General features: G+C 71.8%; 95 protein-coding genes. 23 read left to right on the top strand and 72 right to left on the bottom strand.

Translation table 11 applies throughout. The annotated features are described in order from the left end of the window. Positions 1–172: 172 nt before the first annotated feature. The 7 genes from era to hrcA form a co-directional block, all read right to left on the bottom strand. Positions 173–1,165, bottom strand: a complete 993-nt coding sequence (gene era, locus ACFSE6_RS16825) for a GTPase Era (RefSeq protein WP_388009951.1) — start codon at positions 1,163–1,165, stop codon at positions 173–175. Between the two features lie 10 nt (positions 1,166–1,175). Continuing rightward, positions 1,176–2,456, bottom strand: a complete 1,281-nt coding sequence (locus tag ACFSE6_RS16820) for a hemolysin family protein (protein ID WP_388009948.1) — start codon at positions 2,454–2,456, stop codon at positions 1,176–1,178. 10 nt (positions 2,457–2,466) lie between these two features. Next, positions 2,467–2,919 carry an rRNA maturation RNase YbeY gene (gene ybeY / locus ACFSE6_RS16815; RefSeq protein ID WP_388009945.1) on the bottom strand — a complete coding sequence of 151 codons (453 nt, stop codon included), beginning with the start codon at positions 2,917–2,919 and terminating at the stop codon, positions 2,467–2,469. A 10-nt stretch (positions 2,920–2,929) separates the two neighbouring features. Further along, positions 2,930–3,997 (bottom strand): PhoH family protein, encoded by a 1,068-nt coding sequence (locus ACFSE6_RS16810; RefSeq protein WP_388009942.1) that lies wholly within the window; start codon positions 3,995–3,997, stop codon positions 2,930–2,932. Between the two features lie 115 nt (positions 3,998–4,112). Next, positions 4,113–4,865 carry a 16S rRNA (uracil(1498)-N(3))-methyltransferase gene (locus ACFSE6_RS16805; RefSeq protein ID WP_388009939.1) on the bottom strand — a complete coding sequence of 251 codons (753 nt, stop codon included), beginning with the start codon at positions 4,863–4,865 and terminating at the stop codon, positions 4,113–4,115. A 41-nt stretch (positions 4,866–4,906) separates the two neighbouring features. After that, positions 4,907–6,049: a molecular chaperone DnaJ gene (gene dnaJ / locus ACFSE6_RS16800; RefSeq protein WP_388009936.1), complete on the bottom strand. Its 1,143-nt coding sequence runs from the start codon at positions 6,047–6,049 to the stop codon at positions 4,907–4,909. Positions 6,050–6,111: 62 nt separating this feature from the next. Next, positions 6,112–7,137: a heat-inducible transcriptional repressor HrcA gene (hrcA, locus tag ACFSE6_RS16795; RefSeq protein WP_388009933.1), complete on the bottom strand. Its 1,026-nt coding sequence runs from the start codon at positions 7,135–7,137 to the stop codon at positions 6,112–6,114. A gap of 352 nt (positions 7,138–7,489) precedes the next feature. Here hrcA and ACFSE6_RS16790 point away from each other — a divergent pair, with 352 nt between their 5' ends. Next, positions 7,490–8,386, top strand: coding sequence for a DUF3097 domain-containing protein (locus ACFSE6_RS16790; RefSeq protein WP_465254179.1), 897 nt, complete (start codon positions 7,490–7,492; stop codon positions 8,384–8,386). Between the two features lie 6 nt (positions 8,387–8,392). Here the strand turns inward: ACFSE6_RS16790 and ACFSE6_RS16785 are convergent, their stop codons facing one another. From ACFSE6_RS16785 to lepA, 4 genes are all read right to left on the bottom strand, one after another. Beyond that, positions 8,393–9,337 (bottom strand): hypothetical protein, encoded by a 945-nt coding sequence (locus ACFSE6_RS16785; RefSeq protein WP_388009930.1) that lies wholly within the window; start codon positions 9,335–9,337, stop codon positions 8,393–8,395. A 66-nt stretch (positions 9,338–9,403) separates the two neighbouring features. Further along, the gene (gene hemW, locus ACFSE6_RS16780; protein ID WP_388009927.1) at positions 9,404–10,693 is read right to left on the bottom strand and encodes a radical SAM family heme chaperone HemW; all 1,290 of its coding nucleotides are present in this window, start codon (positions 10,691–10,693) and stop codon (positions 9,404–9,406) included. Next, positions 10,693–11,352: an MOSC domain-containing protein gene (locus ACFSE6_RS16775; protein ID WP_388009924.1), complete on the bottom strand. Its 660-nt coding sequence runs from the start codon at positions 11,350–11,352 to the stop codon at positions 10,693–10,695. Before ACFSE6_RS16775 ends, hemW begins: the two co-directional genes overlap by 1 nt. Further along, positions 11,349–13,223 (bottom strand): translation elongation factor 4, encoded by a 1,875-nt coding sequence (gene lepA / locus ACFSE6_RS16770; protein WP_388009921.1) that lies wholly within the window; start codon positions 13,221–13,223, stop codon positions 11,349–11,351. The genes ACFSE6_RS16775 and lepA overlap by 4 nt, the downstream gene beginning before the upstream one ends. Before the next feature lie 145 nt (positions 13,224–13,368). On the opposite strand from lepA, the gene ACFSE6_RS16765 reads away from it, so the two are divergent. The 3 genes from ACFSE6_RS16765 (at position 13,369) to rpsT (ending at position 15,067) form a co-directional block, all read left to right on the top strand. Next, complete coding sequence (locus ACFSE6_RS16765) at positions 13,369–13,959, top strand: hypothetical protein (protein ID WP_388009918.1); 591 nt, start codon at positions 13,369–13,371, stop codon at positions 13,957–13,959. Positions 13,960–14,155: 196 nt separating this feature from the next. Then, positions 14,156–14,566: a type II toxin-antitoxin system PemK/MazF family toxin gene (locus ACFSE6_RS16760; protein WP_388009915.1), complete on the top strand. Its 411-nt coding sequence runs from the start codon at positions 14,156–14,158 to the stop codon at positions 14,564–14,566. Positions 14,567–14,806: 240 nt separating this feature from the next. Beyond that, positions 14,807–15,067 (top strand): 30S ribosomal protein S20, encoded by a 261-nt coding sequence (gene rpsT, locus ACFSE6_RS16755; protein ID WP_388009912.1) that lies wholly within the window; start codon positions 14,807–14,809, stop codon positions 15,065–15,067. Between the two features lie 142 nt (positions 15,068–15,209). Here the strand turns inward: rpsT and ACFSE6_RS16750 are convergent, their stop codons facing one another. From ACFSE6_RS16750 to ACFSE6_RS16730, 5 genes are all read right to left on the bottom strand, one after another. Next, positions 15,210–16,391 carry a glycosyltransferase family 4 protein gene (locus ACFSE6_RS16750; RefSeq protein WP_388009909.1) on the bottom strand — a complete coding sequence of 394 codons (1,182 nt, stop codon included), beginning with the start codon at positions 16,389–16,391 and terminating at the stop codon, positions 15,210–15,212. 120 nt (positions 16,392–16,511) lie between these two features. After that, positions 16,512–17,513: a DNA polymerase III subunit delta gene (holA, locus tag ACFSE6_RS16745; RefSeq protein WP_388009906.1), complete on the bottom strand. Its 1,002-nt coding sequence runs from the start codon at positions 17,511–17,513 to the stop codon at positions 16,512–16,514. A gap of 54 nt (positions 17,514–17,567) precedes the next feature. Beyond that, a complete protein-coding gene (locus ACFSE6_RS16740; RefSeq protein WP_388009903.1) occupies positions 17,568–18,206 on the bottom strand; it encodes a response regulator transcription factor in 639 nt (212 codons plus the stop codon). A 1-nt stretch (position 18,207) separates the two neighbouring features. Beyond that, positions 18,208–19,362, bottom strand: a complete 1,155-nt coding sequence (locus tag ACFSE6_RS16735) for a sensor histidine kinase (protein WP_388009900.1) — start codon at positions 19,360–19,362, stop codon at positions 18,208–18,210. Further along, positions 19,359–20,030, bottom strand: a complete 672-nt coding sequence (locus ACFSE6_RS16730; RefSeq protein ID WP_388009897.1) for a DUF2306 domain-containing protein — start codon at positions 20,028–20,030, stop codon at positions 19,359–19,361. The genes ACFSE6_RS16735 and ACFSE6_RS16730 overlap by 4 nt, the downstream gene beginning before the upstream one ends. A 77-nt stretch (positions 20,031–20,107) precedes the next feature. On the opposite strand from ACFSE6_RS16730, the gene ACFSE6_RS16725 reads away from it, so the two are divergent. Beyond that, positions 20,108–20,752 (top strand): hypothetical protein, encoded by a 645-nt coding sequence (locus tag ACFSE6_RS16725; RefSeq protein WP_388009894.1) that lies wholly within the window; start codon positions 20,108–20,110, stop codon positions 20,750–20,752. A gap of 4 nt (positions 20,753–20,756) precedes the next feature. On the opposite strand, the gene ACFSE6_RS16720 is transcribed toward ACFSE6_RS16725, so the two are convergent. The 9 genes from ACFSE6_RS16720 to ACFSE6_RS16680 form a co-directional block, all read right to left on the bottom strand. Then, a complete protein-coding gene (locus tag ACFSE6_RS16720) occupies positions 20,757–23,237 on the bottom strand; it encodes a ComEC/Rec2 family competence protein (protein WP_388009891.1) in 2,481 nt (826 codons plus the stop codon). A gap of 20 nt (positions 23,238–23,257) precedes the next feature. Further along, entirely contained in the window at positions 23,258–24,085 is an 828-nt protein-coding gene (locus ACFSE6_RS16715; protein WP_388009888.1) for a helix-hairpin-helix domain-containing protein, read from the bottom strand. A gap of 175 nt (positions 24,086–24,260) precedes the next feature. Further along, on the bottom strand, positions 24,261–25,268 hold the full coding sequence (locus tag ACFSE6_RS16710) for an aldose 1-epimerase (RefSeq protein ID WP_388009885.1): 1,008 nt from the start codon (positions 25,266–25,268) through the stop codon (positions 24,261–24,263). Beyond that, positions 25,265–26,320, bottom strand: a complete 1,056-nt coding sequence (locus tag ACFSE6_RS16705) for an ArsA family ATPase (RefSeq protein ID WP_388009882.1) — start codon at positions 26,318–26,320, stop codon at positions 25,265–25,267. Before ACFSE6_RS16705 ends, ACFSE6_RS16710 begins: the two co-directional genes overlap by 4 nt. Further along, positions 26,311–26,568: a cory-CC-star protein gene (locus ACFSE6_RS16700; protein ID WP_388009879.1), complete on the bottom strand. Its 258-nt coding sequence runs from the start codon at positions 26,566–26,568 to the stop codon at positions 26,311–26,313. The genes ACFSE6_RS16705 and ACFSE6_RS16700 overlap by 10 nt, the downstream gene beginning before the upstream one ends. Further along, on the bottom strand, positions 26,565–28,265 hold the full coding sequence (locus ACFSE6_RS16695; protein WP_388009876.1) for a carbon starvation CstA family protein: 1,701 nt from the start codon (positions 28,263–28,265) through the stop codon (positions 26,565–26,567). The genes ACFSE6_RS16700 and ACFSE6_RS16695 overlap by 4 nt, the downstream gene beginning before the upstream one ends. 131 nt (positions 28,266–28,396) lie before the next feature. After that, positions 28,397–31,297: a leucine--tRNA ligase gene (leuS, locus tag ACFSE6_RS16690; RefSeq protein ID WP_388009873.1), complete on the bottom strand. Its 2,901-nt coding sequence runs from the start codon at positions 31,295–31,297 to the stop codon at positions 28,397–28,399. A 175-nt stretch (positions 31,298–31,472) separates the two neighbouring features. After that, positions 31,473–31,919, bottom strand: a complete 447-nt coding sequence (locus tag ACFSE6_RS16685; protein WP_388009870.1) for a MarR family winged helix-turn-helix transcriptional regulator — start codon at positions 31,917–31,919, stop codon at positions 31,473–31,475. Between the two features lie 118 nt (positions 31,920–32,037). Next, positions 32,038–33,351 (bottom strand): ABC transporter substrate-binding protein, encoded by a 1,314-nt coding sequence (locus tag ACFSE6_RS16680; RefSeq protein WP_388009867.1) that lies wholly within the window; start codon positions 33,349–33,351, stop codon positions 32,038–32,040. A gap of 93 nt (positions 33,352–33,444) precedes the next feature. Between ACFSE6_RS16680 and ACFSE6_RS16675 the strand changes: the two genes are divergently transcribed. Further along, positions 33,445–33,894 (top strand): HIT family protein, encoded by a 450-nt coding sequence (locus tag ACFSE6_RS16675; protein WP_388009864.1) that lies wholly within the window; start codon positions 33,445–33,447, stop codon positions 33,892–33,894. 39 nt (positions 33,895–33,933) lie between these two features. Here ACFSE6_RS16675 and ACFSE6_RS16670 read toward each other — a convergent pair whose 3' ends face one another. Further along, positions 33,934–34,668 (bottom strand): vitamin K epoxide reductase family protein, encoded by a 735-nt coding sequence (locus ACFSE6_RS16670; RefSeq protein WP_388009861.1) that lies wholly within the window; start codon positions 34,666–34,668, stop codon positions 33,934–33,936. 57 nt (positions 34,669–34,725) lie between these two features. Further along, a complete protein-coding gene (locus ACFSE6_RS16665) occupies positions 34,726–36,438 on the bottom strand; it encodes a metallophosphoesterase family protein (RefSeq protein ID WP_388009858.1) in 1,713 nt (570 codons plus the stop codon). A 115-nt stretch (positions 36,439–36,553) separates the two neighbouring features. Here ACFSE6_RS16665 and ACFSE6_RS16660 point away from each other — a divergent pair, with 115 nt between their 5' ends. Further along, positions 36,554–38,032 carry a glutamate-cysteine ligase family protein gene (locus ACFSE6_RS16660; protein ID WP_388009855.1) on the top strand — a complete coding sequence of 493 codons (1,479 nt, stop codon included), beginning with the start codon at positions 36,554–36,556 and terminating at the stop codon, positions 38,030–38,032. 13 nt (positions 38,033–38,045) lie between these two features. Here the strand turns inward: ACFSE6_RS16660 and ACFSE6_RS16655 are convergent, their stop codons facing one another. Further along, positions 38,046–38,333 (bottom strand): hypothetical protein, encoded by a 288-nt coding sequence (locus tag ACFSE6_RS16655; protein ID WP_388009852.1) that lies wholly within the window; start codon positions 38,331–38,333, stop codon positions 38,046–38,048. Between the two features lie 415 nt (positions 38,334–38,748). Between ACFSE6_RS16655 and ACFSE6_RS16650 the strand changes: the two genes are divergently transcribed. Further along, positions 38,749–39,984, top strand: a complete 1,236-nt coding sequence (locus tag ACFSE6_RS16650; protein ID WP_388009849.1) for an amidohydrolase — start codon at positions 38,749–38,751, stop codon at positions 39,982–39,984. Between the two features lie 78 nt (positions 39,985–40,062). Next, on the top strand, positions 40,063–41,130 hold the full coding sequence (locus tag ACFSE6_RS16645) for a glutathione S-transferase family protein (protein WP_388009846.1): 1,068 nt from the start codon (positions 40,063–40,065) through the stop codon (positions 41,128–41,130). On the opposite strand, the gene ACFSE6_RS16640 is transcribed toward ACFSE6_RS16645, so the two are convergent. From ACFSE6_RS16640 to ACFSE6_RS16620, 5 genes are all read right to left on the bottom strand, one after another. Then, the gene (locus ACFSE6_RS16640; protein ID WP_388009843.1) at positions 41,117–42,772 is read right to left on the bottom strand and encodes a hypothetical protein; all 1,656 of its coding nucleotides are present in this window, start codon (positions 42,770–42,772) and stop codon (positions 41,117–41,119) included. The two genes, ACFSE6_RS16645 and ACFSE6_RS16640, sit on opposite strands and share 14 nt — an antisense overlap. A 101-nt stretch (positions 42,773–42,873) precedes the next feature. Beyond that, positions 42,874–43,644: an HAD-IIB family hydrolase gene (locus ACFSE6_RS16635; RefSeq protein WP_388009840.1), complete on the bottom strand. Its 771-nt coding sequence runs from the start codon at positions 43,642–43,644 to the stop codon at positions 42,874–42,876. 145 nt (positions 43,645–43,789) lie between these two features. Continuing rightward, positions 43,790–44,767 (bottom strand): NAD-dependent epimerase/dehydratase family protein, encoded by a 978-nt coding sequence (locus tag ACFSE6_RS16630; RefSeq protein ID WP_388009837.1) that lies wholly within the window; start codon positions 44,765–44,767, stop codon positions 43,790–43,792. Beyond that, a complete protein-coding gene (locus ACFSE6_RS16625; protein WP_388009834.1) occupies positions 44,764–47,466 on the bottom strand; it encodes an alpha/beta fold hydrolase in 2,703 nt (900 codons plus the stop codon). The genes ACFSE6_RS16630 and ACFSE6_RS16625 overlap by 4 nt, the downstream gene beginning before the upstream one ends. Then, a complete protein-coding gene (locus ACFSE6_RS16620; RefSeq protein ID WP_388009831.1) occupies positions 47,463–48,494 on the bottom strand; it encodes a 3-oxoacyl-ACP synthase III in 1,032 nt (343 codons plus the stop codon). The genes ACFSE6_RS16625 and ACFSE6_RS16620 overlap by 4 nt, the downstream gene beginning before the upstream one ends. 145 nt (positions 48,495–48,639) lie before the next feature. Between ACFSE6_RS16620 and ligD the strand changes: the two genes are divergently transcribed. Together ligD and ACFSE6_RS16610 are read left to right on the top strand one after the other, a co-directional pair. Then, a complete protein-coding gene (ligD, locus tag ACFSE6_RS16615; protein WP_388009824.1) occupies positions 48,640–49,695 on the top strand; it encodes a non-homologous end-joining DNA ligase in 1,056 nt (351 codons plus the stop codon). Between the two features lie 86 nt (positions 49,696–49,781). After that, the gene (locus tag ACFSE6_RS16610) at positions 49,782–50,840 is read left to right on the top strand and encodes an ATP-dependent DNA ligase (RefSeq protein WP_388009821.1); all 1,059 of its coding nucleotides are present in this window, start codon (positions 49,782–49,784) and stop codon (positions 50,838–50,840) included. Here ACFSE6_RS16610 and ACFSE6_RS16605 read toward each other — a convergent pair. Together ACFSE6_RS16605 and ACFSE6_RS16600 are read right to left on the bottom strand one after the other, a co-directional pair. Next, the gene (locus ACFSE6_RS16605; protein WP_388009818.1) at positions 50,813–50,965 is read right to left on the bottom strand and encodes a methionine/alanine import family NSS transporter small subunit; all 153 of its coding nucleotides are present in this window, start codon (positions 50,963–50,965) and stop codon (positions 50,813–50,815) included. The genes ACFSE6_RS16610 and ACFSE6_RS16605 overlap by 28 nt on opposite strands. Continuing rightward, positions 50,962–52,503: a sodium-dependent transporter gene (locus ACFSE6_RS16600; RefSeq protein ID WP_388009815.1), complete on the bottom strand. Its 1,542-nt coding sequence runs from the start codon at positions 52,501–52,503 to the stop codon at positions 50,962–50,964. Before ACFSE6_RS16600 ends, ACFSE6_RS16605 begins: the two co-directional genes overlap by 4 nt. Positions 52,504–52,626: 123 nt before the next feature. Between ACFSE6_RS16600 and ACFSE6_RS16595 the strand changes: the two genes are divergently transcribed. Continuing rightward, positions 52,627–53,832 (top strand): cobalamin-independent methionine synthase II family protein, encoded by a 1,206-nt coding sequence (locus ACFSE6_RS16595; protein WP_388009812.1) that lies wholly within the window; start codon positions 52,627–52,629, stop codon positions 53,830–53,832. On the opposite strand, the gene ACFSE6_RS16590 is transcribed toward ACFSE6_RS16595, so the two are convergent. From ACFSE6_RS16590 to ACFSE6_RS16570, 5 genes are read right to left on the bottom strand one after another with little or no spacing between them, the layout of a single operon-like run. Next, the gene (locus tag ACFSE6_RS16590) at positions 53,810–55,927 is read right to left on the bottom strand and encodes a phosphotransferase (protein WP_388009809.1); all 2,118 of its coding nucleotides are present in this window, start codon (positions 55,925–55,927) and stop codon (positions 53,810–53,812) included. The genes ACFSE6_RS16595 and ACFSE6_RS16590 overlap by 23 nt on opposite strands. Continuing rightward, complete coding sequence (locus ACFSE6_RS16585) at positions 55,920–57,719, bottom strand: ABC transporter ATP-binding protein (protein WP_388009806.1); 1,800 nt, start codon at positions 57,717–57,719, stop codon at positions 55,920–55,922. Before ACFSE6_RS16585 ends, ACFSE6_RS16590 begins: the two co-directional genes overlap by 8 nt. Then, a complete protein-coding gene (locus tag ACFSE6_RS16580) occupies positions 57,716–58,978 on the bottom strand; it encodes a glycosyltransferase family 4 protein (RefSeq protein ID WP_388009803.1) in 1,263 nt (420 codons plus the stop codon). The genes ACFSE6_RS16585 and ACFSE6_RS16580 overlap by 4 nt, the downstream gene beginning before the upstream one ends. Beyond that, entirely contained in the window at positions 58,975–60,291 is a 1,317-nt protein-coding gene (locus tag ACFSE6_RS16575) for a glycosyltransferase family 4 protein (protein WP_388009800.1), read from the bottom strand. The genes ACFSE6_RS16580 and ACFSE6_RS16575 overlap by 4 nt, the downstream gene beginning before the upstream one ends. Next, positions 60,281–61,501, bottom strand: coding sequence for a glycosyltransferase family protein (locus tag ACFSE6_RS16570; protein WP_388009797.1), 1,221 nt, complete (start codon positions 61,499–61,501; stop codon positions 60,281–60,283). The genes ACFSE6_RS16575 and ACFSE6_RS16570 overlap by 11 nt, the downstream gene beginning before the upstream one ends. Positions 61,502–61,795: 294 nt before the next feature. Between ACFSE6_RS16570 and ACFSE6_RS16565 the strand changes: the two genes are divergently transcribed. After that, entirely contained in the window at positions 61,796–62,500 is a 705-nt protein-coding gene (locus tag ACFSE6_RS16565; RefSeq protein WP_388009794.1) for a purine-nucleoside phosphorylase, read from the top strand. Between the two features lie 89 nt (positions 62,501–62,589). Further along, positions 62,590–63,285 carry a hypothetical protein gene (locus ACFSE6_RS16560; RefSeq protein ID WP_388009791.1) on the top strand — a complete coding sequence of 232 codons (696 nt, stop codon included), beginning with the start codon at positions 62,590–62,592 and terminating at the stop codon, positions 63,283–63,285. Positions 63,286–63,297: 12 nt separating this feature from the next. On the opposite strand, the gene ACFSE6_RS16555 is transcribed toward ACFSE6_RS16560, so the two are convergent. From ACFSE6_RS16555 to add, 4 genes are read right to left on the bottom strand one after another with little or no spacing between them, the layout of a single operon-like run. Then, the gene (locus ACFSE6_RS16555) at positions 63,298–64,908 is read right to left on the bottom strand and encodes an AMP-binding protein (RefSeq protein ID WP_388009788.1); all 1,611 of its coding nucleotides are present in this window, start codon (positions 64,906–64,908) and stop codon (positions 63,298–63,300) included. 4 nt (positions 64,909–64,912) lie between these two features. Then, positions 64,913–65,380: a MaoC family dehydratase gene (locus ACFSE6_RS16550; RefSeq protein WP_388009785.1), complete on the bottom strand. Its 468-nt coding sequence runs from the start codon at positions 65,378–65,380 to the stop codon at positions 64,913–64,915. Positions 65,381–65,418: 38 nt separating this feature from the next. After that, positions 65,419–66,114: a DNA-3-methyladenine glycosylase I gene (locus ACFSE6_RS16545; RefSeq protein WP_388009782.1), complete on the bottom strand. Its 696-nt coding sequence runs from the start codon at positions 66,112–66,114 to the stop codon at positions 65,419–65,421. Further along, on the bottom strand, positions 66,111–67,100 hold the full coding sequence (gene add / locus ACFSE6_RS16540) for an adenosine deaminase (RefSeq protein WP_388009779.1): 990 nt from the start codon (positions 67,098–67,100) through the stop codon (positions 66,111–66,113). Before add ends, ACFSE6_RS16545 begins: the two co-directional genes overlap by 4 nt. A gap of 141 nt (positions 67,101–67,241) precedes the next feature. Between add and ACFSE6_RS16535 the strand changes: the two genes are divergently transcribed. After that, entirely contained in the window at positions 67,242–68,333 is a 1,092-nt protein-coding gene (locus ACFSE6_RS16535) for an NAD(P)/FAD-dependent oxidoreductase (protein ID WP_388009776.1), read from the top strand. 21 nt (positions 68,334–68,354) lie between these two features. Here the strand turns inward: ACFSE6_RS16535 and ACFSE6_RS16530 are convergent, their stop codons facing one another. Beyond that, entirely contained in the window at positions 68,355–69,326 is a 972-nt protein-coding gene (locus ACFSE6_RS16530; protein WP_388009773.1) for an aldo/keto reductase, read from the bottom strand. A 49-nt stretch (positions 69,327–69,375) separates the two neighbouring features. Here ACFSE6_RS16530 and ACFSE6_RS16525 point away from each other — a divergent pair, with 49 nt between their 5' ends. Then, entirely contained in the window at positions 69,376–69,747 is a 372-nt protein-coding gene (locus ACFSE6_RS16525; RefSeq protein ID WP_388010055.1) for a PIN domain-containing protein, read from the top strand. Between the two features lie 151 nt (positions 69,748–69,898). Further along, entirely contained in the window at positions 69,899–70,483 is a 585-nt protein-coding gene (locus tag ACFSE6_RS16520) for a hypothetical protein (RefSeq protein WP_388009770.1), read from the top strand. Positions 70,484–70,788: 305 nt separating this feature from the next. On the opposite strand, the gene ACFSE6_RS16515 is transcribed toward ACFSE6_RS16520, so the two are convergent. The 7 genes from ACFSE6_RS16515 to ACFSE6_RS16485 all read right to left on the bottom strand — a co-directional run bounded on the left by ACFSE6_RS16515 (position 70,789) and on the right by ACFSE6_RS16485 (position 75,938). After that, positions 70,789–71,286 (bottom strand): SRPBCC family protein, encoded by a 498-nt coding sequence (locus tag ACFSE6_RS16515; RefSeq protein WP_388009767.1) that lies wholly within the window; start codon positions 71,284–71,286, stop codon positions 70,789–70,791. Further along, a complete protein-coding gene (locus tag ACFSE6_RS16510; protein ID WP_388009764.1) occupies positions 71,283–71,657 on the bottom strand; it encodes an ArsR/SmtB family transcription factor in 375 nt (124 codons plus the stop codon). The genes ACFSE6_RS16515 and ACFSE6_RS16510 overlap by 4 nt, the downstream gene beginning before the upstream one ends. Before the next feature lie 159 nt (positions 71,658–71,816). Continuing rightward, the gene (locus ACFSE6_RS16505) at positions 71,817–72,617 is read right to left on the bottom strand and encodes an MBL fold metallo-hydrolase (RefSeq protein WP_388009761.1); all 801 of its coding nucleotides are present in this window, start codon (positions 72,615–72,617) and stop codon (positions 71,817–71,819) included. 40 nt (positions 72,618–72,657) lie between these two features. Then, positions 72,658–74,178 carry a molybdopterin-dependent oxidoreductase gene (locus tag ACFSE6_RS16500; protein ID WP_388009758.1) on the bottom strand — a complete coding sequence of 507 codons (1,521 nt, stop codon included), beginning with the start codon at positions 74,176–74,178 and terminating at the stop codon, positions 72,658–72,660. Positions 74,179–74,270: 92 nt separating this feature from the next. Then, a complete protein-coding gene (locus tag ACFSE6_RS16495; protein WP_388009755.1) occupies positions 74,271–74,870 on the bottom strand; it encodes a TOPRIM nucleotidyl transferase/hydrolase domain-containing protein in 600 nt (199 codons plus the stop codon). A 130-nt stretch (positions 74,871–75,000) separates the two neighbouring features. Next, on the bottom strand, positions 75,001–75,291 hold the full coding sequence (locus ACFSE6_RS16490; RefSeq protein ID WP_388009752.1) for an SHOCT domain-containing protein: 291 nt from the start codon (positions 75,289–75,291) through the stop codon (positions 75,001–75,003). Continuing rightward, a complete protein-coding gene (locus ACFSE6_RS16485; RefSeq protein WP_388009749.1) occupies positions 75,288–75,938 on the bottom strand; it encodes a hypothetical protein in 651 nt (216 codons plus the stop codon). The genes ACFSE6_RS16490 and ACFSE6_RS16485 overlap by 4 nt, the downstream gene beginning before the upstream one ends. A 157-nt stretch (positions 75,939–76,095) precedes the next feature. Here ACFSE6_RS16485 and ACFSE6_RS16480 point away from each other — a divergent pair, with 157 nt between their 5' ends. Continuing rightward, the gene (locus tag ACFSE6_RS16480; protein WP_388009746.1) at positions 76,096–77,286 is read left to right on the top strand and encodes a sensor histidine kinase; all 1,191 of its coding nucleotides are present in this window, start codon (positions 76,096–76,098) and stop codon (positions 77,284–77,286) included. Beyond that, positions 77,283–77,960 (top strand): response regulator, encoded by a 678-nt coding sequence (locus ACFSE6_RS16475; RefSeq protein WP_388009743.1) that lies wholly within the window; start codon positions 77,283–77,285, stop codon positions 77,958–77,960. Before ACFSE6_RS16480 ends, ACFSE6_RS16475 begins: the two co-directional genes overlap by 4 nt. 29 nt (positions 77,961–77,989) lie before the next feature. Here the strand turns inward: ACFSE6_RS16475 and ACFSE6_RS16470 are convergent, their stop codons facing one another. Next, positions 77,990–78,382, bottom strand: coding sequence for a VOC family protein (locus ACFSE6_RS16470; protein WP_388009740.1), 393 nt, complete (start codon positions 78,380–78,382; stop codon positions 77,990–77,992). A gap of 92 nt (positions 78,383–78,474) precedes the next feature. On the opposite strand from ACFSE6_RS16470, the gene ACFSE6_RS16465 reads away from it, so the two are divergent. Then, positions 78,475–79,482 (top strand): helix-turn-helix transcriptional regulator, encoded by a 1,008-nt coding sequence (locus ACFSE6_RS16465; RefSeq protein ID WP_388009737.1) that lies wholly within the window; start codon positions 78,475–78,477, stop codon positions 79,480–79,482. Here ACFSE6_RS16465 and ACFSE6_RS16460 read toward each other — a convergent pair. After that, positions 79,473–81,758 (bottom strand): choice-of-anchor I family protein, encoded by a 2,286-nt coding sequence (locus tag ACFSE6_RS16460; RefSeq protein WP_388009734.1) that lies wholly within the window; start codon positions 81,756–81,758, stop codon positions 79,473–79,475. The two genes, ACFSE6_RS16465 and ACFSE6_RS16460, sit on opposite strands and share 10 nt — an antisense overlap. Before the next feature lie 106 nt (positions 81,759–81,864). Beyond that, positions 81,865–82,791, bottom strand: coding sequence for a 5'-3' exonuclease (locus ACFSE6_RS16455; RefSeq protein ID WP_388009731.1), 927 nt, complete (start codon positions 82,789–82,791; stop codon positions 81,865–81,867). Between the two features lie 83 nt (positions 82,792–82,874). Between ACFSE6_RS16455 and ACFSE6_RS16450 the strand changes: the two genes are divergently transcribed. Next, positions 82,875–83,177: an Rdx family protein gene (locus ACFSE6_RS16450; protein WP_388009728.1), complete on the top strand. Its 303-nt coding sequence runs from the start codon at positions 82,875–82,877 to the stop codon at positions 83,175–83,177. Positions 83,178–83,222: 45 nt separating this feature from the next. On the opposite strand, the gene ACFSE6_RS16445 is transcribed toward ACFSE6_RS16450, so the two are convergent. The 11 genes from ACFSE6_RS16445 to ACFSE6_RS16395 all read right to left on the bottom strand — a co-directional run bounded on the left by ACFSE6_RS16445 (position 83,223) and on the right by ACFSE6_RS16395 (position 97,216). Further along, the gene (locus ACFSE6_RS16445; protein ID WP_388009725.1) at positions 83,223–84,392 is read right to left on the bottom strand and encodes an ABC transporter permease; all 1,170 of its coding nucleotides are present in this window, start codon (positions 84,390–84,392) and stop codon (positions 83,223–83,225) included. Next, the gene (locus ACFSE6_RS16440) at positions 84,389–85,549 is read right to left on the bottom strand and encodes an ABC transporter permease (RefSeq protein WP_388009722.1); all 1,161 of its coding nucleotides are present in this window, start codon (positions 85,547–85,549) and stop codon (positions 84,389–84,391) included. Before ACFSE6_RS16440 ends, ACFSE6_RS16445 begins: the two co-directional genes overlap by 4 nt. 3 nt (positions 85,550–85,552) lie before the next feature. Then, positions 85,553–86,509 carry an ABC transporter ATP-binding protein gene (locus ACFSE6_RS16435; protein WP_388009719.1) on the bottom strand — a complete coding sequence of 319 codons (957 nt, stop codon included), beginning with the start codon at positions 86,507–86,509 and terminating at the stop codon, positions 85,553–85,555. 131 nt (positions 86,510–86,640) lie between these two features. Then, on the bottom strand, positions 86,641–87,537 hold the full coding sequence (locus ACFSE6_RS16430; protein ID WP_388009716.1) for a class I SAM-dependent methyltransferase: 897 nt from the start codon (positions 87,535–87,537) through the stop codon (positions 86,641–86,643). Between the two features lie 66 nt (positions 87,538–87,603). Continuing rightward, positions 87,604–88,290: a GntR family transcriptional regulator gene (locus ACFSE6_RS16425; protein WP_388009713.1), complete on the bottom strand. Its 687-nt coding sequence runs from the start codon at positions 88,288–88,290 to the stop codon at positions 87,604–87,606. Beyond that, positions 88,287–91,802: a proline dehydrogenase family protein gene (locus ACFSE6_RS16420; RefSeq protein WP_388009710.1), complete on the bottom strand. Its 3,516-nt coding sequence runs from the start codon at positions 91,800–91,802 to the stop codon at positions 88,287–88,289. Before ACFSE6_RS16420 ends, ACFSE6_RS16425 begins: the two co-directional genes overlap by 4 nt. A gap of 134 nt (positions 91,803–91,936) precedes the next feature. After that, positions 91,937–92,968 carry a PHP domain-containing protein gene (locus ACFSE6_RS16415; RefSeq protein WP_388009707.1) on the bottom strand — a complete coding sequence of 344 codons (1,032 nt, stop codon included), beginning with the start codon at positions 92,966–92,968 and terminating at the stop codon, positions 91,937–91,939. An 18-nt stretch (positions 92,969–92,986) separates the two neighbouring features. Continuing rightward, on the bottom strand, positions 92,987–93,403 hold the full coding sequence (locus ACFSE6_RS16410; RefSeq protein WP_388009704.1) for a VOC family protein: 417 nt from the start codon (positions 93,401–93,403) through the stop codon (positions 92,987–92,989). After that, positions 93,396–94,199: an AraC family transcriptional regulator gene (locus tag ACFSE6_RS16405; protein ID WP_465254181.1), complete on the bottom strand. Its 804-nt coding sequence runs from the start codon at positions 94,197–94,199 to the stop codon at positions 93,396–93,398. Before ACFSE6_RS16405 ends, ACFSE6_RS16410 begins: the two co-directional genes overlap by 8 nt. A gap of 151 nt (positions 94,200–94,350) precedes the next feature. After that, entirely contained in the window at positions 94,351–95,937 is a 1,587-nt protein-coding gene (locus tag ACFSE6_RS16400) for a DUF7059 domain-containing protein (protein ID WP_388009698.1), read from the bottom strand. Positions 95,938–95,986: 49 nt separating this feature from the next. Then, a complete protein-coding gene (locus tag ACFSE6_RS16395) occupies positions 95,987–97,216 on the bottom strand; it encodes an MFS transporter (RefSeq protein WP_388009695.1) in 1,230 nt (409 codons plus the stop codon). A gap of 89 nt (positions 97,217–97,305) precedes the next feature. Between ACFSE6_RS16395 and ACFSE6_RS16390 the strand changes: the two genes are divergently transcribed. Next, the gene (locus ACFSE6_RS16390) at positions 97,306–97,680 is read left to right on the top strand and encodes a MerR family transcriptional regulator (protein WP_388009692.1); all 375 of its coding nucleotides are present in this window, start codon (positions 97,306–97,308) and stop codon (positions 97,678–97,680) included. A gap of 39 nt (positions 97,681–97,719) precedes the next feature. Here the strand turns inward: ACFSE6_RS16390 and ACFSE6_RS16385 are convergent, their stop codons facing one another. From ACFSE6_RS16385 to ACFSE6_RS16365, 5 genes are all read right to left on the bottom strand, one after another. Next, positions 97,720–98,163, bottom strand: a complete 444-nt coding sequence (locus ACFSE6_RS16385) for a hypothetical protein (RefSeq protein ID WP_388009689.1) — start codon at positions 98,161–98,163, stop codon at positions 97,720–97,722. Positions 98,164–98,214: 51 nt separating this feature from the next. Further along, on the bottom strand, positions 98,215–99,141 hold the full coding sequence (locus ACFSE6_RS16380; protein WP_388009686.1) for a carbohydrate ABC transporter permease: 927 nt from the start codon (positions 99,139–99,141) through the stop codon (positions 98,215–98,217). Beyond that, positions 99,141–100,100, bottom strand: a complete 960-nt coding sequence (locus tag ACFSE6_RS16375; protein ID WP_388009683.1) for a carbohydrate ABC transporter permease — start codon at positions 100,098–100,100, stop codon at positions 99,141–99,143. Before ACFSE6_RS16375 ends, ACFSE6_RS16380 begins: the two co-directional genes overlap by 1 nt. A 59-nt stretch (positions 100,101–100,159) precedes the next feature. Continuing rightward, a complete protein-coding gene (locus tag ACFSE6_RS16370; RefSeq protein WP_388009680.1) occupies positions 100,160–101,515 on the bottom strand; it encodes an ABC transporter substrate-binding protein in 1,356 nt (451 codons plus the stop codon). Between the two features lie 264 nt (positions 101,516–101,779). Continuing rightward, positions 101,780–103,552 (bottom strand): hypothetical protein, encoded by a 1,773-nt coding sequence (locus ACFSE6_RS16365; protein WP_388009677.1) that lies wholly within the window; start codon positions 103,550–103,552, stop codon positions 101,780–101,782. A gap of 65 nt (positions 103,553–103,617) precedes the next feature. On the opposite strand from ACFSE6_RS16365, the gene ACFSE6_RS16360 reads away from it, so the two are divergent. Continuing rightward, positions 103,618–105,261, top strand: a complete 1,644-nt coding sequence (locus tag ACFSE6_RS16360) for a fucose isomerase (protein ID WP_388009674.1) — start codon at positions 103,618–103,620, stop codon at positions 105,259–105,261. A 95-nt stretch (positions 105,262–105,356) separates the two neighbouring features. On the opposite strand, the gene ACFSE6_RS16355 is transcribed toward ACFSE6_RS16360, so the two are convergent. Beyond that, positions 105,357–106,285 (bottom strand): DUF222 domain-containing protein (locus ACFSE6_RS16355; protein ID WP_388009671.1); only part of this gene is annotated, 929 nt, incomplete at its 5' end.

The raw sequence follows: 106,285 nt of genomic DNA, 5'->3' as shown, positions 1-106,285 counted from the left end.
AGAAGCCGAGTTCTATCCGGCTCCTCCTCAGCTCCGTTCCGGGCGGGACGCTCGTTCCTCACGCCCACCCTCCACTGCGCTTTCGTCAGAAGCCGAGTTCTATCCGGCTCCTCCTCAGCTCCGTTCCGGGCGGGACGCTCGTTCCTCACGCCCACCCTCCACTGCGCTTTCGTCAGAAGCCGAGTCGGCCGAGGAGCTTGGGGTCGCGCTGCCAGTCCTTGGCCACGCGCACGTGGAGGTCCAGGTAGACCCGGGTACCGAGGAGGGCCTCGATGCCCTTGCGGGCCCGCGTGCCCACCGCACGCAGCCGCTCCCCACCGCGCCCGATGACGATGGCCTTCTGCGATGACCGTTCAACGTAGATGCTCACGTGGACGTCCAACATGGGCGGACGGGGATCATCCTCGGCGCGAGGGCGTTCGATCACCTCGTCGACGAGGACCGCCAGAGAGTGCGGCAGCTCGTCCCGCACTCCCTCAAGCGCCGCCTCACGTACGAGCTCGGCGATCATCACCTGCTCGGGCTCGTCGGTCAGCTCTCCGGCCGGGTACAGCGGCGGGCCGGCCGGCAGGTGGGCGAGCAGGACGTCGGTGAGCACGTCGATCTGCTCACCGGTGATGGCCGAGACCGGCACGATGTCGGCGAACTCCCGGTGCTCCCGCCCCAGGCGGTCGACCGCCAGAAGGTGTTCGGCAAGGCGTTCGCGCGGCACGGCGTCCGCCTTGGTGGCGACGGCCACGAGCGGAGTGCGCTGGTCGGCGAGATCACGGGCGATGTGCCGGTCGCCGGGCCCGATCTTCTGGTCGGCCGGCAGGCAGAAGACGATGACGTCCACCTCGGCCAGCGTCTCGGCGACCAGGTCGTTGAGGCGTTGTCCCAGCAGCGTGCGCGGCCGGTGCAGGCCGGGCGTATCGACCAGGACGAGCTGACCGTCCTCACGGTGCACGATGCCACGCACCGTGTGGCGGGTGGTCTGGGGACGCCCGGAGGTGATCGCGACCTTCTCCCCCACCAGCGCGTTGGTCAGGGTGGACTTGCCGGCGTTCGGACGGCCGACGACGCACGCGAATCCGGATCGGAACCCTTCCGGCCAACCCGACGCGGGCACCAGTCCGGCGAGCGCGTCGGCGTCCGCCGGCAGCTCGCTCTCGTCCGGGAATCTCATGCCCACATCCTCATGCCTCGCCATTGTCCTGCGTGACCGCCGCGCGCGAGACCAGCAGTGTCGAGACGCGACGACGGCGTCCCTCGACCCGCTCGGCGACCAAATGCAACCCGAGCACATCCGCCTGCGCGCCGGCCAACGGCACCTTGCCCAAGGTCTTGGCGAGCAACCCGCCGACCGAGTCGACGTCGTCGTCGCTGATCTCGAGGCCGAACAGCTCGCCCACCTCGTCCGCCGGCATCCGCGCGGGGACCCGGTATCTCCCCTCACCGACCTCCTCCACCTCGAGCTCACCGACGTCGTGCTCGTCGACCATCTCACCCACGAGTTCCTCGAGTAGGTCCTCGATGGTCACCAGCCCCGCGATGCCGCCGTACTCGTCGACGACGACGGCGATGTGCACGCTGCCGGCCTGCATCTCCCGCAGGAGGTCGTCGACCGGTTTGGTCTCCGGCACGAACGTCGGCTCGCGCATGACGTCCCGGGCAGTCAGTCCGTCCGCCCGTTCCGAACGGTGCAGCCGGCCCAGAATGTCCTTGAGGTACAGCACACCCAGCAGGTCGTCGGTGGACTCGCCGACCACCGGGACGCGCGAGTAACCCGACTTGGTGAACAGCCGCATGGCCCGCGACAGCGACTCGTCGGCGTCGATCGTGACCATGTCCGTGCGGGGCACCATCACCTCGCGGGTGCGGGTCTGCCCGAGCCGGAAGACCGACTGGAGGAGTTCGCGCTCGTCCTCCTCGATCTCCTCGGACTCGCTCACCCGGTCGACCATGTCGCGCAGATCGTCCTCGCGCTCCTCGCGCGCCTCCAGGTCCGTGCGGCTCGACCGTGGCCACACTCGAGCCCAGGCCCGGGCGAGGGAGGCACCGACGGAGGCGAACACGGACAGAACCGGATGCAGCACGCCGAGCACCCCGGACGGGTGCCGTTGGCCGAACCGGCGCGGCGAGAGCCATACCACGACGGCGAGCAGCAGGGCCGTCACGGCGACCGCGACCAGCAGGATCTGCCACCACACGTGCAGCAGGTCCGCGACCGCGAGCGTGAGGCAGACGGCCGCCGTCATCTCCGCGAGCACCCGCACGAAGGCCACCACGCCGAGGGCGTCCTCCCGGCGGTCCAGCAGCATTTCGACCGCCTGGGCGCGTGACTCGGGCCGCATCTCGGCGGCAGCGGCTCGGGTGATGCGCTCGAGCGCGGCCTCCGCCGCACTCAACGTCGCACCGACCAGCAGACCGAGCAGGGTGAGCGTGAGCAGACCCCATTCGGGGATCTCACCGTTCATCGAGAGCGCGTCACCGTCCGGCCAGGAAGGTGAGGAGCAGCTGACGCTGCAGTGCGAACATCTCCTTCTCCTCCTCTGGTTCGGCGTGGTCGTAGCCAAGCAGGTGGAGGATGCCGTGGGTGGTCAGCAGCAGCAGCTCCTCGACGGTCGAGTGTCCCGCCTTCTTCGCCTGGGCCGCGGCCACCTCGGGGCACAGCACGATGTCGCCGAGCGTGCCTTCGACGGGCTCCTCCCCCGCTCGGCCTGGCCGCAGCTCGTCCATCGGGAAGGAGAGCACGTCGGTGGGGCCCGGCTCGTCCATCCACCGCTCGTGCAGCTCGGCCATGACGTCGCTGGTGACGAAGAGGATCGACAACTCAGCCTGCGGATGGACGTGCATCTCGTCGAGCACGTAACGGGCGAGCGCCGCGAACTCTTCACCGTCGACGGCGTAACCGGATTCGTTGGTGACCTCGGTCGTCATCTCCGCCCTCTCAGCTGCGGGTCGGGCGTCGGTGCTGGTTCCTGCCGCGCTGCCCGCCGGCCGCCGTGGTCGTCTGCGTCGCGTCCCACCGCTCATACGCGTCGATGATGTCCCCGACGAGCCGGTGCCGGACGACGTCGGCGCTGGTGAGCCGGCAGAACGTCACGTCGTCGATCCCCTCGAGGATCTCCTGGACCACCCGCAGCCCGGAGCGGGTGCCGGCAGGCAGGTCGACCTGGGTGACGTCCCCGGTGACCACGACCTTCGAGTCGAAGCCGAGCCGGGTGAGGAACATCTTCATCTGCTCGGGCGAGGTGTTCTGGGCCTCGTCGAGGATGATGAAGGAGTCGTTCAGTGTCCGCCCACGCATGTAGGCCAGGGGCGCCACCTCGATGGTCCCTGCAGCCATGAGCTTCGGGATCGACTCCGGCTCCAGCATGTCGTGGAGCGCGTCGTAGAGCGGGCGCAGGTACGGGTCGATCTTGTCCGTCAGTGTGCCGGGCAAGTAGCCCAGGCGTTCGCCGGCCTCGACGGCCGGACGGGTGAGGATGAGCCGGCGGATCTGGCGCGCCTGCAGGGCGCCGACCGCCTTGGCCATCGCCAGGTACGTCTTGCCCGTACCGGCCGGCCCGATGCCGAACGTGATGGTCGAGTCCTCGATGGCGTCGACGTAGCGCTTCTGCCCGAGCGTCTTCGGGCGGATGGTGCGGCCTCGCGCGGAGAGGATGTCGGTGGTGAACACATCCGTGGGCCGTTCCGGCGCGGCGTCCCGCAGCATGGAGACGGCACGGTCGACGGCGTCGGCGCTGAGCGGCTGTCCGGTGCGCGCCACCGAGACGAGCTCCTCGACAAGCCGTTCGGCGACCTCCACCTCCCCGGCCGGGCCGGTGAGGGCGACGACATTGCCGCGCACGTGCACATCGACGGACGGGAATCCGCGTTCGACGGCGCGCAACGCCTCGTCGCGCTGGCCGAGGAGGACGACCATCGGGACGTTCTCCGGGATGGTGACCTGGCGCAGGACGTGGCCGGCGGGGAGTCCGCCGGCGTCGGCGTCCGATGCGGGGTGCTGCGACATGGTGGCGGGCGGGTGCGCCCTGTTCTCCCTTGTTTCGGGTCTGCGCCGCGGTGTGCGGCGCGTCATCAGGATATCGGCACGGGCCGGATCGGGTCGGACCGTTTTCCGCGCCCGATCAGTCCCACCGGCCCAGCCGGGAGGCGAGGACGGCCAGCGCAGCAGGGCCTGCGGTCGAGGTGCGCAGCACGTGCGGTCCGGCGAGCACCGCCCGGGCACCCGCCTGCTGCAACGCGGCGAGTTCGACGTCGGTGATCCCGCCTTCCGGGCCGACGACGACGGCGACCTCGCCCGCCTCCGGCAGCAGGGCCGCCGTGAGTGACTCGGCGGCCTCCTCGTGCAGGACGAGCACCGTCCCGCCCCCGGCGAGCATGGCGGTGACGACAGCGGTCAGGTCCCCGGTCGCCTCGTGCACGGTCGGCACGCGGGCGCGCCGTGACTGCTTGGCCGCCGAGGCAGCGATCGCCTGCCACCGGATGCGTCCCTTCTCGGCCTTCGCGCCGCGCCAGAGCGAGACCGACCTGGCGGCCTGCCACGGGACGATCGCGTCAACGCCGAGTTCAGTGGCCGCCTCGACCGCCTGCTCGTCCCGTCCCCCCTTCGCGAGGGCCTGGACGAGCACCAGCCGGACCGCCGGCGACTCGTCGGTCGCGACCGCGGACACCGTGACCGTGAGACGGTCACGGCTCACGTCGGCGACGGTGCCGGTCACACGCAGGCCGGCGCCGTCGACGAGATCGATCTCTTCGCCGGTACGGATGCGGCGAACGGTGGCGGCGTGGCGGCCCTCGTCCCCGCCGAGGACCACCGTGCCGCCGGGCGCTGCGGGATCGAGCTCACCGGCGGTGGCCAGGAAGACGGGGCGGGTCATCGGATGTGCCGGATTCAGCCGGATGTGCGGGCCTGGTCCGCTCAGTGACCGGCGAACTTCTCGCGCAGGCGCGAGAACATCCCCGAGCCGGTCGCGGCCAGCCGCGGCTCGGGCCGCTCCTCGCCGCGCAGTTCGGCCAGTTCGCCGAGCAGTTCACGCTGCCGATCGTCGAGACGCGTGGGCACCTGAACCTCGACGTGGACGTGTAGGTCGCCGCGTCCAGGGCGCTGCAGATGGCCGACGCCGAGTCCGCGGAGGGTGTACACCTGTTCCGGTTGCGTCCCCGGGGCGATGTCGATCTCCTGCTCGCCGTCGAGGGTGTCCAGGGTCGTCATGGTGCCCAGCGCGGCGGCGGTCATCGGGACCGGCAGGGTGCAGTGCAGGTCGTCCCCGCGCCGGACGAACACGGGGTGCTCGCGCTCGTGGATCTCGACGTACAGGTCGCCTGCAGGTCCGCCCCCAGGACCGACCTCGCCCTGCCCGCTCATCCGGATCCGGGTGCCGGTCTCGACGCCTGCAGGAACCTCGATGGTCAGGGTCTGGCGAGTCCGGACGCGGCCCTCGCCCGCGCAGTCCTGGCACGGCTCCGGGATGACCGTGCCGTGCCCCTGGCACGCCGAGCACGTCGTCGTGGCCATGACCTGCCCGAGGAAGGACCGGGTGACCCGCTGCACCGAGCCGCGGCCGTGGCAGACCTCGCAGGTGCGTGGGGACGTTCCGGGGCGGCAGCAGGTGCCCTGGCAGGTGGGGCAGACCACGGCGCTGTCGACCTGCACCTCCTTGGTGGAGCCGAACACGGCGTCCGCCAGGTCGATGTCCAGCCGCAGCAGCGCGTCCTGCCCCCTGCGTGCGCGCGGGACGGGGCCTCTGCTCGCGCCGCCGGCCCCGGCACCGAAGAACGTCTCGAAGATGTCGTTGAAACCCCCGAAGCCGCCGCCGAATCCGCCGGCGCCGGCGCCCCCGGCCTGGCCGTTGACCGCAGCCTCGCCGCCCATGTCGTAGAGCTGGCGCTTCTCCGGGTTGGACAGCACCTCGTAGGCCCGCCCGATCTCCTTGAACTTCTCGGCCGCTTCCGGACCCGCGACGTCGGGGTGGTGGGTACGTGCGAGCTTGCGGTAGGCCTTCTTGATCTCCTCCGCGCTCGCCTGGCGGGACACGCCGAGGATCTCGTAGTAGTCGTTCACCGGGTCACTCTCTGCTGGGGTCTGTGCTCACGTGGTGCAGGCGCGTGGGGATCCCGGCCGGATCATCCGGCCAGGATCCGGGAGAGGTACCGGGCCACGGCACGCACCGCCGCCATGGTTCCGGGGTAGTCCATCCGGGTGGGTCCCAGGACGCCGAGCCGGCCGACGCCCTCGGAAGGATCCTCCCCACCGTAGAGGCTCGTGACAATGGACGCCTCAGACAGTGCCTCGTCCTCGTTCTCCGAGCCGATGCGCACCGCCAGGGCGTCCTGCGACATCTCGGAGAACAACTTGAGCAGGACGACTTGTTCCTCGAGAGCCTCGAGCACCGGGGTGATCGTCCGGGAGAAGTCGACGTCCGCCCGCGCGAGGTTCGCCGTGCCCGCCATGACGATCCGCTCCTCGGCGTCCATCCGCAGCGTGTCCTGGAGCTGGCGGGCCACGGCCTCGACAAGTGGGCGCTGCTCCGGGGCGAACTGCTCGGGCAGGGCGTCCAATTCCGGCGTGATGACCTCGGGCCGGCGGCCGGCGCTGATGACGTTGAGGCGGGCGCGCAGCTCGGCGAGCACCTGGTCGTCGAGCTCCCGGTCGGGGGCCGTCTCCACCGTGCGCTGCTCGACCCGGCCGGTATCCGTGATGATCACCACGAGGAGACGGTGCGGCGTCAACGGCACCAGTTCGAGGTGCCGCAGGCTCAACCGCTTCAGCGACGGGTACTGGACGACAGCGACCTGGTGGGTGAGCTGCGCCAGCAGGCGGACGGTCCGCTCCACGACGTCGTCGAGGTCCACCGCCTCGTCCAGCAGACCCTGGATGGCGCGACGTTCCGCTGCTGAGAGCGGCTTGACACTGTCGATCCGATCAACGAACAGGCGGTAACCCTTGTCCGTGGGGACCCGGCCGGCCGACGTGTGCGGTTGCGCGATGAGGCCGTTCTCCTCAAGAACGGCCATGTCGTTACGGATGGTCGCCGGCGACACGCCGAGGCTGTGCCGCTCGACGAGGATCTTCGACCCGACAGGCTCCCGCGTGGCGACGTAGTCCTGCACGATCGCGCGCAGCACGTCGAGTCGGCGGTCGTCGCTCATCGCTCCTCCTCCCGGCTGCGGTTCCGGCACACCATGTCAGCACTCACGCACTCAGAGTGCTAATTCTACTCGCCCATCCGCCGGCCGTGCCGCGCCCCCTCCGCTCCCCCACTGGAAACCGACACCACCGACCTACCTACGCTGCACGCTCGTCGACCTCATGCCCGATGGTCGGTCTCCTCGCCCTGGCGCTCCCCCACCTGAAACCGACACCACCGACCTGCCTACGCTGCACGCTCGTCGACCTCGTGCCCGATGGTCGGTCTCCTCGCCCTGGCGCTCCCCCACCTGAAACCGACACCACCGACCTGCCTACGCTGCACGCTCGTCGACCTCGTTTAGCCTGCGGGACGTGACTCCCCCTGATCGCTACGGCGCCGACGTGCTGTCTTCCGATCCGCACCGCTCCGGGGCGTACGCCCACCGTCCCCGGTCCACGACGGCGGCCGCGGAGCCCGGGCTGGTCGTCGAAGAGGTGGCCTCCGGATGGGTCGGCGCCGTGGTGCGGGTGGAGAAGTCCGGCGGAATGCAGCTCGTCGTGCTCGAGGACCGTCATGGCGCGCGGCGATCGTTCCCGCTCGGCGCCGGCTTCTGGATCGACGGCAAGCCGGTCACGCTCACCGCTCCCGCACGGCCTCGCCCCGAGTCAGGTCCCCGCACCGCCGGCGGCCGCCGGTTGACCGCGTCCGGCTCGGTGGCTGTCGAGCAGAAGCGGGCACGCGTGGCACGGGCCTCCCGGATCTGGGTCGAGGGACGGCACGACGCCGAGCTCGTGGAGAAGGTCTGGGGTGATGACCTCCGGGTCGAGGGTGTGGTCGTCGAGATGCTCGACGGCGTCGATCACCTGGAGGCGGTCCTGCAGGACTTTGCGCCGTCGCCGGACCGCCGGGCCGGAGTCCTGGTGGACCACCTCGTGCCCGGCTCGAAGGAGCAACGCATCGCCGACCGTGTCCGTCGCCGCCCCGGTGGTGAGGATGTGCTGGTGCTGGGGCACCCCTACGTGGACGTCTGGCAGGCGGTGCGCCCGGACCGGCTCGGCCTGCGAGCCTGGCCGGACATCCCGCGCGGAACGGACATCAAGTACGGCACGCTCGCCGCCCTCGGCTGGCCGCACGCCGACCAGGGGGACGTGGCGCGAGGCTGGAAACGGATCCTTGGCACGGTGCGCAGTTACAAGGACCTCTCCCCGGCGCTCCTGGGCCGGATGGAGGAGCTGATCGACTTCGTCACGGCCGTCCCGGAACGCTGACGCGGCTCAGGGCAGCACGCCCGCGCTGCCGGGCTGGTTGATCACCCCGGACGTCAGTCCGCGGTAGACGTACGCCGAGGCGAGGATCACCAGCGGGAGCGTGACCAGGAGGCCGACGAGCAGGGCCAGCGCACCCACGATGGCCATCCCGATGGCGGTGAGCAGCAGCAACAAGGACGCGCCCGGCCCACGGACCACAATGCGAAAACTGCCGACGATCGCGTCGATCGCGTTCGCCCGCTCGTCGATGGCGACGTGCAGGTAGAACATCCCGAGCACGGCGACCACAAGGCCGGGGATGATGAGCAGGATCAACCCGATGCTCGTCAGGACCGACATGATCACGGCGGCGAGGATGGCGTGCAGCAGGTTGGGGATCCTCGGAAGGTCGCCGAACCGGACGTGATACCCGTCGGTCGTCCGCAGGGCGGCACAGACGAGGGCGGCACCGAGAACCCAGTTGATGATGTCGAACACCACGCCCACCGCCCACGCGGTGGGGCCGGCCCACCCCGGGATGAGCGTGTCCGTCACGGAGGACTCGGCGGGTCCACGGACGCTCGCGACGATCTCGTCGCCGATCCAGCCCACCACCGCGATCACGACGATCCCGACGATCCAGATGGCCGGGTTGGCTTTGAATCCGTCCCAGGCGAACCGGTAGGCGTCACCGATGGAGACCGACGGCGTGCCCGACGGCCGGGTGTCGCCCCACCCGGGCGCGTCCCGGCCCGGACGCGAGGCGCCGGCGTATCCATCCGGGTCGCCGAACTCGCCGCGGTCGTCGCCGGTGCCGGTCGGCCCCTGGCCGTACCCGGGCGCGCCGTACCCGCTCTGCCCGTAACTCGCGCTCGGGCCGTACCGCGGCGGCTCGGCACCGCCCTCGGGCGGTGGTCCGTCCGGCTCACGCGGAGGTTGGTCACGCGAGTCGTCGTTCGGCCGTTGGGTCATCTCATGGGCTCCTTCGTCGGGCTCGACGGCCACAAGGTACCGGCTCCCACACTCCCCGGCAGGAGGTCAGGTCAGGGCGCGTACGACGGCGTCCGCCAGCAGGCGTCCCCGGAGCGTGAGGACCACTCGTCCGGCGCGCGCGTACTCGGCATCGACGAGCCCTTCGCTCACGAGTTCCTCAAGTACCCGGCCGCGACGCACCCAGCCGCTGTCCGCCAGGTCGCTGCGCAGGTCAAGTCCCTCGGCGATGCGCACGCCGAGCATGATCCGTTCCAGCTCTCGGGTGTCCTGATCGAGGATCTCGCGTCCGGCGGCAGGGCTGAGTCCGTGGTCGAGCTTGTGCGCGTAGGCGCGGGGGTGCTTGAGGTTCCACCACCGCACCCCGCCGACGTGGCTGTGCGCACCCGGACCGAAGCCCCACCAGTCCTGGCCGCGCCAATACGCCAGGTTGTGCCGAGAGGCGTGACGCAGCCGACGGCCCGGGCCGTCGGCGCCCGCGTCGGTGGCCGAGACGCGTGCGAAGTTCGAGACCTCGTACCACCGGTAGCCGGCGGCGGTGAGCACCTCGTCGGCGAGTTCGTACTTGCGGGCGGCGTCGTCGTCATCAGGTGGCGGCAGCTCACCGCGGCGGACCTGGGCCGCCATCTTCGTACCCGGTTCCACCACCAATGCGTACGCCGAGATGTGGTCAGGTTCCATGGCCACTGCCGCCTCGAGGCTGGCGCGCCAGTCGTCCACCGACTCGCCGGGCGTGCCGTAGATGAGGTCGACGGAGACCTCGAGGCCCGTCTCGCGGGCGGCTCGCACCACCACCGGGAGCTTTGCCGGGTCGTGTGTGCGGTCCAACGTGGCCAGGACCGACGGCACCGCGGACTGCATGCCGAACGAGACGCGGGTGAATCCAGCGGCGGCCAACGCCTGCAGATCATCCGCATCGACCGAGTCCGGGTTGGCCTCGGTCGTCACCTCGGCCCCGTCGGCCAGCCCCCAGGTGTCGCGGACCGCGCCGAGCATGGCGCTCAGGTCCGCCGGCGGGAGCATCGTCGGGGTCCCGCCGCCGACGAAGACGGTGGCGACGGACCGCCGCGGCATACCGGCGTCAACCAGCTCCGGAGCGGCGAGCACGCCCGCGGCGAGATCCACCTCGCGGCGGATGGTCTCGGCGTAGTGCTCGGCGCTGGCGCCCCCTCCGAGCTCGGAGCTGACGTAGGTGTTGAAGTCGCAGTAGCCGCACCGCACGCGACAGAACGGGACGTGCAGGTAGACGGAGAACGCTCGCTCCGCCGCGCCCTCTGCCGCGGAGACGGGCAGCGCCCCGTCCCCGGGCGGGGTCTCTCCTTCGGGCAGCGCCGGCATCAGCGCTGCGCGGCGCGGGTCACGTGGTCGCGTAGGTACTCGGCCATGGTCCAGCCGTTCCCTTGCTCGGCGTCCAGCAAGGCGCGCGCCAGGTCCGGTGTCCGCTCGGTGAACCATCCGGAGACGGTGACGCCGTGGTCGGGCCGGTCGGTGACGACGACGGTATCCCCCGCCCGCACGTGCCCGGGTGTGATGACGCGCAGGTAGGCGCCGGTTCGACCACGCTCGGTGAAACGGCGTACCCACCGGTCCTGGCCGAGCCAGCGCCCGAATGTGGCGCACGGGGTGCGCGGACCGGTGACCTCGAGCTCCAGCTCTGCACCGATGCGCCAACGTTCGCCGATGACGGCGTCGTCCACCGCCAGGCCGGCGGTGCGCAGGTTCTCCCCGAACCGTCCCGGTCCGATCTCTTCGCCGAGGTCGGCGGACCACCGGGCTGCCTCGGCGGCGTCGTAGACGTACACGGCCTTGTCCGGACCGCCGTGGTTCGCGCGGTCGGCCTGGACGTCGCCCCGCAGTCCGAACCGGCCGACCCGGACCGGCTCGGTCACCGGACGCTTGTCGATGGCAGTCACGCCGACGGCACCGGCGTCGCCGTGCAGGTCCCCCACCCGGCACACGTGAGTGACGACGGGCGAGGAGGTTCCGGCCGGCGTCACTTGCTCTTTCCTGTCGGCGCGTCGGACGTCAGGGCGGCGACGAACGCCTCCTGCGGCACCTCCACGCGACCGACGTTCTTCATCTTCTTCTTGCCTTCCTTCTGCTTCTCCAGCAGCTTGCGCTTGCGTGTGATGTCACCGCCGTAGCACTTGGCAAGCATGTCCTTGCGCAGGGCGCGGATGTTCTCGCGGGCGATGACTCGCGACCCGATCGCCGCCTGAATGGGCACCTCGAACTGCTGCCGTGGGATGAGCTCCTTGAGCTTGCCGGCCATCGAGACCCCGTAGGAGTACGCCTTGTCTTTGTGCACGATGGCCGAGAACGCATCGACCTGCTCGTGGTTGAGCAGAATGTCCACCTTCACCAGGTCGGCCTCCTGCTCGCCGTCCGGCTCGTAGTCCAGCGACGCGTATCCCCGCGTCTTGGATTTCAGCTGGTCGTAGAAGTCACCGACGATCTCCTGCAGCGGGAGGATGTAGCGCAGTTCCACCCGGGACTCGGACAGATAGTCCATACCCTGGAGGTTGCCGCGCCGACCCTGGCACAGCTCCATGATCGCGCCCACGTACTCGCTGGGCGCCAGCACGGTGGCCCGCACGACGGGCTCGCGGATCGTGGCGATCTTCCCCTCGGGGAACTCGCTGGGGTTGGTCACGCGGGACGTGGTCCCGTCCTCCACCGTGATCTCGTACGACACGTTGGGTGCGGTGGAGATCAGCGCGAGGTCGAATTCGCGCTCCAGACGCTCGCGCACGATCTCCAGGTGGAGCAGCCCGAGGAAGCCGCAGCGGAACCCGAATCCGAGCGCCACCGAGGTCTCGGGCTCGTAGACCAGCGCCGCGTCGTTGAGCTTGAGCTTGTCGAGGGCGTCCCGGAGCACCGGATAGTCCGAGCCGTCTACCGGGTACAGGCCGGAGAAGACCATGGGCTTCGGCTCGCGATAGCCGGCGAGCGCGGCGTCGGCCGAACCGGATGCAGCGGTCACCGTGTCACCGACCTTGGATTGGCGCACGTCCTTGACGCCGGTGATGAGATAGCCGACCTCGCCCACGCCGAGGCCGTCAGTAGGACGCGGTTCCGGTGAGATGACGCCGATCTCGAGCAACTCGTGGGTGGCGCCGGTGGACATCATCTTGATCCGCTCGCGGGGACTGATGCGCCCGTCGACGACTCGGACATAGGTCACCACGCCGCGGTAGGTGTCGTACACCGAGTCGAAGATCATCGCGCGGGCGGGGGCGTCCGGCTCGCCCTCCGGCGCCGGTACCTCCGTCACGATCCGGTCGAGGAGCTCTGTCACGCCCTCGCCGGTCTTGCCGGAGACCCGCAGGCAATCCTCCGGCTCGCCCCCGATGAGGTTCGCCAGCTCCTCGGCGTACCGCTCGGGCTGGGCGGCGGGCAGGTCGATCTTGTTCAGCACCGGAATGATGGCGAGGTCGTTCTCCATGGCCATGTAGAGGTTGGCCAGGGTCTGGGCCTCGATGCCCTGGGCCGCGTCGACGAGGAGGATCGCGCCCTCGCACGCCGCGAGCGACCGGTTGACCTCGTAGGAGAAGTCCACGTGTCCGGGCGTGTCGATCATGTTCAGGGCGTAGGGCTCGCCGTCGATCCGCCATGGCATCCGCACGGCCTGCGACTTGATGGTGATCCCGCGTTCGCGCTCGATGTCCATCCGGTCGAGGTACTGGTCGCGCATCGCACGCGCCTCGACGACCCCGGTCAGCTGCAGCATCCGGTCCGCGAGGGTCGACTTGCCGTGGTCGATGTGCGCGATGATGCAGAAGTTGCGCAGCAGCTCGGGCGGGGTCGCGGCGGGACGGAGGTCCGTCGCCGTGGCGTCCGCCTTCCGGCGGTGCGGAGCGGATGACACGCGTTTCCTTCGGGGGTCGGGGATGCTGCGGGCACCGTCCATGGTCCCATGCCGGCAATAGCTCCGTCGGATCGGCACGACCGTGGCTGTTCGCCCTGGGACGAGCCGGACCCGCGGCCCGCCGGGACGTGCGAGGCTGGTTGACATGTCCAGCCCCCGGCCGGCGACGGCGGAGATGCTCAACCGGGTTGTCCCCACGCTCGTGCGGGTCACCCGCCGTCCGGGTGCGCTCCTGCTGGCCTGGGCCGGCGGTGCGGTCACCCTGTTCGCGGTCCTCGGCGTGCTCCTCGGCCTCGGTGCCGTCACCTGGGTCGGGTGGCTCCCGTTCGCTCTCGCGGTGGTGCTGGCGGTGCCGGTCGTCGTGCTGGCGGTCCGGCGGGCCCGGTTGCAGCGGCGCACGCGCGGGCTCGAGATGCAGGTCGTCGACGGCGCGGGTACCTCGACCGGTGTGGTGATGGTCGGTGAGGAACCCACCGACGGCGGGCGCCGGACCATGGAGCAGGAGCAGGCCTTGCTCGATGCCGCGGCCGCGGAGTCGGCCGTGCGGACCGCACGGTTCCTCCCGCGCCTGGAGGCGGCACAGCGCGCTGCGCGGGTGGCCGCCGGCGGAACCGTCAACGCGCCGTACCTGGCCGACGATCTGCGCGTCACCGTGCTCGCCCTGGTCGGCACCCTCGCGGCGATCCCGCTCGGTCTGCTCGGGGCCTTCGTCACCGTGCTGCTACTGGCCGGCTGAGCCGTTCCTAGCCGGGGCACCGCCTGGCTGTCGGGACGGTCACCGTATGCTCACCGCCATGAGATCTGCGCTCAGGCGGGCTGTGCGCGCCCTCGGCCGGACGGCTGTTCGGGCGGCCCGGAACGCGGGACGTCCCTCCCCCAGGCCGGGACCGCCGCGTACAGCAAGCCCCGGCGCTGCCGCCTCTCGAGGAGTGGTGACCTACGACGTCGATCGACTCGGCCTGCCACCCCTGGAGTACCGCCCGCTCCCGGACGCGTTGCCCGACCCGGGCGAGGTCGTCTGGACCTGGATTCCGTACGAGGACGACCCGACACGCGGCAAGGACCGGCCCGCCGTCGTCCTCGCCCGGCTGCCGGAGGGTCTGCTCGTCTCGCAGATGACGTCCCAGGACCATGACCGGGACGCCACGGACGAGGCGCGTTTCGGCCGGTACTGGATCGACGTCGGTGCCGGGCCGTGGGACCGCCGGGGCCGCCCCAGCGAGGCACGGCTGGACCGCATGCTCGTGGTCCAGGCCGCCGCGGTCCGCCGGGTGGGGGGCGCGCTCGCCGAGAACCGCTACCACGAGCTCGTCGATGCGCTGACGGCGCATCACGCACATTGAGCCGACTTGTCCCTGGCGCGCCTCATGACGCGGCTGATGAGAGGCCCGTCACGTGCGTCCCAGCTCGATGGCCGGAGCCCTCGGCTGCTAATATCGACGTTCGGGTCAGCGCCTCGGTCGGGGCATGGCCCGGCAGGCGGCCAACCACGAGGTACCCCCACGCCCCAGTCCCGGTCGCGGCGATATCCCTCTGACGACCGTTGACAGATCGCTCCGGCGAACGCACAAGGAAGACCACACGTGGCGAACATCAAGTCCCAGAAGAAGCGCAACCTGACCAACGAGAAGCGTCGGCTGCGCAACAAGGCCGTGAAGTCCGAGCTCAAGACCTACGTGCGGCGCGTCCGCTCTGCGGTCGCCGCCGGCGACAAGGACGCCGCTGCGGCCGCGCTGCAGACCACCGGGCGCAAGCTCGACAAGGCCGCCAGCAAGGGCGTGATCCACCGCAACCAGGCGGCCAACCGCAAGTCCAAGCTGGCCAAGCAGGTCGCCAAGCTCTGAGGCGACACGGCCGCTGCGCGACGGCGCCGCACCCCGCACGGGTGCGGCGCCGTCGTCGTCTCATGTGCGGGGCACGGACGGCAGGAGGTACGCCGCGCTGTCCATGCGTGGGAGGACGAGGTTCCTGACGGACCGTGCGGATTCAGCCGACAGGCTGGCGGGCGAAGCCGACGACGTGTCGCTCGATGTCGCCGACCAGGCGGGCATCACGCTCCTCCGCCGCGTCGATGACCGCCGCGTAGTGCGCCAGCAGAGCGTCGCCGAGCGCGGTCCACGATCGCGGCAGTACTCGACGGCGCCCCGACTCGCCCGCCCGCGCCCGCAGCGCGGGGTCGTCCGTGAGCGTGCGGACCGCCGCGACGAGGGCGCCGTCGTCCTCCGGCGGGTAGAGGTAGCCGGTCTCGCCGTGATCGACCACGTCGAGCGGGCCACCGGCCGCAGGGGCGACGACGGGCACGCCGCTCGCCATCGCCTCCTGGAGGGTCTGCCCGAAGGTCTCGTGGGTGCCGGTGTGCACGAAGACGTCGAGCGCCGCGTACGCGTCGGCGAGGTCGTCACCGTCCAGCCGGCCCAGGAACGTGGCGCCCGGCAGTCGGCGCTCGAGTGCCGTGCGGGCGGGGCCGTCCCCGACGACCACGAGGCGGACGCGCGGGTCGGTGAGGGCGGCGAGGCGTTCCACGCGCTTCTCCGGCGCCAGTCTCCCGACATAGCCGACGACGATCGCATCCGGGCCGGCGCCGGTCAGGACGCACTCGCGCAGCCTCCGGCACGCCTGACCGGCGCGCCGGTTCGGGTGGAACGTCTCGGCGTCGACGCCGCGACCCCACCAGGCGGTGCGGGTGATGCCGTTGGCGGCCAAGTCGGCGAGCGTGGCGCTGGAGGGCGCCAGGGTCAGGTCCGCGTGGTTGTGCACCGTGCGCAGCCAGCGCCAGATGCCCGGTGCGGTGGCGCGCAGACCGTACTTGCGGGCGAACCCGGCGACGTCGGTCTGAAACACGGCGAGGGTGGGGATGCGCCGCCGCCTCGCGACGGTGAGGGCTTGGGCACCGAGACCGAAGGGCGCCGCCGCGTGCAGCACGTCGGGCCGGAACGTCTCCAAGTGGCGGACCAGCGTGGGACTGGGCACCCCGGCGCGGAATCCCCGGTAGTTGAACGAGGGCACCTGGCGGACCGGGAATCCGCGGTAATGGGCCGGCGCCGGTCCCGGGCACACGACCATCGCCTCGTGGCCGCGCGCAGACAGGTGATCCAGCACCCGCAGGACGGAGGTGGTGACGCCGTTCGCTGACGGGAGGAAGGACTCGGTCACGACCGCGACTCGCACACTCTTACGGTCGCGCGACCAGGTGGCGGGACGGCGACGACCTGCGAAGGCGGCGGTGACGTGTCGGTGAACGATCGGTACCGGTCCACGGCCGGTGCGGCAGCACGCGCCGGCAGGAGCTCAGCGGCCGCGGGCCGCGGCGATCCGAAGCACGGCGCGTTCGACGGCGAACACCGGATCGCGCCCCTGGCCCTTGACCTCGGCGTCCGCCGCCGCCACCGCCGTGATCGCGTCGGCGAGCCCTTCCGGCGTCCAGCTTCCGAGCTCACGGCGCGCACGGTCGACCTGCCACGGCGCGAGTCCGAGTTCGCCGACCGAGACGCCGGAGCGGCCGCGGGTGGCCGCGACCTTGGCCATGGTGCGCAGCTTGAGCGCCAGCGCGGCCACGACGGGAACCGGCCCGGTGCCGGTGGCGACGGCGTGCCGCAGCAGCGCCACCGCCTCGCCCGGGTTTCCGGCGATGGCGGCGTCGGCGACGGCGAACCCGGTCGCCTCGACCCGGCCGCCGTAGTACTGCCGGACCGTCTCGGCGGTGACGGTGCCGGTGGTGTCGGACAGCAATTGGTCGGTCGCCGAGGCGAGCTCGCGCAGATCCGCCCCGGTGGCTTCGACGAGGGCCTGTACGGCGTCCGGTTCGATACGCCGCCGCGCGCGGGAGAAGTCGGCGCGGACGAAGTCGGCCTTGTCGTTGTCCCGCTTGATCGGGTCGCACGCGACGACCGGATGGCCCTCGGCGGCGACGGCGTCGAGCAACTTCTTGCCCCGGGTTCCGCCGTTGTGGCGGATGATCAGCCAGACGTCGTCCGGGACGGCCTGCAGGTAGGTCAGACCGTCGGTGAGAAACGCCTCGGACATCGCCTCGGCGCCGTCGACGACGACGCACCGCCGCTCGCCGAACAGCGACGGGCTGGCGACCATCTCGAGCTGCCCCGACTCGTAGGCGGCGGCCTCGAACCGAGTCACCTCGACACCGGGGTCACGGGTCCGGGCCTGGTCGAGGAGTCGGGTCACGGCACGGTCGGCGAGCAGTCCTTCCGAACCGCGGACCAGGACGACGGGTGCGAGCTCGACCCGGTCCCAGGTCAGGCCGGGCGCGGAGGAACGGCGGCGTGAGGGGGGCACGGCCCAAGACTGCCACGACCCGCCGACGTCCCGGTCACCGGGCCCGGGGCGCTCTCAGCTGCTGTGGCCGCTGCGGTAGGCCCACCGCGCCACCTCCACCCGGTTGCGGGTCCCGGTCTTCGCCATGATCGCGCCGAGGTGGGTCTTGACGGTACTGAGGCCGAGGTGGAGCTCGTCGCAGATCTCGGTGTTGGTGCGGCCGGCGGCGACCAGGCGCAACACGTCCTGCTCGCGGTCGGTCAGCGGTTCGGCCGGCGGCGGCGCCGCCGGCGCCGCGCGGGCGAAGTGCCGCAGCAACCGGACGGTGACGGCCGGGTCGATGAGGGCATCGCCCGCGGCCGCGGCGGTGACCGCCTGCAGCAGCATCTCCGGTCCGGTGTCCTTAAGCAGGAAGCCGCGCGCCCCGGCGGCGAGGGCGTCGTCGACGTGCTCGTCCAGGTCGAAGGTCGTGATGACGACGACGGGCATCGGGTCGGCCATGTCCGGGCCGGCGAGGAGCCGGGTGGCCGCGACGCCGTCCAGGACCGGCATGCGGATGTCCAGGACGCACACGTCGGGGCGATGCCGCCGGGCGAGGTCGACCGCCCGCCGCCCGTCGCCGGCCTCGGCCACCACCTCGATCCCCTGGAGCTCAAAGATGGTGCGCAGCCCGGTGCGCACGATCTCCTGGTCGTCGGCGATGAGGATGCGCATGTCACGCCTGCCGCGCGGGCAGGTGGGCGGCGACCCGCCAGCCGCCGCCGGGCGCGGGTCCGGCGTCGCAGGTGCCGCCGAGCAGGCCGGCGCGTTCGCTCATGCCGAGCAGGCCGTAACCGGGGGCGGTGGGGCCGGCGTGGCCCGGGGCGCCGTCGTCGGTGACGACGAGGTCGAGTGCGCGGCCGGTACAGGTCAGCCGCACGTCGATCCGGGTGGCGCCGCGGGCGTGTCGGCGGGCGTTGGTGACCGCTTCCTGGGCGATCCGGTAGGCGGCCGCGGCGGCGGCCGGCCCGGGAACGCCGTCGCCATCGCCGTCGACCTCGATGGCGACGGTGACGGCCGGCGGCCCGTCGGTGGCGAGCCGGCGCACATCGGTCAGCCCCGGCGCCGCGGGCGAGTCCTCGCCGCGGAGGAGCTGGACCGCGCCGCGCATCTCGCGCAGCGCGGCCCGGGCCTCGGATTCGATGACGGCCAGGTGGCCGGCGACCGTCTCGCCGGCGCCGGTGCGGGCGGCGAGCCGGCCGGCCTGGGCGCGCACCGCGACGGCGGAGACGTGGCGCGCGACGGTGTCGTGCAGGTCCCGGGCGATCCGCTCGCGTTCCTGGGCGCGGACGCGCTCGGTCCGCCGCGCGGCCGCCGCGGCCCGGGCCCGGACCGCCTCACCGGCCGCAATGAGCAGGAGCAGCACGGCGGAGCCGCCGACGATGTCGCCGACCGGCGGTTGCCGGACGACGGCGCTCAACACCTGGCCCGCCACCAGCAGCCCGCCGCCGAGGACGATGGCGCGACCGGAGCCCCAGCGCACCAGCGCGTACGGCACCAGCAGCAGCCCGGCGGCCGCGAAGAACACCGGTTCCGGCTCGCCCGCCAGGCGCCAGCTCACCTCGAAGGCGGCGCCGATCGCCATGACGACCGCGACGACGGTCAGCGGATGCGTGCGCCGCCACGGCAGCGCGAGGAGGGGCGCGGCGTGGGCCAGGGTAGTCAGGACGGGCCGATCGACGTCGCCGCGGATGACGCCCTCGGTGACCGCGGCGGCGACCAGCACGGCGACACTGGCGGCGTCGATCCACGACGGCCCGGGCGGGCCGGGCGCACGCGGACGTCGCCACAGGGCAAGCAGTCCGCCGCGCACCCCCCGGATGCTACTCATCGGCGCCGCCGCCGGATGACCACCTCGGCGACGACCGCGTTGATGAGCCAGCCGGCGTCCATCGCCAGCAGCCGGCCGAGCTGGGTGACCTCGAGGCCGAGGATGGGGAAGGGCAGGTGGGTGAAGGCCTGGGTGCCGGCCCCGAGCGCGAGGGCGTAGGCGCGGGTCATCCAGGCACCGTGGCCGCGGTAGTCGTGGCGGCGCAGGTCCCGGATCGCGAGAGTCAGGAACAGCGCCATGGCGACGCTCACCACCATCCGCGAGACGTCCAGCAGGCCGCGGTCCAGGGGCGGCATCTCGTACGCCAGGACCATCCAGGCGCCGGTGCCGGCGACGACGAATCCCATCGGGACCAGCAGCAGCCCCGTGCGACGGTGCCAGCGGATGCGTCGCCCGCGGCGCAGGGGCCTGGCGTGCTGGAGGGCGCCGAGGACCGCGTAGAGGCTGGCGGCGGCGATGTGCACCAGGATGGTGACCGGATCGGCCAGGAAGCGGGCGTTCTCCGGCGTGGGCGGCTGATCGGCGGCGATCTCCATCACCCGCACCGCCCCGCCACCGAGCGGGATGACCGCCAGCAGGAGCAGGCCCGCGGGCGCGAGCCAGTCGCGGAACGCGGGACGTCGCCGGGCGGTGACTCGGCGAGGGGCGCTCGGGGGACGAGTAGTCATGCGACGAGCATCGTCCCGGCCGCCGCCGACGCGGATCGGCCGACCGGTCGCACTCCGCCGGCCGATAGGCTACGCCGGTGTCCCTCCCCCGAGCCCTGCGGGCCCACCGGCGCGAGCTCGGTGACGCCGTGACCGTCTACCGCAATCGTCCCGGGGCCGTGACATACGTGATCGCCTTCCTGCTGTGGGCGGTCATGCCGGTCGGCGTCATCGTGAATGCCGATGAGCAGATGGTCGCGAACGTCCTGCCGCCCGTGATCTGGGGCGTCATCGTCATCGTCATCGTGGTCATGCTCGGCGGCGAGGTCCTGGTGGTGTGCGAGCGCGGCCTCGTCGTCGGGTCCGTCGCGCCGCTGCTTCGCCCCTCGGCCGTGCCGTACGCCCATCTCGTGCCCGGGACGGTGGTGCCCATCCTGCAGGCACGGCGGTTCTCGTCGACGACGGGCAGGTTCTGGGCGGTCAGGACCACCCGGACCGGGTGGTGGGACAGCACCGCCATCTCCTTCCTGGCGGACCCGTCGCTCGGCAGGGTCCCGGCAGTGTCCGACTGGTGGTTCGTCGGGACCGGCCGCACGGACCCCGGCGAGGTGACGGCGCAGATCGCCCGTGCGGCTCACCGGGCCGGCTTCGACGCGCTGGCCGCCGCCACGGCCGCGGCCGAGCCACGTGCGCTCACGGGCACACGCGAGGACGCGGCGCGCCTCATGCCGGGCTTCACCTGAGCGATCACCTCGGACATGCCGCGCTGACCGCGAGCTCCGGGCGCGCCACGAGGGTGATGGGGCCGCACTCGTCGGTGCGCAGGACGGCGCCGTGCGGGCGGTACAGGTCGAGGGCCGTCGCTGCCGGGTGGCCGTAATCGTTGTCGGCGCCGACGCTGACCAGGGTGACCCGGGGTGCCAGGGCCGCGGCGAGGCCGGGATGCTGCCGGGGTGAGCCGTGGTGGGCCATGACGACGACGTCCGGCGGGTCCCGCCCGGCGGCGCGCACGGCGCGCAGCACACCGGCCTGCCCGTCGAGCTCCACGTCGCCGAGAGCGACCGCGCTCAGCTCCGGCGCCGCCAGGTGGACGGCGACGGACCGGTCGTTGACCGCGTCTGCCGGCAGGACGTCGGCGGCGGCCGACGTGGGCCAGAGCACCTCCCAGGACACGGCGCCCGAGCGGCCGGCGGCCGCGCCGCCGTCGGCCGTGGCCACCTCGGTCGGCACGTCCGCCGCGGCGAGCTGGGCGGCCACCGTCTCGACGGTGTGCCGCGGGGCCGTGGCAGGGCTGACCAGCGCACGGTCGACCTTGACGGCGGCGAGGACCTCCGGCAGCGCCCCGACGTGATCGCTGTGCGGGTGAGTCAGCACCAGCAGGTCGAGCCGGTCCGTACCGGTGCTGGTCAAGCAACCGGCGGGGTCGGAGCCGGCGGGTCCGACGTCGACCATGACGGCGGCGGACGGGCCGGAGCGGAGCAGGAACGCCGAGCCCTGTCCGACGTCGCACTGCGCGGCGACCCAGTTCGACGCCGGGCCGGCACCCGGCAGGATCCCGGCGACGGCCTGCCGCGGTCCCGGCATGACGAGCAGCAGCGCGGCGGCGATGGTGGCCGGGAGCCACGGTCTGGGCCGGGGCGGGCCGACCCGCGCGAGGGCGGCCAACCCGAGCGCCGTGAGCAGCGCCAACCCGAGCACCCCGGCGACCGTCCCCGGCCAGGGCAGCGCCGCGCCGGGCAGACCCGCGAAGGTGCGTGCCGCGAGAGCGATCCACCAGGCCGGACCGGCCGCCGCCGCGGCCAGCACGCCGCCGCCCGCGGGCCAGAGCGAGGCCACGAGCGCCGCGGACACGCCGAGGACGGTGGCGGGCGGCACGGCCGGCGCGGCCATCACGTTCGCCGGGACCGCGTACGGGGCCAGCGCGGGTTGCAGCAGCAGGACGACCGGCCCGCAGGCGGCCTGGGCGGCACCGGGGACCGCCACTACGGTGGCGAGCCAGCGCGGCATCACGTGGGAGAGCCACCGGGCCCACGGACGGGCGAGCAGCACGAGGCCGGCGGTGGCCAGGACGGACAGCGCGAACCCGTAGGAGCGGGACATCCACGGGTCGGCGAGCAGGAGCAGCACGACGGCGGTGCACAGGGCGGGCAGCGCGCGGGAGGGCCGGCCGAGCAGCAGGCCGGTGAGCACGACGGCGCCCATGAGGGCGGAGCGGCTGACGCTGGGTTCCGGCCGCACGAGCGCCACGAAGGCGACCAGCGCGACCGCGCCGACGACGGCGCGGGCGCGGCGGGGCATCCAGGCACAGACCGCGAGCACGGTGCCGAGCACGATGGCGACGTGCGCTCCGGAGACGGCCGTCAGGTGCGTCAGGGCGGTGGTCCGCATGTCCTCGGTCAGGCCGGTCGGCACGGCACGGTCGTCCCCGACCGCGATGCCGGGGACGAGACCACGGGCGTCGGGCGGCAGGTCCGCGGCGGCCTCGCGCAGGCTTGCGCGGATGTGGTTGACGCCGCGCAGGTGCCACGGCGGGCGGGCGAGCCGGTCGGGTTCGCGGTCCGTGCTGAGCAGGGCGACCGCCTCCTCGCCGGGCGCCGTCGGGGTCGGGGTGGCGCGGACCCGGATCTCCTCGCCGAGGGCGAGGTCCCCCCAGCTGCCGGGCCCGAGGACCACGACCTCCGCGTCGGCGGCGGAGACGCTGCCGCGGCCGGAGACCTCGGTGGCACCGACGGTCACCCGGAACCGGCCGGCGTCGTCCCACTCGCGGGCGGCGATCGGCTGGGGCTCGTCGAGGACGCGGCCGGTGAGGTCGGCGGCAGCGCCGCGGTCGACGAGGTCGGCGAGCAGCCCGCTGGAACGCGCGTGGGACTGGGCGGCCGTCGAGGTCAGCACGGCCGCGACCACCATGGCAGCGAGCAGCACCGCACCGGCCGGCGGGGCGAGCGGGGCGGCGCGGTGACGGCCGCCGGTGCGTCGTCGGCGCACCAGCGCGGCCGCGGCGATCCCGGCGATGGCCAGGCACGCCCCGGCCCCCGCGAGGGCGGTGGCGGGCGCGGCGGCCACCGCGGCGAGGGCGGCCGCCCAGCTCAGCAACGCCGCCGGGACGAGACGCGCGTCGACCGGGGACGGCGGTGGTCCGTCGTCGCCCGAGTCGCGGCCGCGTCCGGCCCGGCGTCCGGCCGTGATGGCGTGGGCGCCCGCGGCGCTGTCCACGTCCGGGCCCGTCACATCGTCACCAGGGGGCGCCGTCAGACCGTCACCAGGGGGCGCAGGCGCTCCATCGTCGCGGGCCCGATGCCGGAGACGAGCTCGAGGTCGTCGACACTGGCGAACCCGCCGTTGGTCTCGCGCCACTCCAGGACAGCCGTCGCCAGGGCGGGGCCGATGCCGGGCAGCTCCTCGAGTTCGGCCGGTCCGGCGGTGTTGAGGTTCACCGGAGTCGGCTCGCCGCCGTCCCCGCTGCCGCCCGCCGATCCGCCCGCGGGTGTGTCCGCGCCGGTGGCCGGCGGGTCCTCGCCGACGGCGGGCACGTAGACCTGTTCACCGTCGGTCAGCACCCGGGCGAGGTTGACGGTCCCGAGGTCCGCCTCGGGCGTCGCTCCCCCGGCGCGTTCGACGGCGTCGGCGACGCGGGCGCCGGCGTCGAGCTCGACCACGCCCGGATCGGTGACGGCGCCCGCCACGTGGACGACGACGGTTCCGGCCGTTCCGGTCGGGTCCGGCTCCCCGGCGGGCTGCTCGGCCGGTTGCTCGGCGGGTGGCTCCGACGGTTCCGCGGCCGGCTCGTCACCCACCCCTGGTGCCGTTCGTGCCTCGCTCGGCGCGGCCTCGCCCGGCGGCGGCAGGGGCTCGGGTGCGCCAGGCGCGTTCCACCACGCGGCCAGCGCCACCGTGAGACCGAGGACGACCACCACCGCGCCGGCGATCAGGGCACTGCGCAACGTCGGCAGCCAGCGCTTCCGGGCCGGTGCGGTGGGCTCCTCCGGCTCGATCTCGAGGTGGCCGGCGCTGGCGGTGTACGCGGCCGACGCCAGCGCACGTAGCCGCGCGCCGCCGTCCCTGCGGTGGTTGTCCACGACCCCGGACGTTAGGGCGGCGAAGCCTCACGTCGCGGCCATGCGGTCACGGGCTGTGGACGAGCTGTCGCTCCGGGCACCGGTTGGGGACCCGGGTGCGGTCGCCGGCCCCGATGCGGTCCGTCGGATTCCGGCGCCCGCCCGTGCGCGCCATGGCGCGACACATCGGTGCCGGTCAGCCGCGCTGGTAGACCACGTCCGCGCGCAGGTGCCGGGTGCCGCCCGGCGGCACCAGCATGTCCTCGAGCTGTCGGTTCAGCGCGTCGGCGCCGAAGCTGCACGGTTCGACGGCCGCGGAGGCGCGCCGGTCCCGGTCGAGGGTGTCCCCCGTGAAGACATGCACGATCCGCGCCTCGTCGACGCGTTGCCAGAGCGTCAGGCGCGCGCCGGTGCGTGGTGAACTCAGCACGGAGGCGATGTTCCCGTCCGGGTCCGGCACGAGATCGGTGAACGCCTGGTCCAGCACGGTCTGCCCAATCGGGCTGAGCCCGACGGCTCCGGGCGGGTCCACGGGCTCGAAGGCGGCGTCTCCGGGGAGCGGGATGATGCCCTCGTCGGTGAGCACGCGGGTCCGGGCCGGGATGGTCAGGTGCAGCTCGTCGATCCGCTCGTGTCCGGGCAACCGGAAGTACGGGTGCCACCCCAGCCCGATCGGGGCGTCCTGCTCGCTCGCGTTGGTTCCCGTCATCTCGAACGTCAGGGCGTGCTCACCGTCGGGTCCGGCGACGAGCGTGTAGGTGACGGCGACGTCGACGGTGAAGGGGTACCCCGGATTGCGCTGCGGGGTGATGGCGGTGCGCAGGGTCAGGCTCGGCCCCGTCTCTCCTGGCGCGGCGTCCGCGTCGAATGTGGCATCGGTGACCAGGCCGTGCAGGCCGTCCCGCGCGCCGGCCTGCCCAGGTTCGACGTCGTGAACCTCGTCGCCGTAGCGGTAGCGGGCATCCGTGATCCGATTCGACCACGGGGCAAGGACCGCGTTGCGGTACCCGTTGTAGGTCTCCAGCTCCTCGACCGTGCGATAGCCGTCGAGGAGATCGGCGAACCCGCTGTCCTCCGGGACCTCCCAGGAGAGCAGGGTGGCGCCGCGGGCCGCGACCCGCAACCGCGCGCCGTTCTCGTGCGTCAGGGTCCACGTGGCCGGGTCGGCAGGCATCTGCGCGTGGGGCGTCGTCACATCGTTCACGGGTCCAACCTATCCGCCGTGCGGTCCGAGCCCGGGTCGGCCGCCGCGCCCATGGCGTCGGCCAGGCGGGCGACGCCGCCGACACCGAGCACGTCGCCCTCGAGCAGGGGGAGTTCCACGACGGGCACGGCAGGCAGGTGGCGGCGCAGGTGGTCGATCTGGCCGGTCTCCCCCCGACGGCGGGCGGCGAGGAACGGTCCGGCGTCGGGCGAACGTCGGTTGACCACGAGTGCGGACACCGCGAGGCCGGAGCGCGTGAGGTCCGCGTGGAGCTCGAGCGTCTCGAGCACCGGCACGCGCTCAGCGACCAGGACGATGACGAAGGCGGTGCGGCCGGCATCGGCCAGCAGGTCACGCAGTCCCGCGAGCCGGTCACGCCGCCGGGTGAGCAACCGGCGCAACTCCTCGTCGCGCGAGCCGCGGGACCCTTCCTCGGCGACCTTCCGCTCACCGGATCCGACGAGATCCACGCCGGCATCGTCCGGCGCCAGGCGCCGCAGGGCACGGCCGAAGCGGCCGGACCGGTGCTGGCGCCGCAGCAAGCCCTCGGTCCAGGCGGACATCGTCTCCGGCAGGCGCATCAGCCGGGCGGTGTGCCCGGACGGTGCCGTGTCGACGACGACGAGATCGTCGGTGGCCAGCGCGGACTCGATCGTCTCGGCGAGGCGGTCGAGGATGGCGGCCTCATGAGTGCCCGGGGCGTCACGGGCGAGCTCGATGTGGCGGTCCACCTCGCCGGCGAGGTGCTCCGGCATGTACCGGCGCATCGTGGCCCGCACCGCGGCCAGGTGCTCCTCGGTGGTCCGGACCGGGTCGATCTCCAGCCCCTCGAGCCGACCGGCACCGACCTCGGCCAGCGGGGTCCGCCGGTCTCCGACGGTCCGCTCCCACAGGTGGCCGAGGTTGTGCGCGGGATCGGTGGACACGAGGAGGACACGCCGGCCGGCCCGTGCCTGGGCGTAGGCGACCGCGGAGGCGACCGAAGTCTTGCCGACCCCGCCCTTGCCGCCCGCTAACAGCACGCGCCTGCCGGCGGCGAGGTTCAGCAGCACGCGACATGCTCCAACGGCGACCGCTCGATACCCATCCGGCGGTGCCAGTCGTGGAACCGCTCGTAGACCACGGGCAGCAGTTCCATCGTCTCGTACCCGGCCGGTGCCGGGACGCCGAGCGCCTCACCGAGGACGAGCAGGAGGAAGAGGTCGTCCTCGTCGCGGCGGGCCCGCGCGAAGCTGCGCCGGTACGGCGCGACGTAGAACTCGCGCAGACCCGCGGCGAGCCGCGCGGCGCGTGACGTCATCGTTGCGCCGCGGCCAGCGCGTCGTCCTCGGCGTCGTCGTCGGCCGGCGGGGCCTTGCGGGTGCGGTTCATGCCCGCGGCCGCCTCGACGATGACCCAGAGTGCGGCGATGAGGATGATGACATCCAGCACCACGAGCAACCAGTTGCCCTCGCGGTACCAGCCGCCGAGCTGGACGACGAGCGCGTACACAGTCATGGCGAGCAGGAACACGAGCGGCAGCAGCACGGGAAGCACCGGGCGCCGCTTGCGCATAAGCATGATGACGATAATCGAGAGCGTCAGACCGGCGAGCAGCTGGTTGGTGGTGCCGAACAGCGGCCAGATCGTCAGACCACCAGAGCCGTCCGCGCCGGCCCCGAAGGCGAGCCCGACGCCGGTGGCCAGCGCGATGAGGGTGGCCCCGACCGTACCGGGGCGGACGCCGACCAGTTCGGCCGCCTCCTGGATGACGTAGCGCTGCAGACGCACGCCGGTGTCCATCGTGGTGGCCGCGAACAGCACGGCGGTGGTGGCCAGAATGGTGGCGCTGAGGGACTCGGGCAGGCCCAGCCCGGAGTTGACGATCGCGCCGCCGCCCTGGACGAACGTCCCGGCGCCGCCAGCGCTGAAGCTCGTGTAGACCGCCTCCCAGTCGGCCAGGGTCCGGAAGCCCGCCGTCGTCGCGATGATGGCGCCTAGGGCGAGGAGACCCTCCCCCACGGCGCCGAAGTAGCCGACGAACCGCCCGTCGGTCTCCTTCGCGAGCTGCTTGGAGGACGTGCCGGAGGAGACCATGCCGTGGAAGCCGGAGACGGCCCCGCAGGCGATCGTCACGAACAGCAGCGGCACCAGGCTCGGGGCGTCATCCGGGACCGCGTCGTTGATCGCGGGGGCGACCATCGTCGGCGTGGCGATGAGCACGCTGACGTAGAGGATGCCCAGGGCGATGAACAGTTGCAGACCGTTGATGTAGTCGCGCGGCTGCAGCAGGACCCACACCGGCAGCGTCGAGGCAACACCGGCGTAGAGGAACAGCACGACCACCCAGAAGGCACTGGCCGAGAGGCCGAGCACCGTCTCGGGCAACTCGATCGGGAACCGGTCCCCCAGCAGGATCAGGCCGTACAGCGCGACGACGCCGACCACAGAAACGATCGGCAGCGAGACCTGGTATCGGTAGATGGCCTGGCCGATGAGCAGCGCGACGACGAGCGCGCCCCAGGCCGGGATGACCGCGGTCGGAGTATCCACGAGCAGCCCGGCGATGACCGTGGCGAACGTGGCGTTCACCATGAGCAGCAGCAGGAAGATGACGACGAGGAACAGGTTCCGGCCCCGTTTGCCGATGTAGCGGCCCGACAAGGCACCGATCGACTGGCCGCGGTTGCGCACCGACGCCCAGAGGGCTCCGAGGTCGTGCATCCCGGCGAAGAAGACCGTGCCGAGGGTGACCCAGAGGAAGGCGGGCAACCAGCCCCAGATCACGGCGACGGCGGGCCCCACGATCGGAGCGGCCCCGGCCACCGAGGTGAAGTGATGGCCCCACAGGACGTACTTGTTCGTCGGCACATAGTCGACGCCGTCCTGCATCGCGTGCGCGGGCGTGGTGCGCACCGGATCGAGCTTGTAGACGCGCGAGGCGAGGTACTTCGAGTAGAGGACATAACCGGCGAGCACCATGGCCACGCCGATCACGGCCAGCACGAGGGAGTTCATGTCGGGCTCCTGTCTGTCGACGTCGACACCAGGCGGGTTCGCCTTACGGACAACCCCTCATGCTAAAGCAGCCACCGGCCGAGCCGGTCGCGGCGCGCGGCCGGCTCGATCGACCGCCCGCCCAGAGCCGGCTACGCGGGCACGACGTTGACGAGCTTGGGTGCGCGCACGATGACCTTGCGCACGGTGCGCTCCCCGAGTGCGCGCTGCACGCCGGCCGCGGCCAGCGCCCGCTCGCGCAGCTCGTCCTCACCGATCGACGGCGGCACCTCCAGCCGGTCGCGGACCTTGCCCGCCACCTGCACCACGCAGGTCACGGTCTCCTCCACCAGCAGGGCAGGGTCCGGCGTCGGGAAGGGCTCGTGGGCCAGCGACTCCGGATGTCCCAGCCGGGACCACAGTTCCTCGGCGATGTGCGGGGCCACCGGAGCCACCATGAGCACGAGCGGCTCGACAGCCTCACGCGGGACGGTCTCCAGGGCGGTCAGGTGGTTGTTCAGCACGATCATCCGGGCGATCGCGGTGTTGACCCGCATCCCGGACATCTCGATCTCGACCTCGTCGATCGTCCTGGCCACCAGGCGCCGGGTCTCCTCGTCGGCCGGATCGTCGGTGACGACCGTCTCGCCCGTCGCCTCGTCCACGACGTTGCGCCACAGGCGCTGCAGGAACCGCTGCGAACCGACGACGGCACGGGTCTCCCACGGGCGGGAGTCGTCCAGCGGGCCCATGAACATCTCGTACACCCGGAACGTGTCCGCCCCGTACGAGGCGTACATCTCGTCCGGGGTGACGATGTTCTTCAGGGACTTGCCCATCTTCCCGTACTCGCGCCGGACCGGCTGGCCGTTCCAGGTGTAGGCCGGTTCGCCGCCGTCGGCGCCCTCGGACTCGACGACCTCATCGGCCGGGACGTACTGGCCGCGGGCGTCGGCGTAGGCATAAGCCTGGATGTAGCCCTGATTGAAGAGCTTGTGGAACGGCTCCGCCGAGGAGACGTGGCCCAGGTCGTAGAGAACCTTGTGCCAGAAACGGGCGTACAGCAGGTGCAGCACACCGTGCTCGACACCGCCGACGTACAGGTCCACCCCGCCGGACGGCTTGGTCTCGGTCGGTCCCATCCAGTACCGCTCGATCTCGGGGTCGACGATCGCCGTGTCGTTGCGCGGGTCCAGGTAGCGCAGCTCGTACCAGGACGACCCCGCCCAGTTCGGCATGGTGTTCAGCTCGCGCCAATAGGTCCGCAGCCCGTCGCCCAGGTCCAGCTCGACCTCGACCCACTCGGGGACGCGGCCCAGCGGGGGCTCGGGCTCGGACGTGGCGTCGTCGGGGTCGAAGGTGCGCGGGGAGTAGTCCGGGACATCCGGCAGCAGCACCGGCAGCTGGTCCTGCGGCAGGGCGTGCGGGGTCCCCTCGGCGTCGTAGACGATCGGGAACGGCTCGCCCCAGTACCGCTGGCGGGAGAACAGCCAGTCCCGCAGCCGGTACGTCGTGGTGCCGTGTCCGGTGCCGGTGCGCTCGAGCCAGTCGATGATCCGCGCCTTGGCCTCGGTCACGTCCAGGCCGTTCAGTGAGATCTCGTCGTTGGCGGAGTTGATGGTCTCGCCTTCGCCCGTATAGGCGCCGCCCTCGAAGCCGTCCGGCGGCTGCACAGTCCGCACCACCGGCAGGTCGTAGGCCTCGGCGAAGGCGAAGTCGCGCTCGTCCTCCGCGGGCACGGCCATGATGGCGCCGGTCCCGTAGCCCATCAGCACGTAGTCGGCGGTGAAGACCGGGATCTGTGCGCCGTTGACCGGGTTGGTGGCGTACACGCCGGTGAAGACGCCGGTCTTCGTGCGGTCGGCGTCCTGCCGTTCGGACTCCGTCTTCGCCGCCGCGGTGCGCTGGTAGGCGGCGACCGCCTCCTGCGGGTTCGCCGCACCGCCGGTCCAGGCGTCCTTCGTGCCCGTGGGCCACGCGGACGGCACGGCTCCGGCGCCGTCGGCGATCAGCGGGTGCTCCGGAGAGACGACCATGAAGGTGGCGCCGAACAAGGTGTCCGGGCGGGTGGTGAAGACCTCGAGCGTCTCGTCGGTCCCGGCGATCGGGAACGCCACCTCGGCGCCGGTGGATCGACCGATCCAGTTCCGCTGCATGGTGCGGATCTTCTCCGGCCAGTCGATCGTGTCGAGGTCGTCGATCAGGCGGTCGGCGTAAGCAGTGATCCGCAGCATCCACTGGCGCAGGCTGCGCTGGAAGACGGGGAAGTTGCCGCGTTCGGAGCGACCGTCCGGGGTGACCTCCTCGTTGGCCAGCACGGTGCCCAGCCCGGGGCACCAGTTCACCGGGGCCTCGGAGATGTAGGCCAGGCGCTGGGCGTCGATGAGCTCGCCCCGCTCGCGGGCGGACAGCTCTGCCCAGGGCCGCCCGTCCGGGGTGGGTCGGGTGCCGTCGGCGTACTCGGCCTCCAGCTCGGCGACAGGGCGGGCGCGCCCGACTCCCCCGTCCGGCCGCGGGGCCTCCGGGTCGTAGAACGAGTTGAAGATCTGCAGAAAGACCCACTGGGTCCACCGCATGAACTCCGGGTCCGTCGTGGCGAAGCTGCGCCGCTCATCGTGTGCCAGGCCCAGTCGCAGCAGCTGCGCCCGCATGGTGGCGATGTTCTGCTCGGTCGTGGTGCGCGGGTGCTGACCGGTCTGCACGGCGTACTGCTCGGCGGGCAGCCCGAAGGCGTCGTAGCCCAGGGCGTGCAGAACGTTCCTACCCTTCATCCGCTGGTAGCGGCCGATGACGTCGGTGGCGATGTAGCCGAGCGGGTGTCCGACGTGCAGCCCTTTCCCCGACGGGTAGGGGAACATGTCCATGAGGTAGAAGGTCTCGTCCGGCACCTCGCCGTCCGAGAAGTCCCCCGTGGGGTTCACGGCGTGGAAGGTCCCGCGCTCCGCCCAGCGCCGCTGCCAGGCCAGCTCGATCTCGTTCGCCATGGCGGCGGTGTACCGGTAGGGCGGGGCGTCCGTGCCGGCGGGCCGGCGAGTCTCGGTCTGGTTGGTCATCTCTTCCCTCGACGTCGGTGCGTGGTGGCGCTGGCGGCAGACATGAAAAGACCTCCCGGGCAGGGAGGTGAGCCGCGCTGCTGCGGCGCCGCGACCGGCGCCCGCTAAGGTCAGCGCGGCTGGATAAGGAGCTCCACCACGGCCGTCATGGGGACCAAGCCTAGCGCAGGCGTGGTCACGGACGGCGACGCAGTTTGGTGGTCAGTCGCGTCAGGGTGCGCAGCTCGTCCTCGGTCAGGGCCCCGCCGACGTGACGGCGAATGCTGCGCACGTGGCGGCGCGCGATGGATCGTTGCAGCGCGAGGCCGGAGTCGGTGAGCGAGACGATCAGTCCGCGGGCGTCGTCGCCGGCCCGTTCACGGTGGACGAGACCGCGCTGCTCCAGGCGTTCGACCATGCGGCTCATCGACGGCTGGGTGATGAGGATGTTCTCGTTCAGGTCGCGCAACCGCATGCGACCGCCATCGGCGCGGCTGAGGGTGAACAGGACGTCGTACTCGCGGGTGCGCAGCGGCGCGAAGTCCCCGCTCGCCTCGAACCGGCGCATCAGGGTCACCTGGGCGCGGAAGAGCGACTCCCATGCCTCTGCGGCGATCCGCGAGCCGGCCTCGTCCTCAGCCACGGCGCACCCCTCCCCTGGTCACCGACGTGTTCGCGGGGAACTCTACGGGCAACCGGGTCGCCGAGGCGGTGGCCGGTCGAACGGACCGGACGGCGGTGCCGAGGCGGCGACGGGCGCCTCAGCCGGCGATCATCGACTCCGCCTCGGCGACGAACTGGTCTGCCGCCTCCTCGGGGCTCGCACGTCCGAACAGCACCTCGAAGGTGAGCCGCTGGACGAGCGGCTCGATGTCGCTGGCACCCGCGGGCGTCAACGGTGGCGGGTCGCCGACCTCCCCGGAGACCTCGTCCAGGAAGGAGACGACCTCCTGGTCCTCGACGGTGAGCTCACCGGTGATCTCCTCGCGCACGGTGAGATTGCTCGGCACGCCACGTTCGGCGAGCAGGATCTCGCCCGCCTCGGTGGAGTTGGTGAGGAAATCGACGAACATCGCCGCCTCCTCCGGGTGCGCGGTTCCGGCCGAGACGGACCAGAACATCGAGGGCTTGTTGTAGGTGCCGCGGTCCCCCGAGCCGGTGGGCAACGGCGGCCGCAGGAGCACGAGCTCTTGCCCGCTGGAAGAGGTGAGCGCCCGGTACTGATTGGACCACCACGTGCCGAACGCGGCCTGGTTCGTGGCGGTGCCGCTCGCCTCCTGCCCGGCGTTGATCTGCTCCTGCGCGGTCGAGGCAGGGTTGGCTGCGCCGGACTCGGTGAGATCGAGCAGGTATTGCCAGAACGACGCCAGTGTCTCCCGGCTCGCACCGAGCTCACCGTCGTCGGTCCACAGCGTCTCGCCGTGCTGCTTGGCCCAGATCTGGAGCTGACTGTCCCCGTCACCGAGGTACTGGGTGCCGACAGCTCCGTCGACCTCGTCGCTGACCTGCTGGGACATCTCGGCGAGATCGTCCCAGGTCCAGCTCTCGTCCTCGGGAGGTTCCAGACCCGCCTCGGCAAGCAGATCGGCGTTGGCGATGACCGAGTAGGTGTTCACCGACGTGACGAGGCCGAACAGCTCACCGTCCACCTCGCCGGAGCCGAGCACCGTCGGGTCGATGTCGTCCGTACTGAGGCCTTCGAGGCTGTACAGGTCCAGCAGCGAACCCTGGTCGGCGTAGGTCCGCAGGTACTTCTCGTCCATCTGGATGACGTCCGGCAGGTCGTTGGCCGCTCCGGTGGTGGCCAGCCGGTCCCAGTAGGCGCTCCAGTCGGAGAACTCCGGATTGACGGTGATGTCCGGGTGCTCCGCCTCGAACGACTCGATGGCCTCCTGAGTGAGCTCGTTGCGGAGGTCGGCGCCCCACCAGGCGAAGCGCAGCTCGACCGGTCCGCCGTCGTCCTCGGCGGCGTCGTCGGCGGCATTCGGGGGGTCCTGGGCGCAGGCGGCGAGGGCGCCGCCCACGACAGCGACGGCGAGCGCGGCAGCCGGGAACCGTCGGGTGATGAGCCGCATGGCTTGTCCTCCACATCGAGGTGCGTAAGCGCTTTCACCACGAGGGTACGCCCCTGGCGTCGCCGTGGCGAGACCCCGTGCCACCATGAGGACATGAGCACCCTGTTCAGCAAGATCATCGACGGCGAGATCCCCGGGCGCTTCGTCTGGTCGGACGAGGTCTGCGTGACGTTCGCGACCATCGCGCCGATCACCGACGGCCACATGCTGGTGGTCCCCCGCGCCGAGGTCGAGGAGTACACCACCGCCGACGACGAGCTCCTCGCGCACCTGTCCGTGGTGGCGAAACGGATCGGGGCGGCGCAGCAGCGGGCGTACGGTGCTCCGCGGGCCGCGGTGATGGTCGCCGGCTTCGAGGTGGCGCACCTCCACCTGCACGTGCTGCCGGCGTGGGACGAGAATGCCCTGCGTTTCGACAACGCACGGCCCGACCTGCCGGCCGAGCAGCTCGACGCCGCCACCGAGCAGGTCCGTGCCGCGCTGCGCGAGAACGGCCATGGCGCCAACGTCCCGCCGGAGATGTCCTCGCCCGCCCTGGGCTGACACACGCCGCAGCGGCTCAGGCGTGCACCGCGGCTCGGTTCACGCGAAGACCAGCAGCCACTGGTTCCAGAAGACGACGGCGGCGACGATCACGACGGCGAGATACCAGACCGCCACGATCAACCAGCGGTCGAGCACGAGGAACCGCCGCAGCCGCTCCCCTACGCGCACATGGCCGGCCTGCACCGCGCGCGCGAGCACGTTGACGAAGATCGGGATCGTCACCACCCACACCACGAGGCAGTACGGGCAGAGCATCCGGATCGAGGCGAACGCCTGGTACTGGAACCAGAAGACGGCGGCGATCGCGCCGGTCGCGCCGACGGTCAGTGCCACCCAGAACCAGCGTGACGGCCGCACGCCGGCGAGGAACAGCACGCCAATGGTCATCACGGCGGTGAAGGCGACGGTGCCCACGACGGCGTTGGGGATGCCGAGGGCGTGCGCCTGCCAGGTGGTGATGAAGCTGCCGCACCCGATGAGCGGGTTGAAGTCGCAGGCGAGAGCAGCGTCGGGATCTCCGGCGACCGTGATCTCCGACAGCACGAGCTCGATCGAGGCCCACAGCCCCAGCAGCCCGCCGACGACGAGCAGCCAGGCCAGTTCCTTCGGCGCGCCGCCGGCCCGCTGATGCTCGCTCGGTCGCGACCTGTCGAGGCGGGCGAGCTCGGCGTCGAGCAGGTCGAGCTCGTCGTCGCCGTCCTCGGTCTCGGCGCCCGGGTGCGCGCCGACCTCCGAGTTCTCGACCTCACCGGCGGAGCTGGATCGCGTCACGAATCTTCCCTTCTCACTCGGGCCGCCGGGACGGGGCCCGTCAGCAGTATGCGACCTTCAGCCCGCCGAGGGGGCCACCGGGAACGGTTCCCACGCACCGATGTCGACCTCGGCGTCCGTACCGATGACGATCCGCCGGAAGTCCAGCGCCCGTCCGGTCTCGCGATCGAGCCGGAGCAGGGTGATCTCGGCGTCCGAGGTCAGGGGTCCGACGGTGGCGCCGCCGCCGGCGCCGCCACCGCTGGAGGTACTGACGTACCGCACGCCCTGGTCCAGGACCTCCGGCCCTTCGGTCCGGTGCCAGTGCCCGGACAGCTGCAGCGGGACGCAGCCACGTTCCATGCTCGCCAGACCGGCCCGCGGATTGTGCACGAGCAGCACGTCCACCGGGTCGCCCGCCTCACGCGCCTGGCAGGCCTGGTCCGCGAGGCGTTCGCCCATCTCGTCCACCGTCTCCTCACGCTCCTGGACCGTCCCCGAGCCGATCGAGGTCAGGGTGGGGTCGGTGTCCCCGAGGAAGCGGATGCCCTCGATCTCCGCGACGTCGCCGGACAGCACGTTCCAGCCGACGTTGCGCTCCTGCTCCGCCGTCTCGACCGAGTCGTGATTGCCGGTGGAGACCAGGACCGGGACGTCCGCTGGCAGGTCGCCCGCGATCGCGTCGATGCAGTACGACTCCACCGACGTACCGGTCGCGACCGTGTCGCCCGCGTCGAGCAGCGCTGCCGCACCAGTGTGCTCCAGAGCGGTACCGATCACGGTGCCCATGCCGACGTTGCAGTGCACGTCGGCCACCATGACGAACAGCACCGGGTCGAGGTCCTCCGGCGCCGGGAGCTCGCCGGCGGTCCCCTCGCCCGTGGCGGAGGTGGCGTCCGGTTCGTCCCCGGGCTCGGTGGCCTCCGGCGACGGTGGGACCTCACCGCGCGACGGGTCGGTCTCGCCTGGTTCCGGCAGGGCGACCGGAGCCGGGTCCGGTTCGGCGTCGAGGGCAGCCGCGAGGTTGTCCGCGGCGTCGGCGTAGAAGGCGTTGTTCTCCTCGACGGCCTCGCGGATCTGACCGCCGTAGACGGCGACGACGTCGGCCAGCCGCCCGGTGATGACGGCGCCTTCCAGCGGGGTGCCGTCCAGCACGGCCGGGCTGTACCCGGCCGGCTCGTCCCGGACCGTCGCGGGCACGACGACCGCGGCCGCGCCGCACACGAGGGCTGCCGATCCGAGCGCGGCCACCCCCGGGCGGGCCAGCGCGTGGCGGACCTCGTCACGCAGGTGGCCACCCGAGGCGAGCCGTCCGGCGGCGATGAGCACGAGCATCAGTGACCAGGCGACGGTCGTGCGCCCGAGGGCGTCGCTCACCAACGCCCGGACCGCGTTCGCGACCGCCGCCTCCGGGTGGGAGAACAGCTGACCGTACGCGGCCAGGTCAGCGAGCAATCCGGGGACGGGCGATTCGTCCGTGTCCGTGGGGTCGATGTCGGTCGGGATCTCGTGGACGACCACCTGGGCGCCCAGCGGGCCGGGTACGGGCGAGTCGATGATGACGGCGCCCAGTGGCCCCATCTGCAACGAGATCCGGCTGTCGAGCGTGACGTGGTAATCGGCTTCGTGCGGGCCGAGGGATGCCGTCGCCGAGGCGGAGCTCACCCCGAAGACGAGCGCCACGAGGCCCGTCCCCAGCAGGGCGAGTGCGGTGCGGATGGTCTTCCGCGTCACCGGACGCTGGCGGTGCCACCACTCCCAGCGGCGACGGGGGCCCGGTTGATCCTGCATCCCGAGCATTCTGCTATGTCCCTGCTCCCTGCGCGGACCGCACGGTGGACGCCGGGGTGCGTGCGCCGGCCGGCGCTGCCATGCTCGGCTCCGTCCGAGGCTGCCAGGAGGTCCGATGGGTGATGAGGTCGCCGGCGCCGGCTACAGCCGCGCCGACCACACGCGGTACCGCCGGGCGGTGCAGCGCTGTCTCGACGCGCTCGAGGAGATGCTCGACGCCGGCTCCTTCGAGGAGGACGAGTGGCGCACCGGGCTCGAGATCGAGCTCAACCTCGTCGACTCGAGCTTCCAGCCGACGATGAAAAACGACGAGGTGCTCGAGCGCATCGACGACTGGCGATACCAGACCGAACTCGGGCGCTTCAACATCGAGCTCAACGTCGAGCCGCGCCGGATCGACGGGCAGTCCCTGCTGAATCTCGAGTCGGGAATGCGCAAGAACCTCAACCGGGCCCGGGACCGCGCCGGGGACGTCGGGGCCGGGCTGGTCATGGTCGGGGTGCTTCCCACGCTGCGCCCGCCCGAGCCCGGGCGCTCGTGGTTCTCCCCGAGCGAGCGGTACCGCCTGCTGGACGAGGCGATCCTCACCGCACGCAAGGAGGACGTGGAGATCGACATCCGCGGGTACGAACGCCTGCGGATGACGGCGGACACGATCGCCGTCGAGGCGGCCTGTACCTCGACGCAGTTCCACCTCCAGGTCCGCCCGAACCGGTTCGCCCGGTACTGGAACGCCGCCCAGGCGCTGGCCGGGCCTCAGCTCGCGCTCGGCGCGAACTCCCCGTACGTGTTCGGTCACCGGTTGCTCGCCGAGTCCCGCACCGAGCTGTTCCTGCAGTCGACCGACACCCGGCCCCCGGAGCTACGCAATCAGGGTGTGCGTCCGCAGGTGCCGTTCGGCGAACGGTGGATCTCCTCGATCTTCGACCTCTTCGAAGAGAACGTGCGCTACTACCCGGCACTACTCCCCGAGGTCTCCGACGAGGACCCCTTCGAGACGCTGGCCGCCGGCGGCACACCGGAGCTGGCCGAACTCCGGCTGCACAACGGCACCATCTACCGGTGGAACCGGCCCGTCTACGACGTCTCGGACGGACGTCCGCACCTGCGCGTCGAGAACCGGGTGCTGCCGTCGGGCCCGACGGTGATCGACGTGCTCGCCAACGCGGCCTTCTTCTACGGGGTGAGCGTGGCGATGGTGCTAGACGAGCAGCGGCCCATCTGGTCCCGGATGAGCTTCGACGCCGCGCGGGAGAACTTCCGCAGCGCCGCACGAGACGGCAACTATGCCCGCCTGTACTGGCCCGGGTTGGGCCACGTGGAGTGGGACGAGCTCGTGCTCCGGACCTTGTTGCCGATGGCGCAGCGCGGACTCGAGCGGCTCGGGGTCGCACAGGACGTCCTCGACCGGTACCTCCCGGTGATCGAGGGCCGTGCCCGGCGGCGCGTCAACGGCGCGAGTTGGCAGATCGCCGCCACCGAGGCGTTCGAGCGGCGTGGCATGGACCGCTGGCAGGCCCTGACGCACATGCTCGAGGAGTACGTCCATCTGATGCACGCCAACGAGCCGGTGCACGCCTGGCCGCTGCCGTGACGGGAGGGACCGGTCAGGCGCCCGCGTTCATCAGGCCGCCGACCCAGGAGAACACCGCAATGATGAAGGCGTAGGTGCCGACAGACAGGCCCACGAGCCCGGGCCACCGCGGGGCGCGGCGCTGCGCGATGCTGACGATCCCGAGCACCAGGGCGGCCAGGCCGAGCACCAGGGTGACGAACAGTGAGACCGAGGTGTACATGTCATCGTCCCGCGAGGCCTCGACGCCCACGACGGTGAGGGAGTAGATCGCCTGCCACACCGTGAGCACGGCGGCGACGAGCAGGGCCGTCCAGGCCACCGGGTTGCCCTTCTGACCTGCCGACCCGGACGTGCTCGGGCCGGTCGAGCCTCGTCCCTTCCGGCCGGGGCTCGTGGCACGGCTGTCGCCGGTGGGATCCGAGGCCGCGGAACGGCCCCCGGCGGACGTGGGGCCGCCGGTCGACGACGGACCGCTTCCCGAGGCCGGGCCTGACGGTGGTGTCGTCTCGCTCACGTCTCCTCCTCCTGCACTGTCCGTGGTCCTGCAGGTCAGGACCCGGTGATGCCAGCCTGCCAGCATCGCGACGGCGGCACACGTCCACGCGCCGGACCGGCGAGTCTCCGGCGCTTCGCTTGCGTGCGCGCGGCAGGCACGGCGCCCCGCCCCGCGCGAACCGGACGGGTGGTCACCGCCGCGGCGAACGCGACGTGACAGGCGGGTGAGCGATGGCAGGATGACCCGCGTGACACCCCCTGCCACAAATGCTTCAGACCGGTCCGTCGCCGTCGTCGGCGGTTACATCGTGCCTATCGACGGTGAACCCGTCGAGAACGGCACCGTCCTCATCAGGGACGGGGTGATCTCCGCCGTCGGGCGGGATGTCGCCGTCCCCGACGGCGTCGAGGTGGTGGACGCCACCGGCACGTGGGTCCTGCCCGGATTCGTCGAGTCGCACGCCCACCTCGGCATCCACGAGGAGTCCGTCGGGTGGGCCGGTGACGACGTCAACGAGATGACCGGGCCGAACCAGGCCGCAGTCCGCGCCGTCGACGCCGTCCTCATCGACGACGAGGGGTTCCGCGACGCGTTGGCCGGCGGCGTGACCTCCGCCGTCGTCAAGCCAGGGTCCGGCAACCCGATCGGCGGACAGACGGTCGCGGTCAAAACCTGGGGCGGACGCACGGTCGACGAGCAGGTCATCCGGGACGCCGTCTCCGTCAAGTCCGCGCTCGGCGAGAACCCGAAGCGGGTCTACGGCGAGAAGCAGCAGACACCGTCCACCCGGCTCGGGGTCGCGAAGATCATCCGGGAGGCGTTCGCCGCGGCGCAGGACTATCGGGCGGCCCGCGATCACGCCGCCCAGGAGGGCAAGCCCTTCGAGCGGGACCTGACCAAGGAGACGTTGGTGCGGGTGCTGGACGGGGAGCTGCTGTGGGACCAGCACACCCACCGCCACGACGACATCGCGACCGCGATCCGGTTGGCCGAGGAGTTCGGGTACCGGCTGGTGGTCAATCACGGCACGGACGGCGCCAAGGTGGCAGACGTGCTGGCCGAGAAGGACATCCCCGTCATCTTCGGGCCGATGATCACCGCGCGGACGAAGTGGGAGCTGCGGGACCGCGCGATCGCCAACCTGGCTGCGATCGCCGCGGCCGGCGTCAAGGTCGCGATCACCACCGACGCGCCCGTCGTGCCGATCAACTTCCTCGTCCACCAGGCCTCGTTCGCTGTGAAGGAGGGGCTGGACCGGGACGTCGCCCTTCGGGCGCTGACCGTCAACCCGGCGGAGATCCTCGGCCTGGACGACCGGGTCGGGGCGTTGCGCCCGGGCCTGGACGGCGACGTGGTGCTGTGGTCCGGCGACCCGCTCGACGTGTACTCCCACGTCGAGCAGGTCTACATCTCCGGGGTCGAGGTCTACTCCTCGGAGACCGGCGCGGTGGAGCGCTCGCACCGGTTCGACTGAGTCTGCTGGTGCGCGCGGCACCCGGCGCGACGTGCCGGGTGCCGCGCGTGCCGTCCGCCGCCGACGTACGCTCGGGGCGTGACGACGACGAACGATTCCGGCGAGCGGCCCGAGCACGCCGAGGGCGGCAGGTACACGACCAAGGGCAAGGAGTTCGTCCGGGATACGCGGTATATCACCACCCGGATCACCGCCGACGGTGCCGACGGCTACCCGGTAGAACCCGGCCGGTACCGACTCGTCGCAGCCCGGGCCTGCCCGTGGGCGAATCGGGCGATCATCGTGCGACGGCTGCTCGGGCTCGAGGATGCGATATCGCTCGGCCTGCCCGGACCCACGCACGACGCCCGCTCCTGGACGTTCGATCTGGACCCGGACGGCAAGGATCCCGTGCTGGGCATCCACCGGCTGCAGGAGGCGTACTTCAGGCGAGACCCGGACTATTCGCGCGGCATCACGGTGCCCGCCATGGTCGACGTGCCTACCGGTGCGGTGGTGACCAACGACTTCGCCCAGATCACGCTCGACTTCTCGGGTCAGTGGCGTGAGCACCACCGTCCCGGCGCACCCGACCTCTACCCGCAGCGGCACCGGGAGGAGATCGACGCCGTCAACGACCGAGTCTTCCGCGAGGTCAACAACGGGGTGTACCGGTGCGGGTTCGCCGGTTCGCAGGAGGCCTACGACAAGGCCTACGGCCGACTCTTCGCCGCGCTCGACTGGCTCGAGGAGCGGCTGAGCGGTCAGCGGTACCTCGTGGGCGAGACCCTGACCGAGGCGGACGTGCGGCTGTTCACCACGCTGGTGCGGTTCGACGCCGTCTATCACGGACACTTCAAGTGCAACCGCAACAAGCTCTCCGAGATGCCGGCGCTATGGGGCTACGCACGGGACCTGTTCCAGACGCCGGGTTTCGGCGACACGATCGACTTCGCGCAGATCAAGCAGCACTACTATATCGTGCATACCGACATCAATCCGACCCAGATCGTCCCCCAGGGACCGGACCTGTCGGGGTGGCTGACGCCGCACGGGCGCGAGTCGCTCGGCGGGCGGCCGTTCGGCGACGGGACCGCACCGGGGCCGGTCCGACCGGGCGAGGAGGTCACGCCGGGCCACAACCCGCTCGTGGTCACTGGTAACTGATGAAATGCGGCGTGGGGGCAACCCGCATGGTCTGCTCCGGGGAGAGGACCGGCGAGTCCTCGTCGAGGAAGTTCTTCCAGCCCCACCACGCGATGCCGGGCGCGTGCCGGTGCAGCGCGTTCCAGGTGCTCTCCTTGTCGGACTGGCTCCCCTGACCGTCGGCGTGCAGGAGGACCGCGAGCTCGGACCGGTCGAGGTCGGCCTGCTCCAGGTCCGGCAGCATCGACGTCCGGAAGGCGTGCAGGACGAAGAGCTTCTGCGGCAACGCCTCCTCGCGCGTGAGGTCCGCGAGCCAGGTGGCCACCTCCTCGACCTCCGCGGCGTCGACGTGCCCGATCTGCTCGAGATGTTCCTCGTCGGGTCCCAGCCGCCACTCCGGATCCAGCGCCAGGCCCACGTGCGGCAAAGCGAGCAGCTCCTCGTACCGCTGCGCCTGAGTAAGGAAGTCAGTCCGGCCGGGCTGCAGGTCGAGGACCACGTACTGACCTGACTCGCCGGCCGCCTCCACCAGCGGCCGGAGCTCGTCCACGGGGATCTCGTGCGAGTAGTCGCCGTCGTCCCCGGATGCGGAGCTCGCCACGGTCGCGATGACCTCGAGGGTGGGGACCACCTCGTCGTCCGTGAGGTCCTCATAGTCCTCGGCGACTTCCCGGGCGCGCGAGATCGTCTCCTCGGTCCCCTGTTCTCCGAGGACGCCGAGCTCCGGGCTTCCGGGACTGCCGTAGAGCGCCACGTATGTCCGGCCGGGCAGGGCGAGCTGACCGCCGCCGGGGAGCTGCGCGCCGGTGGCCGCGGCCTGTGCCCGCCAGGACAGCGTCTCGTCGTCGCCGAAGGCCCGCCCGAGTCCCACCACCGCCTCCGGGTCGTGCTCGGCGGTCTGCTCCACGGTGGCCCCGCTCGCCCGGGGGTCGCCGCCGGGCACCACCTGGACCGCTGCGCCGGCGGCGCGGGCGGTCGCCACGGCGGCGGCCTGTTCGGGCTCGCCGGTCGACATGACGACGACATCGCCGGCCGGTGGGTCGGGCCGGCGCGTCGCGGGCAGGGTCGGGTCGGCATCGCCCGAGTTCCCGGCACCGGCCGCACCGCCGGGACCATCGCTGCCCCCGACGTCGAGCAGGACGGGCCGCGACGGGTCGAGGCCGGCGAGCGTGTCCACCGCGTCTCTGGGGGCGATCTCGTCCGTGCCGGCGTCGAGCCGTGTCAGGTCGGCGAGAGCGTCGGGGTCCGCAGGAGCCTCGACCACGTCCACCTCGTCCTGGCCTCGCGGCAGGTCCGGGCCGCCGACCGCGAGCACGGTCTCGGTCCCGAGCCGGGCGAGTTCCCGGCTCACCACTTCGCCGCTGTCGGCGGTGAGGACCGGCACGCCGAGCGCCACGCCGACCGAGCCGGCTCGCACTGCCGTCTCCGGCGTCGCGACGACGGCCAGCGGTGCCGAGTCGAAGAAGGTGGCGGCGCTCTGCCCCGCGAGCGCAGCCGGGGACCCTCCGCTCAGGACAACCGTCTCCGTGGGGGCGACGGGCTCGCTGACCACCGGTTCGGGACGCTCGACCGGCTCGCCGTGCCGTGGACCCGTCGGGGCGCAGCTCGTGGCCACCAGGGCGGCGGCGACAACACTCGCGGCGCGAACGGTCCAGCGGCTCATGGGCACCTCCTGGTCACCGAGACCGCGTCCAGGCTACGAGGCGGGCGTGCCGCCGGCACGGGCCTGTGGTCCGCGTGGCGTCCGTGGCCGTCGGCGGCCCGTCACGGCCGCAGCGCACGATGGCGCTCGGCCACGAGGTGCTCGACGAAGGCCGCCGTGTCCTCCCAGCCGCCGACGGCGTGGGTCGGCATGCCGAGGCGGACCACCGGATAGTCGTTGCCGCCGGGATCGAGGCGGTCCCCGACGAACAGCATGTCCGTGACCGGGATCCCGGTCTGCTCGGCGAGGCGCTCCATGCCGTACGCCTTGTCGACGCCCTCGCGAGTGATGTCCACCGACGTGGACCCGCCCGAGCGGACCTCGAGATCCGGCAGCAGGGCGGCGACGGCGGCACGCAGCGCCTCCTTCTTCTCCCCCGTCGGGTCCCACGCCTTCTTCGCCTCCAACGGGGCCTGCTGGCCCAACGCGGAGAACGTCACCTGCGAACCGCGGTCCTCGAGGACCTCGCCCCACGCCTGCGCCTCCCACAGGCCGAGGCGTCGGGCCTCTCCCTCGAGGGCGGCAAAGGCGGCCGTACGCTCCTCGGTGGTCAGGTCGTGGGCGTAGATGGTGCGCCACTGCCCGTCCTCGTGACGCAGGTACCGGGTGCCGCAGGTGGGCATGAGGTGCAGCCGGGACAGCTGCTCCTCGGTCGCGTGCAGATAAGCGAGGACCTGGTCGCTGAACTGGCCGAAGTGCCCGCCGGAGATGACGCACACCGGGGAGATGTCGAGCAGATCCGCCAGCGCGTCCGCCATCCGCGGGGGCATGGGGGACTTCGACGGGGCGAGCGTGTCGTCCAGGTCGAAGGCGATCAGGGCATGAGCCGTCATGGGTCTCCTTCTCGGGTCCGGGCGGACCGGGACAGGTCGTGGGCGGCTGGCGCGACGAAACGCGGCGGAAACGGAGTCCGGGCGGGTGGCCCGGCTCTCGGTGCGATTATGCACTGCGCACCGCGCATGGCCGAAGCCTGACGGCTCAGCCGGCGTAGTGGCGTGCCAGTCGTGCCACGCCCTCGTCGAAGGACACCGTGGGCGTCACGCCCAGGACCTCGCGGGTGCGGCGCTGATCGAACCAATGAGCCGTCGACAGCTGTTCGGCGAGGAACCGCGTCATCGGCGGCTCGTCCCGAGTCAACCGGGAGGGCAGGACAGTCCAGGCGGCCTCGACAACGGCGCCGGCGGCGCGGGCGAGTCCCGGCGGTATGGACCAGGCCGGCGGGGACACCCCCGCGGCACGGCACCAAGCGCGCATGATATCCGCGATCGGGCGCGGTTCGCCGTTGGTGACCACGAAGGCCTCGCCGTGGACGGCCTCGGCCCGGTCCACGGCCGCCACCAGCGCGGCCACGGCATTGTCGATATAGGTGGTGTCGACGAGTGCGGCACCGCTGCCCAGCACGGGCAGTCGCCCGGCCGCCGCACGGTCGACCACGCGCTGGACGAGTTGGGTGTCGCCCGGACCCCAGACGATATGCGGCCGGACTGCCACGACCGCGAAGCCCGATCGGTCAGCTCCGAGTGCCTCGACCTCGGCGGCCGCCTTGGTCCGGGCGTAGTTCCCGCGCGCCCGCTGCGGATCCGCCGCGCCGGCGCCGGCGCCGACGATCGAGGAGCCCAGATGGGCCACCGAGGGAGAGGAGACCTGGACGAATCGGGTGGCGCCGGCGCGCCGGGCGGCGTCCAGCAGGACCCGCGTACCGCCGACATTGACGCGCTCGAACTCCTCGACGGAGCCGGTGAAGGACACCTTCGCCGCGAGGTGGACCACCGCGTCCTGGCCGGTGGCGGCGCGCTCGACGGCATCGGCGTCCTCGACGGATCCGCGGATCTCGCGCACGCCGTCCAGGCCGGCCGCCCGGCGTTGCAGCACGGTGACGTGCTCGCCCCGCTCGGCGAGGGCCTGTGCCACGCCGCGGCCCAGCAGGCCGCTGGCGCCGGTGACGAGCACCCTCACGGCGCGCCCGCCCGGTCTCCGGAGAGCAGTCGCTCGGCCCAGAGCGCCACCCGGGGCCGGTCGACCTTGGAGTTGTGGCGCACGTCCGTGGGGATCTCGGGTACCCGCAGCACGGCGGCGACCGGCACGCCGATGTCACCGCAGGCGTGGCGCACGGCGCGGCTCAGCCCCTCAGGGGCCAGGCTGCCACGGGCGCGAGCGCCGCGATGGACGGCCGGGTCCGTCTCTACCACCACGGCGACCTGCTGGCTGCCCGCCGGCCCGACACCGACGACGGCCGCGCGGACCACCCCCGGCACGGTCAGGGCGGCGTTCTCGGCGGCGACCGGTGTGAGCACCCCGGCCGCGGTACGGAGCACGTGTGCCAGCCGGCCCTCGACCCACAGCCGTCCGGCGCCGTCGAGGTGTCCGACGTCGCCGGTGCGGTGCCAGCCGGGCCAGGTGGTCGAGTGGGCCTCGGTCGCCCATCGCCGGTCGTAACGGTCCTTCAGGTGTGGCGCGGAGACGAGGATCTCCCCGGTGACGCCGGGCTCGGTGGTGGGTTCACCGGTGGCGGCGCCGTCCTGCGTCAGCGGCACGAGTCGGACCCGGGCGCCGCGGACCGGGCGTCCGACGCAGGCACCGCCACCGGCCCCGCGGACGGATCCGGTCACCGCCTCGGCCTCGGCGGCCTCGATCTCCTCGAGGGAGACGTCCGTGACGGGGAGGACCTCGGTCATCCCGTACGGGGTGTGCAGGTCGGCGTGCGGCATCACCTCGGTGGCGCGGGCAAGCTGCTCGGAGGTGATCGGCGCGCCGGCGGAGAGGAACAACTCGACCAGGCCCAGGGTGCGGCGGCGGTCCTCGGTCAGGTCGCGGGCGGTGCGTACCACGTTGGCCAGCGCCGACGGCGAGGCGAACACGGCTCGCGCGTCCACGGCGGCGACGGCGTCGGCCAGTGCGGTGGCGGTGAGCGTCGCCGGCGCCGTGACGTCCATCGCCGGCGTCACACTGGTGGCGCCGGTGGCCGTGCCGAGCAGTGCGAACGGTGCGAACCCGGCGACGAAGGCCCGGTCGGGCGAGAGCCCGTAGGTGCTCGACACGACGTCACGCATGCCCGCGAGACCCCGGTGCGTGTAGACGACACCCTTCGCCGGGCCGGTGGAGCCGGAGGTGAACAGGACCGCGGCCTCGTCCTCCGGCCCGGGCGCAGGTGGTAGCGCGGCGTCACGCTCGGCGAGGGCGACACCGCGGGCGAGCAGTTCGCGCAGCGAACCGGAGATGCCGATGGTGCGCCGGCGACGGTGCGCCGTACGGGGCGGTGTGTAGCCCACCTGATGCGCCGTCGGGACGACGACGAACTTCTGTCCGGGCCAGCGCAGCACCTGCGCGGCGGCCAGCGCCTTCTCGATCCCGATGATGTGGTCCGGCGCCGCGCTGCGCACGGCGCGGGACAGGCCGCGCAGGCCGAGACCGGCGTCGGCGACCACGACGACGGCACCGAGCCGGAGGCAGGCGAACAGGGCGGTCGTCAGGTCGATGCCCGGTGGGACGAGCAACGCGACCCGGTGCCCGGCCCGTACCCCGCTGTCGGCCAGCCCGAGGGCGAGATGGCGCACCCGCCGGTCGAGATCGCCCCAGCTCAGTTCGCTCGCGCCGGTCGCACCGAGAGCGACGACGGCGGTCCGGTCGGCGCTGGTCGTTCCCGGTGCGCCGAGTTCGGTCAGTGCGGACCACACCGGGCGGTACGGCGTGGCGGGACCGTCGCGATCCTCGCCGGGGGCGCCACCGGTGGCCTGCGCTTGCTCCGCGCGTCCCACCCGCCGGTCCAGCCAGGCCACCAGGGTGCCGGCGACGTCGGCGTCCTCGGGCAGCAGGTGGCCCGCGCCGTCGAAGCGGTGGACGTCCGCGTGCGGCAACCGCCCCATGAGGTCGCGGAAGTAGCGTTCGTAGAAGACCGGGTCCTGCGGTCCCCACATGACCAGGGCCGGCACATCCAAGGTGGTCAGGCCCTCGGCGATCCGGTCGAGCTCGGCGCGGCTGGGGTGGCTCGGCGTGGCGGGGATGTCCTCGACGAAGCCGCCGATGCCGTTGCGCTCCACCGCGGACCGGTAAGGCGCCCGGTATGCGGCTCGCACCGGTCCGGACATGCCCCGGGAGAGCGCCAAGGTGGTCTCGAGGAAGGCCGGGGTGCGCGTCGTGGCGCCCTCGTGCAGGCGCCGGTGCCGTACCAGCCGCAGAAGCACCGGGACGGCATGGCCCGGCGGCTGGTGCACGGCGGTGTTCGTCAGGGCGAGGCCGGCGAGTTCGCGAGGGTGGTCCAGCGCCCAGCCGGCCGAGACGATCCCGCCCCAGTCGTGCCCGAGCGTCACCACGCCGCGACCGTCCCAGTCCGGCCCGGAGAGGCCGACGGAATCGGTGAACTCGCCGAGCTGGCGCACCCGGTCCGCGAGGCGGTGCAGGGCGCCGGTGCGCTCGGAGAAGCCCATCTCGAGCTGGTCGACCGCGACGACGCGCCATCCGTATCCGGCCGCCTCGGCGAGCACGTGGCGCCAGAGGAAGGACCACGTTGGGTTGCCGTGCACGGCCAGCACCGTTCCCCGGGGCCGGGTTCCGGCCGGGATGGCCTCGGCGTTGTCAAGGTAGTGCCACGCGTGCCCGGCGGCCGTGACCCGTCTGGACCAGGTGACCGGGACGCCCGGCCACCGCTCCGCGATCACCAGGCCAGCTCCAGCATGGCCGTGTTCAGCCCGGACCCCACGCCAAGGCACATCACGCGGTTGCCCGGCTCAAGACTGTCGGCCTGCTCGGACAGCGTCATGGCGATGGCGGCGGGTCCCACGTTGCCCCACCGGTCGAAGGTGATCGGCACGGCGTCCGGGTCAAGGTCGACCGCGTCGATGATCGCCTGGGTGTAGGGCGTGGAGATCTGGTGCGTGACGTACCGGTCCATCGCGGACCAGTCCCACCCGTCGGCCTCGGCCTCGCGCCAGGCGTCGACGACCAGCTTCAGTCCCTTGGCGAGCAGGTTCTTCGTGTCCGTGGTCATCTTGCCGAACGAGCCGACGCACAGGTTGTGGTGCTCGGTCCCGGCCCGGGACACGCCACCGAGGATGCGGTGTCCGTCCGAGCGGTCCGACGCGCGTCCGACGACGGCGGCCGCTGCGCCGTCACCGAGGGTGAGCGAGGCGAACTGGTCGGCGAAGTCCTGGCGGGTCACGCCGTCCTCCGCGAGCCGAGCGAGCGTGTCCTCCTGGGTGCGCCGGACATCCTCCGCGTTGACGATCACGGCGTGATCGATCTGGCCGGCGTCGATCATCGACGAGGCCATCTGGATCCCGTTGACGAATCCAAGGCAGGCGTTGGTGATGTCGAAGTTGAGGGCACGGCTCGACAGCCCCATCCGGTCGTGAATGCGCACGGCCACGGACGGCTCGAGATGGTTGCGCGAGACGGAGGTGTTGATGAGCAGGCCCACGTCGCCGGGGTCCACACCGGCCTCGGCCAGCGCTTTGGACCCGGCCTCGGCGGCCATGTCCTCGAAGTCGGTGTCCGGCGCCCACCACCGCCGCTCACGCACCCCGCTGACCCGCTCGAGCAGGTTGCCGGGCAGCCGGAGCCGCTTGCGCGCGCCGGCAAGGCGTTCTTCGAACTCCGCCGAGGTCACGACACGCGGCGCCTCGATGTGGGCCAGGCCCACGATGGCGCTGTCGCGGTAGCGGAAGGTCGAGTTGCCGGGCTGCTTCACCGTGCCAAGAGTACGGAAGGACGCCGCGATCGGGCACGTCGACCCGTGCCCGTTTGAGATCACTCACATCTGGTGCGGCCCGGGAACTTCCCGTCCTGCCGCCGTGACGCCACGCCACGGTCCCCGTCGCTCTAGGCTCACCAGCATGGCGACCGACGCGAAGGTCATGCAGATCCCGGGCCACGGTAGTGCGGACGAGGCCCGAGAGGTCCGGATCTCCAGCCCCGACCGGGTGATGTGGCCCGACGCCGGCCGCGGCCCGGTCACGAAGTGGGACCTCGCCGCCTACGTGGCCGGCGTGGCTGAGGCCTTCCTGCGCGCCGTCGGCGACCGGCCGGTGACGCTGCAACGGTTCCGCGGTGGCATCGACGGTGAGGAGTTCTTCTCCAAGAACCCACCCAAAGGCGTCCCGGCGTGGGCACGCACCGTCGAGTGCACCTACCCGTCCGGCCGCAGACACCCGCAGCTGGTCATCGACGAGATCGCCACCGCGGTGTGGGCGGTCCAGATGTCGACCATCACCTTCCACCCGTGGCCGGTACGCACGGCCGACACCGACAATCCCGACGAGCTCCGGATCGATCTCGACCCGCAACCGGGCCGGGACTTCGCCGACGTCGTCACGGCGGCGCGGGCACTGCGGGATCTCATGGCCGAGCTCGGCCTGACGCCGTTCGTGAAGACGTCCGGCAACAGGGGCGTCCACGTCTACGCCCGGATCCGGCCCACGCACGAGTTCCTCGACGTGCGCCATGGGGTGATCGGTATCGCGCGCGAGCTGGAGCGCCGTCTGCCCGACCTGGTGACGACGGCGTGGTGGAAGGAAGAGCGAGGCGAGAAGGTGTTTGTCGATTTCAACCAGGCGAACCGGGACCGCACCATCGCCTCCGCGTACAGTCCACGTTCGCTCCCCGGGGCGCCCGTCTCCATGCCCGTGACCTGGGAGCGCCTGGAGGAGGCAGGGCCAGCCGACTTCACGGTGCACACCGTGCCGGACCTGCTGGCCACCGAGGGTGACGCCTGGGCCGCGATGGACGATCCGGCCGCCCTGGGACGTATCGACGCCGCGCTGGACCTGTGGAACCGCGACGTCGCGGACGGGCTCGGGGAACTGCCCTTCCCGCCGGAGTACCCGAAGATGCCGGGCGAGCCGCCCCGGGTGCAGCCGTCGAGGAAACGACGCGAGGACGACGAGTACTGAGCTTTCGCCCGGGCACGTCCCGGCGATCGGCAGAAGTGGACACCACCTCCGGACCGGGCCGGGCCCCGGGCCGGTAGGTTCACGGCATGGACCTTCCCGTGATGCCGCCGGTCTCGCCCATGCTGGCCAAGTCGGTCAAGAAGATCCCCGACGTCGGACACGTCGAACCGAAGTGGGACGGGTTCCGCACGATCATCTTCCGGGACGGCGACGACGTCGTCCTCGGCAGCCGGAACGAGCGACCGATGACGCGCTATTTCCCGGAGCTCGTGGACGCCGTGCGGGAGCATCTGCCGGCTCGGTGCGTCCTCGACGGTGAGATCGTCGTGATCACCGGCGAGCGGCTCGATTTCGAGGCGCTCCAGCAGCGTATCCACCCGGCGCAGTCCCGGGTGGAGATGCTGGCCGAGCGGACCCCGGTCTCGTTCGTCGCGTTCGACCTGCTCGCGCTGGGCGGCGAGGACCTCACCGCACAGCCGTTCGGCCGGCGGCGCGACCGGCTCGTCGAGGCGCTCGCGCCGGCGGACGCCCCCGTGCATCTCACCCGCGCCACGGCCGACCTGGGCGAGGCCCGCGAGTGGTTCGACACCTTCGAGGGGGCCGGACTGGACGGCGTCATCGCGAAACCGCTCGACGGCCCGTACCAGCCGAACAAGCGCGCGATGTACAAGGTCAAGCACGAACGGACGGCCGACTGCGTCGTCGCCGGGTTCCGGTGGCACAAGTCGGGCCCCGTGCTCGGTTCGCTCCTGCTGGGCCTCTACGACGACGCCGGCACGCTGCACCACGTCGGGGTGGCGGCGTCGTTCTCGATGGCCCGGCGCAAGGAGCTGCTCGAGGAGCTTGAGCCGTACCGCGAGGTTGACCTCGCCGAGCACCCGTGGGGCGCGTGGGCGGACCAGGAGGCGCACGCGGGCCGGCGGATGCCGGGCGCGGTCAGCCGGTGGAACGCGACCAAGGACCTCTCGTTCGAGCCGCTGCGTCCGGAACTCGTGCTGGAGGTGGCCTACGACCACATGGAGGGCGACCGCTTCCGCCACACCGCGCAGTTCCGGCGCTGGCGCCCGGACCGAGACCCGTCCTCGTGCGGCTACGACCAGCTGCAGGAGCCGGCCACTTACCGCCTCTCGGACGTGCTCGGCTGATCCCCGGGCGAGGTGTCCAGGTCCCCGCTGAGCGGGTTGCGCACGAGGTAGCGGATCGAGACGGCGAGCCCGCCCCAGACGACGAGCATGGCGACGATCATCATGACGATCGCGGTCGCGGTCATCGGGTGACCTCCTGGAGGGTCTCGGGGGTGAACTCGTCGACCGGTCGGCGCCACGGCAGTAACGAGAAGGCGACGGCGACGGCGACCATGAAGGCGATCGCCCCCCAGCCGAAGCCGTTGACGAAGGACCACGGGTAGTCCTCATACGGTTGCCGGAACAGCTCCATGGCTGTGGTGACGAGGATGTAGGCCAGCGCGAGCGGCACCACGACGGTGATCATCGCGGACCACCAGCTGCCGAGGCGGGCCGTGGAGACGTAGTTGAGGTGGGCGCGCAGGGTCGGGACCTTGCGCGTGACGAGGCCGACGAGCACGCAGGTGAGGATCGCCGAGGCGACGACCCCGACCTCGTTGGTGTACTTGTCGACCGTGTCGAGCGTCGCCAGCGAGGTGGTGGTCGAGAACAGCGCGAGCGAGATGACGGCGCACAGCCCACCGATGACGGCGGTCGCCTGCACCCGGCTGAGGCCGAACTTCTCCTGGAATGCGGCCGAGACCACCTGGAGGATCGAGATCAGCGACGTGAAGCCGGCCAGCGTCAACGAGGCGAAGAAGAGCACCCCGAACACGGGCCCGCCGGGCATCATCGAGATGATCTGCGGGAAGGTCATGAAGGACAGCGCCACGCCGGTCAGGCCCTCGAGATCGCCGACGGCCACGCCCTGCTGGGCGGCCATGAACCCGAGTGTGGCGAAGACCCCGATGCCGGCGAGCAACTCGAAGGAGGAGTTCGCGAACGCGGCGACGTAGCTGACCGGCACCAGGTTCGCCCGCCGCTTGAGGTAGCTCGAGTACGTGATCATGATGCCGAACGCGATGGACAGCGAGAAGAAGATCTGGCTGTAGGCCGCGACCCACACCCCGGGTTGCGCCAGTGCCGACCAGTCCGGGGTGAAGAACGCGTTCAGGCCCTCGGCGGCGCCCTCGAGGAACAGGGCGCGGACCACGAGAACCACGAACAGCACCACGAGCAGCGGGATGAAGATCTTCGTCAACCGCTCGATGCCCTTGGCGACTCCGAAGCCGAGCACCAGCAACGTCACGAGCCAGAGCCCCAGCATCGGCCAGAAGATGCCACCGACGAAGTCACCGGAATAGCCGGTTCCTGCGTCCTGGAGGAAGTCGGCGACGAAGAACGTCGTCGGGTCGTCCCCCCAGGCGAGGTTGACCGAGAACAACATGTACCGGATCGCCCAGACGATGATGACGGTGTAGTACGTCGCGATGACGAACGCGATCGCCACCTGGAACCAGCCGAGGCCCTCGAGTCGGCGCCCCAGGCGGCGGAACACCAGCGGCGCACTACCGCGGAACCGGTGCCCGAGCGAGTAGTCGAGCAGCAGGATCGGGATACCCGCGGTGAGCAGCGCGACGAGGTACGGCACGAGGAACGCACCGCCGCCGTTCTCGTAGGCCACACCCGGGAAACGCCAGATGTTGCCCAGGCCGACGGCAGAGCCGATCGCGGCCAGCAGGAACCCGAGCTGCCCTGTCCACTGTTCCCGCCCGACCTCGGGGGCGTTCTTCTGAGTCGTCATTGGGCGGCATCGTAGCGTCGCCGAGCGATTCCGGCCGCCGAACGCGCCGGACGAGGTGGTCACGTTCTGGGACGGCGCACCACGACCCGAGATCCGCGACCGACCGGCTGCCACGATGAGTCCATGCTGCGCTCCACGGACCGTATCCAGACCACGCACGCCGGCTCCCTCCCCCGAACCCGGGAGCTCATCGAGGCAAACCGGGCACGGGAGGAGGGGGCGGCCCCGGCGGGGTTCACCGATCTGCTCCGCGATCAGGTCCGCGCGCTCGTCGCCCGGCAGCTCGAGCTGGGCCTGACCGTCGTCGGCGACGGTGAGTACGGCAAGTCGATGTCCTCGCCCATCGACTACGGCGCGTGGTGGAGCTACTCGTTCCAGCGCACCGCAGGGCTGGAGCTGGACGAGAACCAGGCGTGGGCCACCGAGAAGGTGCTCTCCTCCCCCGGCGACGTCCGTCTGACCGGATTTCTCCACCGGCGGGACCGGCAGCGCTTCGCCGAGGCCTACGCGGACCCGGACTCCGGGATCATGCTGGGCAAGCCGAAGGCCTTCCCCGCTGTCACCGGGCCGATCCGCTACACCGGCCAGGACGCCATCGCGCAGGACGTCGCCAATCTCGCGGCCGCGCTGGAGGCGACCGGCGCGCCGGAAGGCTTCATCACCTCGGTCTCCCCCGGCAGCGCCTCACGCATCACCAACCGCTACTACGACACGGACGAGGAGCTGCTGTACGCGTGGGCGGACGTGCTGCGGGAGGAGTACCGGGCGGTCATCGACGCCGGTCTCCTCCTGCAGATCGACGATCCGTGCATCGCGGAGAACTACGACCAGATCGAGCCCGCGCCGTCCGTCGAGGACTACGTGGCCTTCACCCGACTCCGGGTCGACGCGCTGAACCACGCCCTGCGGGGCCTGCCCGAGGACCGCATCCGGTTCCACCTGTGCTGGGGATCGTGGCACGGCCCGCACACCACGGACATCGAGATGAAGGACATCGTCTCGACGATGCTGCGTGTCAACGCCGGCGCGTACACGTTCGAGGCCGGCAACGTCCGGCACGAGCACGAGTGGCGGGTGTGGGACGAGGTCGAGCTCCCGGAGGGCAAGATCATCGCCCCCGGGGTGGTCTCCCATGCCACGAACGTCGTCGAACATCCGGAGCTGGTCGCGGACCGGATCGAGCGCTTCGCCTCGCGTGTCGGCCGGGAGAACGTCATCGCCTCGACGGACTGCGGCCTCGGTGGACGGATCCATCCGCAGATCGCGTACGCGAAGCTGGAGGCACTCGCCCAGGGGGCGCAGATCGCTACCCGTCGGCTGTGGCGGTGACGAGCAGCTCCGTCGCGAGGTCTTGCCACCGAGGGCGGATCGCGTACACACCGGCCAGCCGGACCCGGGTGGCCGTGGCGTAGTCGGGGACCCGTTTCCACAGGCACGGTTCGTCCGGGAGGGCCGCGCGGAACGCCTCCTGCGCCACGGCAGCGCGGCGGGCGCCGAGCAGTCCCTGGCGGACCCGCAGGTCGAGGTGGACGAGGAGGTTGGCGACGTCGAGCGCGCGCTCCCCCATCGCGAGCGTGTCGACGTCGATGAGGCCCAGTTCTCCCTCGCCGTCCAGCAGCACCTGCTTGTCGTGCAGGTCCCGATGCAGCATGCCGAGGTACGGCGCGACCGGCAGGTGGCGCAGTCGCTCCGCGGCGTGTGCGACGGCGTCGCCGGCCACGTCCGGATCGATCCGGCCGGCCTCCACCGCGCGGTCCACGGCTCGGGTCATCGCCGCGACCTCCGCGGCGGCGTCGTGGGTGGGCAGGCCGGTCGGGTCCAGGGCGTGCAGCTCACTCACCGCCCGCCCCACGCCGGCCCAGGTGCGGGCGAGCGTGTCCGGGCCGAGGCTCCGGCCAGCCTCGAGGAGGGTGGTGCGGCCGACTGACGTCAGCCGCAGGGTCCCGGCGCGCTGGTCGACGTCGAGGAGGCGCGGGACCGCCACAGTCCTCAGTGGCGCGAGTCGGCGCAGTCTGTCGGCGACGTCCGCCGTCCTGCGGGGACGGACGACCTTGACGTACTCGGTGCCGGCAGCGCCGTCGACGGCGACCACGGCACGACGGCCGGTGCGGTGGCTGACCAGGCGCGCTCCGGGCAGCGCGAGCGTGGGCGTCAGGCCGGGAAGGCGGTCGTCGTCGGGCGGCTCCGGCGTGCGCGGGGCGCGCGGCCGGGCGGGCCGGTACCCGCAGTGCCCGTGACCGTCCCGCACGGCGGAGGCGGCGAGCGTCCCGGCCGTCTCCACGAGCGCCGCCACATGCTCCGGCCAGCCGGGCAGGTGCCGCCGGAAGGGCTCGACGGCGCGTTGCAGCAGCGCGCCCGCGGTCAGCGCGGTCAGCGCCCGGGGGTCGGTGTGGCCGCCGGCGGCGTGATAGCCGTCCAGCAGCGACCCGGGCGTGGGCTCGCCCGTGACGCCACGCGCCAGCAGGTCGGCCACCACGTCCGCGGCGGCCCAGGAGGCGAGGTCGGTCAGCGGGTCGTCGACTCCCGCCCGGTCCAGGTCGATGACGGTGGGCCTGCCGTCGGCCCCCAGCACGACCTGGTCGGCGGAGAGATCACCGTGGACGAGGGACCGGGCGGAGCGGTCTTCCGACGCGAGGAGCACCTGCTGGGCGACGGCGCGGGCCGGCCGGCCTAGCGAAGGGGCGACCGCCTCGACGGCACCGACGGCGCCGGAGAGGGTGCGGTGCAGGTCCATGGGCTCCAGGCCGGGTGGGACGGGCGCTCGATGTGCCGCGGCGAGCACGGCCCCGACGGAGCGGCGATACCGCTGCGCGGACGCGCGGTCCACCGTCTCCAGCGCGGTGCCCGGGACGAACCGGGTGGCCACCACGCCGTCCTTGCCGGTGGCGAGGAGTTCCGCCGTCGGCAGGTGTGGCGCCAACAGGCGGTGCGCGGCCACGTGCGCGGCGGCCGCACGGGGTCGGTGGACCTTGAGCACCCGGCCCCGGCCGGTGTCGATGCCCACCCACCGGCGCGCGGGTTTGTACGCCACCGCCTGAGCAGCCGGGTAGCGGGTCAGCACCGACCGGACGCCGGGCAGGTCCCGGTCGACGGCCACGTCGCCGACCACGAGCCCGGCGTCCCTGTCGGTGAGGATGACACCGCTGTGCCGGGCGGCGGCCCGCCACGACTTGTCGAGCTTCTCCGGGGCTCCCTCCCCGTAGGCGGCGGCGAACGCGCGGATGCGTGCGCCGTCGGACCGCCGCAGGATCAGGCCGCCGACCAGTGAGGTGCCCGGTTTGTAACGCAGGTAGGTCAGGCGCGCCCCGTCGACGTCCCACCCGGCGTCCGCGAGGCGCTCGGCGAGGCATGCCTCGTCGAGGACCGTGGCGATCCCGGGGACGCCAGGATCCGCGGCGGCGAGGGTGCGGTCCTCCTCACGCACGGCGCACCTGCGCGGCGACGTCGCCAAGGACCGCCAGGCGAGAACCCGGGGTAGCGGCGAGCCCCTCCGGGCTGCCCTGTTCGAGGACGCGACCGCCGGAGAGCACGACCACCTGGTCGCAGTCCAGGACGTCGGCGAGGACGTGGGTGATGACGAACGTGGTGCGCCCCTCGGCGAGTCGGTCCAGGGCGTCGCGCACCACCGCGGAGTTGTCGGCGTCGAGTCCGGTGGTGGCCTCGTCGAGGATGACGATCGAGACGTCGCGGAGCATGGCGCGGGCGATGGCGATCCGCTGCCGTTGGCCGCCGGAGAGCGTCTCCCCGCGTTCCCCGACCACGGTCTCGTAGCCCTCGGGCAGCGTGCGGACGAACGCCTCGACGTTGGCGTCCCGGGCCGCGCGCTCGACCTGCTCGTCCGTGGCCGCGGGGTTCCCGAGACGGATGTTCTCCCGGACGGTCCCGGTGAAGAGCACGGATTCCTGCAGGACCACGGCGACCCGGGAGCGCAGTGAGTCGATCGTGACGTGGCGCAGATCGTGGCCGTCGATGCGCACGGCGCCGGAGACGGGGTCCTGCAGCCGCAGCAGCAGGGATGCCAGCGTGGATTTGCCCGAGCCGGAGTGCCCGACGAGGCCGACGCGGGTTCCCGGGCGGACGTGGACGGTGACGTCGTCGAGGGCGGTGGAGCCGTCCTCGTACCGGACGGTGACGTGGTCGAGGGTGACCTGGCCGGCGGGGCGGTGGAACCGGTGGGCGCCCGGCGCGTCGGCGATCTCCTGACGGGTCTCGACGAGATCCAGGATGCGTTCGCCGGACGCGGCCGCCTTGGCGATGCGGCCGGTGTACTTGGCGAGGTCGCGCATGGGTTTGAACGCTCCCTTGAGGTACTGGACGAAGACCACGAGCTCGCCGGGGGTGAGGTGGCCGCGGAGCACGGACAGGCCGCCGACGAAGAGCACCGCCCCGGTGGCGATGCCGACGAGCAGGTCGGTCCAGCGTTCGAGTGCCGCGGACAGGCGGGTGGCCTTGACGCCTTCGGTGAGCTCCTTGGCGTTCGAGGCGGAGAAGGTGTCCTCGAGTTTGTGCTGCAGGGAGTACGCCTGGACCACCTTGATCGCGCCGAAGGATTCTCCGGCGGCGCCGGCGAGCTCCCCCTCGCGCTTGCGCTGGGTGCGCGCCGCCGAGGTGATGCGACGGGAGGAGCGGCGCGAGTGGAGCAGGAAGACCGGGAACGCCGCCAGGACCACCAGCCCGAGCCGCCAGTCCAGCACGAGCATGACGACCATCATCGCGACCAGGGTGACGACGTTGCCGATCAGCGGCATGGCGGCCGTCACGGCCACGTCGCGCAACTTCCCGACGTCGGAGATGAGCCGGTTGATGAGGTCGCCGGAGCGGGTGCGGTTGTGGAAGCGCAGCGAGAGCCGCAGCGCGTGTGCGTAGACCTCGGCACGGACCGCGGTCATGGTCCGGGTCCCTGCCAGGGCGAAGCACACGGTCATCGCGTAGGCGGACAGGGCGCGCAGGCCCGCGACCGCGACGACGGCGAGGGCGCACAGGACGAGCAGGCGCACGGTGCCCGGCTGCTCGCCGGACGCGCCCGGGGCGATGACGGCGTCGATGACGAACTTCAGCGGCCAAGGCTCGAGAATGCGGAAGGCGACCTCGGCGAACAGGGCCACGAAGCCGCCGGCAACCAGGGGCCGCTGGGGCCGCAGGTGCGGACGCAGGTACGCGAGGGTCCGACGCAGCGCCGGTGCGGCGCTGCGCAGATCAGCGGGGCGGGCGCTCATGCCAGGCTCCGGACGGGGTCGTTGTGGCCGGTGGCATCGGCTCGGAGAGGGCCGGGGAGCGTGCCGGCCCGGGCGTCGGCGTCGAGCGAGAGTCCGGCGGCCGCGAAGCTGCGGCGCACGACCTGGCCCCAGGTCCGGGCCTGTTCGACGGTCTGCCGCGCGGCCCGGCCGAGCCGATGCCGCCGCTGCGGTTGCGCGGCGAGCTGGGTCAGAGCGGCGGCCAGCGCCGCCGGGTCCGAGGCAGGCACGAGCACGCCGTCCCGCTCGTGGCGCACCAGGTCGGTCAACTGGCCCACGGCAGAGGCGACGACGGGAAGCCCGGCCGCCATGTACTCGAGCACCTTCAACGGCGAGAAGTACGTCTCTCCGGACATCTCCGGTGCGGGATAGGGCGCGGCGGCGACGTCCATGGCGCCGAGCCAGCCGGGGACCTCGGACGGCGCGACCGATCCGGTGAACGTCACCGCGTCGGCGAGGCCGCGCTCGTGGGCGAGACGACGCAGCGGCTCGGCCTGCGGCCCGTCCCCGACCAGGACGAGGCGGGCGTCCGGGACCGCGGGAACCACGCGCCCGAAGGCCTCGAGCAGGGTCTCGGTGCCGTGCCAGGGCTTCAGGGTGCCGACGAACCCCACGGTGAAGGGCCGCCGTCCCGACCTCGGCGCGGGCCGGATGCGGTCGGTGTCGACCCCGTTGGGTTCGACGACGACGTGGGCGCGCGGCGACTGGCGGCGTGCCCAGGCCGCGACCGGTTCGGAGACGCACACCGCGGCCGTCGCCACGGCGAGGACGTCGCGGGCCACCGTGCTCGCCTCGGCCACGTGGACCAGGCCACGGTGGCGTGCCTGCTCCAGCGGCAGCGGGGCGTTGACCTCGAGGACGGACGGGATGCCGTGTGCGGCGGCGTAGGCGGTGCCGGCGCGGCTGAAGAGCGAGTAGCGCTCGTAGACGGCGTCGAAGCCTCTCCGGCCCGCCGCCGCGGCGAGTGCGGAGCGCATCTCGGCGTCCGCGTGTGTCAGGCGGCGTTCCCGGTCGGCGAGGTCACCGCCGGTGACGCGCTCGAGGCGGTGGGTGAGGAGACGGCCCTCATCGGTCGCACGGGCCAGGGGCCCCGCGGGCGATCCACCGCTGCGGCGGCAGAAGAGCTCGACGGTGTGCCCCGCCCCGAGCAGGACACGGATGACCTCCTGGACATGCACGGAGGCGCCCTTGGTGCCGAACACGGGGATTCCGGGGTCGGCGCAGACGTACGCGATCCTCATACCGTCACCTCACTGACGCGGCGTGCCCTGCTGGTGCTCGTGTCGCGGGTCCGGCCGAGCGACCGCGTGGCCGCCGCCGGGCCGGCCGGCCGGTTCGTGCCGGGCACCAGGGCGTCGAGCTGCGCCGCCTGCCGGGCGGCGTCGAACTCCTGCTCGACCAGGGCGCGCGCCGAGCGTGCGAGACGAGCCGCCAGGGCGGAGTCACCCAGCAGGCGCGTGATCGCTCCGGCCAGCGCGCCGGCGTCGTGCTGCGGGACCTGAAGGCCGGTGACCTCGTGGCGCACGGCCTCTCCGATTCCGGTGACGTCGGTGGAGACGACCGGCGTGCCGAGCGCCATCGCCTCGAGCAGGACGGTCGGCAGGCCGTCGGCGTTCCCGTCGGCGCCCACCACGCAGGGTGCGGCGAGCACGTCGGCGGCCGCGACCGCGTCGCGGACCCGGTCCTGCGGCTGCGGCCCCGCGAGCTCGACCAGCTCGGCCACACCGAGTGTGTGGATCTGGGTGCGCAGGTGCGGCTCAAGGTCCCCGCCGCCGAGGATCCGGCACCGGACCGGCTGACCGGCGTCACGCAGCGCGGCGACGGCGGAGATCAGCACGTCGAAGCCCTTCTTCTCCACCAGGCGTCCGACCGCCGCCACGGTCGGGAGCTCGGGCGCCGCCACCGGCCGCTCGGGAGCGGCCGGTGGGGAGAACGGGAAGGCCGCGAGGTCGAGCCCGTTGTAGACACGGTGGACGGGCGTGCCGGCCGACGCTGCCGGGTATCGGTCGGCGATGTGCCGGACGTTGTAGTCGGAGACGGTGACCACGTGGTCGGCGTCGGTGATCTTGCGGGCGTTCTCCGCCGGTTCGACGTCGGCGTGGAAGAGGTCTTTGGCGTGCGCGGTGAACGAGTACGGCACGTCGGTCAGCAGGGAGGCGAGCCGCGCGACCGTCGTGGCCAACGAGGCGAAGTGGGCGTGCAGGTGGGTGATGCCGCGGGCGATCACGGCCTCGGCCAGGTCGACGGCCTGGACGGCGTCGGAGACGTCGGCGGCCAGCAGTTCCGGCAGCGCCGGACCCAGGCGTGGCAACTGCGGGTACGCAGCGGTCAGCGACGCCCACACGTCCTCGGCCTTACGCGGCCGAGCGAGGTAGCTGACCGGCGCCTGGACGCGCGCGAGGGTGTCGTGGAACCGAGGGTCGTTCGGCGGCCGGAGCGAGAAGATCTCGATCTCGGTGCCGCGGGCTTCCCGGGCGAGGATCTCGCTGACCACGAAGGTCTCGGAGAACCGGGGGTACATCTTCAGCACGTAGCCGATCCGTTCAGGCGACATCGGCGTTCTCCTTCTCGTCGGCGAGTTCGCTGAACAGGACGGGGAGCCGGCGCAGACCGTCGAGGTCGATGCCGTGGCCGGCCACCGGGGCCCGGCGGACGGCGCCGGCGAGCCAGTCGGTCAGAGCCGCGGCGGAGAGCCTGTCCGGGGTGAGGTGGTCGATGACGCCTGCAGCGGTCAGGGCGCGGGCACGCACCAGCTGCTCGGTCCGCGGCCGCACCCTCGGGACGACGAGCATCGGCGTGCCGGCGGACATGGCCTCGCAGACCGTGTTGTACCCGCCCATTCCGACCACGGCGGAGGCTCCGGCGAGCAGCGCCGTGGCGTCCTCGACGAACTCGTGGACCTCGAGGTCGGGCCGGCTCTCGGCGATGCCGTGGATCCGGCATCGTTCTCGGGGGGGCATCTGGGGCCCGGTGACGAGGACTCCGCGGTGGCCGGCGGGCATCGCCGCGCGGGCGAAGGCCTCGGCGAGTGTCGCGCCGTCGGATCCGCCGCCGACGGTGGCGAGCACGTAGGGCGACTCGACCGCGGTGCGCCGTCCGGACGGCAGGGCGTCCCGGCCGTGGGCCAGGTAGCCGGTGTGGACGGTCCGGTGACGCAGCCGTCGCGGCAGCTCGAGCCCGGCCAGCGGGTCGTGCACAGCGGCGTCGCCGTAGACCCAGACGGCGTCATACCACCGATCCAGTGCGGCGCCGTTGCGTTCGGCGGACCATTCGCGCCGGGCGACTGCCGGGTCGTCGAGGACGTCACGCAGGCCGAGGACCACCTGGGTGGTGCCGGCGAGCGCCCGCAGGGCGGGTTCGAGCTCGCCGCGCAGGCCCCGTGGGTGCTTGTCCACGACGAGGACGTCCGGGCGGAAGCTGGTGAGCGCCGCGGTGAGGACCGCACGGCGCATGTCGACGACGTGCCGCTGGCCGACCGAGAGATGCCGGGCCCCGTAGTCGCCGTCGGCGTCCTTGGCGAGACCGGGCAATGAGACGAGGTCGCAGCCCCGAGGCCGGTGTGCGGCCACCGCCTCGGGCGCCCCGGTGAGCAGCAGGATGTCCGGGGCGGGTTCCATCCCGGACAGCGCGTGCGCGATGGCGAGGTTGCGCCTCACGTGTCCGAGGCCCTGCGCGTCGTGGGAGTACAGGGCCACGCGGGGACGCGTCCCGGTGCGCACGTCTGCCGACCGGGCTGCTGGTGGTGCCGGCACCGTCGTGGTCATGGTTTCCCTCCCTGTCTGCGACGTCCGGTGACGTCACAGGCGACGATGCCTCGCCACCGTGAGCGCGAGATGATGACGAGATGAGAAACTCTTCATGAACGCCCAGGTCACGCCGCCTCTCGAGCGACCCGGACCGACGTGACGGCGCCCTCGCCCCCTCGATGCCCGCGACTCGTCAACGATGTGCCGACTCGTCAACGTTGTGCCCAGTTGTCAGAAGAGTGCACGTGCACAGGAAGGACAAGTCGGCACAGGAGTGACGAGTCGCCGGGGGTGGGGTGGGAGGATGGCGGCATGCCTACCCCGCACATCGCCGCCGAGGTCGGCGAGATCGCTCCCGCCGTCCTCCTGCCCGGTGACCCGCGCCGCGCCGAACGGATCGCCGCCCAGCTCATGCCCGACGCGCGGCAGGTCTCCGACGTGCGCGGCAACGGTGTCTACACCGGACAGGTCGACGGCCGGCCGCTGACCGTCATGGCCTCCGGCATGGGAATGCCGTCCCTCGGCATCTACGCGAACGAGCTGTTCGCGACCTACGGGGTGGAACGCATCGTCCGGGTCGGCACGGCGGGTGGCATGTCGCCGCAGGTGAAGGTCGGCGACGTCGTCGTCGCGCTCGGCGCGCACACCGACTCCGCGATGAACGACCGCCGCATCGCGGGGATCCGGTTCTCCGCCGTCGCGTCCTACCCCCTGGTGGCCGCGGCCGTCGCGGCGGCCGGCGACGATCCGGTCCACGTCGCCCCCGTGGTCTCCCGGGACCACTTCTACGGCAACCCGCCGGAGCAGATCCAGGCGCTTGCCGACCACGGCACCCTCGCGGTGGAGATGGAGGCCGCCGCGCTGTACGGCATCGCCGCCCAGTACGGCCGACAGGCCCTGGCCGTGTGCACGATCTCCGACCACCTCCTCGACTCCTCGCAGGACTTCAGCGCCGCACAGCGGGAGGAGAACTTCCAGCGCGCCCTCCAGCTCGCGCTGGCCGCCGCGCTGGACTGAGCGACCTGACGCGCCGATTGCCGTTGCGGACCCCACAGTGATTGGCGCATCCTTGTGTGACAGCGATCACGCCAGGAGTGGAGCAGGTCATGGACACCAACTACGACATGCTGCCGATGCTCGGGCGGGGAAAGCACCGCAATCCCCGCAAGGGCGCGTGTTTCATGGAGCTCGCCTCCTACCTGGCCGGTGAGCGGTGGAGCGACCGGCCCTCGTGCACGCACCGCCTGCTCGCCCATCTCGCACGGCTGGTCAACGACTGCACCTCGGACGCCGCTCGCCCGCAGCTGGCCCCGCTGGTCCCCTCCGTCATCGGGTTGACGAGCACGGACCCGCGCTGGGACCACGAGATCGCGCTCCTCACGGCAACCCGGGCGCTCCCCGTCGTCGCCGAGGAGACGCAGCGGTCGCTGGCCGTCGGAGCCCTCAGCGTGGACCGCATGCTCGCGGCCGGGGACGGCCGTGACCCGGACACGCTGCGCACCACGACGGCACTGGCGCTGCGCGAGGCGCCGTTGGCGGCGCAGTGGGCGCGCCGGTTCATCTCCCACGGTGTGGTCGGCCCGGTCCGGTTCCACCCAGGGCCGGTCATCCTGGACTTCGCCGTGCCGGGCATCGCCACCGCGTGCGTGCCGGACAGCGACGAACGGCTGCGGATCCTGCTCGCCGACGCCGTCGCCGTGTGCCGCGGTCTGGCACGCGGGTACCGTGCGTCCGCCGAGGCGGGGCCACCGCTCGAGCCGGAGCAGTGGCGCGAGGTGGTCGCCCCCGCCCGCGTCGGCTGAGCCCCCCGGCGGCTACCCCGGCTCCGAGGTCAATTGGGCACGTAGCGCCCGTAGGTCCACCTTGCCGGTGGGACTCCGCTCGATCTGTTCCCGGAGCACCACCCGCTTGGGTTTCTTGTACCCGGCGAGCCGGCGGCCCACGTGCGCCGTCAGGTCACCGGCCGTCACCGCCGAGCCCGCCCGGAGCGCGACGACGGCGGTCACCGCCTCGCCCCACCGCCGGTCCGGGAGTCCGAGGACGACGGCGTCGGTGACCTCCGGGTGACTCAGCAGGGCTTCCTCGACCTCAGCCGGGTAGATCTTCTCGCCACCGCTGTTGACGACCGCGCTGCCGCGGCCGAGCAGCTCGACATACCCCTCCCCCAGCACCTGGACGTAGTCGCCGGGCACCACGTGCCGCCGGCCACCGATCACCGGGAAGGTCTCGGCGGTCCTGCCCGGGTCCCCGAGATACCCCTGCGGGAGCGCACCCCGGAATCCCAGCACCCCGACCGCACCCGGCATGTCCTGGACTTCCTGATGTGCGGCGTCGAGCACGACGGCGCCGGGGAACAACCGCAACCGGGCCGGCAGGTCGTCGGCGGACCCGGAGACGGCGACGGCGTAGGGCCCACCTTCGGTAGAGGCAAGGAAGTCGGAGATCGTCACGTCACCGAGGGCGTGCAGTCGCGCCTTGACGTCGTCGGACAGGCGCATCCCGGAGGAGATGACGGAATCCAGGTGCGGCAGCACGGGGCCCGCGTCCGCGGCGTCCGCCTCGACGGCCTCGAGCAGCGGCCGGGCGACCGCGTCCCCGGCGATGATCCACCGCGTCGCCAGCTGGTCCCGGGCCAGCCGGATCGCCGCCTCGGCGTCGAGCCGAGGCGAGGCGAGCACGACGACGGTGCCGCCGAGGCTCAGCACGTTCATGCTGTTGAACAGCGCGGTGCCGTGCATGAACGGCGCGAGCGGCATGACGACGACGTGTGGTGTGCCCGCGTCGCTGGCGACGCCGATCGCCGCCTCGAGCGTGCCGGGCACGGGCAGGCCGAGCGTCCCGTAGGTGGCGTACTGCTGAGCCTCGAACAGGTCGGCGACCGACCAGACGACGGCCTTGGGCCTGCCGGTGGTGCCGCCGGTGCACAGCAACAGCCGCCCGTCGTCGGGTATCTCGGGCCGATGTTCCTCGGCGGGGGCGTCGAACGGCACCGCGCCCGGCACCGCGGGACGGGCGCCGGCGTCGTCGTCGACCTCGAGGCGCAGTCTGAGCTCCGGCACCTCGGTCCGGTCGGCGGCGGCCGTGACGGCATCGGCGAGGGACCGAGGGTAGACCAAGGCCGTGGCCTGGACCTCGGCCAGCAACCCGGCGAGCTCGCCGGCTCGTGAGCGGAAGTTCAGCGGTGCCGGCGCGGCACCGAGCGTCAGCGCGGCGAAGAGCGCCGAGAGGTACTCGGGGCAGTTGTAGGCGTAAATGGCGACGGTGTCCCCGCGGCCGATGCCGTGCGCGCGGAACAGGCCGGCGAGGCGAGCGGCCTCTCGCTCCAGCTCCCGGTAGGTCAGTGCGCGCTCGCCCGAGGTGACTGCGACCCGGTCCCCGACGGCGGCGGCGACCTCGCGCCAGAGCTGCCCGTAGGTGCTGCGCACGGTGCTATCGGTAGTAGCGCAGGACAAGCTGGGCGACGCAGGCCGGCTTGGCCGCGCCTGCGACCTCGAAGGTGGTGTCGACCTGCAGCTGGTGACCGCCGTCGAGCTCGGTCACGTCGCTGAGCGTGCCGGACAGCCGGATGCGCGAGCCGACGGGTACCGGCGCGGGGAACCGCAGCTTGTTCAATCCGTAGTTGACGCCGGTGCCGACCTCCTCGACGACGAACACCTCGGCCATGAGCGGGACGATGAGGCTGAGGGTGAAGTAGCCGTGCACGATCGTCGTACCGAAGGGGCTCGCCGCGCCGGCCGCCTCGTCGAGGTGGATCGGGTTGTGATCTCCGGTCAGGTCGGCGAAAGCCCGGACCTCCTCGGCGGTGACGGTCCGCCAGGACGACGGACCGAAGCTGGCACCGGCCAGGCCAGGTAGATCGTCCACCCTGGCACGTAGCACGTTCTCGGTCGTCGTCATCGTCTTCCCTCCACGCCTCGTCACGCGTCGCCCGCAGGCTACCCGAGCGTGGCGATGCGCAGGCGTGGGGTGCCGTCGGGATTCCATACGCCGGAAGAGCCTCTGCGGTGGGAGTCGACGAGATGGGTGTCGACGATGCCGATGGCCTCCATGAGGGCGTGCATGGTGGTTGGGCCGACGAACACGAATCCGCGCCGTCGCAGCTCCTTCGACAGGGCCACCGATTCCGGGCTGGTGGTGGGAACCTCCTGCGGTGTGCGCGGCAGCGGCGTGCGCTCCGGTCGGTAGGACCACACGAGCCGTTCGAGGCCGCCGTCCGCCCGCAACATCACCGTGGCGTGGGCGTTGGTGCGGGTGGCCTCGATCTTGCGGCGGTTGCGGATGATGCGCGCGTCCTGCATCAGTCGCGCGATGTCGCCGTCGGTCATCGCGGCGACCGCGTCAGGATCGAAGTCGTGGAAGACCTCCCGGAACGCGGGCCGTTTGCGCAGCACGGTGGCCCAGGAGAGCCCGGACTGGAACGCCTCGAGGCTGAGCCGTTCGAACACGGCGGCCTCGCCGGTCACCGGCATGCCCCATTCGGTGTCGTAGTACTCGCGCAGCAGCGGGTCGGTAGCCGCCCAGGTGGGCCGGGCCAGCCCGTCCGGTCCGACGACGACGGCGCCTGACGTCGTCCCGGTGGTCTCGCTCGCCGCCGCGGACTCGCTCCCCCCGGTCGTCTCGCCGGCCCTCATGGTGTGCCGCCGAGGTCCCGCTCGAGTTCGGCGTGCAGTTCGCGGCGGCGGGACTCCTCCACCCAGGCGGCGTCGATGCCGTTGCGGGCGAGAGTGCTCAGGTGCTCCTCGCCCAGGTCGAGTGCCTCGGCCGTGCGGTCGGTGACCTCGTCGAGGTAACCGCCGAAGTAGGCGGGGTCGTCGGAGTTGAGGGTCACCATCACTCCGCTGTCGAGCATCCGCCGCAGCGGGTGCTCGTGCAGCGCGTCGACAACCCGCAGGCGCAGGTTCGAGACCGGACAGACGGTGAGGGGGATGCGCTGGGCCACCAGCCGGGCGACCAGCGCCGGGTCGCCGCAGGCGCGCACGCCGTGGTCGACGCGTTCGACGCGGAGATGGTCGAGCACGCCCGTGACGTTCTGCGGCGGTCCTTCTTCGCCGGCGTGCGCGGTCAAGTGCAGGCCGTGGGCGCGGGCGAGGTCGAAGGCCTCGACGAAGTCGCGGGCGTGCGCGGTGAGCTCGGTCGAGCACAGCCCGAGACCGAGCACCGGGTATCCGGACTCCACGACCTCGCGGACGGTCGCCAGCGCCGCCTCGCCCGGGAGATGGCGCAGGACCGTGACGATGAGCCCGGCCGAGAGGCCGTGCCGGCCGGGCGCAGCCTGCAGGGCGCTGGTGACGCCGTCGAGCACCTCGGCCGCGCGCACACCGCGTCCGGTGTGCGCCTGCAGGTCGAGCGAGACCTCGGCGTGGCGCACCCCCGCCGCCGCGGCGCGCGCGAGGTACGCGTCGGTGAGGGCGTGGAAGTCCTCGCCGGTGCGCAGGACCTCCTGGCTCATCGTGTACAGGTCCAGAAACGACTGGAGATCGGTGAAGTCGAACCGGGCGCGCAGCTCGTCGGGGTCGCGCCAGGGCAGGTCGAGGCGGTTCTGCTCCGCCAGCCGGAACGTCATCTCAGGCTCGAGCGTCCCCTCGAGATGAAGGTGCAGCTCGGTCGGCATCCGCATGGGGCCAGTATGCCCAGCCGCCGCTGCCGCTGTGTCTGTCGCGTTCCTCGGACCCGTCGCGGGTCCCCGGTCGCCTGGTGCGCACGCGCCCGCCCGGCGAGGTGGCCGGACACCGACCGACGAGCCGGACAGAATGGTCAGGTGAGCTCGTCCTCCTCCGCCGTCGTCATCGGGGCCGGCGTGGCCGGCGCCTCCGTCGCCTTCGCCCTCGCTCGCCGCGGGGTCGCCGTCACGGTCGTGGACGACGGCGCCGCGGGTCAGGCCACCGCGGCCGGCGCCGGCATCGTGGCGCCGTGGCTGTCCTCCTCGACAGGACGCTTCTACGACCTCTACGCCGCCGGGGGCGCCTTCTACCCGAGGCTGCTCGACCTCCTCGGCGAGGCGGGCGTGACTCCCCCGGACTATCGGCGCACCGGCTCGCTCGCGGTCCACCACGATCCTGGTGTGCTCGCCGCCGCAGAGGCGAACGTCCGGGAGCGGGTCGCCGCCGCCGGCGCGGTGGCCGGCCGGGTCGAACGGCTCCACACCGGGCAGCTGCGCGACCTCTTCCCACCGCTGGCCGAGGACCTGTCAGGTTTCTTCCTCACCGGTGGCGGCCGGGTGGACGGACGCACGCTGCGCGACGCGCTGCTCGCGGCGGCAACGCGGGCCGGTGCCCGGCGGATGAGCGGGGCTGTGCACCTGGCCACCGTCGGCGAGGCCGTGACCGCCGAGGTGAACACGACCCCGCTGGAGGCGGACGCCGTCGTCGTCACGGCCGGGGCGTGGACCGCGGACCTGCTGGCTCGCGCGGGCGTGCGCGTGCCGGTGGTACCCCAGCGTGGGCAGATCACCCACCTGCGCCTGGAGGGCGCGGACACCTCGGCGTGGCCGACGGTCACCCCTCTCGCCCACCACTACCTGGTCGCCTTCGACGCGGGACGAGTGGTGGCCGGTGCCACCCGGGAGACCGGGAGCGGGTTCGACCCGCGCATCACGGCCGCCGGTCAGCTCCAGGTGCTGCAGGACGCGCTGTCGATCGCCCCCGGCCTCGCCGACGCCACCCTTATCGAGACCCGGGTCGGCCTGCGCCCGCTGCCCGACGAGCTGCCCGTGGTCGGCCAGGTGGGCGAGCGGCTGTGGGTGGCGACGGGGTACGGCGCCGGTGGCCTGACGATGGCGCCCCTGCTCGGCGATGCGCTGGCCCGGGCGGTGGTCGGCGAGGACGCACAGGAGATCTCCGGGCTCGTGTGAGTACCGGGCTCGGCGCGCTCCTCAGAACGAGGAGCCCGCACGCGGGAAGATCGCGGCGAGAGCTTCCTCGTCCTGCTCCGTCGGTGTCCACGAGACGGCCTCGGCGTTCTGGGCCACCTGCTCGGGTGTGGTGGCGCCGGCGATCACGCTGGCCACCGCGGGCTGGGACGCCAGCCAGGAGAACGCGACCTGCACCTCGGCCATGTCCCGCTGGCGCGCGAACTCGCTGAACGCGCGAACCTTGTCCATGAGCTCGGCGTTGTCGAGGAGTTCCTGCTTCGACCGGCTCAGCCGGCTGCCCTCGGGGGCGCTCCCGGAGGCGTATTTGCCGGTCAGCAGGCCGTTGGCCAGCGGGAAGAAGGGCAGGAGGCCGAGTCCGTAATGCTCAGCGGCGGGGATGACCTCGCGCTCGGCGGACCGCTCGATGAGGCTGTAGTGGTTCTGCGCCGAGATGAACGGCGTGAACCCGCCGTCCAGCGCGACATGGGCGGCCTCGGCGATCTGCCAGCCGGCGAAGTTCGAGTGCCCGATGTACCGGACCTTTCCGGACCGGACGAGGTCGTCGAGCGCGGAGAGCGTCTCCTCGATCGGGGTGTCGGGGTCTGGCCGGTGCAGCTGGTAGAGGTCGATGTACTCGGTCCCGAGACGGCGCAGGGAGGCCTCGGCCGCCTTGACGAGGTAGCGGCGCGACCCGCGCGCCCCGAAGTCGGTGCCGTTGGCGCCGCGGGCGTCCATCCCGAACTTGGTCGCGACGATCGCCTCGTCGCGCCGGCCTGCGAGCGCGCGGCCGAGAAGCGTCTCGCTGAGCCCCGGCTCGGCGCCGTAGGTGTCGGCCGTGTCGAAGAGGGTGATGCCGGCGTCGAGGGCGGCACGGACGACGGCGGTACTGCCCTCCTCGGTCTGCGTGTCGGTCCCGGCCCGGCCGAGGTTGTTGCACCCCAGTCCGACGGTGGAGACGGTCAGTCCGGAACGCCCGAGTCGCACGTAGTCCATAGCCGCGAGCCTAGTCCGGCGGGGCATCGGCGGCGCCGTGGCGACCATCATGAGGCGCTACGGCGTGACGACCAAGACCGAGGCCGTCGATCTCGCGCTGCGGCACCTGGCCGGCGATCCGATGTCCCGCGAGGCGGCGCTGGCGATGTCAGGCGCGCGAACCGACGCCGGCGAGCGCGACCTTCGCCGACTGCTGGACCGCTTTGCTGTGCTCCGCATCGACCCGGTCGCCGACTTTGACGGTGCGGTGACGATCTACCGCACCTGTCGTCGGCTTGGCGTCACGCCCCGCGGCCTGATCGACTGCGTGATCGCGGCCGTCGCGCTCCGGAACGGTGCCGTTGTCCTCGCACACGATCGCGACCTCGCGCAGCTTGCCGATGCCGTCGGGCTGGCGCTCGATCCGGCGTCGCACCGCTAGGCACGTCTCCTTACGCCGAGCATCAGACCCCCTCGGCAGTCGGTTGCCGCCATGTCGCAGGATTATGGACAGGGCTACTACGACTGGCGCATGGGTCTGTTGTCGGACGAATCTCGTCAGCGCATGACGTCCTCGTCCATAGCATTCACAGATGGACCGCTACCCCAGCCCAGTGGATTCGACCCGCGACACCGCCGTACGCCGTATCGCGGAGTACGTCTTCACGGCAGGCGTCAGCGTCTCCTTCACCCTGGCTCTTGTTGCGGGTGAGCGAGACCTCGTGGGTTTGTGGATCACTTGCGTTCTGACCGTTGTCGCGCTGATCGTCATCCTCTGCGACGAGGGTCGGCTCAGACGACTCGATGCCCGAGCGTGGAGCACCGACCAGTGGCACTACCTCCGCGAGAACGAGTATCGGAGACGGCAGGGCGTCTTTCTCACTCACAGTGTCACTCCCGCTCCCGGCAGAAGTGACGACAACCGGAAATGGTGGACCGCAAGAGTTCATTTGACCCAGCACGGAAGCGGCCCACTCAGCGATAGCAAGATCAAGGAAGTCGAATACTCCTTTGGCCCGCAGTTCACCGAAGGTCCGGTCAAGGCTCAGCACCCTCATGACAATTTCGGTCACGAAACAGTCCTGTACGGACCTCTGCTGGTGTTGGGGCGCGTTGTGTTCACGAACCCACTAAAGCGCCCGTTGATCGTGGAGAGGTACATCGATCTACCCCAGTGATGAGGGCACCAACAAGCTCTATCCACTCGCCGTGATCCCAGCGCCGCCGCGGGTGGGAGACATGACCTATAGCCGTGAGGCGTCATTCGGATGCAGCCCCGTGTGCCGGATTCGAGGATGTGTTCGCTGGTCTTGGTCCATACCTTGGGGCAAACCACTCGTTCCAGTTCTTGCTCTATGCGCGTACCTCGGTGTCGTGGGCGCGGACCGAGATATGTGCGCCTGGTTGGAGCTTTGTGGTGGTCAGTTCGCCGAACCAGCGTCCGACGAGGTTGCGCCAGGGGCCAGAAGCCGGGTGACCCGATCTAGCGGCGCAGGGTGGCGAAGTAGTCGGCCATCGTCGGGTAGTAGTCCTCCCACCGCACCTCGTCGGCCTGCGCACCGCGGAGGTCGGCCGCCAGTCGGTCGAGGTAGTACTCCCAGCCCGGCCCGAAGCTCTGAAGCTCCGCCGGGTCGGTCAGGACCTGCGCGAACTCGAGGCGGGTGCCGCCGTCGTCCTCGGTGAGGGTGAGGGTGAAGGACCAGGACTGGCCATCGCTGCTGGTGGTCACGGACCAGTGGTGGGGCGGTTCGCAGCGGTGGATCGCGACCTCCTCGTCCCCGGCGTCCTCCTCGGCCGTCATCCGGAACGTGACGTGACCGGAGGCGGGATCCCCGGAATAGGTGCCGATCCACCGCTCCAGGCGCGCCGGGTCGGAGACGGCCTCCCACACGTCCTCGATCGGAGCACGGAAGTGTCGGGTGAACACGACCCGAGGCGGCTGTGTGGTGTCATCGACGACGGCGGTCGGGCGCGGACTCATGCGGTGTTCTCCCCTGGTCGGCGGTTCGGACGGTCACTGGACGTGGTGCTGCGGCGCTCCCGCTCGGTGCGGCGCACCTCGAGGTCGAGGGCGTCGAGTGCATGTTCAGGGACCGGCGGCGTGGCCCGCACGCGGCGTAGCCAGGCCTCGATCTCCTCGAGGGCCTCGGGTCGTAGGGCGTACCAGCGCTCGCGTCCGCGGTCCTCGGCACTGACGATCCCAGCCTCGACCATCACTTTGAGGTGCTTGCTGACGGCAGGGCGTGAGATCTCGCGTGCCTGAGCGAGGTCGACCACGCGACGGGGTCGGCTGGCGATCTGCTCGACCAACTCCCGGCGCACCGGGTCCGCTATCGCTCGAAACACGTCCATGCTTGAATGGTAACCCGCTGGTTACCTGTATCGCTCGAAACACGTCCATGCTTGAATGGTAACCCGCTGGTTACCTGTATGGCGACGGGCAGACGGAAATCGACGACGGGTACGGGCCTGGGACAGGGAATCGTCAGCCGGCCCGGCCGCGGCGGCTCGTCACCCGAACGACACGCCCAGGTAGTCCAGCTGCGCGCGGACGCTCTGTCCGGCGGCCCAGCGGCGGTCGTTGGCGCCGGCGCCATACACGGCGTCGACGACCTGGTCGACGTCCTCGGCGCCGGCCTCCACGGCGGCCCGGACCTCGTCGAGCCGGCCCCGTCGGTGCTCACGCAACCGTCGGAGCACCGGCCCCGGGTTGTCCAGAGCGGGCCCGTGGCCGGGTGCGATCCGCTCCACCCGACCGAAATCGATGAGCTCCACGAGGAGATCCAGGGTCCGGAGATAGTCCCCGAGGTCGCCGCCTCGGGCGTCGCCGGTGTGTGCCGTGATGACGGTGGTGCCACGGCCCAGCACGGTGTCGCCGGTGAGGAGCAGCTTGTCGGCGGGGACGAGGAAGCTCACGGAGTCGCCGGTGTGGCCCGGGGTGCGGACGACCTCGATCTCCAGATCGCCGGCCCTGACGCGCTCGCCGTCGTCGAAGGCGTCGTGATCGCCGCCGCGCACCGGAGCGCCCGTGGCATGGACGAGGCCGGGGACGGCCTCGGTGTGGTCCCGGTGGTGGTGCGTCAGGACGATCTGGGTGATCCGACCGCCGTCCGCCGCGGCGGCGTCGAGCACCGCACGGATGTGTCCGGCGTCATCGGGTCCCGGGTCGACCACGGCCACCTCAGCGGAACCTGGCTCGCGCAGCAGCCAGGTGTTCGTGCCCTCGAGCGTCATCACGCCGGGGTTGGGCGCCAGCACGCACCGGACTCGGTCGGTCAGCGGTCCGGAACGCCACGACGTCACCTCTGGCATGGTCGCTATTGGACCACAACGCTCCCGTGGCGTGAGGTGCTCACGCCACGGCGACATCGACGCCGTGCAGGCCGGTCGCGCCGTCGGGCACGGTGCCCTGGACCTCCTCGGTCTGGACCTCCCCGTCGTGGCCGGTGGCGCGCACCTCGAGCCGATGATCGCCGGCCGCCGCGTCCCATCGGTAGACCCACTGGCGCCACGTGTCCACGGACACCTCCTCCGCGAGGTCGGCCGGCTGCCAGGGACCGCCGTCGACGCGGACCTCGACCGCGGCGATGCCGGTGTGCTGAGCCCACGCCACACCCGCGACGACGTTCTCGCCGGCCTGCAGGCTCCGCCGACCGCGCGGGACGTCGATGCGTGAGGAGATCTTCACCGGACCTCGGGCGGACCAGCCGCGGTCGGTCCAGTACGCCGTCTGGTCGGCGAACCGGGTGACCTCGAGCTCGGCGAGCCACTTCGTGGCCGAGACGTAGCCGTACAGCCCCGGGACGACGACGCGGACCGGGTAACCGTGCTCGGGCGGTAGCTCGGTCCCGTTCATGGCGACGGCGAGTAAGGCGTTGCGGTCGTCCATGAGCACCCCCAGCGGGGTCGAGGCGCTGAAGCCGTCCACGCTGCGGGAGAGGACCATGTCGGCGCCGTCGCGCACGCCGGCGCGTTCGAGCACGGTGCGCACTGGCAGTCCCAGCCACCGGGCGTTGCCGATGAGATCGCCGCCGACTTGGTTCGAGACGCAACACAGGGTCACCCAGGCCTCGACCAGCTCCTCGCCGAGCAGGTCGTCCAGGCTCATCTCGACCTCGCGGTCGACGAGGCCGTGGACTCGCAGCGTCCAGGTCGCCGGGTCGACCCGGGGGACGACGAAGGCCGTGTCGATCCGATAGAACTCCTCGTTCGGCGTCTCGTACGGTGCTAGGCCGGCGATGTCCAGCGCCCCGCCCTCGGGGACCTGCGCCGCCGGCGACACAGGTGCCGGCAGGTCGAGCGGAGCCGGTGCGGTCGCCGGTGCGGCGTTGCCCGTCAAGCGCATGATGCTGCCGCCGGCCACGGCAACCCCGCCGACGGCGCCGGCGGAGATCAGCAGTTGCCGGCGGCCGAGCACCTTCCGGTGGGTCATGGCCCAGGCCGGATCAAGTGCCGGGGCGCTGCCGACCGCGACCAGCGCGCACGCGCCGGCGAGACCACAGGCCAGGACGGGCCAGGTCGCGGCGAGCCCGCCGTCGGGACGGGTAAGAGTCGCCGCTGCCGCGATGACGGCGAGAACGACGACGACGGCCGCGCCGCGGAGCCGGCGGGCGCGCTCGGCCAGGCCGGCGGCGATCGCCAGCCCGGCCATGACGACGGCGATCCCGACGCCGAGGGCGAGCTTGTCGGCGGTGCCGAACAGGTCGATCGCCAGGTCCTTCAGCCACGGCGGCGTGCGATCGATGAACGCCTCCGCGACGGCCTCCACGGGGCCCGGTCCCGTGCCACCGAGGCGGACGACGGCCTCGGCCAGCGCGAGTGAGCCGGCCGTCACGCCCAGACCGGCCAGCGCGGCACCGCTGCGCGAGCTCATGTACCGAGAGTACGGAGCGGACGGTGCCGAAGGCGGCCGGACGGCGATGCCGTCAGAATTCGTCGGCGGTGCGGTGCCCGGTCTACGGCGGGTCAGACGCGAGAGAGCACCGCACGCAACGGGGCCGGGGCGCGTTCCGGTCCGGCGGCGAGGACGAGGCGGCGGCCGTAGAGCTCCTTGCGGCCGCTGGTGGTGCCGAGGAACCGTCGCAGTTGCGCCTCGATCGGTTCGCCGCGGTGGGCCGGTTGGTGCTGGAACCGGTGGAACCGACGCAGATCGCCGTGCTCGGCGAGGACCCGTTGCACGCCGGCCGGCCCGAGCGCCCGGACGAGCTCGTCTTCGAGGTCGAGCACGCACACCGAGAAACCGGCGAGCTCGGTCTCCTCGCGCGAGCCGGCCGCGATGCCCGCGGCCGCGAGGCCACGGCGCACGTACGGCTCCTCGCGGGTGTCGCACAGCCCGGCGAGTGCGAGGCCGAGGCCGGGCGGTCCGTAGTGCTGCAGGTAACGGCCGACGCTGGTGGCTCCGCCCATCGGGACGATGGCGACGCCGTCGGCCGTGAGGTCGCGTCCCTCGATCTCGGCGAGGGCGGCGAGGGCGGCCGCGTCGCTGGCGCCTTCGACGAGCACGACCGCGCGAACGCTTCCGGCCGGGACCGGGAGCGCCCGTCCGGGTGCGGTGTGAGCGTCCACAGTGTGACCGACGTTACTTCACCCGCCCGGCTCAGTTCTCGGGCCGCGTCTCTCCGGCGCCCGGCGGAGGCGAGAGGGAGGATCCGGCGGTCCGTAGCGACCAGAACCTCCCCCTCGCCGGCCGTACCGGTCACTCGGTCATCGTGCGCAGGCCGTTGAGCCGGCGCCGGTACTCCTCGTCGTCGATCTCCCCGGCGGCGTAGCGCTCGGCCAACCGTGCCTCCCCCGCGCGGCGGCCCGCGAGCCGATGCCGGCGTCGCACGGAGACCACGACGGCGGCGAGCCCGCCGGCGAGGAGCAGGAACCAGGCGATCGGGAAGACGATCCACCAACCCGGCCCGTCGCCGGGGCCGTGGTGACCGAAGCGCTCGGCAAGCACGGGCGCGTGCTGGGCGATCGTGGTGACATCGGGATAGGTCATCTCGGACTCCTTGACGGTCGGCGCCGAACAGGCGTCCGGCGGGTACGGCCAGGTTGCTCAGCCACCGCAGCGACGTCGTCGGCCGGGTGTGGAGTTCTGTCCGCGCCGTCGGACGCAGTCTCGGACCAGGTGCCTGCGACGGCGGGCGTAGGCCGGGTACGACCCCAGGGTTTGACCACGGACAGGACGATCGCGAACAGCACGGCGGCGGTGGACACGATGGGCGGGAAGATGAGGTCGCCGACGGCGAGGACGGCGTCGCCACCACCGAGGACAGCCTCACCCCGCTCGGCCGCCTCCCGGACACCTGGCCGCAGCAGAACGAGGACCAGCGTGATGAGGACGGCCGTGATGATCACCTTCACGGTGACCCACCAGTACCGGACGAGGCCGTACCGGCTGCCGAGGCCGAGGACCATGCCGGTCGCCGCCGTCAGCACGGCGGCGACCACGAGCGGGACCGTGACGACCATCTCGAGCGCCCGGTACGCCACCGCCTGCGTGGTCGGTGACGCCGAGGTGCCGGCGACCAGGACGAGGACGCCCATGACGACGTCCATGCCGAGCCAGGTGCCGGCCGCGGCGATGTGCGTGACGAGGACAGTTCTCCGGGCTCGGCGACCGAGCTGGTGGCGTGTGGTCTGCATAACGTCGCCTCCTTCCGCACCGAGGCTCCCCCGCGGTGTCAGCGGCCGTCGTCAGTCTCGGCACGTAGCTCGGCTACGCAGCGGAACGTAGACACCGACGCGAGACCTGCACGCGTGGACGACGCGCGAACCGGCGGCGGTGGGCCAGAGTGGGGCCATGAGCACGAGTACGCGTCGGTGGCGCCTGGCCGACGTGCTGCCGGCTGCGCTCATCCTGACCTTCGGCGTCCCCGGAACGATCGGCGCCGGGCGCTTCGGACCGGGCGGGGAGTCCTCCCGTCCAGGCGACGGCTCCTTCGGACCTCCTGACGGCGTGTTCGGTCCGGGTGGCATCGCGCTGGACTTCCGGGACGTCGACGCCCTGGCGTTGGGGCTCGTCGCACTCACTGCCGTGGCCCTGCTGTGGCGCCGCCGCTACCCGATGCTCGTGCTGGCGGGCGTGACGGGGGCCATCACCGTCTACCTGGCTCTGGGGTATCCGTACGGCCCCATCTTCGTGACCTTCCTCCTCGCCGTGTACACGGTGGCCCGGCACCGTCCGGCGGCCCGATCCGTGCCGGCAGTCGTGGTCGCACTGGCCCTGCTCATGGCACACCTGCTCGTGCCCAGCGCCACGGTCATCGGCCTCGGACCCGCGCTGACCTGGGCGGTGGTGCCATTCGCCATCGGCGCCGTCGTGCGGAACTCGGCGATCGCCGCCGACCGGGCGCGTGCCGATGCTGTCCGGCAGGGCGTCGACGCGGAGCGGCTGCGGGTGGCGCAGGAGGTTCACGACGTCGTCGGGCACGGCCTGGCGGCGATCAAGATGCAGTCCGACGTCGCCCTGCACCTCCTCGACCGCGACCCGGACCAGGCGGTCCGGTCGCTGCGCGCCATCTCCGAGACCAGCGGCGATGCGCTCCAGGACCTGCGCAGCACACTGGCAGCGGTCCAGGGGGACGTGGCCAGCAGACGCCCAGGTCCGAGCCTGGAGCGGCTCGAAGATCTGCGCGACCGGATGGCCTCGTCCGGACTGGACGTCGAACTCTCCGCACCGGATCCCCTCCCCCGCGTGGATCCCGCCGTCGAGGTGGCCGCCTACCGCGTGGTCCAGGAGTCCCTGACGAACGTCCTCAAACACGGGCCGGTGCCGACGGTCCACGTCGAGATCGAGCAGCACGGTACGGACCTGCTCGTCCGGGTCACGAACCCGTTGCACGGTGACACGCCAGACGACGTCACTCCCGGGCTCGGCATCCCCGGCATGCGGGAACGGGTCACCACGGTCGGCGGGGCGTTCCGTGCCGGGCCCGCGTACGGCCGGTTCGAGGTCGAGGCCGTCATGCCGACAGGAGGTCAACCGGAATGAACCCTGCCGATCCCCCGATCACCGTGCTCGTCGCGGACGACCAGGATCTCGTCCGGGTCGGTCTACGCGCTCTGATCGGCAGCGAGGACGACCTCGAACTCGTCGGCGAGGCGATCGACGGGATCGACGCGCTCGCCCAGGCCCGGCGGCTGCGTCCCGACGTCGTGCTCATGGACATCCGCATGCCGAGCCTGGACGGGTTGGAGGCCACCCGCCGCATCTGCGCGGACGAGGACCTGGCCGGTACCCGGGTGGTGGTGCTGACGACGTTCGAGATCGACGAGTACGTCTTCGAGGCGCTGCGCGCCGGCGCCAGCGGCTTCCTGCTGAAGGACACGGCGCCGCCGGACCTGCTCCAGGCCGTCCGGCTGGTCGCCGCCGGAGACGCCCTGCTCTCGCCCTCGGTCACCCGGAGGGTGGTCGAGGAGTTCGCCGCCGAGCGCCATCGCCCGAGCGAGCCACACCCGTACCTGCACACGCTCACCGATCGCGAGCGGGAGGTGATGACGCTGGTGGCGCATGGTCTGAGCAATCAGGAGATCGCCGAACGACTGTACGTCTCCCCCGCCACCTCACGGACGCACGTCTCGCGCGCCATGATCAAGCTGGGCGCGCGGGACCGCGCCCAGCTCGTCGTCTTCGCCTACCAGTCGGGACTGATGGATCAGGCCTGACCGAGTGGGGACTCGACGCGGGCGCGCGGCTACTGGCGCAGCCAGTGCGGGCTGTGCATGAGTCCGACGGCGTTGCCGAACGGGTCGAGCGCGACGGCGGTGACGAAGCCCGCCTCCCGCTCGACCACCGGCTCGAGCTCGGTGGCGCCGAGAGCGACGAGCCGGTCGGCGGCCACGTCGTCCACGTGCCAGTACGTGGTCGACGGCCCGCCGCCTGCGGTGTCGCGACCCGGGGGCGCGAAGCGCCGGTCGATGAAGCCGAGCTCGTCCTCATCCGGGCCGATGCGGAACTCGCCGTACGCCGGCTCGTCGGCCGAGGGCCGCAGGAAGTAAGGGTCGATGCCGAGCACCTCGCGATACCACGCGATCGCCGCAGGCACGTCGTCGACGTAGTGGGTCTGGGTGGTCAGTCCACGCAGCATGTCGGTCTCCTGGTCTCGCGTTCGATGTGTCGCAATCAGCATCGCGCGCAAAGTGCTCACGTCATGCGCACTTTTCCTGCGGGACTTCACCGATGCGTGCCGACCGGATGATCGCCATCGTGCTGGTGCTGCAGTCACGCGAGCGTGTGACGGCGGCCGAACTCGCCGCCGAACTCGAGGTCTCGGTCGCCACGGCACGCCGTGATCTGGAGGCGCTGTCGACCGCCGGAGTGCCCGTCTATCCCCGATCGGGCCGAGGCGGCGGCTGGCAACTGGTCGGTGGCGCCCGCACGAACCTCAGCGGATTGACGGCGCCGGAGTCCCGCGCCTTGTTCCTGGCACTCGGATCGGGCGCCGCCGCGCCGGAGGTGCGATCGGCGCTACGTAAACTCCTGCGCGCCATCCCGGGACCGTTCCAGGCCGAGGCCCAGAGCGCCCTCGCGGCGATCCGCACAGATCCGGCCGGCTGGGGCGAAAACGCGTCTGCTCCGCCACCGCACCTGGCCGACCTCGAACGCGCGGTGCTCGCCCGCCGTCGGGTCACGGTCGACTACACGAGCCGGCGCGGCGGCCCCAGCGCCGGCCCCCGTCGACGGACCCTGTCGCCGCTGCGCCTGGTGGACAAGGCGGGCACCTGGTACCTGCTCGGACTTCCGGACGGACGCGAGGACGTCCGAACTTTCCGGGTCGACCGGATATCCGGCGTCGAGCTCCTGGACGAACCGGCCCGCGTGCCCGAGGACCTGGAGGCCCACCTCGAGGCTGCGTGGCGGGAGACCGTCGAGACCTCCGAGGGGGCGCGCTCAGCGGTGTCGGCCACCGTGGCGGTCGAGTCCCGGCACGTCCCGGTGGTGTTGGGGCACTTTGGCCGCCACGGTGTCGAGGTCGGGCCTGAGCCCGGCGCTGATCCGGGGGCTGCGCCCGGCGCGGGCGACGGCCGCCGGCAGCTGGTGCGCATCACGGCGCACACCGAACGTGGACTCGCCGAACAGCTCGCCGGGTGGGGTGCGGCGGTCGAGGTGCTCGAACCGGAGTCCGTCCGCGCTGAGCTCGCGGGCATCGGCGCGGAACTCATGGCACGGTACGCCGGTCAGCGGTAGAAGCCTTCGCGCAGATTGATCCCGTGCTCGACCCAGACCTTCATGGCCGCGAGCATTCCGGTCCAGCCCTGGCAGTTGCCGAAGGCGCTGGCCGCACCACCGGACGTCGCTCGCCAGGCGGACTCGGTGATGGTGACCAATGTGCGGGTGTCGTCATCGAGCGGCTCGAACTCGAACGTCGTCGTGGTGACGCCACGGTCGCCCGCGACGTGCTCACCGTCCCACTCGATGACGATGCGCCGCGGCCGTTCGGCCTCGACCACGGTGACGGGGAACCGCCCGGGGAAGTCATGGAAGTCCCAGGTCACCTCGGCTCCCGGCTCCAGCCGGCCGCGCGCTCCACCCGTGGTGAAGTACTTCGAGAGTTGCTCGGGGTCCGCCACGGCCTCGTAGACCTCGGCGCAGGGACGCGAGATGCGCCCGGAGACGGTGAAGGCAAGTATGCCCGGGCGGCCGTCGAGCTGTTGCAGGGCCTCGAAGCCGGTGAGGATCGCCCGCACTGACCCGCCCGGCCCGTGGCGACGCCCGGGCGTGCGACGCCCCGGGTCGGCCGCACGTGGCGGTCCGGCCCGGGGCGTCGGGAGGCTCGTGGCCGACTCAGTCGGTGCCGGTGACGGACCAGAGCGTGGTGGTGCCGGAAACCTCGTTGCCGACGGCGAGCATCGGCTCATCCGTGGGTGAGGCCTCCGGCGGGATGAAGTCGAGACCCTCCGGACCCAGATCGCCGGCCGCCGAGAGGACCTGCTCCGGCTCATCGGCCTCCTCGACCGAGACGGAGAGAAGTCCCGGTTGTTGACGTACGTGACGAACTCGGTGTCGGCCGGCTCGGTGATGTCGAAGACGACCACGCCGCCGATCCGCTCCAGGCCGACGAAGGCGTAGGTTCGGCCGTCGACCTCCCCGATCGTGAGGTTCTCCGGCTCCGGCCCCTTGTTGTCGCTGCGGCCCTCGAGGTTCGACTCGCTGTGGTTGGAATTGAAGAATTCCGGCACCGCCGCGGCAGTGATCTCCTCGAGCTGGGAGCCGGAGTCGAACACCTGCTCGCCGTCGGTGGTCCAGATCGAGACCGACCGGCTGCCGAAGGCGTACAGCTCCTCGTAGCAGCCACGGTCGGCGTCGAAGCCGTCCTCGATGGTCACCTCCAGCCGTCCGAGGTGCTCGTCGTCCAGGGCGCCGGCGAGCGGGCTGTCCTCGCACACCGGACCGTAGCCGTCCTCCTCGAGGTCCTTGACGCGCGAGGCCTCCACGTAGTCGCCCCATTCGCGGGCGTCGCCCTCGTTGGCGGTGACGAGGTAGGTCTCACCGCCGGAGCGGTAGGTGTGGATGCCGTCGGGCATGGGGATGCCGTGCAGGCCCTCGTAGGTGCGGATGTCGATCGTCGGGGCGTCACGTGGGTCGCGGTCGGACGGGTCGAGCCCGATCTCGCCGTGATCTTGCGTCCCGAGAGACCACAGGTCGCGCACTCGCGCCGAACGCAGGTCGACAGCGGCGACGGCGTTGTTCTCCTGGAGCACCACGTAGGCGGTGGTGCCGTCGACGGCGATGTACTCCGGCTCGAGATTACGCGAGACAGGGCGGTCGTCACCGTGCGGGGTCGGCCCGAACACACGCACGCCGTCGGGCAGGCGCCCGTCCTCGTAGGCGCGGAAGTCCGCGGTGCGGACCTGCCCCTGCGTCGAGGCGCGCACGTGCACCGGGTGCAGGCGCACCACGGAGACCGTGCCCTCGGGGTCCACCGAGTAGTCCTCTGCCGGCTCCCCCTCGTTCGCGACGACGGCGTAGCGCCCGTCCGGGGAGATGGTGACCATGTCGGGCAGCGGACCGACGGTGACCTCGCCGAGGTAGGCGGAGTCGGCGTCGTCGGCGGTGGCGTCGAAGAAGACAAGGTGACCCGGGTCGGTCTTGGTCTCGGATTCGAAGGCGATGACCCCGAGGCCGTCGTCGCGCACCGCCACGGAGTTGGCGACGCCGTCCGAGGCGATGGAGTACTCCAGGTGCATCTCGGCCGGATCGGACATGTCGAGGACGCTGACCGACCCGGCTTCGGCGTTGACCTGGAAGAGCCGGTCACCGTGCGCCTGCACGATCTCGGAGGCGCCCTCGTCGAACACGCCGGTCTCGAAGGTGCCCGCCGGCGCGAGCTCGATGGCGGCGTCGTCGGCGGAGTGGACGACGGGATCGGTGACGATCCCTGCGCCGGCGGTGGTGGCGGACAGGGCGAGGACGCAGGCGGTCGCCAGGGACCCGGTGGCGATGCGTCGGAGGGAGCGGGGCATCGGTCTCCTTGTGGTCGCAGTCGGGCGCGCGGACGCGGCGCCCGGACCACTCCTACCGGGACCGGGTAGCGAGACGATGAACAGCCGGTGACGCTCGCCGACCGCGTCAGCCGGCGAGTGCGGCGAGCACGCGGTTCATCGAGCCCCCGAGGTTCCAGCGCTCGGCGAGCTCGTGCGCCGCCTGCGGATCCGCGGGCGCGGCCGGCAGCGCGTCGTCGACCTCGGCCACCGGGGCGTCCCGGGCGACACGAACCACCGCGGGCGCCTGCTGGAGATAGTCCTTCGCCGTGGCGAACCGCGCCTGGTGCGCCGCGCTGACCTGACCGGCCTCGACGGCGGCGAGGATCCCGGGCAGGTCGCCGAACTTCGCGAGCAACGATGCCGCGGTCTTCTCCCCCACCCCGGCCACGCCGGGCAGCCCGTCGCTCGGGTCCCCGCGGAGCGTGGCAAGGTCGGCGTACGCCTGGCCGGTCCGCACACCGTACTTCTCCTGCAGCAGGCGCTGGTCCACGGTCTGCAGGTTCTTCAGCCCGCGGATGGTGTAGAGCACCGTGACACCGGCCTCGTCGTCGACGAGCTGGAACAGGTCGCGGTCGCCGGTGACCACCTCGACCGGCGTGGCCGAACCCGAACCGACCTCACGCGCCACCAGCGTGCCGATGACGTCGTCGGCCTCGTACCCCGCCGCCCCGACCCGGGCGATCCCGAGCGCGGCGAGCGCCTCGACAATGACGGGCACCTGCGGCACGAGCCCGTCGGGCACCATCTCGCTGACGCCGTCGTCGGCGAGCCGGTGACTCTTGTAGGTCGAGATCTTCTCCACCCGGAACGCGGGCCGCCAGGCCTCGTCCCAGCACGCCACGAGCCGTCCGGGGCGACGGTCCGTGACGAGCTGGGCGATCATGTCGAGGAATCCGCGGATCGCGTTGACCGGCGTGCCGTCGTCGGCGGTGATCGTCTCCGGGACGCCGTAGAACGCACGGAAGTACAGGGACGCGGAGTCGAGCAGGAGGAGGGGCCGGGCGGACGTCATGCGACCAGCATGCCGTACCCGGTGCAGTTGCGAGACGGCCGCCCGCCCTGCCCGTGCCGTGCCCTGCGTGGGAAGGTGGGGCCATGGCTGCCCCCGCCTCGCCTCGCGTCGTCATCACGTACTGCACGCAGTGCCGGTGGCAACTGCGTGCCCAGTGGTACGCCGGTGAGCTCCTGCAGACCTTCGCCGACGAACTCGGCGAGGTCGCCCTGGTGCCGGCCACGGGCGGGGTGTTCCGGATCGACGTCGACGACACCCACGTCTGGAACCGCAAGCGCGACGGCGGGTTCCCCGAGATCACCGACCTGAAGCGCCGGGTCCGGGACCTGGTGGCACCGGAGAAGTCGCTCGGGCACGCTGACGGATCCCGGATGGACACGGAGTAGCCGCTACCGCTACCGGCCGGCGTCGCAGTCCCGCCTCCGGCCAACTCACATGGCCCGGGCGAGGCTGCGTCGCAGCAGGTACCCGCCGAGCACGAGCAGCGCCGCCGCCATGGCCGCCAGCACGCCGAGCTGGGGCAGGATGTCCGTCAGACCGGCGCCGTGCCGCGTAACCTCCGCGAACGCCTGGTACGCCCACGCGTGCGGGGTCACGTTCGCGACCGTGCGCAGAGTGTCCGGGAACAGTTCCAGCGGGAGCATGCAGCCGCCGAGGGCGGCGAGCACCAGACCGAGCCCGACGCCCACCCCCGAGGCGGCGCCCTCGTTGTCCATGATCGAGCCGAGCACCATCCCGGCGCCGGCCGAGACCGCTCCGAAGAGCAGCAGCACGAGCAGTGACAGGCCGAGGTTGCCCCAGTCGACGCGGAACAGCAGTGCCGTCGCGGCCATGATGTAGCAGCCCTGGAACAGGGCGATGACCAGCCGGCCGAGCGCCTCGCCGGTGAGCATGGCACCCGAGGAGACCGGTCCGGCCATGACACGACGGACGACACCCAGGCGGCGCGAGCCGATCAGGGTGGCGCTACCGGCGAGCGACATGAGGAACACGAACAGCAGCACCTGCGAGCCGGCGCCGACGTCGAACTGCCCGATGCCGGAGAACTCCTGCGCGAGCCGTGAGGTGTCGACGACCTGGACGTCCGCAACGCCGATCTCCTGCTCGGCCGCCGCGACGGATTCCCGGGCGTCCTCGGCGTCCACGCCCGCCGCGGTGAGCACGCTGACCCGCGCCTGGTCGAGGGCCACCGCCTGCACGGCGGTGCGGACCACCTGGACGGCGGCGAGGGAGCCGGCCTGACTGCCCGGGACCACCTCGAGGTCGACCGGGTCGCCGGCGGCGTAGGCGTCCTCGTCGCCGTCGTCGACGATGAGCCCGGCGTCGGCGCGACCACGAGCCACCTGCTCACGCATCTCGCCCGACTCCGCCGCAGCGAGCGTCACCCCCTCACGCTCGAGGGTGGTCTCGAGGGCGGTGGTGAGCTCGCCGTCGCCGACCACGATCACCCGCCCCGAGGAGGCGGACTGACCGAACTGGGCCCCGATGACGAGGACCAGCAGCAACGGGAAGATGAAGACGAAGAAGATGTTCGACCGGTCCTTGAGGAACCGGCGCAGCTCGGTGCCGGCGATCGCGACGGGTGCGGCCAGTTGTCTCACAGTGCCTCCGTCCGGTCCGGGATGAGCCGGGAGAGACCCAGGCAGACGACGGCGAAGCCCAACATGATCGCGATCGGTCCCGCCAGGTCACCGAGCCCACCTCCTCCGCCGGTGATACCGAGCCCACGGGTGAACGCGGCGATCGGGTTGAGGTCGAGAACGGTACCGAGCAGGCCGGAGGCGGCGATCGGGAAGAACGAGCCGCCGGCCACGCCCAGACCGATCGCGAGGATCGACTGGGCGACGTTGGCCTGCTCCTCGGTCCGAGCCACCCGGGCGATGATGAACATCAGGGACGTTCCGGCCGTCACGACGCAGACGATGAGCAGTCCGACGAGGACCGGCGAGCCGAACTCCGCCCCGAAGAGCACTGCGCCCACGGTGAGCAGCAGGCCGGTGGCGACCACGCCGAGCACGAGGCTGACCAGAGCCTTGGACAGGACCACGGTCCCGGCGCGTACGGGAGCCGACCGGATCCGCGCCAGGGTGCCCTGCTTGCGTTCGGTGAGCAGACCGAGCACGCCGAACCCGACCGTGAACAACAGGAACAGGCCCGCCTGGCCGGCCACGAGCGCGGCCCCGGTGTCGAGTTGCTGGTCCGAGGTGCGCCCCTCGGTCAGAGTCATCTCCGACGCCGTCGCGGCGACCTGCTCGGCAACGGTGGCTACCTCGTCGGGAGCCATGCCCGCCCGACCGGCTGCGGCGGAGGCGACGACGCCGGCGCGGTACTGGTCGAGCACAGTGCGGGTCACGGACACCACCACGGAGACCTCCAGCCCGGTGTCGTCCCCCTGGACCACCTCGACGGTCGTGTCCTCGCCGCCGACCAGGGCCTCGTCGAAGCCGTCGGGGACCGTCACGGCGAGCTGGGCGTCCCCGTCGCGGACCCTGGCCTCGGCGTTCTCTGCGCGCTCGACCGTGAGCGGGATGCCCTCGAGCTGGTCGTAGGTAGCGAGCAGGGCGTCACCGACCACCTCGCCCGACGGTGCGTCCACGGCCACCGTGGTGCGGCTCAGCTCGACCTGGTCGGTGTCACCGAAGACGAGGTTGAGCACGCTGATGAGTGCGAGGGGCACCACGAGGCCGAAGATGAGGACGGACTTGTCGCGCAGGCGCTGGCGCAGGTCGTTGGCGGTGAGGGTCCAGAGAGTGCGCACCGGTCAGTCCCGCAGAGCCTTGCCGGTCAGGTGCAGGAAGACGGCCTCGAGGTTGGGCCGGGTGATCTCGACGTCGTGCAGGGCGAGCCCGGCCTCGGTGGCGCCGGTGACCAGGCTCGCGACCGCGGACGGCGCGTCGCGCACGGCCAGGACCACGGCATGGTCGGCGCCCGCCTCGGCCCGCTCGACGGCGGGGAGCTCACGCAGCGCAGCGGCGGCCGCCTCGAGATCGCCGTCGCCGGCGAGCCGGACCTGGTCGACGCCGCCGAGCATCCGGATGAGGTCGTCACGCGTGCCCTCGGCCTGGATGCGCCCGGAGTCGACGATCGCGATCCGGTCGCAGAGACGTTCGGCCTCCTCCATGTAGTGCGTGGTGTAGAGGACGGCCATCCCTTCGACCGAGAGGGCCTCGACGGATTCGAGGATGGCGTTGCGGGACTGCGGGTCCACCCCGACGGTCGGCTCGTCGAGGATGAGGAGCTCGGGTCGGTGCAGCAGGCCGATGCCGATGTTGAGACGGCGCTTCATCCCGCCGGAGAACTCCTTGGTGGCGCCGTCGGCACGGCTGTCGAGGCCGACGAGCTGCAGCACGTCCGCGACGCGGCGGGCGAGGTCGTGCCCGCCCAGCCCCTGGAGACGACCGAAGAAGCGGAGATTCTCGCGCGCGGTGAGCTCGGGGTAGATCGCGAGGTCCTGCGGGACGAGGCCGATGCGGCGCCGGACGGCCACGTGCTGGGGTCCGACCGGCTCGCCCGCGACGGTGATCGTTCCGGCGTCGGCGCGGATGAGCCCGGCGATCATGGAGATCGTCGTGGTCTTGCCGGCGCCGTTGGGACCGAGCAAACCGTAGGTCTCACCCGGAGCAACGTGGAACGAGACGCCGTCGACCGCCGTCAGCTTCCCGAAGCGTCGGACGAGTCCGTCCACGGCGAGGACGTCGCGCGCGGGCGCGTCTGGCATGAGTCTCCTTCGGCGGTCTGGGGATCGATTCCAGCATGCCGTCTCCGTGGCACGGCGACGGTCTCGATTCGGAAACGGTTCGCTGTGTCCGAGCTGAACCTGCGTCGTACCTGCTGAGCCGGCCCGCGCCGTCAGTCCCGGCGGGCGACGACGGACAACGCCACCGGCAGGGAATCACGCTGCACCCCGGGCAGCTCCCATCCGCCCTCGACCGGGCGCATCTGCGGCAGAGCCTGCCAGGGCAGGGTCCGATGCTCGTCCAGGGCCACCAGCCGCAGGCCGGCCCCGAGGAGCACACCGACGATCTCCGAGACGGGATGCGGCCACTCGTAGTTGCGGGTGTGCTCGATGCCGGCGTGGTCGCCGTCGGTGTAGGTCAGCGCCTCGTCGTAGGTCTGCGCCCACCCGTCCCCGAAGTAGCGGTACGCGACGCGGAGGTCGCCCTGCCCGTCTGCGCCGACGCCACGGCTGTCGTCGACCGTGGTCAGGAACGGGTGGGCGTCGCGCAGGTAGAACACTCCACCGGGGCGCAGCAGGCGTGCGACGGTTCGGGCCCACGCGTCGAGATCGGGGATCCAGGGCAGCACGCCGGTCGAGGTGTAGACGACGTCGTACATCCGGCCGAGTACCGCGGCGGCGGTGGTGACCTCGGCCTCGACGTAGTGGATGTCGGTCCCGGTGCGGACGGCGAGTTCGCGCGCCGCCGCGAGTGAGGCGGGCGAGAGGTCGACCCCGGTCATCCGGGCTCCCTGCCTCGCCAGCGAGAGCGTGTCCGTGCCGATGTGGCACTGCAGGTGGACGACGTCCAGGCCGGTCAGTCCGCTCGGCGGCAGGTGCGGGGCGAGCAGCCGCAGATCCTCGGCCGCCACGTCGGAGACGTGCCCCGGGTCGGTGAGGTAACGCTCGACGCCGTAGTCGCGGGACGCGACGTGCACCGCCGCCCGGTCGTCCCAGTTCGCGCGGTTGGCGGACAGCGCCTCGTCGATGTCGACGCGCACGGGACGCATGGGCTCGGGCTCGGTGGACACGGTCGCGACGCTACTGCCACCGCCGGAGCCGGGCGACGAAATATCGCTGGCCGCCCGAGGTCGCCGTCAGCCCGCGACCGGGGATCGCGCGACCTGCGGGGACGATTCCGGTGTCTGCTCCGGTGGCGCCCACTCCTGCCGCACCTGCGCCAGGTGCGAGGTCATGACGCGTTCGGCACGGTCGGGGTCCCGGCCGACCAGCGCATCGACGAGCTCGGTGAGCTCGGCCGCCGAGGCGCGCAGCTTCTCCGCGCCGGCGAGATTGAGACCGTAGAGCCGGGTCTGGTCGCGCAGGTTCGCCACGATCTTCGCCAGCCGCGCGTTTCCGACCAGGTCCAGCAGCACGAGGTGGAAGTCGCGGTCGGCGGTGATGAAGGCCTTGACGTCGCCGTTCGCGGCCGCGCGGGCGCACGCCTCGGCATGGCGCCGAGGCTGCTCATCACGGCCGTCGATTCCCTGCTCGGCCAGGCGCCGCATGGCAGGGACCTCGAGCATGACGCGCAGCTCGTAGATCTCGGCGAGATCGTCCTCGGTCAGCGGGGTGACCTGGAAGCCGACGTTCGGGACCACCTGCATGATGCCCTGCTCGACCAGGGTGAGCATCGCCTCTCGCACCGGCCCGTTCGACGTGCCGAGCCGAGCCGCCATCCCCGCCGCGCTGTAGGTCTCCCCCGGCCGGATCTCACCGGAGAGCATCGACTCGCGGATGACCGCGAGGGCCTGGTCCTTCAGGGACGCGCGGTTGAGCTTCACCGCCACTCCTCGCCGTCGTCGTGCCGGTCCGCGGGTAGGTGGCCGAACCGGTGCAGGGTGCGTGAGATCGCCTGTTCGCGCAGCACGCTGAGCATCTCGCGCCGGCCCGTGGCCAGGACCGGGCCGCTGACGATGCTCACCGCGGGTGAGTACAGGGCATCGACGATCCGCTCGGCCTCGCCGCCGGTACCGATGATCCGCAGGCGCTCGGCGCCCTCGGTGCGGACCCGCTCGACGAACTCCTCGACGGTCTCCGCACGGGTGCCGTGCGCCCCGAGCCGGCGCAGTCCGATGCGTGCGTTCTCCCCGGCGTCGGACAGCGCTTTGAACGCCTGCGACGTCTCCGGGTCGAGACTGAGCGTCACCGGGCTGCCGGCGAGTTCTGCGGCGAGCAACACCCGGACGACCTCGACGACGGCGGCTCCCGGCACGGTCCGGATCGTGACGGGCACCGGGCGGTAACGGAAGATGTTCGCCTCCACGCTGAGGCCGGACTCGTCCAGCTCGCGGCCGAGAACCTCGTTCCAGGCGGTGGCGTCGGAGGCGACGGCCGCGCGCAACCAGGAGCGGTCGGCCTGCGAGGTGACCAGGCCGGTGTAGTCGGCGAGGCTCGCGCGCAGGCCGGGCTCGAGATCGGCCTGGTCGGTGGGCAGTCCGGCCGGGGCGAACGAGCCGAGCTGGGCGACATAGTTCGGGCCGCCCGCCTTGGCGCCGGGGCCGACCGAGGAGGCCTTCCAGCCACCGAAGGACTGGCGGCGCACGATCGCGCCGGTGATGTGCCGGTTGACGTACGCGTTGCCGACCTCGACCCGGTCGAGCCAGGTCGTGACCTCGTCCTCGTCGAGCGAGTGCAGGCCGCCGGTGAGTCCGTACGCGACGGCGTTCTGCAGCCGGATGGCCTCTTCGAGGGTGTCGGCGTACATGAGCCCGAGCACGGGTCCGAACGCCTCGGTGAGGTGGTACCAGGAGCCGGGCCGAACGCCGTCCTTCAGGCCCGGGGACCACAGTCGCCCGGTGTCGTCGAGCTGCTTCGGCTCGACCAGCCAGGTCTCCCCGGGCTCCAGGGTGGTCAGGGCGCGGTGCAGCTTCTCGCCCGGGGGCTCGATGACCGGCCCCATGGTGACACCGATGTCGGTGGGCCAGCCGACCCGCAGGGACCGCACGGCGTCGATCAGTTGGCGGCGCAGCCGCTGCGAGGAGCCGGCGGACCCGACGAGGATGGCGAGGGACGATGCGGAGCACTTCTGGCCGGCGTGCCCGAACGCGGACCTGACCAGGTCGGCGACGGCGAGGTCGTAGTCAGCCGCCGGGGTGATGATCAGGGCGTTCTTGCCCGAAGTCTCGCCGAGCACCCGCGGCCCGCGGGGCCGGCCGGTACGCCAGGAGGTGAAGACTTCGGCGGTCTCGGCGGCTCCGGTGAGGATGACCGTGTCGACGTCGTCGTGGGAGACGAGGTGCCGGCCCACGTCGCCCTCGTCGGTGCGGACCATGTGCAGCAGGTCCTCGGGCACTCCGGCGGCGTGCAGGGCCGCCACGGCGATCTCGGTGCAGCCGGGAACCGGCGGTGCCGGCTTGATGATGACGGCGGACCCGGCGGCCAGGGCGGCGAGGACTCCGCCGATGGGGATGGCCACGGGGAAGTTCCACGGCGGGGTGACGAGGGTGAGGCTGTCCGGGGTGAAGGTGGCGCCGTCGGTGTGCCACGAGGCTCCGGGGTCGAGCTCAAGGGCCCGGTCGGCGTAGTAGCGGGCGAAGTCGATGGCCTCGGAGACCTCGGGATCGACCTGGTCGATCGTCTTGCCGCCTTCGTGGACCGCCTGAGTGATCAGCACGCCGCGGCGAGCCTCGAGCTCATCGGCCGCGCGCCGGAGGACGGCCGCACGTTCCGTGGCGGGGCGGGCCGCCCACGCCGGCTGGGCCTTCCGGGCCGTGCGCACCAGCCGGTCGACGTCGTCCGTGGTCTGCAGGACCGGTGACGTCGGCTCGATCGGCTGGGAGGTCACGACGCCACGTCCCCACTCGCGCACGGACGGCAGCGCCGGGTCGGAGTCGACCGAGTTGGTGAAGCTCTCACCTGCCGGTTCACGTTCCGGGCTACGCCGTGGGGTGTCTGGCGTGGTGGCGATGTCGGCCACCGAGGCGCGGAAGCGTGCCTCCTGCTGGCTCATCGCCTCGTCCCCGCCCGCGAAGAGGCTGTGCACGAAGTTCTGCGGCTGGGCGTTCTCCTCCAGGCGGCGCACGAGGTAGGAGACGGCGACGTCGAAGTCCTCCGGCGCGACGACCGGGGTGTAGAGGATCACGGTGCCGACGACGTCACGCACGGCGCGTGCCTGCGCGGGCGCCATCCCCTGGAGCATCTCGACGTCCAGGGAGTTGCTCACGCCGCGGCGCTCGGCGAGCAGGTGGGCGGCGGCGACGTCGTAGAGGTTGTGCGAGGCCACCCCGAGTCGGACGACACCCGCGAGGTCGGGCACCAGGGTCCGGTCGACGAGCCGGAGGTAGTTCGCGTCGACCTCGGCCTTGTCCGTGTATGGGGCCTGCGCCCAGCCGTGCAGCTCGGCCTCGACCTTCTCCATCGAGAGGTTGGCGCCCTTGACCAGCCGGATCTTGATCGGCGCGCCGCCGTCCGCGACGCGCTGACGGGCGAAGGCGACGAGCCGCTCCAGGGCGGCGGAGGAGTCCGGGAGGTACGCCTGGAGCACGACGCCGGCCTCGAGGTCGGCGAACTCGGGCTCGGAGAGCAGGGCGGAGAATGCGGCGATCGTCAGGTCGAGGTCGCGGTACTCCTCCATGTCCATGTTGACGAAGGCGTGTGGGCTGCGGGCCTTCGCCGCCCGGTAGATCGGCCGGAGCCGCTGGAGGACACGCTCGACCGTGCCGGGTTCGTCCCAGGTGGTGATCTGGGAGACGAGGGAGGAGACCTTGATGGAGACGTAGTCGACGTCCTCGCGTTCCAGCAGGGCCACGGTGCGGTCGGCTCGCGACTGGGCCTCGGCCTCGCCGAGGACGGCCTCGCCGAGGAGGTTGATGTTCAGCCGGAAGCCGTCCTGCCTGGCCTTGGCGAGGTGCTCGGCCAACGCAGGGTCGTGCGCGTCCACGACAAGGTGGCCGACGAGCTGGCGCAGCCGCTTGCGCGCCAGGGGCACCACCATGCCGGGCGCCAGCTTGGCGACCTTCGCGCCGACGCCGAGCAGGGCGCGGTCGGTGGGCCCCAAGAACCCGGCGGCCCCGGCGGAGATCCCGGCGAGCTCCTTGGCGGCGACGCGAGCGTCCTCCGGGCGGGCGACCTTGTCGACGAACGTGACCGCCAGGTCGAGCCCGCGGGGATCGCCGACCAGACCGGCGAGCTGGGCGGAGGTGGCGCGTTCGGCGTCGTCCTGGCCGGCCTCGGTGGCCGCGAGCCACTCCTCGGCCAGGGTGACGGCGTCATCGACCACGGCGTCGATGCCGAGTGAGGTGGCGTGCTCGCCGTCGGTCGGGTTCGGGAAGGACGGCGGGGCGGAACCGGACATGAGCACCTCGGAGCCGATTGGTGATTAATTACCTACCGGCGAACCTAAGCCTGTCCGCGACGACGGTCAACTGGGCGAGACCGCTCGGCGGATTCAGCGGTGACGCCGAGTCCTGGGTTGACTGAGGTGCTGCCTCAGAGGCTGCCGGTGGGAGCGCGGGCCGTCCAGGTGAGCAGTTCGTCGGCGGGCAGCGTGTTGACGATCCGCTCGCGCGTGACGCCCTCGGCCTGGGCCCGCGCGCAGCCGTGGTCGAGGAAGTCGAGCTGTCCGGGCGCGTGAGCGTCGGTGCCGATCGCGAACAGGCACCCCATCTCGTGCGCGAGCTCGAGCAGCCGGGTCGGCGGGTCGCGCCGTTCGGGGCGGGAGTTGATCTCGACGGCGACGTCGAAGCGTCGGCAGGCCTCGAAGACCAGTTCGGCGTCGAACGTGGATTCGGGGCGGGTACCGCGGCCGCCGGTGATCAGCCGACCGGTGCAGTGCCCCAGCACGTCCACGTGCGGGTTCGCGACGGCGGTGACCATCCGCCGGGTCATGTCCTCGGAGGCCATGCGCAGCTTGGAGTGGACCGAGGCGACGACGACGTCGAGTTCGGCGAGCAGATCCTCGTCCTGGTCGAGGCGCCCGTCCTCGAGGATGTCGACCTCGATGCCGGTAAGGATGCGGAACGGCGCCAGTTCGGCGTTGAGGGCGGCGACGACCTCGAGCTGCTCACGCAACCGCTCGGCGGACAGGCCGCGCGCGACGGTCAGGCGCGGCGAGTGGTCGGTCAGCGCGAGGTACTCGTGACCGGCGGCGATCGCGACCTCGGCCATCTCGCGGATCGGGCTGCCACCGTCGGACCAGTCGGAGTGGCTGTGCAGGTCCCCGCGCAGCCAGGACCGCACCGTCTCCCCGCCGGGGACGAGCGGGAAGGCAGCCCGGGCCTCGAGGTCGGCGACGTATCCCGGGGTGGCGCCGCCCGCGGCCTCCGTGGCGACGGCGGCGGTTCGTGGTCCGACGTCCGCCAGGTCGGTCAGTGTGCCGTCGGCGATGCGGCGGTCGAGCTCCGCCGGTGGGAGGGCAGCGAGGCGGCGGGCGGCCTTTCGGAACGCCTTGACGCGATGCGTCTCGGCCAGCTCCCGCTCCAGCAGGTAGGCGACACGTTCCAAGGCCGAGACGGGGTCCACCCGCTCAGCGTAGGACGCTCAGGCCCCGGGCATCGGTTCGCCCGGGTAGGTGCCGAAGGACCACAGGTTCCCTTCGGGGTCCCGGACGGTGAACTCGCAGCTGCCGTAGTCGGTCTCGGCGAGCGGGCGCACGACGTCGGCGCCTCGGTTGACCACGCGGTCGTACAGTCCGTCGATCTCGGGGACCACGACGTACGCGCCCGCCGCCCCGGGTTCGCGCGACCAGGGGCCCACCTGGTGGGTGCCGAGCATGAGCCCGCCGGCGCCGTCGGGCGTCCGGAGCTCGGCGTGGTGGACCACGCCGCGGCCCTCCTCGGCGTACTCGGCCGTGACGACGAAGCCGAAGGTCTCGACGTAATAGTCGATGAGGGCGGCGGCGTCGCGGGCCTGGAGGGCGTGGAAGACAGTGGGCGGCGTGCTGGATGTCTCAGTCATGAGTCCACTCTCCGGCGCCACGGTGACCGCCGTCTTGAATGTTTCGGAGCTCCTCGGCGATCCAGACCGTCGGGCTCAGACCGACGTACCGGCCGAACTCCCGGGACAGGTGCGCCTGGTCGCTGAAGCCGCCCGCGGCGGCCACGCCCGCGAGGTCGGCGCTGCCGCGCAGCCGGACCTGCTCGGCGATCGCGGCCTGCGCCCGTTCGAAGCGCATGAGTCCGGCCACCTGCTTGGGTGAGCGACCGACCTCGCGGGCGAACAGGGTGCCGAGATGACGTGTGCTGAGGCCGACGGCTCGCGCCACGGCGCCGACCGGCGCCCGCCCGCCGGTTCGCTCGAACAGGTGCCAGGCGCGCAGCAGCTCCGGTCGCAACCGGTCGACGTGGTCGCCGTCGTAGCGGCCGATCAGGTGGTCGGCGACGAGTCGGAAGGCGGTGCGCCAGTCGGTCACCTCGGTCATCCGGCCGTGCAGGTCGCGGGCAGCGGTGCCGAGGTAGCTCGTGCCGTCGAACTCGGTGACCGGCAGCTCGGCCGCCGGTATGCCGAAAACGGCGCGCGCGGCCAGGGGGTGCATGGCGATCTGGACACCGGCCTGGGCGGGGCGCTGGCGCACGTAGCTCGCGCTGGTGTGCAGGCCGCCGAGGATGATCGGTGCCGGGTGCACGGCCGGCAGGGCGTCCATCGTCGCGGCCGCCTCGACGCCGTCGTCCATCGCGACGATGAACGTCAGTCGGGAGGACGGCAGGCCACGGTGCAGGGTGTGCGGTACGTCGAGCGCGCGGTAGCCCACCATCGAGCTCACGCCCGGGGCTGTGCGGGGTGGCGCGACGGCGAAGTCCCACGCCGGGACGTCCTCGGCCATACCGGGGACGGTACGACGGCGCCGGCGGGTTGTCATGGCCCGGGGCCGGTCCGGTGTACCCGAGCCGCGCGGCGGCGCCGGCTCAGGGCAGGTCGGTCTCGCGCAGGGTGAGGAAACCGTCCACCAGGAGCTCGCGCACCCGGGGCAGCAGTTCCGCGCGCAGCTCGTCCGCATCGACCTCGAGCAGGCCGGCGATCGCCGCAATCAACGGTCCGACGGGGAGTTCACCGTCGCACGCGCCCACCAGGGCCGCGAGCCCGGTGTCGGCCGTGACGGTCCGCGCGAATCCGGAACCCTGCCGCAGCTCGATGACCTGGGGGTCGGGGCTGCCGGGCATGTGGTGCCGCGCCTCGGTGACGTCCGGGGCCACGGCGAGCACGGCGGCCGCCAGGGCGTCGTCGTCCATCCCGGTCAGCCGGTCGTGGGCCGACAGCGCCTCGGTGAGGTGGGTGCCGAGGGTGCCTTCGCGGGTGAGGGGCTGCGGGAGACGTTCGTAGCGCGCCAGGGTCGGGTGTGCACCGTCGGCCGGCCTGCGGAGCAGGATGAATCCCAGCCCGACGGCGGTCACGGCTCGGCGAGTGAAGTCCTCCAGCCAGTTCTCCACCATCTCGGCGTACTCCGGTGTGCCGGGCAATGTCCCGCCGTCCCGGATCCAGAACTCGGCGTATTGCACCGGATCGAGCGTGTCCCGCTCGACCACCCAGGCGTCCAGCGCCACCGGCGAGGAGTCGACCCACGTGCGCACCCGCTCCAAGCCCTCCTGGCCGCCGCGGGTCTCCCAGTTCCCGAGCAGCACGGCCACGCCGCCGGGCTCGAGGTGCTCCCCGGCGCCGGTCACCACGGATTCGACGAGGGCGTCCCCGACGAGCCCGGCGTCGCGGTACTCGTAGGCGGGCACGCCGTCGATCCGGGGGGTGATGACGAACGGGGGGTTCGACACGATGCGGTCGAACCGTTCGCCGCGCACCGGGTCGAACAGGTTGCCCTCGCGAGTGCTGACGGACCGCACATCGTTGAGCACCATGTTGATCTCCGCGAACTGTCGTGCCCGCGGCGAGATGTCGGTCGCCACCACCTCACTCGCGTAGCGCCGGGCACGGATGGCCTGGACGCCGCAACCGGTACCGAGGTCGAGCACGCGGCCGGTCGGGCTGTCGATGTGCAGGCCGGCGAGGAAGAGGGACGCGCCCCCGGCACCGAGCACATGCCCCACGGGCAGGGTGCTCCCGAGCGCGACCTCGTCGAGATCGCTGGCCAGCCACCATTCGCCCTCCCCGTCGCGGTCGACGAATGCCTGCGGCCGGATCACCGCCCGCGGCACCACGTAGCCGTCCTCGGTCGACGCGAGACCCAGCCGTTCCAGCCCGGCGATGCCTGCCTGCGGCAGGGCGGCGGCGACGGCGACGGCGGGCTGGGTCCGGCCGAGCACCAGGAGCCGGCCCAGGGTCGCGAGCGGGTCGGTCCGCTCACCCAGCGCCCGAAGCGCCGGTTCACGCAGCCCACGCCCCACGGCTTCATCGGCGGGCACCCCCCAGGTGGCGCGCAGGTTGTCGGCACCGAAGCCGGCCGCACGCAGGTCGGCGGCCAGGGCCCGGCAGGTGTCCTGATCCGGCGTCGGTGCGGCGGGTTCGTCGTCGTGACGGGCGGAACGCCCGCGGAGATCGGTCATCGGTCAAGAGTGGCACGTCGCGGACGTGGCGCCTCTCGCCGAGGCGGACTTAGGGGCGGCAGCTCGCGGGTTCGACCGCCGGCGTCGGTCGCGCCGCCTCGGGCGAGGGCGGGCGGCGACGTCCCAGCGCGGCGAACCCGGCCGCCGCGAGCACGGCGGGAACGATCGACACCAGTGGCAGGACGTCGAGCGACCACCGCTCCACCACCCCGCTCCCGAGCGCGGCACCGACGGCGATCCCGAAGTTCATCGCGACCGGCATGAGGGTTCCGGCCGTGGACCGGTGCTGCGGACCGGCCGCCCGCATGAGCGCCACCTGCACGGCCGGACCGACGGCCCCGGTCACCGTGCCCCACACGAGAACGAGCGCCAGATCCGCCCCGGCGTGGCGCCCGACCACCGTCACGGCTGCCAGCGCCGCCGCCATCATGCCCGCCGTCACCGCCGGCGTGGCCGTGGGATGCCGGTCGCTCGACACTCCCACCGCCGCGACGCCGACGGCGCTGACCACCCCGAACAGGAGGAGCAGCGCAGGTGTGGGCAGCGCGCTCGGTGTCAGCAGTTCGGCCACGAAGGTGAAGACGGCGAAGTGCGCCACCAAGATCAGGCCACCGAGTGCGGCGACCCCGAGGACGGGGCCCAGCGACCGGGCACGTCCGGCCGGCTGGCCGCTCGGGTGGTCGCTCGGCGTGGGGGCGATAAGCGGAACAGTGCGCAGGAGGGCCAGGACCGCCGCTGCGCCGAGGAGGCCGAGCACTCCGAGCAGGAGGAAGGGCGCCTGCCACCCCCAGGCCTGAGCCATGGCGTTCCCGGCCGGGATCCCGCCGATGGTCCCGAGGGTGCCGCCGCCGAGCACGATCGCCGTCGCCCGCGCGATGCGGTGCTCGGGCACGATCGACGCCGCGTGGGCGTTGACCGTGGACCACAACAAGCCCGTCGCCGCGGCGGCGACCAACCGGGAGGCGAGGGCCACCTCATAGGACGGGGCGGACGCCGTGACCAGCGTCGCGACGGAGAAGACGGCCAGCGCACCGGCTTCGACGTGCGCGCGCGGCAGGCGTGCGGTGGCACGAGCCAGCGGGAAGCTCGCGATGACGACCGTCATCGCCCATGCCGAGACCAGAAGTCCGGCCTGGGCCAGCGAGACCTCGAGGTCGGCTGCCAGCTCAGGCAGCACGGCGGTGGGCATCATCTCGCCGCTCACCACGAGGAAGACGGTGCCGGCCAGGGTGAGCAGCGCCGAGAGCGGAAGCCGCTCGCGTGTGGGGGTCTCGGTCACGCTGCGACGGTAAACTTTGACATCAGTGTCAAGGTCAAGTGGTCGGACCGGACCCGCGACCGGGACGGGACGGCAGGAGGGAGGGCGCGGTGAAGATCGGGGAGCTGTCGCGGCGCACCGGTGTGAGCCCGCGGCTGCTGCGGTACTACGAGGAGCAGGGCCTGCTCTCGGCCCGGCGCACGGACAACGGGTACCGGTCGTACTCGGAGGCGGATGTCGAGCGCGTCGAGCGCGTCGCCCTGCTGGTCCGCTCCGGTATGCCGACACGGCTGGTCCGGGCGGTCCTGGACCTCGAGGCGATCGACTCCGCCGAGCGAGCGCACACCTGCAGCCGATCGGTCGCCGAGCAGCTCGCCGCCGAGCTGGTCGAGATCGAGTCGCGGATCACCTGCCTGTCGAAGAGCCGGGACACCATCCGGCGCTTCCTCGCCCGAACCGAGCACCGGGAGCTGGTGGACGGGTGAGGAGCCTCGACGCCGGAGGACCGTCGTCGGGCCGCACGCTCAGCCCTCCGGCTCGGTGAGCTCCCGCACCGACCCCACCGCAGGTACCTCGGCGCCGTCGTGTGCAGCGTCCCGGACGAGCCGGTCCCCCACCGGCTCGTCGAGCCGGACGGTGGTGAGCATCGGCACCTCCTCGGCCGGACACTGCCGGTCGTACCGGGTCGCCTCGCGCACGACGACGTAGGCCGTCAGCTCCACCTCCGCGGCCGATTCGCGGACCTCGATCCGGCCGGGGTCGCCGCAGCCGGGCGGACCGCCGAGGTAGCGCACCACGACGGTCCGCCCCTCACCGGCCACGGCTGCGACCGGGGCCGTCCGCTCGCGGTCGAAGCCGACGAGGAGGGCGTAGACGAGCACGAAGACGCCGAGGCAGAGGGCGCCCACCGTGAGCCACATGGCCATGGCCCGGACACGCGCCCGCGCTTCTGCCGGCATACCCGCCACGCCCACATCCTGCCGCGCGCGTGCCTGGCCCGCGCCACGGACGAGCGCGGCTTACTTGATCCCCGAGATGCGGATCCCGGAGATGATGTAGCGCTGGAAGATCAGGAACAGGGTGATCACCGGCAGCGCGGCCAACGTGGAGCCCGCCAGCAGCATGCCGTACTCGACGCGACGTTCTGAGCGGAACGAGGCCAGGTACTGCTGGATCTGCGTCAGCGAACTGTCGGGTTCGGTGATGGTCATGATCGGCCAGACGTAGGCGTTCCAGAACGCCAGGAACGAGGTGATGCCGACGACGACGAACACCGGCTTGGACAGCGGCAGGAAGATACGGAGGAAGATCTGCCACCGGCTCGCCCCGTCCAGCAGCGCCGCCTCCTCGATCGAGGTGGGGATCCCCAGGTAGAACTGCCGGATGAAGAAGATGTGCACGGCCGCCGTCGCGCCCGGGATGACGAGGACGGCGAGCGTGTTGAGCATCCCCATCCGCGTGACGACGATGTACGACGTGAGCAGGATGGCCATCTGCGGGATGAACATCGTGCCCAGCACGATCGCCCACAGTGTCCGCTTGAACGCGAAGTCCAGCCGGGCGAAGACGTACGCCGCCATCGAGTTCACCGTCAGGCTCAGCGCCGTGAACAGGATCGCCCCGGTGAACGTCACCCCGAGAGCCCGCACGAATGCCGGGTCCTGCAGGATCGCGACGTAGTTCTGCGGCTGCCAGATGTCCGGGAAGAACTGGAAGGGCGAGGTGACGACCTCGTCGCGGGCCTTGAAGCCGGAGATCGTCATCCAGGCCAGCGGCAGCAGGGCGGCCAGCACGACGACAGCGGAGGCGAGGTATCGCAGCACCGTCCCGGCCGGGCCGGTACTGCGGGCGGACCGGCGGCGACGCCGGGACGGCACAGCAGCGGAGGCGGCGGCGACGGCGTCCGTGCCGAGCGTCTTGACCGAGGTCTGTCCGGTGAGAGTCATCAGCCGTCCACCGCCTTCTCGGAGTTGATGAGTCGGAAGATGACCGCCGAGAGGCCACCGAGGACGAGGAAGAGCAGCAGCGCCGCGGCGATCGAGTATCCGGGGTACAGGTCGCTGGTGAATCGCTGGAAGATGAGCAGGTTCGGCAGCAGGGTCGACTGGGTCGGCCCGCCGTCGGTCATCACCAGCGGCAGCTCGTACTGCTGGATCGTGGCCACGAAGGTGGTCACCAGCAGGTAGAGGATGATGTTCTTCAGCAGCGGGATCGTGATGTAGACGGTGCGCTGGAACCAGTTGGCGCCCTCGAGCTCGGCGGACTCGTAGTAGCTCTCGGGGATGTCGAGCAGGCCGGCGAGCATGATGAGCGAGGCCAGTCCGAGGGCGAGCCAGATCTGCGGCAGCGTCAGGGCGTACAGCGCCGTCCTGGCGGAGCCGAGCCAGGGCACGTCGGCCACGCCGAGGAAGCTGAGAAGGTAGTTCGCCAGTCCCTGCCGGTACTCGTAGACGAGCACGAAGATGATCGAGGCGATGACGCCGGAGATCACGGTCGGGATGTAGATGCTCACCTTCAGGACGGTGGCCATCCGGGCACCCATCGTCTTGACGAGGTTCGCGAAGCAGAACGCGATGACGAGGATGACAGGCACGCAGATGGCGGAGAAGGTCAGGCCGCGCACGATCGATTCACGGAAGGTCGGGTCGGCCAGGACCATGCGGAAGTTGCGCAGGCCGACGAACACGCTCGGTTCGTAGAAGCTCCACCGCTGGAAGCTGACGAACCAGGCGTACACCAGTGGCACCAGCACGAACGTGGTCAGCAGGATCAGAGCCGGCGCGAGCATGAGGAACGCGGTCCGGTTGTCCTTCTTCCGGGGCTTGTTCGCGGCCGGCGGGTCCGGCGGCTCCGTCACGGCGGGGGCGCGGCCGGCGGGCGCGGGCTCGGACGTCAGGGCAGACATGTCATCACCTCATCGGGACCGAGGTGCCCGGGCCGGGCGGCCCGGCACCGACCGGCTTCTCAGGCACCGGGTCCCGTGCCGGCGAGGTCGTTGTTGTCGATCTCGGTCTGGATCTTGCGGTTCGCCTCGGCGAGCGCCTCTTCGACCGGCGTGCCCTGCATGGCTGCCTCGATGGCCTCGCCCATGGCGAGACTGATCGCGTAGGGATAGACCGGCTCGGGCTCGGCGTACGGGACGACCTCTTCCTGGATCACCTCGTTGAACGGGTTGACCTCGGCGACCTCCGGGGTCTCGCTGATGGCCTGGGCGACCGACTCTCGGGGTGAGACCTTGGAATAGGCGGTGGCCTCGAAGAACGGCAGGACGTTCTCCACGTCACCGGCGAGGGCCCACTCGATGAACGAGGCCGCGGCCTCGGCGTTCTCGGAGCGGCCGTCGACGACGAGCGACCAGCCGCCGAGCGTGGCCGTGGTCTGGCCCGTGCCGCCGTCGAAGGTCGGCATAGGGGCGACGGCGACGTTCTCGACGAGCTCGGGATAATCGGCGAGCAACTGGCTCGCGGCCCAGGAGCCGTTGGCCATCATCGCGTACTTGCCGTCACCGAACGGTGCGGCGTCCGGGTACCCGAGCCCGTCCGCCGGCGGGAGCGACCCGGCCTCGAACATGTCCTGGAAGGCCTGAAGCAACGGCGCGTACTCGTCCGTCGCCGCCGGTTCGGACCAGTCGTCACTGATCGGCAGGTGGCCGGCGACGTTGTACTGATAGCCCCAGGTGGACCAGCCCAGGTCGTTGGCGTTCTGGGCGAGACGCAACCCGAAGACCGAGTCGGTGGTCAAGGCCTCGGCGTACTCCTCGAGCTCGTCCCAGGTCGACGGCGGGCCGTCCAGACCCGCCTGGTCGAACAGGTCGGTGCGGTAGTACAGCACTGAGGAGGGCTCGACGAGCAGCGGGTAGGCGTACTCGTCGCCGTCGACGGTGACCATGCCGTGGACGTTCTCCTGCAGGTCGGACCAGGCGTCGGCGCTGATGAGGTCGCCGAGCGGATGCAGCTGACCGGTGCGGGCGGCGTCGGGGATGTTGCCGTAATTGGCGGTGTAGAGGTCGGGGGCGTTGCCCGCCGCCTGGGCTGCGGTCATGCGTTGCTCCCAGGCGTCGCCCGGGACGACGGTCAGGCGCACGTGCACGTCGTCCTGGGACTCGTTGAACGACTCGACGATGTCCTCGTACCAGGCGTTCTCCTCGTCCGTGTACTGGGTCTGCCAGAACTGGATCGTGGTGGCGCCGTCCGGCGCGTCTTCTCCGCCTGCCGCAGCCGCTCCGCCGTCGGGCGTGCCGCTGCAGGCGGTCAGGACCATCACCGCCGCGGCGGCACCTGCTCCGATGCCGCCGAGGCGGCGCTTGTTCATGGTGGACATCCCATCCTCCTCGATGAGTGCTCGTGACGAGCTGTCGGGCGCCCTGTCGACACCCGAAGTGTAAACGATTTCTGGACCGTATTGCCGCGGATGATGCTCGTCAAGTCACCTGCCCGAAGCGTCATCGAACGGTGACCTGCCGCCACGTCGAGGTGGTGCCGGACCGGCCCCCGTTCCTCGCCGCAGCGGCGGGGCGAATCGGAGGGAGGTCAAGGCGCTCCGCCACAGACCCACGCACGCGACCCGGCGCCGGAAGGACCGGCGTCACGACGCCGGAAGCTCTCCTCCCCCGCTGTGGTACACCTCCAGCTCGCTCAGTGTGCTGTACCGCGACCACCCGCCGGGCGGGCCGACCAGCCGGATCCCGTCCGCCTCGACCGGAGCGAACCGGACGGTGTACGCCCTTCTCCCGGTCGAGGTGGCGTCGGTGGCGTAGGGCCGGTCGATGACCTGGTCGGCCACCTGCCGCCACCGGCCGGCCGAGCGGATCTCGATGGCCGGTGGGCGGGCGAACCAACCGCCGTTGTAGTCGCGCGGTCCGGAGGTCCACCGCACCGTGTCGACGCGGTGGTGTCGTGGCCAGGTCACGCCCCAGTGATCCTGCTGCTTCCCGGACCCGTTCCAGCTGTCCTCTGCCCGGTCGGTCGCGCCGTCGGTGAGCACCTCCGGGTGGCCGGAGCGGGTGGTGGAGGCGATCGGCACCGCGCCCGTCTCGCGAGCGAGGTTGGCCGCGGGGTCGACCGTGTTCGAGGCGGGCGCGTCGTCCCGGATCGCGAGGCGGATGTGTCGCAGCGAGTAGTGGTACGCACTGCCGTGGTAGCTGGAGGCGCGCACGAACCAGTTCGACTGCAACCACATGTCCTGACCGTCGGCACTGATGAACTTGGCCGGGATGGTCGTGCCGTAGCCGCCATGACGCGGGTGATCGGCGAGTGGGCCCGTCCAGGGGAATGGGCCGAAATCGTGCGAGGCGACGTGCCGCCACGGCCCCCAAGGCGCCGGGGCCTCGTAGAGCTCGAGGGTGAACTCGCTCCACGAGCTGTACAGGTAGCGTCGTAGCGGCGCGTTGTAGACGATTCCGCCCTGGGCGATGACCGACGGCCCCTCTGGTGACCGGGGCACGGTGACGGCGTCAGGGTGCGGGGCGTACGGGCGGCGGCGATCGGTCAGCACCGGCCGTTTTGCGCCGATGTCCCGATGCCAGCGCGGCGTCCCGTCGTCGTTGCGGCCGCAGTAGAACTCCCACGCCTCGCGTCTGAGCACTCTGTCCGCACGGACGCGCGCGAGGAACAGCTCCTGCGGGTCGGGGACGATGCCTTTGTGCGAGGTGCGCCAGTTGCCGTCGAGACCGTAGGCGTACACGTACCCCTCGCCTTCCGTCCCGTCCGTTCCGAGGACGCGCGCGTGCTCCTGGGATCGACCGAAGTCGAGGAACATCACCGTGGTGAAGGTGTGGTCGGTGAACATCGGCCCGTCCGGCGCGCGCCAGGTTCGCCCGTAGTCCTCGGACGCGACGACGCCGGCCGCGGGCGCCTCGTCGAAGATGCGGTCGGGGGTGCAGGCGAGGTCCTGAACGGCGAGGTACAGCTCGTCGCGGCCGTCACCGTTGCCGTCGACCGCGACGATGCCGGTCGGTTTGGAGTTCACCATCGCGGGATCGCCCCAGATCGGGGCCACGTCACGTCCGGAGGCGAGGCGCTCACCGGTGATCCCGGACGCCGGGGTGCCCTCGATGCGGCTGACGACGATGTCGGTGTACTCACCGTCGGAGAATCCGGCGCCGTCGCCGTTGGCGGTGTAGAGATGACCGTCGTCAGCCCAGGTGGTAGGCCACAGGTCGCCGTCGCTGTCGGTTCGGATCGAGGCACCTTCATCGATCCGGACCGTGGCGAAGAAGTCGGACATCTCGGGGTAGTCCCCTGGGGCATGTGTGGCGCGGGCCGGGTCGGCGGCGGGTTCGACAGCGTCGGCGTGGTCGCCGTGACCCACGGGGCGGGAACTACCGCTGGTCTGTCTCGGTTCGGTGTGTTCTGTCATGACATCCTCGTCGCACAGGGGTCAGGTACTTGTGAGAGTAATCGTTTTCTGATTGGCTCGAGGACATGTCTCCAACTCACGCCACGACGTATGACATTCCGACGCCGGTCCAGCCTCCGGACGCGCCGGCCAAGACCGTGTACCTGACCACCAGCGGCGACCTCCGCGAGTCCGCCAACACCGCCGCCTGGCCCCTGCAGCTCGAGCTCGAGTCCATCGTGTCCGAGCAGCTCCGCCAGGCCGGGTGGGACGTCGTCCGGGCCTTCGAACCGACCGATCACGGCTTCGTCCGGTCCCAGCGCATGGGCCTGGAGGTCTTCAAGCAGATCCCACGGGACGCGCCGCTCGTGGTCGCCATCGCCAACTGGCAGTACTCCCACCATGTGCTGGCCGGGCTCCGCAGCCACCGCGGGCCGATCCTGACCGTCGCGAACTTCGCGCCGGACTGGCCGGGCCTGGTGGGACTGTTGAACCTCAACGCCTCGATGACCAAGGCCGGTATCCGGTACTCGACGCTCTGGACGGTCGACGGCACCGACGACTGGTTCCGGGCCAACCTCCGGACCTGGCTCGAGACCGGAAGCATCGAGCACGACACCTCGCACGTGCGGGACCTGCCCGCGTTGCCGCAGAGCGAGGAGACGCGTCTCGGTGTGGCCGTGGCGGAGCAACTGCAGTCCGAGAAGGCGATCATCGGCGTCTTCGACGAAGGCTGCATGGGCATGTACAACGCCATCATCGACGACGAGATGCTCAATCCGCTGGGCATCTACAAGGAACGGCTGTCCCAGTCCGAGCTGTGGGCCCAGATGCAGACCGTACCGGACGAGGAGGCCGACGCCGTGGGTGCTTGGCTCCGGGACGCCGGCATGACGTTCCGTCTCGGCACCGACGAGGCCACCGAGCTCACCGAGGAGCAACTGCGGTGGCAGTACAAGATGTACATCTCCGCGCTACGACTGGCCGACGACTTCGGTCTCGACGCGGTGGGAATCCAGTACCAGCAGGGACTGAAGAACATCTGCCCGGCCTCCGACCTGGCGGAAGGCCTGCTCAACAACGTCGCCCGTCCGCCGGTGACCAGCCGGGACGGCTCACGGGTGCTGTACGACGGTGCACCGCTCCCCCACTTCAACGAGGTGGACGAGGGCGTGGCCGTGGACGCGCTGGTGACCAACCGAGTCTGGACGGCGATGGGGCTCGACCCGGCGACCACCCTGCACGACGTGCGATGGGGCGAGGAGTACGACGGCGAGTTCGTCTGGGTCTACGAGATCTCCGGTTCCGTCCCCGCCTCGCAGTTGAGAGGCGGCTACGAGGGGGCCGAGGGGTGGCGCCAGGACCCGGTGTTCTTCCCCGCAGGCGGATCGACGATCAACGGCGTGTCACGGCCCGGGGAGATTGTCTGGTCCCGGGTGTTCATCGCCGACGGCGAGCTCCACGTGGACATCGGACGCGCGAGCGTGGTCGACCTGCCGGAGGAGGAGACCCGCCGCCGCAAGGAGGCGACGAACCCGGAGTGGCCGATCGCGCACGTCGTCCTGCACGGCATCGACCGCGATCAGTTCATGGCCCGCCATCAGGCCAATCACGCCCAGGTCGTCTACGCACCGGATGCGGAGACGGCCGACAAGGCGCTCGTGGCCAAGGCCGCCGTGTTCGACGCCCTGGGCGTCCACGTCCACCTCTGCGGTGACGTGAACATCTGACCCACGGCTGCGGCAGCCAGCGCCCACGACTCGGCAGGGGCCGGCGCTCCGGTGCTCCCGCGTTCCGGCGCGCTCGCGCGATAGTGCCTCGGTGTTCAGGTGGGTGGTCGGGTGGGTTTGATTTCGGTGCCGTCGGCTCGGGTGAAGATCCATTGGTCGTTGCGGCGGGTGATGGTGATGTCGTGGGCGTGGATGTGGTCGTGGTGGTGCCAGCAGACCAGGAGTCCGAGGTCGATGCGGGTGGGGCCGTATTGGTCGTACCACCACAGGCTGTGGTGGATCTCGCCTTCGCCGGGCGGGGCGTTGCAGTCCGGGAAGACGCAGTGTCGGTCGCGGGCGATGATCGCGCGGGTCTGGCCCGGGGTGAAGAGGCGTTCTTCGCGGCCGGAGTCCAGTATTTCGCTGTCGGGGCCGAAGATGACGCGGTGGAGTTGGGACTGACAGGCGAGCCGGGCGAGTTGACGGGGACTGATCGGGGTGCCGTCGGTCAGGGTGGCTGGTTCGGTCCCGGTCATGACGGTGTTGTCCACGCTGGCGGGGATGATGATCCCGTCGGCCACGCCGCCGGAGGCTTTGCCGGGTCTGTGGCCGGGTCTCTGGCCGGGGCTGTGGCCGGGTCTGTGGCTGGGGCTCTGGCCCGGTCTGTAGGCGGTTTCCTGGCTGGCGGGGACGAGGGCTGACCGGGCCGGCTCGGTCCACCGGCCCGGTTGACCCGACCCGGTCGTCTCGTCCGGCCCCTGCGCCCCGTCGGGCCCGCCTGCTTGGTCGGTCGCGTCGGTGGCGGTGGGGTGGGTGGCTTGGATGAGGTGGGTGAGGGTCTCGTGGGAGACGTGGACGGCGAGGTGGGGGCGGATGCGTGCGCCGGGTTTGAGGGTGCCGGAGTCCAGGGCGAGGTGGGCCAGGCCGGTCAGGGCGTTCGCGCGGCGTTGGGTCTGGGTGCGGGGGTCGTTCGCCGAGGGGGTGCCCATCCGGGCGCGGAGGGCTTCATCGAGGAGTTGGCCGTTGGCTGGTGAGAGCCATCCGC

Origin of the sequence: Georgenia deserti, from assembly GCF_042680605.1 — a bacterium.
Taxonomy (GTDB): Bacteria; Actinomycetota; Actinomycetes; order Actinomycetales; family Actinomycetaceae; genus Allobogoriella; species Allobogoriella deserti.
The sequence above is the reverse complement of the archived record's forward strand: the minus strand, read 5'-3'. Positions and strand labels throughout refer to the sequence as shown.

Bases quoted from the DNA above. Each gene is read 5' to 3' on its own strand.
- era (WP_388009951.1), bottom strand. From the start codon at position 1,165: ATGAGATTCCCGGACGAGAGCGAGCTGCCGGCGGACGCCGACGCGCTC.
- ACFSE6_RS16820 (WP_388009948.1), bottom strand. From the start codon at position 2,456: ATGAACGGTGAGATCCCCGAATGGGGTCTGCTCACGCTCACCCTGCTC.
- ybeY (WP_388009945.1), bottom strand. From the start codon at position 2,919: ATGACGACCGAGGTCACCAACGAATCCGGTTACGCCGTCGACGGTGAA.
- ACFSE6_RS16810 (WP_388009942.1), bottom strand. From the start codon at position 3,997: ATGTCGCAGCACCCCGCATCGGACGCCGACGCCGGCGGACTCCCCGCC.
- ACFSE6_RS16805 (WP_388009939.1), bottom strand. From the start codon at position 4,865: ATGACCCGCCCCGTCTTCCTGGCCACCGCCGGTGAGCTCGATCCCGCA.
- hrcA (WP_388009933.1), bottom strand. From the start codon at position 7,137: ATGAGCGACGACCGCCGACTCGACGTGCTGCGCGCGATCGTGCAGGAC.
- ACFSE6_RS16785 (WP_388009930.1), bottom strand. From the start codon at position 9,337: ATGACCCAACGGCCGAACGACGACTCGCGTGACCAACCTCCGCGTGAG.
- hemW (WP_388009927.1), bottom strand. From the start codon at position 10,693: ATGCCGGCGCTGCCCGAAGGAGAGACCCCGCCCGGGGACGGGGCGCTG.
- ACFSE6_RS16765 (WP_388009918.1), top strand. From the start codon at position 13,369: ATGTCCAGCCCCCGGCCGGCGACGGCGGAGATGCTCAACCGGGTTGTC.
- ACFSE6_RS16740 (WP_388009903.1), bottom strand. From the start codon at position 18,206: ATGCGCATCCTCATCGCCGACGACCAGGAGATCGTGCGCACCGGGCTG.
- ACFSE6_RS16735 (WP_388009900.1), bottom strand. From the start codon at position 19,362: ATGAGTAGCATCCGGGGGGTGCGCGGCGGACTGCTTGCCCTGTGGCGA.
- ACFSE6_RS16730 (WP_388009897.1), bottom strand. From the start codon at position 20,030: ATGACTACTCGTCCCCCGAGCGCCCCTCGCCGAGTCACCGCCCGGCGA.
- ACFSE6_RS16700 (WP_388009879.1), bottom strand. From the start codon at position 26,568: ATGACGTCACGCGCCGCGCGGCTCGCCGCGGGTCTGCGCGAGTTCTAC.
- ACFSE6_RS16695 (WP_388009876.1), bottom strand. From the start codon at position 28,265: ATGAACTCCCTCGTGCTGGCCGTGATCGGCGTGGCCATGGTGCTCGCC.
- leuS (WP_388009873.1), bottom strand. From the start codon at position 31,297: ATGACCAACCAGACCGAGACTCGCCGGCCCGCCGGCACGGACGCCCCG.
- ACFSE6_RS16680 (WP_388009867.1), bottom strand. From the start codon at position 33,351: ATGCGGCTCATCACCCGACGGTTCCCGGCTGCCGCGCTCGCCGTCGCT.
- ACFSE6_RS16675 (WP_388009864.1), top strand. From the start codon at position 33,445: ATGAGCACCCTGTTCAGCAAGATCATCGACGGCGAGATCCCCGGGCGC.
- ACFSE6_RS16665 (WP_388009858.1), bottom strand. From the start codon at position 36,438: ATGCAGGATCAACCGGGCCCCCGTCGCCGCTGGGAGTGGTGGCACCGC.
- ACFSE6_RS16660 (WP_388009855.1), top strand. From the start codon at position 36,554: ATGGGTGATGAGGTCGCCGGCGCCGGCTACAGCCGCGCCGACCACACG.
- ACFSE6_RS16650 (WP_388009849.1), top strand. From the start codon at position 38,749: ATGACCCGCGTGACACCCCCTGCCACAAATGCTTCAGACCGGTCCGTC.
- ACFSE6_RS16640 (WP_388009843.1), bottom strand. From the start codon at position 42,772: ATGAGCCGCTGGACCGTTCGCGCCGCGAGTGTTGTCGCCGCCGCCCTG.
- ACFSE6_RS16635 (WP_388009840.1), bottom strand. From the start codon at position 43,644: ATGACGGCTCATGCCCTGATCGCCTTCGACCTGGACGACACGCTCGCC.
- ligD (WP_388009824.1), top strand. From the start codon at position 48,640: ATGGCGACCGACGCGAAGGTCATGCAGATCCCGGGCCACGGTAGTGCG.
- ACFSE6_RS16610 (WP_388009821.1), top strand. From the start codon at position 49,782: ATGGACCTTCCCGTGATGCCGCCGGTCTCGCCCATGCTGGCCAAGTCG.
- ACFSE6_RS16605 (WP_388009818.1), bottom strand. From the start codon at position 50,965: ATGACCGCGACCGCGATCGTCATGATGATCGTCGCCATGCTCGTCGTC.
- ACFSE6_RS16600 (WP_388009815.1), bottom strand. From the start codon at position 52,503: ATGACGACTCAGAAGAACGCCCCCGAGGTCGGGCGGGAACAGTGGACA.
- ACFSE6_RS16595 (WP_388009812.1), top strand. From the start codon at position 52,627: ATGCTGCGCTCCACGGACCGTATCCAGACCACGCACGCCGGCTCCCTC.
- ACFSE6_RS16585 (WP_388009806.1), bottom strand. From the start codon at position 57,719: ATGAGCGCCCGCCCCGCTGATCTGCGCAGCGCCGCACCGGCGCTGCGT.
- ACFSE6_RS16580 (WP_388009803.1), bottom strand. From the start codon at position 58,978: ATGAGGATCGCGTACGTCTGCGCCGACCCCGGAATCCCCGTGTTCGGC.
- ACFSE6_RS16575 (WP_388009800.1), bottom strand. From the start codon at position 60,291: ATGTCGCCTGAACGGATCGGCTACGTGCTGAAGATGTACCCCCGGTTC.
- ACFSE6_RS16570 (WP_388009797.1), bottom strand. From the start codon at position 61,501: ATGACCACGACGGTGCCGGCACCACCAGCAGCCCGGTCGGCAGACGTG.
- ACFSE6_RS16565 (WP_388009794.1), top strand. From the start codon at position 61,796: ATGCCTACCCCGCACATCGCCGCCGAGGTCGGCGAGATCGCTCCCGCC.
- ACFSE6_RS16560 (WP_388009791.1), top strand. From the start codon at position 62,590: ATGGACACCAACTACGACATGCTGCCGATGCTCGGGCGGGGAAAGCAC.
- ACFSE6_RS16550 (WP_388009785.1), bottom strand. From the start codon at position 65,380: ATGACGACGACCGAGAACGTGCTACGTGCCAGGGTGGACGATCTACCT.
- ACFSE6_RS16545 (WP_388009782.1), bottom strand. From the start codon at position 66,114: ATGAGGGCCGGCGAGACGACCGGGGGGAGCGAGTCCGCGGCGGCGAGC.
- add (WP_388009779.1), bottom strand. From the start codon at position 67,100: ATGCGGATGCCGACCGAGCTGCACCTTCATCTCGAGGGGACGCTCGAG.
- ACFSE6_RS16530 (WP_388009773.1), bottom strand. From the start codon at position 69,326: ATGGACTACGTGCGACTCGGGCGTTCCGGACTGACCGTCTCCACCGTC.
- ACFSE6_RS16525 (WP_388010055.1), top strand. From the start codon at position 69,376: ATGAGGCGCTACGGCGTGACGACCAAGACCGAGGCCGTCGATCTCGCG.
- ACFSE6_RS16520 (WP_388009770.1), top strand. From the start codon at position 69,899: ATGGACCGCTACCCCAGCCCAGTGGATTCGACCCGCGACACCGCCGTA.
- ACFSE6_RS16515 (WP_388009767.1), bottom strand. From the start codon at position 71,286: ATGAGTCCGCGCCCGACCGCCGTCGTCGATGACACCACACAGCCGCCT.
- ACFSE6_RS16510 (WP_388009764.1), bottom strand. From the start codon at position 71,657: ATGGACGTGTTTCGAGCGATAGCGGACCCGGTGCGCCGGGAGTTGGTC.
- ACFSE6_RS16505 (WP_388009761.1), bottom strand. From the start codon at position 72,617: ATGCCAGAGGTGACGTCGTGGCGTTCCGGACCGCTGACCGACCGAGTC.
- ACFSE6_RS16500 (WP_388009758.1), bottom strand. From the start codon at position 74,178: ATGAGCTCGCGCAGCGGTGCCGCGCTGGCCGGTCTGGGCGTGACGGCC.
- ACFSE6_RS16490 (WP_388009752.1), bottom strand. From the start codon at position 75,291: ATGACCTATCCCGATGTCACCACGATCGCCCAGCACGCGCCCGTGCTT.
- ACFSE6_RS16485 (WP_388009749.1), bottom strand. From the start codon at position 75,938: ATGCAGACCACACGCCACCAGCTCGGTCGCCGAGCCCGGAGAACTGTC.
- ACFSE6_RS16480 (WP_388009746.1), top strand. From the start codon at position 76,096: ATGAGCACGAGTACGCGTCGGTGGCGCCTGGCCGACGTGCTGCCGGCT.
- ACFSE6_RS16475 (WP_388009743.1), top strand. From the start codon at position 77,283: ATGAACCCTGCCGATCCCCCGATCACCGTGCTCGTCGCGGACGACCAG.
- ACFSE6_RS16470 (WP_388009740.1), bottom strand. From the start codon at position 78,382: ATGCTGCGTGGACTGACCACCCAGACCCACTACGTCGACGACGTGCCT.
- ACFSE6_RS16465 (WP_388009737.1), top strand. From the start codon at position 78,475: ATGCGTGCCGACCGGATGATCGCCATCGTGCTGGTGCTGCAGTCACGC.
- ACFSE6_RS16460 (WP_388009734.1), bottom strand. From the start codon at position 81,758: ATGCCCCGCTCCCTCCGACGCATCGCCACCGGGTCCCTGGCGACCGCC.
- ACFSE6_RS16455 (WP_388009731.1), bottom strand. From the start codon at position 82,791: ATGACGTCCGCCCGGCCCCTCCTCCTGCTCGACTCCGCGTCCCTGTAC.
- ACFSE6_RS16450 (WP_388009728.1), top strand. From the start codon at position 82,875: ATGGCTGCCCCCGCCTCGCCTCGCGTCGTCATCACGTACTGCACGCAG.
- ACFSE6_RS16435 (WP_388009719.1), bottom strand. From the start codon at position 86,509: ATGCCAGACGCGCCCGCGCGCGACGTCCTCGCCGTGGACGGACTCGTC.
- ACFSE6_RS16420 (WP_388009710.1), bottom strand. From the start codon at position 91,802: ATGTCCGGTTCCGCCCCGCCGTCCTTCCCGAACCCGACCGACGGCGAG.
- ACFSE6_RS16410 (WP_388009704.1), bottom strand. From the start codon at position 93,403: ATGACTGAGACATCCAGCACGCCGCCCACTGTCTTCCACGCCCTCCAG.
- ACFSE6_RS16405 (WP_465254181.1), bottom strand. From the start codon at position 94,199: ATGGTGGGCTACCGCGCGCTCGACGTACCGCACACCCTGCACCGTGGC.
- ACFSE6_RS16400 (WP_388009698.1), bottom strand. From the start codon at position 95,937: ATGACCGATCTCCGCGGGCGTTCCGCCCGTCACGACGACGAACCCGCC.
- ACFSE6_RS16380 (WP_388009686.1), bottom strand. From the start codon at position 99,141: ATGACTCTCACCGGACAGACCTCGGTCAAGACGCTCGGCACGGACGCC.
- ACFSE6_RS16375 (WP_388009683.1), bottom strand. From the start codon at position 100,100: ATGTCTGCCCTGACGTCCGAGCCCGCGCCCGCCGGCCGCGCCCCCGCC.
- ACFSE6_RS16370 (WP_388009680.1), bottom strand. From the start codon at position 101,515: ATGTCCACCATGAACAAGCGCCGCCTCGGCGGCATCGGAGCAGGTGCC.
- ACFSE6_RS16365 (WP_388009677.1), bottom strand. From the start codon at position 103,552: ATGACAGAACACACCGAACCGAGACAGACCAGCGGTAGTTCCCGCCCC.
- ACFSE6_RS16360 (WP_388009674.1), top strand. From the start codon at position 103,618: ATGTCTCCAACTCACGCCACGACGTATGACATTCCGACGCCGGTCCAG.